At 37.4% G+C, this 115,343-nt stretch carries 107 protein-coding genes, 1 tRNA gene, 1 other RNA gene, 1 pseudogene and 1 riboswitch (1 of these 111 only partly in view); of the genes and pseudogenes, 40 read left to right on the top strand and 70 right to left on the bottom strand.

What is annotated here, in order from left to right; all coding sequences use genetic code 11:
* The first annotated feature begins 2 nt into the window (after window positions 1-2).
* From KRODI_RS10890 to KRODI_RS10950, 14 genes are all read left to right on the top strand, one after another.
* Window positions 3-221: a hypothetical protein gene (locus tag KRODI_RS10890; protein WP_237699366.1), complete on the top strand. Its 219-nt coding sequence runs from the start codon at window positions 3-5 to the stop codon at window positions 219-221.
* 2 nt (window positions 222-223) lie between these two features.
* Window positions 224-514: a cell division protein ZapA gene (locus KRODI_RS10895; protein WP_013751655.1), complete on the top strand. Its 291-nt coding sequence runs from the start codon at window positions 224-226 to the stop codon at window positions 512-514.
* A gap of 55 nt (window positions 515-569) precedes the next feature.
* A non-coding RNA gene (gene ssrS / locus KRODI_RS15460) (6S RNA) lies at window positions 570-691 on the top strand.
* Window positions 692-813: 122 nt separating this feature from the next.
* The gene (rny, locus tag KRODI_RS10900) at window positions 814-2,379 is read left to right on the top strand and encodes a ribonuclease Y (RefSeq protein WP_013751656.1); all 1,566 of its coding nucleotides are present in this window, start codon (window positions 814-816) and stop codon (window positions 2,377-2,379) included.
* A 446-nt stretch (window positions 2,380-2,825) separates the two neighbouring features.
* Window positions 2,826-3,443, top strand: a complete 618-nt coding sequence (locus KRODI_RS10905) for a GNAT family N-acetyltransferase (protein WP_013751657.1) — start codon at window positions 2,826-2,828, stop codon at window positions 3,441-3,443.
* Complete coding sequence (gene argG, locus KRODI_RS10910) at window positions 3,443-4,624, top strand: argininosuccinate synthase (protein ID WP_013751658.1); 1,182 nt, start codon at window positions 3,443-3,445, stop codon at window positions 4,622-4,624. Before KRODI_RS10905 ends, argG begins: the two co-directional genes overlap by 1 nt.
* Entirely contained in the window at window positions 4,621-5,595 is a 975-nt protein-coding gene (argC, locus tag KRODI_RS10915) for an N-acetyl-gamma-glutamyl-phosphate reductase (protein WP_013751659.1), read from the top strand. The genes argG and argC overlap by 4 nt, the downstream gene beginning before the upstream one ends.
* An 18-nt stretch (window positions 5,596-5,613) precedes the next feature.
* On the top strand, window positions 5,614-6,402 hold the full coding sequence (gene proC, locus KRODI_RS10920) for a pyrroline-5-carboxylate reductase (protein WP_013751660.1): 789 nt from the start codon (window positions 5,614-5,616) through the stop codon (window positions 6,400-6,402).
* 18 nt (window positions 6,403-6,420) lie between these two features.
* On the top strand, window positions 6,421-7,545 hold the full coding sequence (locus tag KRODI_RS10925; protein WP_013751661.1) for an aspartate aminotransferase family protein: 1,125 nt from the start codon (window positions 6,421-6,423) through the stop codon (window positions 7,543-7,545).
* Complete coding sequence (locus tag KRODI_RS10930) at window positions 7,542-8,507, top strand: N-acetylornithine carbamoyltransferase (RefSeq protein WP_013751662.1); 966 nt, start codon at window positions 7,542-7,544, stop codon at window positions 8,505-8,507. Before KRODI_RS10925 ends, KRODI_RS10930 begins: the two co-directional genes overlap by 4 nt.
* Window positions 8,497-9,282, top strand: a complete 786-nt coding sequence (argB, locus tag KRODI_RS10935) for an acetylglutamate kinase (protein WP_013751663.1) — start codon at window positions 8,497-8,499, stop codon at window positions 9,280-9,282. The genes KRODI_RS10930 and argB overlap by 11 nt, the downstream gene beginning before the upstream one ends.
* Window positions 9,273-10,343, top strand: a complete 1,071-nt coding sequence (locus KRODI_RS10940; protein WP_013751664.1) for a M20 family metallo-hydrolase — start codon at window positions 9,273-9,275, stop codon at window positions 10,341-10,343. Before argB ends, KRODI_RS10940 begins: the two co-directional genes overlap by 10 nt.
* 54 nt (window positions 10,344-10,397) lie before the next feature.
* On the top strand, window positions 10,398-11,681 hold the full coding sequence (argH, locus tag KRODI_RS10945; protein WP_013751665.1) for an argininosuccinate lyase: 1,284 nt from the start codon (window positions 10,398-10,400) through the stop codon (window positions 11,679-11,681).
* Window positions 11,682-11,738: 57 nt separating this feature from the next.
* On the top strand, window positions 11,739-12,020 hold the full coding sequence (locus KRODI_RS10950) for a DUF2188 domain-containing protein (RefSeq protein ID WP_013751666.1): 282 nt from the start codon (window positions 11,739-11,741) through the stop codon (window positions 12,018-12,020).
* Here KRODI_RS10950 and leuB read toward each other — a convergent pair.
* The 4 genes from leuB to KRODI_RS10970 all read right to left on the bottom strand — a co-directional run bounded on the left by leuB (window position 12,017) and on the right by KRODI_RS10970 (window position 16,431).
* On the bottom strand, window positions 12,017-13,132 hold the full coding sequence (gene leuB / locus KRODI_RS10955) for a 3-isopropylmalate dehydrogenase (RefSeq protein ID WP_013751667.1): 1,116 nt from the start codon (window positions 13,130-13,132) through the stop codon (window positions 12,017-12,019). The genes KRODI_RS10950 and leuB overlap by 4 nt on opposite strands.
* A gap of 77 nt (window positions 13,133-13,209) precedes the next feature.
* On the bottom strand, window positions 13,210-13,824 hold the full coding sequence (gene leuD, locus KRODI_RS10960; protein ID WP_013751668.1) for a 3-isopropylmalate dehydratase small subunit: 615 nt from the start codon (window positions 13,822-13,824) through the stop codon (window positions 13,210-13,212).
* Window positions 13,824-15,209 carry a 3-isopropylmalate dehydratase large subunit gene (leuC, locus tag KRODI_RS10965; protein WP_013751669.1) on the bottom strand — a complete coding sequence of 462 codons (1,386 nt, stop codon included), beginning with the start codon at window positions 15,207-15,209 and terminating at the stop codon, window positions 13,824-13,826. The genes leuD and leuC overlap by 1 nt, the downstream gene beginning before the upstream one ends.
* A 49-nt stretch (window positions 15,210-15,258) precedes the next feature.
* Window positions 15,259-16,431, bottom strand: coding sequence for a 2-isopropylmalate synthase (locus KRODI_RS10970; RefSeq protein WP_083811816.1), 1,173 nt, complete (start codon window positions 16,429-16,431; stop codon window positions 15,259-15,261).
* Window positions 16,432-16,549: 118 nt separating this feature from the next.
* Here KRODI_RS10970 and KRODI_RS10975 point away from each other — a divergent pair, with 118 nt between their 5' ends.
* Together KRODI_RS10975 and KRODI_RS10980 are read left to right on the top strand one after the other, a co-directional pair.
* Window positions 16,550-18,112 carry a hypothetical protein gene (locus tag KRODI_RS10975; RefSeq protein ID WP_013751671.1) on the top strand — a complete coding sequence of 521 codons (1,563 nt, stop codon included), beginning with the start codon at window positions 16,550-16,552 and terminating at the stop codon, window positions 18,110-18,112.
* A gap of 39 nt (window positions 18,113-18,151) precedes the next feature.
* Window positions 18,152-19,009: a DMT family transporter gene (locus KRODI_RS10980; protein WP_013751672.1), complete on the top strand. Its 858-nt coding sequence runs from the start codon at window positions 18,152-18,154 to the stop codon at window positions 19,007-19,009.
* A gap of 7 nt (window positions 19,010-19,016) precedes the next feature.
* On the opposite strand, the gene KRODI_RS10985 is transcribed toward KRODI_RS10980, so the two are convergent.
* Both KRODI_RS10985 and panB read right to left on the bottom strand, forming a co-directional pair.
* Window positions 19,017-19,715 (bottom strand): RluA family pseudouridine synthase, encoded by a 699-nt coding sequence (locus tag KRODI_RS10985; RefSeq protein ID WP_013751673.1) that lies wholly within the window; start codon window positions 19,713-19,715, stop codon window positions 19,017-19,019.
* A gap of 100 nt (window positions 19,716-19,815) precedes the next feature.
* A complete protein-coding gene (gene panB / locus KRODI_RS10990; RefSeq protein ID WP_013751674.1) occupies window positions 19,816-20,634 on the bottom strand; it encodes a 3-methyl-2-oxobutanoate hydroxymethyltransferase in 819 nt (272 codons plus the stop codon).
* Between the two features lie 60 nt (window positions 20,635-20,694).
* Between panB and KRODI_RS10995 the strand changes: the two genes are divergently transcribed.
* Entirely contained in the window at window positions 20,695-21,204 is a 510-nt protein-coding gene (locus tag KRODI_RS10995; RefSeq protein WP_013751675.1) for a nuclear transport factor 2 family protein, read from the top strand.
* Window positions 21,205-21,217: 13 nt separating this feature from the next.
* On the opposite strand, the gene KRODI_RS11000 is transcribed toward KRODI_RS10995, so the two are convergent.
* The 8 genes from KRODI_RS11000 to KRODI_RS11035 all read right to left on the bottom strand — a co-directional run bounded on the left by KRODI_RS11000 (window position 21,218) and on the right by KRODI_RS11035 (window position 29,245).
* Window positions 21,218-21,967, bottom strand: coding sequence for a hypothetical protein (locus KRODI_RS11000; RefSeq protein WP_013751676.1), 750 nt, complete (start codon window positions 21,965-21,967; stop codon window positions 21,218-21,220).
* Window positions 21,968-22,046: 79 nt separating this feature from the next.
* Window positions 22,047-23,483 (bottom strand): L-serine ammonia-lyase, encoded by a 1,437-nt coding sequence (locus tag KRODI_RS11005; protein ID WP_013751677.1) that lies wholly within the window; start codon window positions 23,481-23,483, stop codon window positions 22,047-22,049.
* Window positions 23,480-23,989, bottom strand: coding sequence for a GNAT family N-acetyltransferase (locus tag KRODI_RS11010; protein ID WP_013751678.1), 510 nt, complete (start codon window positions 23,987-23,989; stop codon window positions 23,480-23,482). Before KRODI_RS11010 ends, KRODI_RS11005 begins: the two co-directional genes overlap by 4 nt.
* A gap of 3 nt (window positions 23,990-23,992) precedes the next feature.
* Complete coding sequence (locus KRODI_RS11015; RefSeq protein WP_158307009.1) at window positions 23,993-24,532, bottom strand: CPBP family intramembrane glutamic endopeptidase; 540 nt, start codon at window positions 24,530-24,532, stop codon at window positions 23,993-23,995.
* Between the two features lie 217 nt (window positions 24,533-24,749).
* Window positions 24,750-26,246: a S10 family peptidase gene (locus tag KRODI_RS11020; protein ID WP_013751679.1), complete on the bottom strand. Its 1,497-nt coding sequence runs from the start codon at window positions 26,244-26,246 to the stop codon at window positions 24,750-24,752.
* An 82-nt stretch (window positions 26,247-26,328) separates the two neighbouring features.
* Window positions 26,329-27,045 carry a DUF3307 domain-containing protein gene (locus tag KRODI_RS11025; protein ID WP_013751680.1) on the bottom strand — a complete coding sequence of 239 codons (717 nt, stop codon included), beginning with the start codon at window positions 27,043-27,045 and terminating at the stop codon, window positions 26,329-26,331.
* The gene (locus KRODI_RS11030) at window positions 27,045-27,737 is read right to left on the bottom strand and encodes a fumarate hydratase (RefSeq protein WP_013751681.1); all 693 of its coding nucleotides are present in this window, start codon (window positions 27,735-27,737) and stop codon (window positions 27,045-27,047) included. The genes KRODI_RS11025 and KRODI_RS11030 overlap by 1 nt, the downstream gene beginning before the upstream one ends.
* Window positions 27,738-27,871: 134 nt before the next feature.
* Window positions 27,872-29,245, bottom strand: a complete 1,374-nt coding sequence (locus KRODI_RS11035) for an amidohydrolase family protein (protein ID WP_013751682.1) — start codon at window positions 29,243-29,245, stop codon at window positions 27,872-27,874.
* Between the two features lie 160 nt (window positions 29,246-29,405).
* Between KRODI_RS11035 and KRODI_RS15660 the strand changes: the two genes are divergently transcribed.
* Window positions 29,406-29,801 carry a hypothetical protein gene (locus KRODI_RS15660; RefSeq protein ID WP_013751683.1) on the top strand — a complete coding sequence of 132 codons (396 nt, stop codon included), beginning with the start codon at window positions 29,406-29,408 and terminating at the stop codon, window positions 29,799-29,801.
* A 120-nt stretch (window positions 29,802-29,921) separates the two neighbouring features.
* Window positions 29,922-30,356 (top strand): Hsp20/alpha crystallin family protein, encoded by a 435-nt coding sequence (locus tag KRODI_RS11045; protein ID WP_013751684.1) that lies wholly within the window; start codon window positions 29,922-29,924, stop codon window positions 30,354-30,356.
* A 54-nt stretch (window positions 30,357-30,410) separates the two neighbouring features.
* Here the strand turns inward: KRODI_RS11045 and uvrB are convergent, their stop codons facing one another.
* From uvrB to KRODI_RS11060, 3 genes are all read right to left on the bottom strand, one after another.
* Window positions 30,411-32,411 carry an excinuclease ABC subunit UvrB gene (uvrB, locus tag KRODI_RS11050; RefSeq protein ID WP_013751685.1) on the bottom strand — a complete coding sequence of 667 codons (2,001 nt, stop codon included), beginning with the start codon at window positions 32,409-32,411 and terminating at the stop codon, window positions 30,411-30,413.
* Between the two features lie 108 nt (window positions 32,412-32,519).
* On the bottom strand, window positions 32,520-33,698 hold the full coding sequence (locus KRODI_RS11055; RefSeq protein ID WP_013751686.1) for an aspartate aminotransferase family protein: 1,179 nt from the start codon (window positions 33,696-33,698) through the stop codon (window positions 32,520-32,522).
* 86 nt (window positions 33,699-33,784) lie between these two features.
* A complete protein-coding gene (locus KRODI_RS11060) occupies window positions 33,785-34,366 on the bottom strand; it encodes a hypothetical protein (protein ID WP_013751687.1) in 582 nt (193 codons plus the stop codon).
* A gap of 199 nt (window positions 34,367-34,565) precedes the next feature.
* Between KRODI_RS11060 and rpmH the strand changes: the two genes are divergently transcribed.
* The 3 genes from rpmH (at window position 34,566) to KRODI_RS11075 (ending at window position 38,277) form a co-directional block, all read left to right on the top strand.
* Window positions 34,566-34,727, top strand: coding sequence for a 50S ribosomal protein L34 (gene rpmH / locus KRODI_RS11065; RefSeq protein WP_013751688.1), 162 nt, complete (start codon window positions 34,566-34,568; stop codon window positions 34,725-34,727).
* A gap of 106 nt (window positions 34,728-34,833) precedes the next feature.
* Window positions 34,834-37,686 (top strand): carbamoyl-phosphate synthase large subunit, encoded by a 2,853-nt coding sequence (carB, locus tag KRODI_RS11070; protein WP_013751689.1) that lies wholly within the window; start codon window positions 34,834-34,836, stop codon window positions 37,684-37,686.
* Between the two features lie 273 nt (window positions 37,687-37,959).
* The gene (locus KRODI_RS11075) at window positions 37,960-38,277 is read left to right on the top strand and encodes a T9SS type A sorting domain-containing protein (RefSeq protein ID WP_158307010.1); all 318 of its coding nucleotides are present in this window, start codon (window positions 37,960-37,962) and stop codon (window positions 38,275-38,277) included.
* Between the two features lie 45 nt (window positions 38,278-38,322).
* On the opposite strand, the gene KRODI_RS11080 is transcribed toward KRODI_RS11075, so the two are convergent.
* The 7 genes from KRODI_RS11080 to KRODI_RS11110 all read right to left on the bottom strand — a co-directional run bounded on the left by KRODI_RS11080 (window position 38,323) and on the right by KRODI_RS11110 (window position 44,999).
* Window positions 38,323-38,691: a hypothetical protein gene (locus KRODI_RS11080; RefSeq protein ID WP_013751691.1), complete on the bottom strand. Its 369-nt coding sequence runs from the start codon at window positions 38,689-38,691 to the stop codon at window positions 38,323-38,325.
* A gap of 7 nt (window positions 38,692-38,698) precedes the next feature.
* Entirely contained in the window at window positions 38,699-40,108 is a 1,410-nt protein-coding gene (rmuC, locus tag KRODI_RS11085) for a DNA recombination protein RmuC (protein WP_013751692.1), read from the bottom strand.
* A gap of 48 nt (window positions 40,109-40,156) precedes the next feature.
* The gene (locus tag KRODI_RS11090) at window positions 40,157-41,392 is read right to left on the bottom strand and encodes a DUF2130 domain-containing protein (protein WP_013751693.1); all 1,236 of its coding nucleotides are present in this window, start codon (window positions 41,390-41,392) and stop codon (window positions 40,157-40,159) included.
* An 82-nt stretch (window positions 41,393-41,474) separates the two neighbouring features.
* The gene (locus KRODI_RS11095; protein ID WP_013751694.1) at window positions 41,475-42,002 is read right to left on the bottom strand and encodes a hypothetical protein; all 528 of its coding nucleotides are present in this window, start codon (window positions 42,000-42,002) and stop codon (window positions 41,475-41,477) included.
* A gap of 5 nt (window positions 42,003-42,007) precedes the next feature.
* Window positions 42,008-42,799 carry an ABC transporter ATP-binding protein gene (locus KRODI_RS11100; RefSeq protein WP_013751695.1) on the bottom strand — a complete coding sequence of 264 codons (792 nt, stop codon included), beginning with the start codon at window positions 42,797-42,799 and terminating at the stop codon, window positions 42,008-42,010.
* Entirely contained in the window at window positions 42,800-43,825 is a 1,026-nt protein-coding gene (locus KRODI_RS11105; protein ID WP_013751696.1) for an iron ABC transporter permease, read from the bottom strand.
* Window positions 43,818-44,999, bottom strand: a complete 1,182-nt coding sequence (locus tag KRODI_RS11110; protein WP_013751697.1) for an ABC transporter substrate-binding protein — start codon at window positions 44,997-44,999, stop codon at window positions 43,818-43,820. Before KRODI_RS11110 ends, KRODI_RS11105 begins: the two co-directional genes overlap by 8 nt.
* Window positions 45,000-45,119: 120 nt before the next feature.
* Window positions 45,120-45,326, top strand: a riboswitch (cobalamin riboswitch).
* A gap of 32 nt (window positions 45,327-45,358) precedes the next feature.
* Here KRODI_RS11110 and KRODI_RS11115 point away from each other — a divergent pair.
* Window positions 45,359-47,215 (top strand): TonB-dependent receptor, encoded by a 1,857-nt coding sequence (locus KRODI_RS11115; protein ID WP_013751698.1) that lies wholly within the window; start codon window positions 45,359-45,361, stop codon window positions 47,213-47,215.
* A gap of 8 nt (window positions 47,216-47,223) precedes the next feature.
* Complete coding sequence (locus KRODI_RS11120; protein WP_013751699.1) at window positions 47,224-48,297, top strand: YncE family protein; 1,074 nt, start codon at window positions 47,224-47,226, stop codon at window positions 48,295-48,297.
* Window positions 48,298-48,375: 78 nt separating this feature from the next.
* On the opposite strand, the gene KRODI_RS11125 is transcribed toward KRODI_RS11120, so the two are convergent.
* The 4 genes from KRODI_RS11125 to KRODI_RS11140 form a co-directional block, all read right to left on the bottom strand.
* The gene (locus tag KRODI_RS11125) at window positions 48,376-49,815 is read right to left on the bottom strand and encodes a S41 family peptidase (RefSeq protein WP_013751700.1); all 1,440 of its coding nucleotides are present in this window, start codon (window positions 49,813-49,815) and stop codon (window positions 48,376-48,378) included.
* Between the two features lie 140 nt (window positions 49,816-49,955).
* On the bottom strand, window positions 49,956-52,760 hold the full coding sequence (locus KRODI_RS11130) for a TonB-dependent receptor (protein ID WP_013751701.1): 2,805 nt from the start codon (window positions 52,758-52,760) through the stop codon (window positions 49,956-49,958).
* 194 nt (window positions 52,761-52,954) lie between these two features.
* Window positions 52,955-53,617, bottom strand: a complete 663-nt coding sequence (locus KRODI_RS11135) for a hypothetical protein (protein ID WP_013751702.1) — start codon at window positions 53,615-53,617, stop codon at window positions 52,955-52,957.
* Window positions 53,610-54,836: an exo-beta-N-acetylmuramidase NamZ domain-containing protein gene (locus KRODI_RS11140; RefSeq protein ID WP_013751703.1), complete on the bottom strand. Its 1,227-nt coding sequence runs from the start codon at window positions 54,834-54,836 to the stop codon at window positions 53,610-53,612. The genes KRODI_RS11135 and KRODI_RS11140 overlap by 8 nt, the downstream gene beginning before the upstream one ends.
* A gap of 36 nt (window positions 54,837-54,872) precedes the next feature.
* Between KRODI_RS11140 and KRODI_RS11145 the strand changes: the two genes are divergently transcribed.
* Window positions 54,873-56,105 (top strand): ABC transporter permease, encoded by a 1,233-nt coding sequence (locus KRODI_RS11145; protein ID WP_013751704.1) that lies wholly within the window; start codon window positions 54,873-54,875, stop codon window positions 56,103-56,105.
* 33 nt (window positions 56,106-56,138) lie between these two features.
* Here KRODI_RS11145 and KRODI_RS11150 read toward each other — a convergent pair whose 3' ends face one another.
* Genes KRODI_RS11150 through KRODI_RS11160 form a run of 3 tightly spaced genes read right to left on the bottom strand, consistent with a single transcriptional unit; the run spans window position 56,139 to window position 59,252 of the window.
* On the bottom strand, window positions 56,139-57,758 hold the full coding sequence (locus KRODI_RS11150; protein WP_013751705.1) for a M1 family metallopeptidase: 1,620 nt from the start codon (window positions 57,756-57,758) through the stop codon (window positions 56,139-56,141).
* 47 nt (window positions 57,759-57,805) lie between these two features.
* A complete protein-coding gene (locus KRODI_RS11155) occupies window positions 57,806-58,345 on the bottom strand; it encodes a DsrE family protein (protein ID WP_013751706.1) in 540 nt (179 codons plus the stop codon).
* A gap of 1 nt (window position 58,346) precedes the next feature.
* Window positions 58,347-59,252, bottom strand: a complete 906-nt coding sequence (locus KRODI_RS11160; protein ID WP_013751707.1) for a Brp/Blh family beta-carotene 15,15'-dioxygenase — start codon at window positions 59,250-59,252, stop codon at window positions 58,347-58,349.
* Between the two features lie 114 nt (window positions 59,253-59,366).
* Here KRODI_RS11160 and KRODI_RS11165 point away from each other — a divergent pair, with 114 nt between their 5' ends.
* A complete protein-coding gene (locus KRODI_RS11165) occupies window positions 59,367-60,101 on the top strand; it encodes a bacteriorhodopsin-like (RefSeq protein WP_013751708.1) in 735 nt (244 codons plus the stop codon).
* A 209-nt stretch (window positions 60,102-60,310) separates the two neighbouring features.
* Here KRODI_RS11165 and KRODI_RS11170 read toward each other — a convergent pair whose 3' ends face one another.
* The 3 genes from KRODI_RS11170 to KRODI_RS11180 all read right to left on the bottom strand — a co-directional run bounded on the left by KRODI_RS11170 (window position 60,311) and on the right by KRODI_RS11180 (window position 63,023).
* Entirely contained in the window at window positions 60,311-60,661 is a 351-nt protein-coding gene (locus KRODI_RS11170) for a hypothetical protein (RefSeq protein ID WP_013751709.1), read from the bottom strand.
* A 122-nt stretch (window positions 60,662-60,783) separates the two neighbouring features.
* A complete protein-coding gene (locus tag KRODI_RS11175; RefSeq protein ID WP_013751710.1) occupies window positions 60,784-62,358 on the bottom strand; it encodes a GMC oxidoreductase in 1,575 nt (524 codons plus the stop codon).
* A 254-nt stretch (window positions 62,359-62,612) separates the two neighbouring features.
* Window positions 62,613-63,023, bottom strand: a complete 411-nt coding sequence (locus KRODI_RS11180) for a DUF4293 domain-containing protein (protein WP_013751711.1) — start codon at window positions 63,021-63,023, stop codon at window positions 62,613-62,615.
* Between the two features lie 202 nt (window positions 63,024-63,225).
* On the opposite strand from KRODI_RS11180, the gene rho reads away from it, so the two are divergent.
* Entirely contained in the window at window positions 63,226-64,989 is a 1,764-nt protein-coding gene (rho, locus tag KRODI_RS11185) for a transcription termination factor Rho (protein WP_013751712.1), read from the top strand.
* Window positions 64,990-65,333: 344 nt separating this feature from the next.
* Here rho and KRODI_RS11190 read toward each other — a convergent pair whose 3' ends face one another.
* From KRODI_RS11190 to KRODI_RS11200, 3 genes are all read right to left on the bottom strand, one after another.
* Window positions 65,334-67,205 (bottom strand): SulP family inorganic anion transporter, encoded by a 1,872-nt coding sequence (locus KRODI_RS11190; protein ID WP_013751713.1) that lies wholly within the window; start codon window positions 67,203-67,205, stop codon window positions 65,334-65,336.
* A 147-nt stretch (window positions 67,206-67,352) separates the two neighbouring features.
* Window positions 67,353-67,559, bottom strand: coding sequence for a DUF2892 domain-containing protein (locus KRODI_RS11195; RefSeq protein ID WP_013751714.1), 207 nt, complete (start codon window positions 67,557-67,559; stop codon window positions 67,353-67,355).
* Window positions 67,560-67,633: 74 nt separating this feature from the next.
* Window positions 67,634-68,248: a Crp/Fnr family transcriptional regulator gene (locus KRODI_RS11200; RefSeq protein WP_013751715.1), complete on the bottom strand. Its 615-nt coding sequence runs from the start codon at window positions 68,246-68,248 to the stop codon at window positions 67,634-67,636.
* A 147-nt stretch (window positions 68,249-68,395) separates the two neighbouring features.
* Between KRODI_RS11200 and KRODI_RS11205 the strand changes: the two genes are divergently transcribed.
* From KRODI_RS11205 to KRODI_RS11215, 3 genes are all read left to right on the top strand, one after another.
* Window positions 68,396-69,067, top strand: coding sequence for a hypothetical protein (locus tag KRODI_RS11205; RefSeq protein ID WP_013751716.1), 672 nt, complete (start codon window positions 68,396-68,398; stop codon window positions 69,065-69,067).
* A gap of 79 nt (window positions 69,068-69,146) precedes the next feature.
* Window positions 69,147-69,776, top strand: a complete 630-nt coding sequence (locus KRODI_RS11210) for a hypothetical protein (protein WP_013751717.1) — start codon at window positions 69,147-69,149, stop codon at window positions 69,774-69,776.
* 6 nt (window positions 69,777-69,782) lie between these two features.
* Entirely contained in the window at window positions 69,783-71,117 is a 1,335-nt protein-coding gene (locus tag KRODI_RS11215; RefSeq protein ID WP_013751718.1) for a histidine kinase, read from the top strand.
* A gap of 94 nt (window positions 71,118-71,211) precedes the next feature.
* Here KRODI_RS11215 and KRODI_RS11220 read toward each other — a convergent pair whose 3' ends face one another.
* The 3 genes from KRODI_RS11220 to KRODI_RS11230 form a co-directional block, all read right to left on the bottom strand.
* Window positions 71,212-72,057 carry a TerC family protein gene (locus KRODI_RS11220; protein ID WP_013751719.1) on the bottom strand — a complete coding sequence of 282 codons (846 nt, stop codon included), beginning with the start codon at window positions 72,055-72,057 and terminating at the stop codon, window positions 71,212-71,214.
* Complete coding sequence (locus KRODI_RS11225; RefSeq protein WP_013751720.1) at window positions 72,057-72,440, bottom strand: hypothetical protein; 384 nt, start codon at window positions 72,438-72,440, stop codon at window positions 72,057-72,059. The genes KRODI_RS11220 and KRODI_RS11225 overlap by 1 nt, the downstream gene beginning before the upstream one ends.
* A 138-nt stretch (window positions 72,441-72,578) precedes the next feature.
* Window positions 72,579-73,028: a helix-turn-helix domain-containing protein gene (locus tag KRODI_RS11230; RefSeq protein ID WP_013751721.1), complete on the bottom strand. Its 450-nt coding sequence runs from the start codon at window positions 73,026-73,028 to the stop codon at window positions 72,579-72,581.
* 282 nt (window positions 73,029-73,310) lie between these two features.
* Here KRODI_RS11230 and KRODI_RS11235 point away from each other — a divergent pair, with 282 nt between their 5' ends.
* The 3 genes from KRODI_RS11235 (at window position 73,311) to KRODI_RS11245 (ending at window position 75,580) form a co-directional block, all read left to right on the top strand.
* Window positions 73,311-74,360 carry a M14 family zinc carboxypeptidase gene (locus KRODI_RS11235; RefSeq protein WP_049783448.1) on the top strand — a complete coding sequence of 350 codons (1,050 nt, stop codon included), beginning with the start codon at window positions 73,311-73,313 and terminating at the stop codon, window positions 74,358-74,360.
* Between the two features lie 132 nt (window positions 74,361-74,492).
* Window positions 74,493-74,975, top strand: coding sequence for an Lrp/AsnC family transcriptional regulator (locus KRODI_RS11240; RefSeq protein ID WP_013751723.1), 483 nt, complete (start codon window positions 74,493-74,495; stop codon window positions 74,973-74,975).
* A gap of 80 nt (window positions 74,976-75,055) precedes the next feature.
* The gene (locus tag KRODI_RS11245; protein WP_237699367.1) at window positions 75,056-75,580 is read left to right on the top strand and encodes a DinB family protein; all 525 of its coding nucleotides are present in this window, start codon (window positions 75,056-75,058) and stop codon (window positions 75,578-75,580) included.
* On the opposite strand, the gene aroB is transcribed toward KRODI_RS11245, so the two are convergent.
* Window positions 75,577-76,656 carry a 3-dehydroquinate synthase gene (aroB, locus tag KRODI_RS11250; protein ID WP_013751725.1) on the bottom strand — a complete coding sequence of 360 codons (1,080 nt, stop codon included), beginning with the start codon at window positions 76,654-76,656 and terminating at the stop codon, window positions 75,577-75,579. The two genes, KRODI_RS11245 and aroB, sit on opposite strands and share 4 nt — an antisense overlap.
* A gap of 90 nt (window positions 76,657-76,746) precedes the next feature.
* On the opposite strand from aroB, the gene KRODI_RS11255 reads away from it, so the two are divergent.
* Window positions 76,747-77,916, top strand: a complete 1,170-nt coding sequence (locus tag KRODI_RS11255) for a proline dehydrogenase family protein (protein WP_013751726.1) — start codon at window positions 76,747-76,749, stop codon at window positions 77,914-77,916.
* A 95-nt stretch (window positions 77,917-78,011) separates the two neighbouring features.
* On the opposite strand, the gene KRODI_RS11260 is transcribed toward KRODI_RS11255, so the two are convergent.
* The 4 genes from KRODI_RS11260 to KRODI_RS11275 all read right to left on the bottom strand — a co-directional run bounded on the left by KRODI_RS11260 (window position 78,012) and on the right by KRODI_RS11275 (window position 80,277).
* Window positions 78,012-78,338: a DMT family transporter gene (locus KRODI_RS11260; RefSeq protein WP_013751727.1), complete on the bottom strand. Its 327-nt coding sequence runs from the start codon at window positions 78,336-78,338 to the stop codon at window positions 78,012-78,014.
* A gap of 119 nt (window positions 78,339-78,457) precedes the next feature.
* Window positions 78,458-78,946, bottom strand: coding sequence for a hypothetical protein (locus KRODI_RS11265; protein WP_013751728.1), 489 nt, complete (start codon window positions 78,944-78,946; stop codon window positions 78,458-78,460).
* A gap of 103 nt (window positions 78,947-79,049) precedes the next feature.
* Entirely contained in the window at window positions 79,050-79,421 is a 372-nt protein-coding gene (locus tag KRODI_RS11270) for a hypothetical protein (protein ID WP_148235998.1), read from the bottom strand.
* A 235-nt stretch (window positions 79,422-79,656) separates the two neighbouring features.
* Window positions 79,657-80,277: a hypothetical protein gene (locus KRODI_RS11275; RefSeq protein WP_013751730.1), complete on the bottom strand. Its 621-nt coding sequence runs from the start codon at window positions 80,275-80,277 to the stop codon at window positions 79,657-79,659.
* Window positions 80,278-80,533: 256 nt separating this feature from the next.
* Between KRODI_RS11275 and KRODI_RS11280 the strand changes: the two genes are divergently transcribed.
* Window positions 80,534-81,784: a cation:proton antiporter gene (locus tag KRODI_RS11280; protein WP_013751731.1), complete on the top strand. Its 1,251-nt coding sequence runs from the start codon at window positions 80,534-80,536 to the stop codon at window positions 81,782-81,784.
* A 123-nt stretch (window positions 81,785-81,907) separates the two neighbouring features.
* Here the strand turns inward: KRODI_RS11280 and KRODI_RS11285 are convergent, their stop codons facing one another.
* The 4 genes from KRODI_RS11285 to KRODI_RS11305 form a co-directional block, all read right to left on the bottom strand.
* Window positions 81,908-82,141 carry a hypothetical protein gene (locus tag KRODI_RS11285; protein ID WP_013751732.1) on the bottom strand — a complete coding sequence of 78 codons (234 nt, stop codon included), beginning with the start codon at window positions 82,139-82,141 and terminating at the stop codon, window positions 81,908-81,910.
* Between the two features lie 340 nt (window positions 82,142-82,481).
* On the bottom strand, window positions 82,482-82,925 hold the full coding sequence (locus KRODI_RS11290; RefSeq protein ID WP_013751733.1) for a hypothetical protein: 444 nt from the start codon (window positions 82,923-82,925) through the stop codon (window positions 82,482-82,484).
* Between the two features lie 534 nt (window positions 82,926-83,459).
* Entirely contained in the window at window positions 83,460-84,086 is a 627-nt protein-coding gene (locus tag KRODI_RS11300) for a hypothetical protein (protein WP_013751734.1), read from the bottom strand.
* 732 nt (window positions 84,087-84,818) lie between these two features.
* Window positions 84,819-86,075, bottom strand: coding sequence for an alpha/beta hydrolase-fold protein (locus KRODI_RS11305; RefSeq protein WP_013751735.1), 1,257 nt, complete (start codon window positions 86,073-86,075; stop codon window positions 84,819-84,821).
* Between the two features lie 1,270 nt (window positions 86,076-87,345).
* Between KRODI_RS11305 and ltrA (KRODI_RS11310) the strand changes: the two genes are divergently transcribed.
* The gene (gene ltrA / locus KRODI_RS11310) at window positions 87,346-88,614 is read left to right on the top strand and encodes a group II intron reverse transcriptase/maturase (protein WP_013751736.1); all 1,269 of its coding nucleotides are present in this window, start codon (window positions 87,346-87,348) and stop codon (window positions 88,612-88,614) included.
* A gap of 108 nt (window positions 88,615-88,722) precedes the next feature.
* Here the strand turns inward: ltrA (KRODI_RS11310) and KRODI_RS11315 are convergent, their stop codons facing one another.
* From KRODI_RS11315 to KRODI_RS11335, 5 genes are all read right to left on the bottom strand, one after another.
* Window positions 88,723-89,280 carry a hypothetical protein gene (locus tag KRODI_RS11315; RefSeq protein ID WP_013751737.1) on the bottom strand — a complete coding sequence of 186 codons (558 nt, stop codon included), beginning with the start codon at window positions 89,278-89,280 and terminating at the stop codon, window positions 88,723-88,725.
* Window positions 89,281-90,018: 738 nt separating this feature from the next.
* Window positions 90,019-90,390 (bottom strand): hypothetical protein, encoded by a 372-nt coding sequence (locus KRODI_RS11320; RefSeq protein WP_013751738.1) that lies wholly within the window; start codon window positions 90,388-90,390, stop codon window positions 90,019-90,021.
* A 633-nt stretch (window positions 90,391-91,023) separates the two neighbouring features.
* Window positions 91,024-92,178 (bottom strand): hypothetical protein, encoded by a 1,155-nt coding sequence (locus tag KRODI_RS11325; protein ID WP_013751739.1) that lies wholly within the window; start codon window positions 92,176-92,178, stop codon window positions 91,024-91,026.
* A gap of 632 nt (window positions 92,179-92,810) precedes the next feature.
* Window positions 92,811-93,392, bottom strand: coding sequence for a nucleoside monophosphate kinase (locus tag KRODI_RS11330; RefSeq protein WP_013751740.1), 582 nt, complete (start codon window positions 93,390-93,392; stop codon window positions 92,811-92,813).
* A 229-nt stretch (window positions 93,393-93,621) separates the two neighbouring features.
* Window positions 93,622-94,014, bottom strand: a complete 393-nt coding sequence (locus KRODI_RS11335) for an RDD family protein (RefSeq protein ID WP_158307011.1) — start codon at window positions 94,012-94,014, stop codon at window positions 93,622-93,624.
* A 739-nt stretch (window positions 94,015-94,753) separates the two neighbouring features.
* Here KRODI_RS11335 and ltrA (KRODI_RS11340) point away from each other — a divergent pair.
* A pseudogene (gene ltrA / locus KRODI_RS11340) lies at window positions 94,754-96,023 on the top strand (group II intron reverse transcriptase/maturase).
* A 105-nt stretch (window positions 96,024-96,128) separates the two neighbouring features.
* Here the strand turns inward: ltrA (KRODI_RS11340) and KRODI_RS11345 are convergent.
* Entirely contained in the window at window positions 96,129-96,611 is a 483-nt protein-coding gene (locus KRODI_RS11345) for a hypothetical protein (RefSeq protein ID WP_013751741.1), read from the bottom strand.
* 628 nt (window positions 96,612-97,239) lie between these two features.
* Between KRODI_RS11345 and ltrA (KRODI_RS11350) the strand changes: the two genes are divergently transcribed.
* The gene (ltrA, locus tag KRODI_RS11350) at window positions 97,240-98,508 is read left to right on the top strand and encodes a group II intron reverse transcriptase/maturase (RefSeq protein ID WP_013751742.1); all 1,269 of its coding nucleotides are present in this window, start codon (window positions 97,240-97,242) and stop codon (window positions 98,506-98,508) included.
* A gap of 100 nt (window positions 98,509-98,608) precedes the next feature.
* On the opposite strand, the gene KRODI_RS11355 is transcribed toward ltrA (KRODI_RS11350), so the two are convergent.
* From KRODI_RS11355 to KRODI_RS11365, 3 genes are all read right to left on the bottom strand, one after another.
* Window positions 98,609-99,235 (bottom strand): hypothetical protein, encoded by a 627-nt coding sequence (locus KRODI_RS11355; protein ID WP_013751743.1) that lies wholly within the window; start codon window positions 99,233-99,235, stop codon window positions 98,609-98,611.
* 175 nt (window positions 99,236-99,410) lie between these two features.
* On the bottom strand, window positions 99,411-99,989 hold the full coding sequence (locus KRODI_RS15740) for a hypothetical protein (RefSeq protein WP_013751744.1): 579 nt from the start codon (window positions 99,987-99,989) through the stop codon (window positions 99,411-99,413).
* 657 nt (window positions 99,990-100,646) lie between these two features.
* Window positions 100,647-101,192, bottom strand: coding sequence for an HNH endonuclease (locus tag KRODI_RS11365; RefSeq protein ID WP_013751745.1), 546 nt, complete (start codon window positions 101,190-101,192; stop codon window positions 100,647-100,649).
* Between the two features lie 142 nt (window positions 101,193-101,334).
* On the opposite strand from KRODI_RS11365, the gene KRODI_RS11370 reads away from it, so the two are divergent.
* Entirely contained in the window at window positions 101,335-102,159 is an 825-nt protein-coding gene (locus tag KRODI_RS11370) for a tyrosine-type recombinase/integrase (protein WP_013751746.1), read from the top strand.
* 88 nt (window positions 102,160-102,247) lie between these two features.
* On the opposite strand, the gene KRODI_RS11375 is transcribed toward KRODI_RS11370, so the two are convergent.
* From KRODI_RS11375 to KRODI_RS11405, 7 genes are all read right to left on the bottom strand, one after another.
* A tRNA-Thr gene (locus KRODI_RS11375) sits at window positions 102,248-102,321 on the bottom strand.
* 57 nt (window positions 102,322-102,378) lie between these two features.
* Complete coding sequence (locus KRODI_RS11380) at window positions 102,379-102,645, bottom strand: hypothetical protein (RefSeq protein WP_013751747.1); 267 nt, start codon at window positions 102,643-102,645, stop codon at window positions 102,379-102,381.
* Window positions 102,646-102,750: 105 nt separating this feature from the next.
* Complete coding sequence (locus KRODI_RS11385; protein WP_013751748.1) at window positions 102,751-103,449, bottom strand: DUF4369 domain-containing protein; 699 nt, start codon at window positions 103,447-103,449, stop codon at window positions 102,751-102,753.
* Window positions 103,450-103,499: 50 nt separating this feature from the next.
* Complete coding sequence (locus tag KRODI_RS11390) at window positions 103,500-104,750, bottom strand: DUF819 domain-containing protein (RefSeq protein ID WP_013751749.1); 1,251 nt, start codon at window positions 104,748-104,750, stop codon at window positions 103,500-103,502.
* A 109-nt stretch (window positions 104,751-104,859) separates the two neighbouring features.
* A complete protein-coding gene (locus KRODI_RS11395; protein ID WP_013751750.1) occupies window positions 104,860-107,052 on the bottom strand; it encodes a DUF5916 domain-containing protein in 2,193 nt (730 codons plus the stop codon).
* Between the two features lie 56 nt (window positions 107,053-107,108).
* Entirely contained in the window at window positions 107,109-109,013 is a 1,905-nt protein-coding gene (locus KRODI_RS11400; RefSeq protein ID WP_041295905.1) for a hypothetical protein, read from the bottom strand.
* Window positions 109,014-109,090: 77 nt separating this feature from the next.
* Window positions 109,091-110,050: an alpha/beta hydrolase gene (locus KRODI_RS11405; RefSeq protein ID WP_013751752.1), complete on the bottom strand. Its 960-nt coding sequence runs from the start codon at window positions 110,048-110,050 to the stop codon at window positions 109,091-109,093.
* Window positions 110,051-110,202: 152 nt separating this feature from the next.
* On the opposite strand from KRODI_RS11405, the gene KRODI_RS11410 reads away from it, so the two are divergent.
* Window positions 110,203-110,976, top strand: a complete 774-nt coding sequence (locus tag KRODI_RS11410; protein WP_013751753.1) for a S1/P1 nuclease — start codon at window positions 110,203-110,205, stop codon at window positions 110,974-110,976.
* On the opposite strand, the gene KRODI_RS11415 is transcribed toward KRODI_RS11410, so the two are convergent.
* The 5 genes from KRODI_RS11415 to gcvT form a co-directional block, all read right to left on the bottom strand.
* Complete coding sequence (locus KRODI_RS11415) at window positions 110,965-111,852, bottom strand: helix-turn-helix domain-containing protein (RefSeq protein WP_013751754.1); 888 nt, start codon at window positions 111,850-111,852, stop codon at window positions 110,965-110,967. The genes KRODI_RS11410 and KRODI_RS11415 overlap by 12 nt on opposite strands.
* Window positions 111,853-112,371: 519 nt before the next feature.
* On the bottom strand, window positions 112,372-112,971 hold the full coding sequence (locus KRODI_RS11420; RefSeq protein WP_013751755.1) for an alpha-ketoglutarate-dependent dioxygenase AlkB family protein: 600 nt from the start codon (window positions 112,969-112,971) through the stop codon (window positions 112,372-112,374).
* Entirely contained in the window at window positions 112,972-113,298 is a 327-nt protein-coding gene (locus tag KRODI_RS11425; protein WP_144785201.1) for a hypothetical protein, read from the bottom strand.
* An 85-nt stretch (window positions 113,299-113,383) separates the two neighbouring features.
* On the bottom strand, window positions 113,384-114,199 hold the full coding sequence (locus tag KRODI_RS11430; RefSeq protein ID WP_041295690.1) for a sugar nucleotide-binding protein: 816 nt from the start codon (window positions 114,197-114,199) through the stop codon (window positions 113,384-113,386).
* Window positions 114,200-114,310: 111 nt separating this feature from the next.
* Window positions 114,311-115,343, bottom strand: partial view of a glycine cleavage system aminomethyltransferase GcvT gene (gene gcvT, locus KRODI_RS11435; RefSeq protein ID WP_013751758.1) — the 3' portion only. Its footprint extends 59 nt past the window's final position; only the last 1,033 of its 1,092 coding nucleotides appear in the window; the start codon falls outside the window, past its right edge — the gene reads right to left on this strand; the stop codon is at window positions 114,311-114,313.

A 115,343-nucleotide genomic window follows, 5' to 3' on the forward strand; every position in this document is an offset into this window, starting at 1 on the left:
ATGTGAAGCAAAAGCGGATAGACCTGGAAACAGAACTTACCGCAATGCAACAAGAAAACAAACAACTGAGAGACGCCATTGTGGCGAGTGAACAGAAGGTGAAGACTCTTAAAACGGCAAATGCATTACTAGGCAGTAACGATTACAAAAGGGAAACCAAATTGAAGATAAACGCATTAGTACGTGAGATTGATACATGTATTGCGTCACTGGCTGAATAATTATGGCAGACAAACTTAAAATTAAATTGTCAATTGCAGATCGCGTATACCCGCTTACTATTGATCCAGCTCAAGAGGAAGGATTACGTAAAGCGACTAAGGAGATTGAAGCAATGGTAAAGCAATTTGAGCAGAGTTATGCCGTTAGAGATAAGCAAGATGTATTAGCAATGTGTGCATTGCAATTTGCTTCAAAGGTTACCCAAAAAACTATAAATGAAGACTCTCTTAGTGATGAGACAGCAGCTAGATTACAAAAACTAGCGGCACTCCTCGATGAGAGCTTAACATAGACGTTCTTTACATACAACAGCATATTACTGCCTGCATTGGATATTTTTTTGATAAACTCAACAGTTATTTTTTATAAAGAGTGACTCTAAGTTGTAAAAGCATGCCGTTACTAGACTTGTCTAGGTAGACGGAACCTTGATCAGCTTTCTAGCTCTAATCCTTACTATTAGGAGTTTATACAAAATGCACTTCTAATGCAGGCTTTTTTATATCTCATCGTGAGATGTTAAGGTTGTAAAACCTTATAAATCAACCATTAGTACTGCCCTCTGTGGCATTAAAAATATTCACTAAAATTATGGAACATAATGCACTCTTGTTCATCGTAGGTGTGATTGCACTAGCTTTAGGCTTTCTTATAGCAAAAATGCTAGAACGTAACAACGCATCGCAGATTATCAAACGCGCTAAGAAAAGTGCCCAAGGCATTTTAAAAGAAGCAACTTCTGATGGAGAGTCTCTTAAAAAAGATAAAATATTACAAGCAAAAGAAAAATTTATTGAGCTTAAAGCAGAGCATGAAAAAGTAATATTATCTCGTGATAAGAAAATGAATGATGCAGAGAAACGCGCTAGAGACAAAGAATCTCAAGTAAGTGGAGAGCTTTCGCGAAATAAAAAATTAAATCAATCACTAGAAGATAAGATTAAAGATTACGATAAGCGCTTAGAATACGTAGATAAGAAAAAGGCTGAAGCAGAAAAGATGCATGAGAGTACTGTACAGCAGCTTGAAGTTATTTCTGGACTTTCTGCGGAAGAAGCAAAAAGTCAACTTGTAACAACGCTGAAAGATCAAGCGAAGGCCGATGCAATGAAGCATGTTCAAACTGCCATCGAAGAGGCAAAAATGACGGCAGAGCAGGAAGCTAAGAAGATTATCATAAATACGATACAACGTATTGGGACAGAAGAAGCGGTAGAAAATTGTGTATCTGTCTTTAATCTAGAAAGTGACGACGTAAAAGGTAGAATCATAGGTCGTGAAGGACGTAACATACGCGCTATAGAAGCTGCAACGGGTGTTGAGATTATAGTAGATGATACTCCTGAGGCAATCATACTTTCATGTTTTGATAGTGTGCGTCGTGAGGTAGCTCGTCTATCTCTTCACAAGCTTGTAACAGACGGTCGTATTCACCCAGCACGTATAGAAGAAGTTGTTCAAAAGACGACAAAACAGATAGAACAAGAAATTGTTGAAGTAGGTAAGCGTACGGTGATTGACTTAGGAATACACGGTTTACACCCAGAGCTTATTAAAGCTGTTGGACGTATGAAATATCGTTCTTCTTATGGACAGAACTTATTACAACACAGTAGAGAAGTAGCAAAACTTTGTAGCGTAATGGCTGCAGAACTTGGTGTAAATGCTAAGCTTGCTCGTAGAGCTGGACTTTTACATGATATAGGTAAAGTGCCAGATACTGATACAGAAACTCCACACGCAATCTTAGGAATGCAGTGGGCAGAAAAATATGGAGAGAAGCCAGACGTGTGTAATGCCATAGGAGCTCACCATGATGAGATAGAGATGACTAGTTTGTTATCACCTATTGTTCAAGTTTGTGACGCTATAAGTGGTGCACGCCCAGGAGCGCGCCGTCAGGTCCTAGATTCATACATCCAACGACTTAAAGATCTAGAAGAAATTGCTTTTGGTTTTCAAGGTGTTAAAAAAGCATATGCGATACAAGCAGGACGAGAACTACGTGTTATTGTGGAGAGCGAAAAAGTAAATGATGATAAAGCATCTAATTTATCTTTTGAGATTTCTCAAAAAATTCAAACAGATATGACCTATCCAGGTCAAGTGAAAGTTACGGTAATACGCGAGACAAGAGCGGTAAATATTGCAAAGTAATTTAAAACTACACTATAATCTGAGAAAGCCTGTACATATAGTACAGGCTTTTTTATTGGTACCTATTGTAATCACTTCACTTTGAGTAATTCGTAATGAACACTATCTTGTTTAAGATATTAATATTCAAAACTTGCTATGATCTCTAATTATTTAAAAAGTGTTCCTTTTTTATAATTAGTTCTAAAAGTTTATGGCTAACTCAAATAAGTTGCTACCTTTGGACTATCTAACTAATGAATAGAATAATTGCACATATTTCAAATAGTCTTACAGCACTTCTTGCTGCAAGACCCGCTATGCAATTAATTCCTGTTCCTGTACGACGCTTCCGCCGCCGCCCGTAAGGGTAGCTCAATAATGAGGGATGGTAGGTGAGTCCTATCCCGTTTTCCACAAAAGGAACCGTCACATTTTCAATATACATTTTAACTTAAATCATCGCTATGCAAATTGTTGTAGCCACGATTTCGCACACACCATATGCTCAGATTATCTGTGATACTATCGCAGAGTCATCTAAAGTTCGTGGTACAGGAATCGCTCGTAGAACTCCAGAATACGTAATCTCAAAGATGGAAGCAGGTAATGCTGTCATTGCTTTAGAGGGAGACGTTTTTGCTGGCTTCTGTTATATAGAAGCTTGGGGACACGAAAAATTTATTGCCAACTCTGGACTTATTGTTCACCCAGACTTTAGGGGACAAGGACTTGCCAAAAAAATTAAAGGAGAAATATTTAAGCTTTCGCGAAAGCGTTATCCAGATGCAAAAATCTTTGGAATCACTACGGGTCTTGCTGTGATGAAGATTAATAGTGACCTAGGTTATAAACCCGTCACATTTTCTGAACTCACAACAGATGAAAGCTTCTGGAAAGGTTGCCAGACCTGCAAGAACTTTGATGTACTCACACGTACAGAGCAAAAGATGTGCTTATGCACAGGGATGCTCTATGATCCATCAAAAGAATTAAAATCTACAGAAAAAAATACTGTAAAGGCACCTGTTTTTAACAGGCTAAAACAAATAAAGGAAAAGCTATTCCTTAAAAAAAATAAGTAATGAAAAAATTAATCTTAGCATACTCAGGAGGACTCGATACAAGCTATTGTGTAAAATATTTTACTGCCGAAATGGGATATGAAGTGCACGCTGTAAGTGTAAATACAGGTGGATTTACAGATCAAGAAATTGCAAATAACAAAGAGAAAGCCCTTGCACTAGGAGCAAGCTCATATACAAATATAGATGCCGTAGCTACATTTTATGATACGGTGGTAAAGTACCTAATTTTTGGTAATGTACTTAAGAACAATAGTTATCCACTTTCTGTAAGTGCAGAACGTATAGTGCAAGCCATAGAGATTGCAAATTTTGCCAAAGCTCAAAACGCAGATGCTATTGCTCACGGTAGTACGGGTGCAGGTAACGATCAGGTACGTTTTGATATGACCTTCCAGACTATTGTGCCAGAGTTAGAAATAATAACGCCGATAAGAGATCAAACGCTTTCGCGAAAGCAAGAAATCGATTACCTACAGAGTCACGGTATCTCATGGTCTTGGGAGAAAGCGCAATACTCGATCAATCAAGGTTTATGGGGTACAAGTGTAGGAGGGGCACAAACCCTAACCTCACATCAAACACTTCCTGAAGATGCATATCCTAGTCAGCTGGAAGCTAGCGATTCGCAAACCTTAAAGATTGGATTCACACAAGGGGAACCTATATCACTTAATGGTAAGAAAGGGTCACCAGTGGAGATTATAGAGCAACTAGAAGACATCGCAAGCAAGTATGCCATAGGTCGCGGGATGCACGTAGGCGATACCATTATTGGTATAAAAGGAAGAGTAGGTTTTGAAGCTGCAGCTCCTCTAATCATACTTGAAGCACATCGCACTCTTGAGAAACACACGCTTTCAAAATGGCAATTACAACATAAAGAAAACATCGCTTTGTGGTATGGTACTCACTTACACGAGGGATTATACCTAGAGCCAGTAATGAGAGACTTTGAAGCCTTCTTAAAGAGCAGCCAGAATACTGTCACGGGAGAGGTCGAGTTGATATTACATCCATATAGATTTGAGGTAGTAGGTATCACATCAGATTATGATCTTATGCAATCTAAGGTAGCGAGTTATGGAGAAGAAAACCAAGGATGGACTGCTACCGAGGCAAAAGGGTTTATAAAAATATTAGGTAATCAGTCTAGAATCATAGCAAACCAAAACAAATGAAAAATATAGGAATCATAGGTGGTGCAGGTTATACTGCTGGGGAGCTCATTAGACTGCTTATTCATCACCCGGAAGTGCAGATTGACTTCATTTACAGTACTAGTAATGCTGGTAATGCAGTAGGGATAGTTCATCAAGATCTTGCTTATGTAGATTTTGCTTTTACAAGTGAGGTAAACACAAGTGTAGATGTAGTTTTTTTATGTCTAGGTCACGGTAACTCTGGTAAATTTCTTGAGCAATATAGCTTCTCTTTAAGCACGAAGATTATTGATTTGAGTAATGAGTTTAGACTTAAAAGTGATGTCACTTTTAAGGATAGAACATTTGTATACGGCTTGCCAGAAATTAATAAAGAAGCAATTATTAATGCGCAAAATATTGCAAACCCTGGCTGCTTTGCTACTGCTATTCAGCTTGCATTATTGCCGCTGGCGAGTGCTTATTTACTCAATAAAGATGTGCATATTAACGCCGTAACAGGTGCTACGGGAGCGGGAGTAAAACCAAGTGCTACTACGCATTTTGGGTGGAGAGATAATAACTTCTCACACTACAAGGCTTTTAATCATCAGCATCTTGGGGAGATAGGAGAGTCTGTTGTTCAGCTGCAAGAGAGTTTTAACAGCGAACTTCATTTTATTCCGCAGCGTGGTAATTTTTCTAGAGGGATTTTTGCAACTGCCTACACATATTTTGAAGGTACGATTGAAGAAGCATATGCGCTTTATGATGATTTTTATAAGGATTCCCCTTTCGCGAAAGCGGTAAAAGCACCTTTACACCTTAAACAAGTGGTCAATACAAACTACTGCTTTATCCATTTAGAAAAACACGGTAATAAATTATTAATTACCAGCGTGATTGATAATCTCTTAAAAGGAGCGAGTGGTCAAGCTGTAGAAAATATGAATCTAATGTTTGGTTGGGCTCAAGATACTGGTCTCCATCTCAAGGCAAGTTATTTCTAATAGTTAAGATATAGACATATGAAAATAGCAATCATTGGAACGGGGAATTTAGGTCTTGCCATCGCAAAAGGACTCATCACAAATAATGCGGTGACTAGCTTATATCTTACTAAAAGAGATATTTCGAGTATCGAAAAATGGGATGCGTACAAGGAAGTAACAACTACGAGTGATAACCGTGAGGCTGTTGTAAAAAGTGATATTCTCATTTTTGCAGTACAGCCAGGTCACTTTGCAAGTATACTTGAAGATATTAAAGAATTACTTACAGAAAAACATATTATCATCTCTACAATCACAGGTTTTAAAGTGCCGCAAATCGCTGAAATTGTAGGAGACGATCAATTTATTATACGTGCAATGCCTAACACTGCTATTGCCGTAGGTCAAAGTATGACCTGTTTATGTAGCAACACGGCAGGGGAAAAGCGTATTGCCATAGCCGAAGCCATTTTTAATAAACTAGGCACAAGTCTTATTATCCCAGAAGGACAGATGCAAGCTGCTACGGTAATCTGTGCGAGTGGTATTGCTTTCTGGATGCGATTGATAAGAGCAACTACGCAGGGAGCTATACAGTTAGGTTTTGACGCAAAAGAAGCGCAAGAACTTGCTATGCAAACCTGTCTAGGAGCTGCCACTTTGGTTATTAAATCTGGTAATCACCCAGAAGCAGAAATTGATAAAGTGACTACCCCAAAGGGCTGTACCATAGAAGGTCTCAATGAGATGGAACATTCAGGTTTAAGCTCTTCTCTCATAAAGGGAATCGTGGCTAGTTATCAAAAAATTAATAGCATCTCATAGTGCTGAAAAATAAAGAGTATGAAATTATTTAATGTATATCCACTTTATGATGTTACTCCTGTTAAGGCAGAGGGATGTTATGTGTATGATCAAAGTGGTCAGGAGTATCTTGATTTATATGGTGGTCACGCGGTGATCTCTATAGGTCACGGACACCCACATTATATAGAGAAATTAAAAACACAGATGGACGCTATAGGGTTTTATTCTAATGCAGTTCAGAATCCGCTGCAGGTGGAGGTTGCTCAGAAGTTAGGAGCGCTTTCTGGTTGTGAAGATTATGATTTGTTTTTCTGTAACTCAGGAGCAGAGGCAAATGAGAACGGATTAAAACTAGCGTCATTTGACACAGGTAAAAGTCGCGTGGTAGCGTTTAAAAATAGCTTTCACGGGAGAACATCTGCCGCCGTTGCAGCTACTGATAATCCTAGCATCGTTGCGCCTATAAATGCACAACACCAAGTGTCAATACTCGATCTAGGTAATACGGAGCAACTAGAGGAAACTTTGCAACCAGGAGATTGCTGTGCGGTGATTTTGGAATTTATACAAGGTGTAGGAGGTTTAGATCAATCTACAGAGGTGTTTTATCAAGATGTTGCCGCGCTTTGTAAAAAATATGATGTAAAACTCATTGCAGACGAGGTGCAGTCTGGTTTTGGTAGATCTAGCGATTTCTTTGCTTTTCAGAAATATAATATCACACCAGATATTATCACCATCGCAAAAGGAATGGGTAACGGTTTCCCCGTGGGCGGTGTGCTCGTGCATCACTCTATTGAGGCGAGATATGGGATGCTGGGAACAACCTTTGGCGGTAATCATCTTGCTTGCGCTGCTACACTTGCGGTACTTGAGGTAATTGAGAAGGAGCATTTGATGGCACACGCAAAGGAAATGGAAATCTACTTTAGGGAGAAAGCACTTGCCTTTGGTAATCGGGTGACTGTAAAAGGTCGCGGATTAATGTTAGGGCTAGACTTAGGCTACGATGTAGGAGCATTGCGAAAAAAACTAATTTACGAGCATCACATTTTTACGGGTGGAGCAAAAAACAAACACGTGCTCAGAATACTTCCACCACTTACGATTCAAAAACCACAGATAGATTTACTATTTGAAGCATTACACAAAGAGTTATGAAGAACTACATATCTATAAATGATATTCCTAATTTAGAAATGGCGATTAAAGAAGCGCTGTATATGAAGGAATATCCGTACGCTTTCGCGAAAGCGGGAAAACAAAAAACCTTAGGTCTTCTATTTTTTAACTCAAGCTTACGTACAAGATTAAGCACAGAAAAGGCTGCCAAAAACCTTGGAATGGAGACGATGACACTCAATGTAAACAGTGATAGCTGGCAACTAGAGTTTGAAGATGGTACTGTGATGGATGGCACAAAAGCAGAGCACATTAAAGAGGCTGCGCAGGTGTTATCGCAATATTGTGATGTACTTGCCGTGAGAGCTTTTCCAGGGCTGGTAGATAAAAGTCAAGATGAGCTAGAGGTTGTACTTTCTGCATTTATGCAATATGGGAGTGTGCCGGTTGTAAATCTAGAAAGCAGTACGGCGCACCCGCTACAAGGCTTTACAGATGCAATCACGATTTACGAACTCACCGAAAGTCTACGTGCAGAAAATAAAAAGCCTAATGTTGTGTTGACCTGGGCGCCACATCCTAAAGCCTTGCCGCACGCAGTTGCAAACTCATTTGTCCAGACTATGCAAAAGGCAAATGTAAATTTCACAATTACTAATCCAGAGGGGTATGATCTCAATCCAGAAATACGTGGAGAAGTACCTGTGATTCATAATCAGAAAGAAGCCTTTGCAAATGCTGATATCATTTATGTAAAAAATTGGAGCAGCTATGAAGATTATGGTAAGGTGCAATCGCAAGACAGTAACTGGATAATTAATGCCGAAAAACTTAAGGGAACCAATCAAGCCAAAGTAATGCATTGCCTACCTGTGCGTCGTAACGTTGTCATTGCAGATGATGTGCTAGACACTGCATCAAGCGCAGTAATCCAGCAAGCTGGTAATAGAACGTGGGCTGCACAATGGGTACTTAAAAACATACTCGACAATGATAAATAAACAGCAACTTACCGTAGTAAAAATAGGTGGAGACATTGTAGATTATAATGAGCTGCTCACCTCATTTTACACGCATTTTAAGGCAATTTCTGGTCCAGCTATAATCATACACGGTGGAGGAAATAAAGCATCTACTTTACAAGAGCAGCTGGGTTATGTTCCGGTAAAAGTAGACGGGAGAAGGGTGACAGATGAGGCTACGCTAGAGGTTGTGACAATGGTGTATGCCGGACTTCTCAATAAGAAACTTGTCGCTGGCCTGCAGGCAAAAGGTAAAAATACCATAGGACTTTCTGGCGCTGATGGTGATGCTGTGAGAGCTCATAAACGCGAAGTGAAAACTGTAGATTATGGCTTTGTGGGAGATATAGATAGAGTGAATGTGAGTTTTATAAATGACCTCCTTTCTGATGGAAAAGTACCCGTATTTTCTGCAATTACGCACGATGGTAATGGGCAATTACTCAACACCAATGCAGATACACTTGCTGCCAAAATTGCGGTAGCAATGAGCTCTCTCTACAACGTTCAATTATTTTATTGTTTTACAAAACCAGGTGTTCTTGGAGATGTAAATAATGATGAATCGATAGTAACGCGCATAGATAAAGGCCTTTATAAAGAGATGAAAACAGCAGGACAAATATTTGAAGGGATGATTCCTAAACTAGACACTGCTTTTGAGGCGCTAGATCAGGGCGTTATGAGAGTGCATCTGGGCGAAGTTGACGTACTGAGCGATAACACTATAAAACACACGACACTATGTCTTTAAAAACTCAAATAGATAACGCCGTAGCACTACTACAATCACTCATTGAGACACAAAGTTTTTCTAGTGAAGAAGATGGCACAGCTTTACTTATAGTAAACTGGCTAGAGGAGAAGGGGATTACGCTTTCGCGAAAGCGTAACAACATCTACGCATTTAATAAACATTATGACGCATCAAAACCGTTATTGCTTCTCAACTCCCACCACGATACGGTTAAGCCAAATAAAGGATATACAAGAGATCCTTATAATGCCGAAATCAAGGACGGAAAATTGTACGGTCTAGGAAGTAACGATGCAGGTGCAAGTCTTGTAGGATTGCTTACTGCGTTTGTACATTTTTATGAGCGTGAGGGTATGTCTCATAATATTGTAATTGTAGCTTCTGCTGAAGAAGAGTCAAGTGGTCCAAATGGTCTTAATAGTATGCTTGCGCATCTACCAGAAATAGATGTTGCCATAGTAGGCGAGCCTACACTTATGAACCTAGCCATTGCCGAAAAAGGTCTGGTGGTTTTTGACGCCGTAGTAAAAGGAACGGCAGGTCACGCAGCTCACATAAAGGAGAATATGGCTATTTATAATGTAATAGAAACCTTGCAGTGGTTTGAGAATATAACTTTTGATAAAGTGTCTGAGACGCTGGGTGCCACTAAGGTTACAGTAACACAAATTAATGCGGGTAGTCAACATAATGTAGTGCCTAGTCAGGTAGAACTCGTCATAGATGTAAGAGTAAACGAGCATTACAGCAATCAAGAAATCGCCGATTATATGGTGGCAAATATGCCGTGTGACATAATACAGCCAAGGTCATTACGATTAAATAGTTCGCGTATTCCAAAAGAGCACAAATTAGTACAAGCAGGAATAGCCCTAGGCAGAGAAACCTACGGTTCGCCTACCTTATCTGATCAAGCCTGTTTGAGTTGTCCATCTTTAAAACTAGGTATAGGGGACAGCACTCGCTCTCATATGGCAGATGAGTTTGTTTACGTAAACGAGATAGAGGAAGGTATTCCATTATATATTGATATTCTAGAAAATTTTTTAACCGCATAAATAATATGGGTGGTCGCAGTAATGTGAGCAGCATAACCTACTAATAAGATACCTATGAAACTTTGGGAAAAAGGAATACCAACAGATCAGAAAATAGAAGCATTTACGATAGGCAATGATCGTGAGATAGATATTCATATTGCTAAGTATGATTTGCTAGCCAGCAAGGCACACGCGACGATGCTTGCATCTGTTGGCTTACTTACAAAAGAAGAAAGCGAGCAGCTTAATAAGCAATTAGACCTTATGCTCAAGCAAGAGCAGGAAGGAACATTTGTTATAGAAGCAGATTTTGAAGATGTACATTCTAAGATAGAAAGTGATCTTGTAAAAGCACTGGGAGATACCGGTAAAAAAATACACACAGCGAGATCTCGTAATGATCAAGTTCTTGTGGCGTTAAACCTTTATTTTAAAGCAGAATTATCTCAAATAATTGAAGGCGTAGAGAAGTTGTTTGACACGCTTCTCAAACTTGCAGAGGCGCATAAGAACACCCTACTATCTGGATATACACACCTTCAAGTGGCAATGCCCTCATCATTTGGGCTTTGGTTCTCTGCCTATGCAGAGTTACTTATAGATGACCTTTACTTACTCAAAGCAGCACAAAAGGTGGTAGATCAAAATCCGCTGGGGAGCGCAGCTGGATATGGGTCTAGTTTTCCTATCGATAGAGAGATGACTACCGCGCAACTTGGATTTGCCGATTTGAAATACAATGTAATTGCGGCTCAACTCTCAAGAGGGAAATCTGAGCGTACGGTAACACAAGCTGTAGCCAATATTGCCAATACCTTGAGTCGTTTTGCAATGGATATATGTTTGTACTGCTCTCAAAATTTTGGATTCATTAAGTTTCCAGATGCACTTACTACGGGCAGTAGTATAATGCCGCACAAAAAGAATCCAGATGTATTTGAATTGCTCCGTGGTAAGTGCAATCAGTTACAAGCCATCCCACAAGAAATGATTTTGATAACAAATAATTTACCAAGTGGTTACCATAGAGACTACCAGTTACTTAAAGAAAATGCTATTAAGTCTGTTGAGGATCTTAAGGTAGTGCTAGATATTTTTAAGTTCTCTATTGCTCAGGTGCAAGTGCAGGATGTAAATCTGGATGATGAGAAATATCAACACCTCTTTACGGTAGATGCTATTAACGATCTTGTGACTGCTGGAGTACCTTTTAGAGAAGCATATAAGCAAATAGGAGAGCAGGTAGAAAATGGTTCTTTTAAAGCAGGAAATACAAAGGAGCACTCACACTTAGGAAGTATACATAACCTAGGCCTAGATAAGATACAAGCCAAATTTAATAAGGCGATATCCTAACTATTTCAGAAGATGACGAGTAAGTATTTAGCTCACGTAAAATAGTATCTTCGCACTATGAGTAGCATTAAAACCTTTTTGCGTTCACTACTAGAAATAGTAGAAAACGTATATGAAAACTCTCGCAAGGCAAGTAGAAAACGCACTTGGCATCAGCACGTGGTCCCCTATGAAGGGGACTGGGCTGTAAGGCGCGAGGGTAACAAGCGTATCACTTCAAAGCATCAAAAGCAGAGTACTGCCATACGTAAAGCAAAGCGTATTGCTCGTAAACGCAAGGCAGATGTGATTATACACCGTGCAGGTGGTGGCATACGCGAGCGTATAAACTACGATTAAATAATTGTGCTTTGTCCTGCGTGAATATTTTTAAAATTACGATTTGTGTCTTCTGGATTAAGAACGTAATCTGCAATAAAGTCTCCCACTTTTGAAGTGCTTAGTGGCTTTTTGGGATTGAGGTCTTCTGTAGAGAAACCTAATTCTAAAGATTTTTCTACAGCGGTTTCTATACTGGCTGCCTCTTCTTGCAAGCCTAGGTGTCTTAACAACATCGCTGCAGATAATATAGAAGCCAGCGGATTTGCAATTCCCTTGCCAGTCGCTTGCGGGTAGGAACCGTGTATGGGTTCAAAAAGTGCATTTTCATTTCCTACAGAGGCTGAAGCTAGAAGTCCTATAGAACCACCTATTACACTTGCTTCGTCAGATATAATATCACCAAACAAGTTTTCCGTTAAGATCACATCAAACTGCTTTGGGTTTAAAATCATTTGCATCGCTGCATTGTCTACAAAGAGAAAATCTACCGCTACATCAGGATATCCTTTGGCAATCTCAGTGACTGTTTTTCTCCAAAGCCTGGAAGTCTCTAACACATTTGCTTTATCTACAAGAGTAAGTTTTTTACGTCGTTTTTGAGCTTCTTTAAATGCTAGATGTGCAATTCTCGTAATTTCCTCTACAGAATACGAGCAACCGTCTGAAGCTACTTGACCATCATCACTTAGATGTTTTTCTCCGAAATAGATTCCACCCGTTAGTTCGCGATAAATCGACATATCTGCGCCAGAAATGATTTCTCTTTTAAGAGGTGAATTATCTATAAGTTGCTCGTAAGCCTTCACAGGGCGCACATTACAAAAGAGTCCTAGTGACTTGCGAAGTCTCAAAAGGCCTTGCTCTGGACGAACTTTTGCCGTAGGGTCGTTATCATATTTGGGATCACCAATGGCCCCAAATAATATAGCGTCAGATGCCTCACAAATATCCAGCGTTTCCTCAGGAAGCGGATTGCCCGTCGCGTCTATGGCGCAAGCACCCATCATTGCTTCTGTATATGTAAAGTGATGTCCGTATTCGTCTGCTACTGCCTCTAGAGCTTTTTTTGCTTGAGCAGTAACTTCTGGTCCTATCCCGTCTCCAGGTATGATTGCAATATTAAAATCCATAGTGTGTGTTTGAATTATGTGCTAAATCCCCGCCTTTGTAAGCGAGGATCTGGTAACCATTTATATAATGTGTTTTATTAAAACACCATTCGTTCTTTTTCAAAGGCTTCTATTTCTGCCTTTTTACTTAATAAAAAATCTATATCGTCATACCCATTGATCATACATACTTTCTTGTAAGGATCTATGTCAAATTTCGCTTTCTTACTTCGACCTTGCTCAGCATAAACTACAGCCATCTCAACCACTTGATTTTCTAGATCAATTGTAATGGGCAACTTAGGGTTTGCTTCTATATTTGCTAGTAATTCCTTAAGATACTCCGGAGTTACCTGAATAGGTAGCAAGCCATTGTTAAGTGCATTACCTTTAAAAATATCTGCAAAAAAACTTGATATCACAACCTTAAATCCATACCCTACAATTGCCCAAGCAGCGTGCTCACGGCTAGAACCACAACCAAAGTTATCTCCAGCTACTAGAATTTTTGCTCCAGCATATTGTGGTTTATTAATAGGGAACTCTGCATCCAGCGTTCCATCTTTTTTAAAACGCCAGTCTCTAAAAACGTTATCACCAAACCCTTTTTTATCTGTCGCCTTCAAGAAGCGCGCAGGGATAATCTGGTCTGTATCTATATTTTCTATAGCTAGCGGTACCGCGGTGCTTATGAGTTTTGTAAATTTTTCCATTAGGCTACAGCTTCTTTTGTGACGTCTACTATTTTCCCTGCAATGGCAGTAGCGGCAGCTACAAGGGGAGATGCAAGAATCGTTCTTGCGCCTTGACCTTGGCGGCCTTCAAAATTTCTATTTGAGGTAGAAACACAGTACTCTCCAGCGGGAATCTTATCATCATTCATCGCTAGACAGGCTGAACAGCCAGGCTGCCGTAAGGCAAACCCAGCCTCTTCAAACACCTCTTTAAGCCCCTCTTCTTCGAGTTGCTTTGCTACTTGTTGTGAGCCAGGTACTAGCCAGGCGTTCACATTTGCAGCTTTATGTTTTCCGCGCACGTAAGCTGCGGCTATTCTAAAATCTTCTATTCTTGAGTTTGTACAACTTCCTAAAAACACATAATTAATAGGCGTGTATAGTAATTGTGCTCCACCCTTAAAGTCCATATACTCCAGCGCTTTCTCAAAGGTCATATCGCCTTTCTCAGGGATAGCGCCGTTTATTTTTATTCCCATTCCTGGGTTTGTGCCGTAGGTGAGCATAGGTGCTATATCTTCGGCATCAAAGTGGTATTCTTTGTCAAAAGTGGCATCTTGATCTGTAGGGAGTGTTTTCCAGTAGGATACCGCTTTCGCGAAAGCGTCACCCTGCGGAGCAAATTTGCGTCCTTCTACATAATCAAAAGTGGTTTGATCTGGGGCAATCATACCACCACGAGCACCCATCTCGATACTCATATTACAAACCGTCATACGGCCTTCCATACTCATCTCCTCAAAAACATTACCTGCATACTCACAGAAGTAACCTGTACCAGCGTTTGTACCAATTTTTGAGATGATATATAAAATCACATCCTTAGGAGAAACGTGTGGTGCAAGGGTTCCATTTACAGAAACACGTAAGCTTTTAGGCTTGTTAAGTAACAAGCTCTGACTCGCAAATACTTGTCCCACTTGGCTCGTCCCGATACCAAAGGCAATAGTGCCGAAAGCTCCGTGCGTTGAGGTGTGACTATCACCACAAACCATTGTCATACCTGGTTGTGTGATGCCCAGTTCTGGTGCCATCACGTGTACAATACCATTGTACTTGTGACCTAGACCATAGAGGGTGATGTTGTGTTTCTCACAGTTTTCTGTGAGTTGTTGTAATTGCTTGCGAGACATCTCATCTCTAATAGGTAAATGCTGATCTTGAGTTGGGGTATTATGATCTGCCGTGGCAACTATTTGATCTGGACGCGCTACAGCAATGCCGCGTTCCTCAAGCTCATTAAATGCCTGCGGACTGGTAACCTCGTGTATTAAATGCTTATCGATATATAAAATCTGTGGACCGTTATCCACAGTATCTACTACGTGTGCATCCCAGACTTTATCAAATAGTGTTTTTCCCATTGTATTGTGTTACTCAAATTTTACGTTGTAAAAATAGAGTTGGTTATTGTTAAGCTACTGCTCCTGCTTTAAGCTGTATGCGATCCATTATCATATGGATGTCATTATCCTTTACTTCTTTTTGTCTATCTGCTACATTAAGAAACTGTTCATAAGCTGCATCTAGTTGAATCTTAGTCAATTCGTATCCTACTTTTTTAGATCTGTATGCAAGTGCTGCTCTACCACTTCTTGCAGTAAGCACGATAGAAGTCTCATTTACTCCCACATCTTTAGGATTCATGATCTCGTAGGTCTCTCTATTTTTAATCATACCATCTTGGTGAATTCCTGAGCTGTGAGCAAAAGCATTTGCACCTACAATAGCTTTGTTAGGTTGTACGACCATTCCCATCTTATCACTCACCATACGGCTCGTGTCAAAAAGTAGTTGGGTATTTATATCTGTGTGAAGATTAAGGGTAGGATGTTGTTTAAGTATCATCACCACTTCCTCTAGAGAGGTGTTACCAGCACGCTCTCCTATACCGTTTATGGTACATTCGATCTGTCTTGCACCATTTATAACGCCAGCAATACTATTTGCAGTGGCTAGACCAAGATCATTATGACAGTGACAAGAGAGGATTACGTTTTCTATACCTTTCACGTTTTCACGTAAGTATTTAATTTTTGCTCCATACTCTTCAGGTAAACAATAACCTGTAGTATCTGGAATATTAAGAACTGTCGCTCCAGCTGCGATGACTTGTTCTAGAACACGAGCAAGAAAAGCGTTATCTGTACGACCCGCATCTTCTGCATAAAACTCTACATCATCAACAAAATTTTTCGCGTAAGCGGTTGCTTTTACAGCACGTTCAATAATTTGTTCTGGTGTGGCGTTAAACTTATATTTCATGTGCGACTCGCTAGTCCCTATACCAGTGTGTATTCTAGGTTTTAGGGCATATTTAAGTGCTTGTGCCGCTACTTCTATATCTTTCTCTACAGCGCGGGTGAGACCACATACGGTTGCGTTTTTTACGAGTTTTGATATCTCTGCCACAGAGGTAAAATCTCCAGGTGATGAAATAGGGAATCCAGCTTCTATAACATCTACGCCTAACACATCGAGACGCTCTGCTATGGTGAGCTTTTCTTTTTTGTCTAGTTTACAACCAGGAACCTGCTCTCCATCTCTAAGAGTCGTATCAAAAATCTGAACTTTGTCGTTTTGCATAGCATTCATTTCTACACGAATTTATACCTTGCTTATTCTTAAACGATGTGAGTTATAAAGAAGCTTACGATATCAAGGTTAATTTTAGTCTAATCAAATAACTGTATTTCAATTAGTTATGAGAAAAATCATTACAACGCTTAATGATCATAATGATTCTTTATTTATTTTAATAAAGTCATTATCTAAGAGTGAGAAGCGCCAGTTTAAACTGTACGTAGGCCGACTAGTGGGAAATAGTGAAGCCAAGTTTTTGCAACTTTTTGAATTTCTAGATAAAGAAAAAACATATAATGAGACTGCTATTTTAAAGTCTGGAATAGTTACTAAAACACAACTTTCTAACCTTAAAGCACATCTTTATAGACAATTATTAATAAGCTTACGGCTCACTCCTGCGCACCAAAATATACGTGTTCAAATACGAGAGCAGCTAGATTTTGCAACCATCTTATATCAGAAAGGGTTGTATAAACAAAGCCTCAAAATTCTTGATAAAGCCAAGAGTATGGCGCTTGAGAATGAGGAAAAAAACGTGGCCTACGAGATTGTAGAATTAGAGAAAATTATAGAAACCCAATATATCACTAGAAGTATATCTACTCGTGCAGATGAGCTTGCTGTACAAGCAAAAATGCTAAGTGAGCAAAATGTAATGGCTAGTAAGTTATCTAATCTCTCATTACAATTATATAGTATCATGCTCAAGACGGGTTATGTGAAGAGTGATGCAGAGAAGCAGCGCCTTACTGACTACTTTGATGGGCATTTACCTAAGTATAATTATGACACACTTAACTTTAGAGAAAAGTTGTGGTTGTATAAAGCGCATCTGTGGTATAGTTTTTTAACGCAAGACTTCTTGACCAGTTACAAGTATGCAGATCGTTATGTGAGACTTTTTGATGATAACCCAACAATGATCAAGCAAAATCCAGTATTCTACTTAAAGGGAATACATTATTTGCTCGAATCTTTATATTATCTCAAACACGAATCAAAGTTTAAGGAAGCGCTCGATAAACTCACCACCGTAAAGGAGAATCCTAACTTTCCTAAAGGTGATAACCTAGATACGCTATTATTTCTATATACGACAAGCAATCGCTTTAATCATAAGTTTATGACGGGAAGTTTTAGTGATAAGGATGGTCTTGTAAAAGAGGTGCTTGCAGGATTAAAATCTCCTAAATATAGAATAGATGAGCATCATGTAATGATATTCTATTATAAGATTGCAAGTCTATACTTTGGAGCCGGAGATAACGTGAAATGTATAGAGTACTGTCAAAAAATAATCAATAATCATAGTCTCAAAAGTAGAGAAGACCTCATGTGTTTCTCACGTATTCTCAATCTCATTGCTCATTATGAAGCTGGCAAGGACTATCATCTAGAGTCGCTATTAAGAAGCACCTATAAGTTTCTAATTAAGATGGATGATATGCATGAGGTACAAAAAGAGATGATTAAATTTGTGCGAAACTTAGGCGATATATACCCTCACGAACTCAAGGGAGCTTTTAAGAAATTACACAGCACGCTCAAGCAATATGAGGAAGATCCTTATGAGCGAAGAGCATTTTTATACTTAGATGTATTGTCCTGGTTAGAGAGTAAAATAGAGAATAAACCTGTGGCAGATATAATCAAAAATAAAGCGCATCAATCTTTGCGTTAATTATGTACATCATAGTGTTCCCTCAACTATAATTATCATATGAAAAATAGCACCAAACATATATTAGAGATCAATCTTGCCATGCTTTTTGTGAGCACATCTGGTGTTTTGGGGAGATATATAGATTTACCTCCTGCAGTAACCATAGGTATTAGATCTTTTGGGGCAATGCTGTTGCTTGGCCTCTTTATAAAGTGGAAAGGTTTTTCTTTTACGCTTGCGCGAAAAGATATGCTTGCGATTGCTCTTTCTGGAGTTTTTATGGGACTACACTGGATTACCTATTTTTATTCCTTACAGCTATCCAATGTTGCTATCGGGATGCTCTCGCTATTCACTTATCCTGTGATGACTAGTTTGCTAGAACCACTATTTTTAAAAACGCAGTTTTCAAAAATGCACTTATTACTAGGGGTGCTTGTCTTGATAGGTATTTACTTTCTTGCGCCTTCTTTTGATACAGAAAACGACTATTTCCTTGCGATATTAATAGGCTTGCTGTCTGCATTATGTTTTGCAATACGCAATCTGCTTGTTAAGACAAAAATAGGCTCCTATAACGGGTCTGTAGTGATGTGGTACCAAACGCTGGTGATTGCGATTATGCTTATACCAGCATATTTTATCTTTGACACCGAAGGTTTTGTTGCAGAGCTGCCTTATATAGGATTGCTTGCTCTTATAACCACCGCTTTAGGACACACGATGTTCTTGTTTAGTATCAAAAGATTTTCTGTTACAGCAGCTAGTTTAATGGGAAGCGTGCAGCCTATTTATGGGATCATTCTAGGTATTATTTTTCTTAATGAAATCCCTGGATGGCGTACTGTGTTGGGAGGTTCTTTAATACTATTTAGTGTTGTGGCAGAGAGTTTAAGAGCGTCGCGAAATAAGTAGGAAACCCCTAGTTACAAGCCTTCCACACAGCATCTCCTTCGGGAACTTCGGCTGTAAAAGTCATTTCTTCCTTTTTTACAGGGTGGGTGAGGGTAAGCTTTCGCGAAAGCAAACTTATACTACCGTCAGGATTGCTACGATCAAAACCATATTTAAGATCGCCTTTTATAGGGGATCCTATAGCCGTAAGTTGGGCTCTAATCTGATGATGTCTCCCAGTGTGCAAGTCAATCTCGAGTAGGAAAAAGGTCTTGAGCTTTTTTATAACTCTATAATCCAAAATTGCCTTTTTACTATCCGGAACCTCGTGCTTATGAGCGTAGCTTTTATTCTGCTTTGGATTTCTCTTGAGGTAATGAATAAGAGTTCCACTCTCTGCCGGCGGCGGATTTTTTACTAACGCCCAGTAGGTCTTTTGTGTTTCTCTTTCGGCAAAGGCTTTGTTGAGGCGTGGTAGTGCTTTGCTTGTTCTTGCAAATACAACAATTCCAGAAGTAGGTCTGTCTAATCTATGTACAACACCTAGATAAACGGCGCCGGGTTTATCATACTTTATAGCAATATATTTTTTTACCACCTCACTTAATGGAGCATCACCTGTCTTATCTCCCTGTACGATATCCCCACTACGTTTATTAATCACAATAATGTGATTATCCTCATAAATAACGTTGAGGTTGTCTGCAGTAGAGAGGGTATTATTCATTGATGGCTTTTCTTTTAGAAGCTATAATTATATCCATATTATCACGATTGCATGAAGCTCTACGTGATAATATGGGTATAAGGGAATTTAATACGGTGTATTAATATTGCTCATCTTCGTTAGGGAAGCTTTGATTTTTTACATCTGTGCTATATTGCTCAAATGCTTTTGTCATTTCTGTATGAAGATCTAGGTAACGTCTCAAAAAACGCGGATTGAATTCATGTGTCATTCCAACCATATCGTGCGTTACTAGTACTTGACCATCTACACCAGCACCAGCGCCTATACCAATTACTGGAATTGTAAGGCTAGCGGCAACTTCTTGAGCTAGTTTTGCAGGAACTTTTTCTAAAACAAGTGCAAAACATCCTGCTTTTTGAAGCATTAGTGCGTCTTCCTTTAGTTTTTGAGCTTCTTCTTCTTCCTTTGCTCTCACCGTATAAGTACCAAATTTATAGATACTTTGTGGTGTAAGTCCTAGGTGACCCATTACAGGGATTCCTGCGTTAAGAATACGCTTAATACTTTCTTTTACCTCTTTACCACCTTCTAATTTTATAGAGTGTCCTCCAGATTCCTTCATGATACGTATTGCAGATCGTAACGCTTCTTTAGGATCACTCTGGTAACTACCAAATGGTAAATCTACCACGACCAAAGCTCTGTTAATAGCACGCACAACAGAAGAGGCATGATATATCATTTGATCTAGCGTAATAGGTAGTGTGGTCTCGTGTCCAGCCATTACATTTGAAGCACTATCCCCTACCAGAATAACATCTATACCTGCACCATCCACTATTTTTGCCATGGTATAATCGTAGGCAGTAAGCATTGATATTTTTTCTCCACGAGCTTTCATCTCAGTAAGAGACTTTACGGTTACTCTTTTGTATTCTTTTTTGGCTGTAGACATTTGTTTATTTTTTCTGTTACAAAAGTAGTAAATTAGATACCTATGTGTTAAACATTCTTTATGCGTCTTAAATATCTTTTTGTTCCAATGATTGCTGTCTTTATACTGTTTGCTTTTGTAAAAGCAGATAATCATTATTACAAGTCTTCAAATCAAGATCCTCAGGGAGAACAAGAGGTGAAAGAGGTAGTGCAAACATTTTTTGAAGGTTTCCATAAGCAGGATTCACTACTTATTAAAAAGGTAGTTCATGAAGATGTTATGATGCAGTCTATAGGCAAAGGGAAACTTGGGGAGATTGAATTGAGTAAGCAAGACTTTAATCAGTTTCTATTATCTATTTGCTCTATACCCGAAACTACTGTTTTTGAAGAGCGCATAGCAGATTATGAGATAAAAATGGATGGTAAAATGGCAAATGTATGGACGCCATATTCATTTTATATTAATGGTAGTCTTAGTCATTGTGGTACAAATAGTTTTCAACTTTTTAAACGCAACGGAGTCTGGAAAATCTTTTATATAGTAGATACGAGAGATCGAGAGGATTGTGTAGAGAAGCGGGGATAGAAGGAGTAATTTTTTAATCTAGCTTATAAATTAATCTAAAGTCCATATTAAACTCAAATCCAGTAGAGAACCCCTCTTCACGTCGCGGATTTGTATCACTAAATAAAAAGTTTTCTTCAAAATTAAATCCTCTAAAATTAGGATTCTCAATATTGCTATAGCTGTTATCCTTAAAGCGAAAGCCTAGGCCAAAGTTTACACGCAACATAAGTGTATTTGACAATCGAGTGTACTCTCCAAAGTTTACTAGAACCCCATTCTTTACACGTTGATAGTCTGCACGGTCAAAAGCTATAAGTTCTACTGTGCCATTTGCATCGTTTATAGGCTCAAAAGTATCAGAAATTAGCGTTTCTTTACTGTTTATGTAAAACAACTCTAGGCCTACATAATTAGTATATTTATCTCCTTTGCCTATAAAATAAAGTACTTCGGGGCGTATTTCATAAAGGCTATAATTGCTTGAATCTCCATTTGTATAAGGCAAGCCTTGAAAACCTACTCCCACGCTACCACCTACAGACCAGTGATTATTAAGAGATTTTGTGTAGCCTATATTTATTCTAGGAAAAGGCGTGATAGGACTTACTAAACTGAGACTTAGGTATGATTTTACGGGTATCCTTGAGATGCTATCCCTGCGCTCAATTTTTTTTACACGTTTTTCAACACGTATCGCTTTCTTTTCTTCTCGAGTGGTCTGTGCTCGTAGTGTTTGAATGCAACATAAGATAATGACCAGCGCGCTTGTAGTAATTCTCATTTAAGGTAGGATTTAGTGAGGATTCTCTATAAAGATGCATTTTCCACCGTAAGGTTGCGTTGTATTTATAAAAGCACTCTTAACAATCTGCCATGGCTACGTTTATAGCCAGACCACCTTCTGAGGTTTCTTTATACTTCGTGTTCATATCTTGAGCAGTTTGCCACATAGTGTCAATCACTTTATCTAGAGGAACCTTAGCATTTGCAGCATCTCCATCTAGAGCCATTTCACAGGCATTAATAGCTTTGATTGCTCCCATGGCGTTACGTTCTATACAAGGAATCTGTACGAGACCTCCAATAGGATCACAAGTGAGGCCTAAGTGATGTTCCATAGCAATTTCTGCAGCCATGAGAACTTGCTCTGGGCTTCCACCCATCAGTTCTGTAAGACCAGCTGCTGCCATTGCACTAGATACTCCTATTTCTGCTTGACAACCGCCCATTGCTGCAGAGATGGTTGCTCCTTTTTTAAATAAGCTTCCTACCTCACCTGCTACGAGAAGGAACCTTTTAATATCTTCAAAATTTGCATCGTGATTTTCTATAACGATGTAGTACATCAGTACCGAAGGGATCACTCCTGCACTTCCATTAGTAGGAGCGGTAACCACTCGGCCTAAAGAGGCATTTACTTCATTAACTGCAAGAGCAAAACAAGATACCCACTTCAATATTTCGCGAAAGCGTACTTCTTGGCTTCGTATCGCTTTTATCCACTCATACTTATCTGTATAATTGGTGTTTTTTTGAAGTTTTAAATGAGAATCATAAGCTCGTCTTCTTACATTAAGTCCGCCGGGGAGTGTTCCTTCTGTGTGGCAACCTATGTACATGGAGTCTAACATCACATCCCAAATTTGTTTAAAACGCTCGTTAATTTCCTGTTCTGTGTTAAGGTACAGTTCGTTTTCTAAAACAATCTGAGAAATAGGTTTCCCCTCTTGTTTACAAAACTTGAGTAAGTCTGTTGCCTTTTCTACTGGTCTCGGAAAACATTCAAACTCAATTTTTTTACGTTGTGCACGTTTACGTTCTTTTTGAATTACAAAGCCTCCACCTATAGAATAAAAGGTTTCTACTACCTTTTTATCATTGGCCAGTGTTGCTGTAAATTTTATTCCATTAGGATGAAATGGTAAAAATTTTCTATTAAAAATGATATCCTCTATAGGATTAAAGTCGAAAGTGAGCTCTCCATCAAGATCAAGACGTCTAAATAGTTTTATGTGGTCTACGGTAGTAGGGATTTCATCTATATTACAGGTTTGTGGGTCTGCACCTGTGAGTCCCATAATCACGGCAACATCTGTAGCATGGCCTTTACCAGTGAGAGATAGCGAGCCATAAAGATCTACTTTTATAGTAGAAACCATCTCAAATTTACTAGTGTCTTTTAATTTTTTAATAAAGCGTTTTGCTGCACGCCAAGGTCCGAGCGTGTGAGAACTTGAAGGTCCCACGCCTATTTTAAGCATATCAAATACGGAGATGGATTCTATTTGCTTATTCATATATCAAGCGTCATTATATAGTCGGTTTGAATCTCTGCAATCATATCATAATCATGAGTGCCTGTGATGATAAAACCTTGTTTTTTGTAGAATGTTATTGCGTCTGGATTTTCCTCCCAAACGCCAAGCCAAATGTAGTTTTTTTTAAGCTGTCTCGCTTTGGAAATCGAAAAATCTATAAGCCGTTTCCCATAACCCTTGCGCAAGTATGTAGTGTCTATATAAATACGTTCTATTTCTAGTCCATTAGGCTCTTGGAATTCTGTTTGAGCCTGATTAATATTCAACTTTAGGTACCCTATAATAGTATCATTGTCACGAGCAAAGAACCATAGTGAATCCTTAGTAGCTAATTGTTTGTTTAGGTGCGCTTTCGCGAAAGCGTACTCATAATAACTTGCGATGACTTCAGGTTTATTTTTATGAGCAAATGCTGCTGAATAGGTCCGTATTGCAAGATCTTGTAGGACGTCGAGTTCACTATTTTTTATAGGCGTGACAATCATCGTTTAAGAATTTTCCATTGTTTTAGAGAGTATTAAAATGATAATTACAAAACCGTTATTCATCGCATGAAGCGCCATAGGCCAAGCGATATTTTCATTCTTGATTTTAAGTAATCCCATCATAAATCCTGAAATAATTCTCGGGATTATGAGTGTAATAAGTGCTGCATTAAGTACAAAGGTGTCTACATAATTATTAATGTGCACCATACCGAAAAGTAGCGAACTCACAATAAGAACAACCATAGCGTGACGTGATAAGAAGTTACGTATTTTAAGAGTACGCTGCTCTGGTATAAATTGTTTGAGAATGGTGAATACAGTAAATAAGAAGATAGCTATGAATCCAAGTTTTATTACCCAATGTACATCTGCAGGTATAAATTTATTTGAATAAAAGAGCGGCCAGGAGCAGAGCAGGAGTATGATGTCTGAGTGACTTGGCTTTATAAGTGTGCGAAACATCATTTCCTCAATAATTGGAGCAAATAGAACCGCTAGCACAAATAACTTAAGCGGATTATTCTTTAATAACTCACGCAAAGCAGATTGCTCATAGTCTCGTTCAAATATCTCTGGAAACTGAGTTTTAAGGATCCCGAATATTGTAAAGAAGATAATGTATAATCCCCAGAGGTATAGATAGTATTTAATAAGAGTAGTGGTCTTGTTGATAGCTATATATTATTAAACAGCCCTTGAATAATTTTTGTCAAGGGCTGTATTTATTAAATTATATTAAAATCCTTTTGGACATCCTTTAATGTTTTGCTCCTTTCTCAATACCTACAGAAGACTTTTTAATAAAGTCTCGTAAATCGTCATTTGCATTGATAAGATCTTCATTGCGCAGGTACATCATATGTCCAGATCTATAACCTTTAAAGCTTAATCTATCAGATAATTTGCCACTTGCATTAAGTTGCCACATCACATATTTTGCATTAAAATAAGTAGTTGCACCATCATAATAACCACTTTGTATCATCACGTTGAGGTTAGGGTTTACTCCCATAGCCTTGCGTAAACTAGCGCCAGCATTGTTGTTAGAGCGATCCCAAGGACGCACTGGTCCAAACATATTATAACTAAGATCTGTTTTAAACCCTAATTCCTGGCTGTAGTAATAGTTAATGGCTGGCGTAAATGAATGTAACCATGAGGTAAGCTCACTATTGTAATCTGGTCTATCGCCAGCTTCTTTTACGTCTAGTCCTTTATAACGAGAATCAAGACGTCCTATGGTAAGTCCGTCGCGGTTTCTCAATAAATCCTTCCAGAAATAATTAAAAGGAACTTCAAGGTTGTTTTGTCTTATGGTAGTTTCTGAGAGTCCAGAGTAATACGCCATTTTTTTAATAGCAGCCTCTTTTTTATCTGCTTCTAGATAGCCAGATTTTACTAGTAGTGGTAAGAGTTCGTTTACCGCATAGTCTTCACTTTCGGCAAGTACTTCTGTAAGGTCTTTTTGTTGTAGGGCTAGAGGTAGCATATTGTGATACCAAGCAGCAGCTGTAAAGTAAGGAAGACGGTTTGCAACTTCTACAGGACCATCAAAATCAAAACCTATTTCTGTAGGTGATACGAGTACCACCCCATTAATGAACATCCATTTATTGTCTTGAAGTTCGGCGGCAAGTCCAGATACTCGAGTGGTACCGTAACTTTCGCCTATTAAAAATTTAGGAGAACGCCAGCGATTATTTCTTGTAACAAAAGTATTTACCCAGTCGGCTAAATATTTAATATCTGCATTTACCCCAAAAAACTGTTTAGAGTCCGGCATTTCTCCTTTTTCATTAGGCAGCATTCGGCTGTAGCCAGTATTTACAGGATTTACAAATACGATATCTGCTACGTCTAGAATCGAATTAGGATTACTTTTTATGCCGTATGGTTGTACAGGATAACCTTCGTCGTCTATTTTAAGGATGCGTGGTCCTGTATAAGCAATGTGCATCCATACAGATGCAGAGCCTGGACCTCCGTTAAAAGAGATGACTAATGGTCTAGTCTCATCATTTTTAATATCAGAACGTTTGTAATAGGTGTATAATAAACTCGCAACAGGCATTCCTTCATCATCCCAGACTGGTTGAAAACCAGCTGTAGCCGTATACGGAATCGTTTTTCCTTTAATAGTGATAGAATGACTTGATACGATGGTAGTATCTACAGGAACCGATATTTTTTGAGAATACGCTTTCGCGAAAGCGGAAACAACAATGATACCCGCGAGAATGTGTTTGAAATACATGGATTGTAAATTTTGGTTGTACTTATAAAAATAGCATCTAGAAGTTAAACATACGGCGATAATGACGTTTTTAACGAAGATGTTATTGAGCTATGAATTGTGTGTATAGTAATGCACACCCAATGGCAATGGCAAAACTCAACATGGTACCTATCAAAACATATTCTGTTTTGAGATAGTCACCATCTTTAAACCTTAAGATAGATTTTGCTGTAATCAAAAAACCTACAGCGCTGAACTGCCCTACGATTATAAGCACAAGTACTAGCCATCTTTCTGTGATACCTATGAGTCGGCCTGCATTAGGTAAGTCTTGTGATTTTTCTGTAAATGAAACCGAGAATAGATTGAAAATCTCTTTTATCACAATGTTTGCCGGCTTTGTACAAAGTAAAAACATAGCGATAAGGCATATTATTGGAAAGTAGGAGGCATCTAGTATAAGTGGTTGCCACCCCAAGATATTTACATAAAGAACACTTGCTGCAACATACGTGATGATGTGTAGTAACTGGTCAATAAAGAATGCACCTTTATGCAGCCATTTGTTGTTAAGTAATTGAGGTTTTAATCCGTCAATAATCCAGTGTATACCAGCTATTGCTATTGCCCAGGGTAGAAACCTATAATCAAGAGAGGTGATAAAAGAAGCAATAAAAACGGTGAGAATATGCCACTTGAGATGTTTGCTTTTAAAGCCTTTTTTTGCCTTTGACTTTGCAGTTTTCTTAGATTGAAAGGTATAATCTGCTAGCAGGTGACCTATGGTCTGTAGGGCGATGAGAGTTGCTATATCCATTATGAAATCTTACTTAAAGTGTGATTAAAATACCTGATGGCTTTGTCCATTCCATTCCATCCAGAGGCTGTGGAGTGCTGGTTAATAGAAGACTGACTTACGCCTAGTTTTTTTGCGATAACCTTTTCACTATTACCCATGATTTTTAGAAATAAGACCTCGCTCTGTCTACTAGTTGCTCGTGCTAGTAAGTGATCTAGTAATGAGATAATCGCATCTATGTTGAGGTTTAGCTCCTCGTTTATTGAACTAAAGAATAGCGTATTTTTTATAACCATACGCTCCTTATTGTGAGTGCTCTCGCTACTTATGGCGCGACCGCTTCTGTAAATCGCATCGCCATCTATAATGTTTTCTTCTCTATTAAATCTATCTAGCCTGCCTAAACCCATGGCAAGGCGTATGCTATAGGTTTGAAAAACTCTTGTTCTATTATTTTCTACTTTTTCCTCAATTTCTAAAGACTTTATAAATGTTTTGATTGCCAGCGCTACGGCTAGTCCATTTTCGGGATCTGGAACTACACACTCAAGATAATCTCCTTTAATGAGTCTAGAGAACGTGTTATATTTAGTCTCTAGTTGCTGAAACAGCTGTAAGAGCTGCTGTTCGAGCGTTTTCTTTTCGTCCGTGCTTAAACTTGTGTAGGCAATAAAATCACCAGAAATTACTATATGATTGGTATAATCCACCTTTTAAATGCTTTGATATTCAAATATAAGCAAATATGCTTATAGAATATATTTATAAGTAAATAAGCTTATAGAGTACATTTATAAGTGTATATACTTATAAAGTATGTTTATAAGTGAATAAGCTTATAAATTTATTTTTCAGTATGTACGATTGTACCATCCTTAATCACCAGATGTATGTCCTGTGTAGCGCTTATATCTAGTAGCGGATTACTATTAAGCAACACTAAATCTGCTTTGTTACCTGGGGCTAACTGGTAGCCTTTCTTGTGTAAAAAATTTGCACCTTGATACATCGTTGCGATTGCATTTGCTGGAGTGATGTCAGCTTTTACCATTTCTTGTAACTCACCATGTAACGATTGTCCTGGGTACGTATATGAGTTGTAAGCGCCGCTATCTGATCCCGAAAGTAGATTAACTCCAGCTTTATCTAATGAAGCAACGAGTTTTAGAAAAAATTGCTGCAGCTCTTTTCTATCTTGCTTGGCTTTTGGGCTAGCATTCAATGCTCCTTTGTTTCTCCCTTCATAAGTGGCTATAAAATCTGCATCTAACGTTTTTAAATAGGCATCATCACTATGATTTACCTCGTCCATATAACTTAGCACATCGCCTATGTATAAAGTAGGAGTGACGTACACATTGTTGCTTTTTAATTTGTCAAAAGTACTTTGTGCTGTTTCCTCATCATAGCTTGCTATAAGCTGTTCCATGCTTCCCCAGAACCCTAGCTTTCCATCTTTTATGTCTTGAGTGATCTCCTTTTCACGAGAAGAGCATCCTTTCAAGATATAATAGAGGTGTTCAATATTATCAATTCCAGCAGTGATAGTTTCATCTAGTGTCACGGTAAAAGGCATGTGCCCGGAGGTAATCATTCCGCGCTCTTCGGCTTGTGTTATTATGGATAGGTAAGTATCTCTAGTTATCGTACTATCATAAAGTTTTACATAATCGACGCCTAGTTGCTGCAAAGAATCTAGTGCTTTGCTTATCTCATCGTCTGTATTCACGCCTATAGAACCTGCCCAGCGAGCATTCTTTCCATCTAGTTTAGGTCCAGATGTATAAATAGTAGGACCTGTGCGCTTTTTATTTTTTATTTCTTCATTCCATTGCTGTACTTGGGTAGTGAGATCGCCTCCAGCATCGCGCACCGTTGTAATTCCATATTTTATAAATTGTTCAAGAAATTTTTCATTTTGAGGAATAAGAGCTTCGCCTCCGCGAAAATGAGTATGATTATCCCAAAACCCAAGAAGTAAAAACTTGCCACTACCGTCTATTACATTACCATCTTTATCATCAGAAAGAGTGCCTATCTCTTCAATTTTATAAATCGAATCATTACTGAGATACACATTTTTATTACTACTTAGCGCTCCATTTTCGTCTATAATGGAGACATTGCTTATCTTGAGATCATACGCTGGTTTTGTGTCCTTAGGCTTGCAACTTACTAGTAGTAAAAGTATCGCTATGGTTGAGTATATATACTTCATGTTGTTGATGGTGTCTGTTTTAGGTGGTTTTAGTGTTACGCTTTCGCGAAAGCGTAGTTCCTTAAAGCTAAGTCTTAAAATTACAAAATAGCCAACTATTAATAGGGGGGGGTGTCGCTCGCTCTAAATTATCAATTACATTGCGCTTTAAAGAAATACTATGAACTCCGAAAATCTCCAAATTATATCTGATATGTTGCTCATGGCAAAAGCAGATAATCACTTACATGAACGCGAGTATGATTTTATACTTATGGTTGCAAGACGCATGGGAATATCAAAAGATGAGGTTGATGAGCTTGTAAAAAGTCCTCAAGATAAGATGGTGTACAAAACAGAAATGCAACGCCTCACGCAGTTTCATAGGCTTCTATTGGTCATGAATGTAGATGAGGAAACTCAATTTGTAGAAATTGACACGCTACGCAATTACGGACTAAAGTTAGGTATCAGGGCAGAAGCAGTGCAGCAAATCCTAAGTGAAATGGGAGATTATGAGCATAAAATAATTCCTTCTCATCGTCTAGTTGAGATTTTTAAAAGATTCTACAACTAACGATAATTGACAAAAAGGCAGTATTAAATACTGTAAATCGGTCAAAACGTCATAAATTTTACATTGGAACTGAATTTGCCTAACCCATAGCAGAATCAGTTAAACTTTAAATTTATAATTATGACTTTAGTTAGAAAAAATACAGCTCCATATTTACCATCAGTTTTTGAAGAATTATTAAATACTGACTGGCTAGGTGGAAGAACAAACACATTTGCAACTGCAACTCCTTCTGTAAATATTATAGAGAAGGATGATTCCTTTACGGTGCAGGTAGCTGCTCCTGGTCTCAAAAAAGAAGATTTTAATATTCAGTTAGATAATGATTTGCTCACAATCTCTTCTGAAATTAAGAAAGACGAAGAGACTGCAGAAACTCAGAAATTTACGAGAAGAGAATTTAATTACACTTCGTTTAAACGCTCGTTTAACTTACCTGAGTCTGTAAATACAGCAAAAATCACAGCCGAGTACGTAGATGGAATTCTTGCAATAGGATTGCCTAAACGTGAGGAATCACGTGTGCAGCCATCTCGATTAATCGAGATAGCATAACAATTTAAGTTGGTTAGTTTGAGATTGGGTTTCCGTAAGGAGACCCTTTCTTATTTATGCGAGTTCCTTAAGTTTATCTTGGTAGACCTTAATTTGATCTCTGAGCTTTGCAGCCTGCATAAAGTCTAGTTCTTTTGCAGCAGCTTCCATAGCCTTACGAGTGCTTCTTATTTTCTTTTCAATCTGCGGCCTTGTTTGATACTCTTGCGCATCTTCGGCAGCTAGGTTTACAAGTTCTTCGGCTTCTATTTTATAAGCTTCTTTTTGAGTCATTGCATTATCTAGCGATTTTTTTATTGCCATCGGGCTCAATCCGTGCTTGGTATTGTAGTCTATTTGTTTTTGCCTGCGATAATTACTGTCGTCTATGGTTTCTTGCATAGAGCGAGTAATTTTATCTGCATACATGATCGCCTTACCGTTAATATTACGGGCAGCACGACCTATCGTTTGTGTGAGCGATCTATTGCTACGTAAAAAACCTTCCTTATCTGCATCTAGAATAGCGACTAGAGAGACTTCCGGAAGATCCAGTCCTTCTCTTAATAAGTTTACACCTACGAGTACGTCGTATAATCCCTTACGCAAATCTTGCATGATTTCTACCCGTTCTAGCGTATCTACATCAGAGTGTATGTAGCGAGTTCTTATATCTATTCTTGTGAGGTATTTTGTGAGTTCTTCTGCCATACGCTTGGTAAGTGTAGTGACTAGAATACGTTCATTACGGGCAGTAACTTTTGTGATTTCTTCTATAAGATCATCTATCTGGTTAAGGGATGGACGTACTTCTACGATAGGATCTAGTAAGCCTGTAGGTCTAATGATTTGCTCTACATAGGCTCCTTCCGTTTTCTGTAATTCATAATCTGCGGGAGTTGCAGATACGTAGATGACTTGGTTCTGCATAGCTTCCCATTCCTCAAATTTAAGAGGCCTGTTATCCATCGCTGCAGGGAGCCTAAAACCGTATTCAACTAGATTTTCTTTCCTACTTCTATCGCCACCATACATTGCACTTACTTGAGAAACCGTTACGTGGCTTTCATCTACTACCATTAAATAGTCGTCTGGAAAAAAGTCTAATAAACAGAACGGTCTTGTGCCTGGCTCACGCCCATCAAGATATCTTGAGTAATTCTCTATACCTGAGCAATACCCAAGTTCGCGTATCATCTCAAGGTCAAAATTAGTGCGCTCATCGAGACGTTTTGCTTCTAGGTGTTTGCCTACGCCTTCAAAAAAGCCAACTTGCTTCGTGAGGTCTTCACCTATTTGATTTATTGCTCCTTGCAGAACATCTTGCGAGGTCACAAACATATTTGCAGGGTAGATGCGTAACTGCGAGTACTTCTCTATCACCTCTGCAGATGTTGGGTCAAAAGCTTCAATCTCCTCAATCTCATCACCAAAGAAGTGAATCCTAAATGCCATATCTGCATATCCAGGAAACACCTCTACGGTATCTCCCTTAATTCTAAAATTCCCGTGATTAAATTCGCTCTCTGTTCTAGAATATAAACTTTGCACTAACTTTTTAAGTAACATCGTACGTGCAATGACCTGATCTTGCTTAATCTCAATAATATTTTTTTGAAACTCTGCTGGATTTCCTATACCGTATAAACAAGAAACAGAAGCTATCACAATCACATCACGCCTCCCAGAGAGTAGGGAGGTAGTGGTGCTCAATCGCATTTTTTCTATCTCCTCATTTATAGAAAGATCTTTTTCAATATAAACTCCAGAGGAAGGAATAAATGCTTCTGGCTGGTAGTAATCATAGTAGGAAACAAAATACTCTACGGCATTATTTGGAAAAAATGCCTTAAACTCGCTGTATAATTGGGCAGCAAGAGTCTTGTTATGTGCAAGAACGAGTGTGGGTTTTTGCGTTTCTTGAATCACGTTTGCCACGGTAAATGTCTTTCCGCTTCCGGTCACACCTAGCAGTGTTTGGTAGGCTTCATTTGCGTTTACACCGTCTACTAGTGATTTAATAGCAGTGGGCTGATCGCCAGTAGGTTTAAAGGGTGATTCAAGTTTGAATTTCAAGGGCAGAATTTTTTATAAAATTACGAGTTTTTACGCTTTCGCGAAAGCGTGAGACTCCCAATGAAATGTTAGAAATAATGAAACCTAATCTATTTATAGATAAAGTGCTTAGTGAACCTCGTTCAAGGCTTCCAAAAGAATCTCACAACCTTCCTTAATTTCATCATTAGAAATAGTGAGTGGAGGTGTGATTCTTATCGCTCTACTTTCAAAAAGTAGCCAGAATAAAATCAATCCGCGATCTTGGCATTTGAGGATAACTTCAGAAGCAATCTCTGCCGAAGGTGTCATGGCAGCTAGCATGAGGCCGCGGCCACGTATTTCTGTGATAAACGGATGAACTAATAATGATCTGATTAATTGTTCTTTTTCTAATGCTTCTTGCATTAGGTTGCTCTCTGTAATTTCTTGCAGTGTGGCGAGTGCAGCAGCTGCAATCACTGGATGACCTCCAAAGGTTGTAATATGACCAAGTTTTGGATTATCTGAAAGCAACGACATCATTTCCCTTGAAGCGGTAAAAGCGCCTATAGGCATACCGCCACCTAAACCTTTGCCAGTAACAAGAATATCTGGAGTTACATTATAATGCTCAAAACCGAAGAGTTTGCCAGTGCGACCCATTCCTGGTTGAATTTCGTCCAAGATTAATAAAGCGCCAACTTCCTGACATCTCGCTTTAACTTTTGCTAGAAAATTATGAGTAGGTTCTATAAAACCTGCTCCACCTTGGATTGTTTCTAAAACGACACCTGCGGTTTTTTCTGTTATACGTTCAAGATAACGCTCGCAATTAAACTTAATAAAAGATACATCACCTATCATAGGGCGGAAGGGCGCTGTGCGCTCCTCGTTACTCATCAAGCTTAGCGCTCCATAACTATTACCGTGATATGCATCTACGGCAGCAATAATTTCTGTTCTTCCTGTTGCTCGTCTTGCGAGTTTTATAGCACCATCTATTGCTTCTGTACCACTATTTACGAGATACGTGCTCTCTAGTGACTCAGGAAGATGTTGTGCAAGAAGCTTTGTGAGTTGTACGGCTGGAGATTGTGCGTATTCTCCATAGACCATTACGTGTAGATATTTGTCTAGCTGATCTGTAATTGCATTTTTTACTCTAGGGTGTTGATGTCCTAAGCTGCAAGCAGAAACTCCAGCGACAAAATCTAGATATTTTTTATCTGCAGTGTCATATATATAACTTCCTTCTGCACGTGCCACTTCCATCGCTAGTGGATGCGGAGTGGTTTGCGCTTGGTAGGTGAGGAAATCTGATTTCATATAATAGTAGATGACACTGGGAGATCTCAAATTTTCGCGAAAGCGAAATTAAAAACACGTTTTTCTAAAGAATAATAAGGGCGATGTTATCTCCCTTGCCTTCTTCCAGCACGGGCAGATGTGCGCTGTCCATACTGTTGTTTAGGTTGGTTACCCGCACGTTTCATGTTTTCTTTCATCATTTTAAGTTGTTCACCTAGCATATTGTGCTTATCGTGAGACTCTGCTTCCTTCATAAGAACTTGTGCTTCTCGCTTGCGGTTTTTGCTCATTGCTATACCTGCAAGGCTCAGTTTTGCCATAGCAAGATCTGCGTCCATAGATAAACCTAGTTCAATGGCTTTTCTAAAATATTTTTCGGCAAGGCTCATATTAGTTTGTGATACCATTAATCCTTGCAGGTAATTGTAATATCCTTCTTGCTTCTTAACGAGTGCAGCGCTTGGGTTTTTGATTTTTTCAAGCCATTTTTGTGCTCCAGGGAAGTCTTGTTTACGTAGGCGTAAGAAGGCTAGGAGTATAATTTCGTTCTTAAAGTATAAGAATATAAATATTCCCATTAATAGTAAGAGCATGATGCCGTTTCCTATTTCATTTTCAATAAACTGCCATACAGCAGCGGCCAGTGTGGCTAGGGCAAGAACAAGTTTGATATTTTTATTGAACATATATTGTATTTAGGTCGAATGATTTGTTATTTTTGCCTGACTCTGTGAGGCGATTGCAAAGGTATACAAAAGGAGATAAAATATTTTCATTTTTCCATTTGCAGAAGTAAAAACTTCTCGTATATTTGCGCCCAGCTTAGAGAGCTGTAATAAAAAGAAATTAAAGGCGGTCTTATAAAGACCTTAAAGAAGATACAAAATGAGCAAGAGAACGTTTCAGCCATCAAAAAGAAAAAGAAGAAACAAACACGGTTTTAGAGAGCGTATGGCTTCAGTAAACGGTCGTAAAGTTTTAGCACGTCGTCGTGCTAAAGGAAGAAAGAAAATCAGTGTATCTTCTGAAACTCGTCATAAAAAATAATGCATCTTTAAGATGTATATATAAGGTGTTGCTTTTTTTAAGTAACACCTTTTTTTATACCCTGTAAGTTCCTAATTTTAGAAAACATTAGATAAAAATTAAGTAAATGCCTAAAAATCAAAACTTAAAATCGATTCTACTTATAGGCTCAGGGCCTATAGTCATTGGTCAAGCGTGTGAATTTGATTATGCTGGATCTCAATCTCTACGTTCTTTACGAGAAGATGGTATTGAGACAATTCTTATCAATTCTAACCCTGCTACTATTATGACTGATCCGACAATGGCGGATCATGTTTATTTATTACCATTAAATACGAAGTCAATTATTCAAATCTTAAAGGAACATCCTCAGATAGATGCTGTACTTCCTACAATGGGTGGACAAACTGCGCTTAACCTTTGTATCGAGGCAGATGAAAAAGGAATCTGGAAAGACTTTGGTGTAGAACTTATAGGTGTTGATATTGCTGCGATTAATATTACAGAAGATCGCGATCAGTTTAAAAACTTAATGCGCGACATAGGTATACCGATGGCACCACAAGCAAGTGCAAACTCGTTCTTAAAAGGAAAAGAGATTGCGCAAGAGTTTGGTTTTCCATTAGTAATACGATCTTCATTTACACTAGGTGGAGCAGGAGCTTCATTTGTATTTGAAGAAAAAGATTTTGATAAATTACTTTCACATGGTCTTGAAGCATCGCCAGTACACGAGGTGATGATAGATAAGGCTCTTTTAGGCTGGAAGGAATATGAGCTAGAATTATTACGTGATGCAAATGATAACGTAGTAATAATCTGTGCGATAGAGAATATGGATCCTATGGGAATCCACACTGGAGATTCTATAACAGTAGCTCCAGCAATGACACTTTCTGACGTGACTTATCAAAAAATGCGTGATATGGCTATCCATATGATGCGTAGTATAGGTGATTTTGCAGGAGGATGTAATGTACAATTTGCAATAAATCCAGATAATGAAGAGGAGATTATTGCGATTGAAATTAACCCACGTGTATCAAGATCATCTGCACTAGCATCTAAAGCAACTGGATATCCTATTGCAAAAATTGCAACTAAGCTAGCTATAGGTTATCACCTTGATGAGCTTGATAATCAAATTACAAAGTCTACATCGGCACTTTTTGAGCCAACACTGGATTATGTAATTGTAAAAATCCCACGTTGGAATTTTGATAAGTTTGAAGGAAGTGATCGCACACTTGGCTTACAGATGAAATCTGTAGGAGAAGTGATGGGAATAGGTCGTTCTTTTCAAGAAGCATTACACAAAGCAACACAATCTCTTGAGATTAAGCGTAATGGATTAGGAGCAGATGGTAAGGGTTATAAAAGCTATGATCAGATTATAGAGAAGCTTACGTATGCGAGTTGGGATCGTGTATTTGTAATCTATGACGCCATCCAGATGGGTATTCCATTAAATCGTATTCATGAGATTACTAAAATTGACATGTGGTTCCTTAAACAATATGAGGAGATGCATGCAATGGAGAAAGAAATCTCTACCTATAAATTAGATACGCTTCCGCGAAATTTACTTATGGAAGCTAAGCAACAAGGTTTTGCAGATCGTCAGATTGCACACATGTTAGGATGCTTAGAAAGTGAGGTAACATTTAAACGCGATGAACTGCGTGTAAATCGAACATTTAAGCTTGTAGATACTTGTGCAGCAGAGTTTGTTGCAAAAACTCCTTATTTCTATTCTACTTTTGAGAATGATGTAGAGCTAGCAGACGGAACATTAACAACTCACAATGAGAGTATTGTTTCAGATAAGAAAAAGGTTATCGTATTAGGTTCTGGTCCTAACCGTATAGGTCAAGGAATAGAATTTGATTACTGCTGTGTACACGGTGTAATGGCAGCTGCAGAGTGTGGTTATGAAACAATCATGATTAACTGTAATCCAGAAACAGTATCTACAGATTTTGATACTGCAGATAAACTTTACTTTGAACCTGTATTCTGGGAACATATTTATGACATCATTCGTCATGAGAAACCAGAAGGGGTAATTGTTCAACTAGGAGGGCAAACAGCTCTTAAGTTGGCTGAAAAGTTAGATCGTTATGGTATCAAAATTTTAGGAACAAGCTATAAAGCACTTGATCTTGCCGAGGATAGAGGAAGTTTTTCTACACTTTTAAAAGATCTTAATATACCTTATCCAGAATTTGATGTTGCCGAAACAGCAGATGAGGCTCTAGCTGTAGCTGCAAAACTTGATTACCCTATTCTTGTAAGACCATCATATGTTTTAGGAGGGCAAGGAATGAAGATTGTAATAAATGACAATGAACTTGAGGAGCACGTAGTAGATTTACTTCGTAAAATCCCTAACAATAAATTACTATTAGATCACTACTTAGATGGAGCTATAGAGGCAGAGGCAGATGCTATTTGTGATGGCGAGGATGTTTACATCATCGGTATTATGGAGCACATAGAACCGTGTGGTATTCACTCTGGTGACTCTAACGCTACCTTACCTCCTTTTAATCTGGGAGATCTTGTAATGGAGCAAATAAAAGATCACACTAGAAAAATTGCACTAGCTCTTGATACGGTAGGTCTTATAAACATCCAGTTTGCTGTTAAAGATGATAAGGTGTTTATTATAGAGGCAAATCCTCGTGCATCTCGTACGGTTCCATTTATTGCTAAGGCTTACAAAGAACCTTATGTAAATTATGCAACTAAGGTGATGCTAGGAGCTAAGAAGGTAAAAGACTTTACTTTTGACCCGCAACTAGAAGGATATGCGATCAAGCAACCAGTATTCTCTTTCAATAAATTTCCTAATGTGAATAAAAATTTAGGGCCAGAAATGAAGAGTACTGGAGAAAGTATACTCTTTATTGACAACTTAAGAGATGATGCATTTTATGACCTATATGCTCGTAGAAAAATGTACTTGAGTAATTAAATATTATCTCGGAATAATTATGAAAAAGCCTACTTGATTAAGTAGGCTTTTTTGTGCTAAACAGTTGGCTCAAATAAAACTAACAAGCTGTACGTGAGAGTATAATGTTTACTTTCTTTGCTTAATATTGTTAAAAATTTTGCATTTTGACATGCTATTGTAATATAATTGTAGGTTTATTCTTTCAATGACAAGATTTTAAAAAAATCAATCTTATATTGTAAGCACAGACAATTAATTTTTCCCCCATTGATGATTAAAAAATTACTTTTATTGAGCTTCTTTTTCCTATCGGTAAGTACGGTTGTTGCTCAAAATAACTATAAAAAGGTTGATAATGTAAGCCAAACTTCTCTTGCAGAAGCGGTGTCAATTTATCCTAATCCTGCGATTGATAAAGTTCAAATTTCTAATGATTCTGATAGTAAGCTTAAGGTAGAAATCTATAATATCTTAGGAGATTCCATGCTAAGTAAAAGCATCACTGGAAATGATGATTACATTGATATAACAAGATTACAAGCGGGTATTTATATAGTTTCTTTTACAGATGGTAAGCGTACGACTACCAAGAGACTAGTTAAAAACTAGCACTAAAATCATACTCATAAAAAAAGCCGCAATTTGCGGCTTTTTTTATTGTCTATTAAAATGTGGTGATTGTTCTGGAATTACTTTTGTCACAAAGTACTTTGAATCTCCCCAAAAAGAAAATGTCCCAAACCGTTCTATATATTCTAGCTTCACATATTGCCCTTGATATTCATTAAGCGCTTCAATTGCTTCTTTCTCTTGATCTAATACCGAGAAACTAAATATTTGTGCGCCACTTATACCTTGACTTATCTCACCTTCCCAAGTTTTAAAAACTACTCCTTTATTTGAAAATTTTATAAGTTCTCCAGCGCGAGTTCCTTTACTATAAGGCACGTAGTATATAAATGCAAACCATCCCGCAGCCATAAGAAATATGGTGGTTAATACTACAAATAATATTTTTTTCATAATTGATTTATTCTATTAAGGTTATATCATCATCACTTGCAATAGCGCGATTAACGATGTTTTCTGGAAGTTGTTTCTTTGCTTTTGCTCCCATTTTTTTCAATTTTTCAACTCTTGTAATTAGGTTTCCATTCCCTTCTATAAGTTTATTCATTGCTGCCGAATATCCCGTCTTAGCATCATCCATTTTTTTGCCTACAGCAGTTAAGTCGGTCACTAGGCCGTGAAATTTATCATATAATCCCCCGGCTTGCTTTGCAATCTCTAGTGCGTTCTGTTGTTGCTTCTCATTATTCCACATGGAATCGATAGTGCGCAATGTTGCTAGCAGCGTAGACGGAGTAACAATCACGATGTTCTTCTCAAAAGCCTGATTATATAGTTGGTTATCATAGTTTATCGCAACTGCAAACGCTGGTTCAATAGGGATGAAAAGTAATACAAAATCTGGACTTTCAATCTGGTAAAGATCGTGGTAATTTTTATCACTTAGCTGTTGTATGTGACGTTTTAGAGCAGCTACATGATCTTTTAAATGCGTGTCACGTAGATGTAATTCTTCCTCATTTACAAATCGCTCATAAGCGCGAAGCGAGACTTTACTATCTACAATCATTTTTTTGTTATCTGGAAGGTGAATCACCACATCTGGTAATACTCTGTTTCCTTCTTCTGTAGTAAAGCTCTGCTGTATAAAATATTCTCTATCTTTTTCAAGACCAGATTTTTCTAGTACCCTTTCTAGCACAAGTTCTCCCCAGTTACCTTGCATTTTACTATCACCTTTAAGGGCTTTGGTAAGATTGTTTGCCTCCTTAGTCATTTGTTCATTAAGAGCCGTGAGGCCTTTAATTTGCTCATGTAAGGCAGAACTTCTGTGTATTGCTTCCTTGTTAGTAGACTCTACTTTGAGTTCAAATTTTTCAATTTTTTCCTGAAGAGGTTTTAATATACTGTCAATATTTTTTTGATTCTGTAGTGTGAATTTACTCGACTTTTCATCGAGTATTTTACTAGCTATAATTTCAAAATCCTTGGTAAATTTTTCTTGTAATTGCTCTAGCTCGTTGGTCTTCTCATCCATGCGGAGTTTGAGATTCTCATAGGCAACATCACGCGCAGTAAGCTCATTTTGAAATTGATCTTTTTCCTCTCTTATGTAAGCTATTTGCTTCTCACTTTCAGCGCGTAATGCATGAAGCTGATTGCTGCTTTCTTGTCTAAGCGATGTGGTTTCTTGTTGCGCTTTCGCGAAAGCGGTCTTACCCTCAACTACCTTCTCTTGCTCATTGTGAAGTCGTTCTTGTAAACTTATAAACTGTCCTTTCTTCTTAAGATTTGCAATGTAAAATCCTAATAGTCCTCCTGCGAGAATGCCCAGGCAACCAATGATAATAAGAAGAAGTGTATTGTCCATACAATTATAGAGATGATAAGATATATTGAGAATGTCTATTTACAAAGGTTAATCTATCTGAGTGTCTGGTAAATCCAATACGGCAGAAGTCTCAAGCGCATTACCAGCAATCCCTTTTATAGAGCCAAATAACGCCGAAATATTTTCTTGTACCACCCAGATTTGCTTCTCACGAGATGCCCATATTCTGTGCATCGCTTTTTTCTCAGAGTTGAGCTGATTAATCATACCATCGTAGTTCTCTACAATGCGTTTTATGTTTTGAACAAACTCATTACTGGTAAGGTATCCATAAAGAAGCTCCATTTTGTCTCCTTTATTCTCGTCTGATGATTTTACTGACTGTGTTTTAATGAGCATTTCTCTCAGCACAAATGATACACTTTTTACCTCATGAAATCCACAAATCCAGACGCCATCTTTCTCCCCAAAACGATCCATATCGCTAGGGAACGTTTCAGTAACGATAACAGCAATATCTGCCTTACATTGTATTTGATCTTGCTTGAGTTTTTCTATCCAGTCATTTGAGAAATTCTTGGTACGCTTACTTTCATAAACGATTGAACCGCATTGTTGCTGGAGTCTATTAACAACATTTTGAATACAATCTGCACCACGTATTCCTTTACCTACCTCACTAATGTTATCAAAAGGGTAGGAGTGAGCCAGTAGCTCCTCTAGTGCAAGTTCTTGGACTTCTCCTTGCATTTGCATACTTCCTTGCTCTGCCTTGCGCTTCATCTCGTCTATAAGCTTCTTTTGATCGTTAAGCTTTTTTTCAAACTCCTTTTCTTTAAGGAACATAGCTTCACGCTCTTTTGCTCGAGCTTTATCTTCTATTTCTTTCTGGCTTTCAAGGAGCTGTTTTTGCATGGTGAGTTGTAACTCTTCTGCTTGTTCTTTTAGCTGATTTTCACGCTTTAGTAAATCTATTTCAGCAGACTTCAATGCGCGGTTTTCTTCCTTGCGCTTGTCGTTTTCTAACTGAAGTGATTTTAATTGTTGCTCAAAAGCTTCTTGAGTTGACTTTTCGATTTTCTCCTGCTCTTTAACTAGGCGTTGCTCTAGTTTTGCCTTAAAAAGCTCATTCTCACGCTCCTTTTTTTCTTCAAATAGCAAGACTTCTTTTTCAAGCTTTGCACGTTCTGCATTAAATTTTTCGGCTTGTTCGGCTACTTTACGTTCGTATTGCGCTTTAAACTGCGCTTGTAGTTTTCCTGATAACGCCTCTTCTACGTCAAAGTTATGAGCACAATTGGGGCATTTTATTTTATCAGTCATCGATCTCTTTATTTTTGATAGTAATTCCTAATATTTGGAAATATGCTATAAAGATAGGAGAAGTGGCAAACATACACTCGATTTACCAGTTTGCTTTTTCAACAAAAACATGTGATGGGATATCGACAGAAAGATAGTGGCTTATGTTCTTTGTACTTTGAGAATAAAGAGATAAGGTATCTCCCGCAAGCTCTTGATATTGCGGATTATAGAGCTGTTTGCCATTTTTATTTGTAATATAGTTTCTCGTAGATAAGGTATTGTAATTATAGTCATAATAGCCTTGGTCTGTTTTTTGAGCTCTTAGTGTATCTAGACTATTCAAATCAAATGCATCGAAAACCGCTAGCCTGCCGTCTTTATAAAACTTTAAATACTTTTTATAATTATAAGTAATTACTGCGTTTACCTTATCTGCATCATACTTATAATAATGAGCGACAAGCTTATACAGTTTTGTGGTATCTATAATTTTATAAACTTCATTTGACGTTATTGGATCCTCTGCAGAAATTTTATTAAACTCATTAGTTTGCTTTACAGTATTGCTATATCCAGAACAGCTCGTAATGATTATTAGGAGTACTATACTTGTGTAAAAAGTTTTCATGGTGATTATTTGAGAAAAAAGATACGTTTTTCTCTGTCAAACGCTACATGTTTAGAAGGAAACAAGGTATCAAAGACACCATCGCTTATCAAGCTAGATGGTGAATCAAAGTGCGTTGTACCACTTTTCATGACTATCATTTTGTCACAAGCGTTTAGCGCATAAGGGATATCATGTGTGGAAAATAATATTGTTTTACCATGCGTATGGGCTATAGAGGTAAGCAGTTTTAACAGAGAAGCCTTATGATGCAGGTCGAGATGCGTCATGGGTTCATCAAGCAAAATTACGTCTGTGTTCTGAGCGAGCGCACGTGCTATTAGAACTCGCTGAAGCTGCCCATCACTAAGCTCGTGGCATTTTTTATCTTTGAGTGTGAAGGTCTCCGTATTTTTAAGCGCCTCGATAATTACTTCCTTGTCAGTATCAGAGATAATTCCTAACCAGTTGGTGTAGGGTTGTCTTCCTAAGGCTACAAGTTCGGCAACAGATAGATTTTTTGAGATAGGTTGGTTAGTAAGTACAACACTAAGTTGTTGTGCGAGTAGGGATGGAGTAATGTTTTTTATTTGCTTTCGCGAAAGCGTAACCTGACCACTCACAGCAGGTTGCAATCCTGATAATGTGCGGAGCAATGTGGATTTTCCTGCTCCATTAATTCCCACAACACCTATGAGTTCTCCTTTGTTTATATCTAGGTTTATGTCGCTAGCAATGACAGTATTTACTGGTGATGCCAGATAGCCTATGGAAAGATCTCTAGTTTGTAAAATGCTATGTGAGCTCGGGTTATTCATCTAGAAAAGTAATTTCTTTTTGCGCACTAATAACCAAATTACAACAGGAGCTCCTACCATCGCAGAAATTGCGTTGATGGGAAGTGTAAATTCGCTAAAAGGTACTTGCGCAATTGTGTCACAAATAAGCATTAAAATGGCGCCTCCCATAATTACTGCGGGTAATAATATAATGTGTCTTGTAGTATTAATAACCTGACGTATAAGATGCGGCACCGCAAGACCTATAAAAGCAATAGGACCAGCAAAGGCAGTAATACTGCCGGCTAGCAAACTAGTGGCAATAATTATGAGTAGTCTGGATCGTGAGAATCTTGTTCCCATAGTTTTTGCATACGCATCGCCAAGTAAAAAACTATCGAGTGATTTTAGACTTGCGATGGATAAAACTAATCCTGCGGCAAAGCAAAGTGCTAAAATTCCAACGCCATTCCATGATAAATCACCAAGACTTCCAAATGACCAAAAGACAAAACGCTGTAACTCCTCGGCTTTACTGAAGTATGCTAGAACGCTCACTACGGCGCTAGTAAGGCTGCCTACCATAAGACCTATAATGAGCAATGCCATGGTGTCTTTTACACGTGTAGCGACTCCTATAACCATGAGTAATACCAGAAAACTACCTACGCTTGCGGCGATTATAAGACCCCATTTGCCAGAAAGAAGTGCTGTAGAAAGCCCGAGAGCGGTACCTCCCAGAATGTATAATGCAACCCCTAAACTTGCTCCACTACTAATACCTAATACAAAAGGACCTGCCAGCGGATTACGGAAAAGTGTTTGCATGAGCAATCCAGATACCGCAAGTCCAGATCCCGCAATAATTGCAGTGATAGCTTTAGGTAATCTGTAGTCTACAATAATATATTCCCAAGAAGATTTTGAAACCTCAGAACCTACAAGGCTCGCAATAACATCCTGTATAGGTATAGCAACAGATCCTAGACTTAGATTTGCTAGTATACATACTAGCAACACTAGCGTAAGAATGAGAAATGTAGGGATGTAGCTATTGTTATTCATCTAGTGTGTCAAAAAAGGTAAATGCCTCTGTGATCATTTCTGGATGTAAGATTTTGGCAAGATCTCGCAATACTAAATCAGGTCTGTTAGGCGCTAGCTCGTAATATAACAAACCGCCAGTTTCTCCTTTGTACTTTGCAAACGTGTAAACCTTCTTGTTTTTAAATGCGTCAAACTGAGCATAAGCGGGATTGTCACTCGCAAGCTTAGCATAACTAGTGTACTGTCCTGGTGCTATCCAGAAGTCGGCTTGCTGTCCTTTCTCTAGCACAGATTCTATACTTAGTGCGATACTTCCAGCTCCCTCGGTCTCAGACCACAAGTAATTACCGCCAGCATCTTCAAGCACTTTTGCTTGCCAGCTGTCACCTTTAGGTAAGTACCAGATATCTTTAAACATGCCTCCACTTAAAACTGTAGGCTTATTCTCTATAGCGGCTATTTGCTCTTTTATTAGATTGTAGTTGTTTTTAATATGATTAAAAATGCTATCTGCCTCGCGCTCCTTGCCATAAAGTGCGCCAAAAAACTTAATCCATTCTGCTTTTCCTAGTGGGTCTTTCTCCACCCAATCTCCATTATATAGTACAGGAATTCCAGCTCGTTCTACACTGTTAAGCGACTTGTTTTCTCCCTCTACACCAAAGCTTATAATTGCTTCTGGGCGCAGCTCGATAGTGAGTTCTGTATTGAGAGATTCATTTTGCCCAAGGTCAATGATTTCTTTGTTTGCAATACGCTTTCGCGAAAGCGGACTAGAAATATAATCAAGATTAGGAAAACCTTTTAAAGTCTCTGCAACACCTAGCATTTCTAACGAAGGGATATGTGTCGTAGAAGTAACGACAACAGTGTTTAACGGCGTTTTGAGAATTGCATCTACACCTTGTGATTTAAGCGTTTCTTCTAGTGTGTTAGACAGCTCTATATCTGTATTATTTCCAGAAGAATCTCTCGGTATTAGAGCATACTTAAACACCTTTTGCGCTCCAGGAAATGCTTCTGTAACTGTAATAATTGTATGATTTGTGTATTGTTTTATAGAGAATCCGTTTGCATAATCTATAGACAAAGAAATGCCTTGGCTTTCGTTGTTTTTAACCTCTTTTGATTTCTCTTTACATGAAATGAAAAGCGATAACAAGCCAACTAGAAATAGGGTAGTATTCTTCATCTGTCAAAAGTAGCATTAAAATAATCAATGCGACAAGGGCTCATTTAAGTTTAGAAATTTGCGACTTGAGGTTGTGATTAGTTTTCAACTATTTATAGATAGACTGAAACATAGTTATGTATATTTGTGCCGAATTTTGGTTCTGATGTGCTACACGAGCACGGAGGATTAATAGGGAATTCCGTTAAAAACGGAAGCTGTTCCCGCAACTGTAAGCTAAGCCCTTTAGGGGTTTGTTACTACTACAAAGCCACTGTCGCAAGGTGTTGTGATGGGAAGGTGTAACAAAAGCAAGCCAGGAGACCTGCCACAATTCTTAATTAAAATCAAGCGACTCTCGGGTAAAGAGGCGGTAGATAATGAGACATATTTTTCTTTTTATTGCAGTGATGCTGTATGCACACGCGTCTGTTGGACAGATAGATACACTTCAAGTTTTACCTGAAGTGATATTGAGTGACGTAAAGTTACGAGAGCACAGCGTGGGGATTGCAATTCAAAAAGTATCTGATAGTATATTACAGCAATCTAGAACATCTCTTACAGATGTTTTGAAGAATAATACAAGTATATACTTTAGAGAAAATGGTCCTGGTGGGGTTTCTTCGGCGTCTTTTAGAGGAACAAATGCTTCTCAAACAGCCGTGGTGTGGAATGGTATCAACATCAATAGTCAGCTCACAGGTCAAACGGATTTTAATACCATCTCCACAAATAATTACGATAATCTTGATGTGCGTGCAGGTGGTGGTAGCATTATTTATGGTTCAGGAGCAATAGGAGGGAGCGTCCATCTTAATAATGAGATCCAGTTTTATAAACATGCGGAGACTACAATTTCTGCTGGTTACGGGAGTTTTGATACGCAGGTAGCACATGCAAAAACTCGATTTTCTACAGAGAAATTATATGTCGATGTAGGAGCAGATTTCCAGCAGTCTGAAAATGATTTTGATTATCTTGATACAAATGATTTGTTTAATGCAAACGGTCAATATGAGAATCTAGACCTCAATTTTAATGTGGGCTACTTATTATCAACTGCTAGAGACAAAACTCACATTTTAAAATTACATCACAATACATATTTAGGTGATCGCAATTTTTCTGGAACGCTCACTGCACCATCTAATGATGCTTATGAGGATCGCAACACGAGAACCTTAGTTGCTTGGGAAAATCTAAGCAAGCGCTATGATGGTATTTTAAGGCTAGCACATATCTATGAGCAATTTAGATACTATGCAAATAATGAGTCAGACCTTAATGACTTAGGGAAAGCCACGCGTTACCTAGCAAACTATGAGGGAACTTTAAAAATAGATCCATCCAAGAGACTTACTTTTTTGGGAGAAATAAACACCATTTCGGCAGCGGGAGCTTCTATTGAGAAAGCATCTAGAACGAGTGCATCTGCTGTTGCATTGTGGAAACACCAATTGCTGTCGGCATTACGTTATGAAATACAGGTAAGGCAGGAAGTTGTTGAAGATTATAGTAGTCCATTCTTACTAGGGGTTGGTTTGGATTACGCTTTCGCGAAAGCGTATAAATTTTCATTCAACGCTTCCCGCAATTACCGTATACCTACATTTAATGACACCTACTGGGCGGGACCTGGGGCTACAGGGAATCCAGATATTCAACCAGAAACTAGTAAACAAGCCGAGTTAGGGGTTTCTAGAAGCCAGAACAACATCACCTTAGGTTTGCGAGGTTTTTATATAGATACGGACGATCTCATTAAGTGGCAACCTAATAGTGCGGGAATATGGAGTCCAGTAAACATTGAAGATACGGAGCATTATGGTGCTGAATTTTCTTTTAAACTAGATAAGAAAATAGGACAGCATCGTCTGGCAGCAAGCGCAGCATACGCTTATACAATTGCAGAGAATGCAGAAACTAATAGGCAACTTATTTATGTTCCTAAAAATAAAGGAACTGTGGGAGTGAGTTATAATTATAGTTGGCTTAGTTCATATGTGCAGGGAATTTATAATGGAAGTGTATTTACTACAACAGATAATACTTCAACAGTGGCAGATTCCTTTGTTGCAAATGCAGGCATAACTGCAGAGCTCTTTAAAAATGGAAATCGTAAGATGACCTTATCCACCAAATTGAATAATGTCTTGAATATAAATTACCAGACGGTCGCTTTTAGACCTAATCCTGGCCGCAACTTTTTAATACAAACAACGTATACTTTTTAAACACAATTATGAAAAAAACAATTTATTTATTATCCGTACTATCGCTATTTGCTTTCTCTTGTGAAAGTGATGATGACTTCACAGAGCCGATTATAGAAGTAGAAGTAGAAGATGAGGCCTATGAGAATGGATTTTTAGTGACTAATCAAGGACCTTTTAATAATGGTTTTGGAACAGTCTCGTTTATCGACGAAGGATTAACTACTTCAGAAAATAATATTTATCAAACGGTAAATGATGATAACCTAGGTAACATTGTACAGTCAATAGGGTTTACAGAGGATAATGCTTATGTGGTTGCAAATATTGGGAATAGACTAACGATAGTAGACAGATTTACATTTGAGGAAATAGCTCGTATAGAAACTGGTTTATCTAACCCAAGATTTTTTACAAGTGCAAACGGGAAAGGATATTTGACTAACTGGGGAGATGGAGCAGATGCTACAGATGATTATATCGCAGTTATAGATCTTAGCACTAATACAATTACCAATACTATCGCAGTAGAAGAAGGACCTGAAGAAATACTATATAATGGCACATATCTTTATGTAACAAACCAAGGTGGTTTTGGTGTAAATGATATTGTTACTGTAATTGATCCTGCTACAGATACAGTGATTACAACAATACCAGTAGGTGATGCACCTAATGGATTAGAGTTAGATAGCTCAGGGAACTTATGGGTGCTTGCCGGTGGTTCACCATCATTTACAGGTACTGAGACTGCAGGGAGTTTATCTGTAATCAATACAACTACCAATACTGTATCTGCTTCATTTGATTTTGGAGTGACAGATCACCCTAACTATATTAATATAGAAGGCCAGAACCTTTATTACTATTTAAATGGGGAGGTTTTTGTTTCTTCTACTACAGATTTTGAAATACCTACGACTCCAGAATTAACAGGATTATCTTTATTTAATATGATTGTACGAGGAGATACTTTATTAGGTACAAATGCAGGAGATTTTGCAAGCAACGGTTCGGTTGAAGTTTATAATGTTTCAACAGGAGAGTTAATTAATACACTTACAGTTGGTATCATACCTGAAAACATTTATTTTAATGAGTAGTATTCATTTCTAGAATAGATTATAATAAAAAAGGGGTAACGTATTGTTACCCCTTTTTTATTACTCTTAAATTGATGTTTATAAATCGATGCGATCTACCATCATACGCTGGTATAATGGATCTTCTTGTTCTGAATCGTAAATAGATCGTTGTATGCTGGTATTGTAGTTTGTGCTACTTCTACCATTTAATATAATGTCTATAGCTGCATCTAATAGTGGCTCCCCTAGTTCACCTAGTTGTCCAAAGTTTTCAAAATCTTCGGCAATTAGTAAGTCTGGTGTAAACCCATCAAAGTAGTCTGTTAGCCCGTCAGCGTTTACAGATTTTAATACTAATGGAAGCATTACATAACGGTGATTAGGATTTGCCTCAGAGCGACGGAAATTAGGTGCAGGAGCATCATATAATAAAAATGAACCTTCAAATTTACCTACGGTGTTAGTTCCTATTTGAATTACCTCAATGTAAGGATCAAGACCACTTAGTATAAGTTCGCTCGCACTTGCAGATCTTCCTGTTGTTAATACAAAAACTCTTGTTAATCCTAAGCTGTTTATAGCAGGGCCATCATCTCCAGAGCCTAGATTATTATTAAATCTTCTTACAAATTCATTTTCTTGATTTCTATCTGCATTATACTCTTGCGTTATGAATTCTTCACCGTTAAATTGCCCAGTAATCATTGTAGAGAGATCATTTGCGGTTTCTATAGATCCACCTCCATTATATCTTAAATCAAGAACAAGATCTGTAACTCCCGCACTACGGAATTGTGCAAAAGCAGCGTTGAGTTCGCTATCAAATTCATTAGTAAATCCTGTGTAATGTAGATATCCTATTTCATTACCTCCTACACTTAATACGTTTACCGTATGTACAGGGTTTATGGTGAGTTCAGTTTTTGTAATTAGAATTTCTTCTCCTGTAACAGTGAAGTCTGTTCCATCATAGGTCGCTAATCCTATGGTGTAAGTATCTGGTGCAAAAAAGCTATCAAAATTTGTGCTTCCATCTATCGGTTGTCCATCGCTACTTGTGAGTGGTTGTCCATCTACAAGTGTAAATATCATTCCTCGCTCTGCTCCGGCAAGATCTGCCGGGCTGCCATTAACTACATAGCGTACAACCCCAAAAGCAGTAGTAGGATCGTTGGGCATAATTAATAAAGATAGATTTAATCCAGAAGAAGTACGTATACCTGCAAGGGAGTTTTCAAGAGCAACATAGTCATCTCTTAATATACTGAAGCGATCTCTTGTAGATGTAAGCGCATCAAAAGCAGCTTCTGGAGAAGAGAACTGACTTAAATAATCAAATCTTGCGGCGTCATTATCAAAAAAGTCATTTGCTAGTTCTGGTACGTCTTCTTTATATAACGACCAATAATTTAGCCCTCGATATACAAAGTCCGAGATTTCTGTGCTACTAGCTGGTCTTAAATTATCATCAAGGTCATCATCACAAGAACTTAAGAATACAAGAAGTAAAAGTGATAGGAGTGTTATGTTTTTCATCAATAATGAGGGTTTAATGTGACTTACTGTAAATATAGTTAAACGTAATAGCACAGCAAAGATTACAAGGAATCACGTAATTTCATAAAAAAACCTCTCTATAAATGAATATAGAGAGGTTTTCATTAAAAATCAGATCCTTAGAACTGGTAGTTAAGAGATAAGTTAAACATAGTACCTAACTGGCTAAAGTGATAACCGTCATAAGTCATCTGAGAATAACGCTGGTTAAAAGTTATTAAATTAGACTGATTTTGCGTTGCTGCAGCATCTGCTAGTATAGCTGACCCTGCTGCATTTTCTGCTTTAAATTCCCACTCTGGTAATACATTCAATAAGTTGTTTACGTTAAGTGCAAGCGTGATCTTTTCAGTTACATTATAGTTGATACCAAGATCTGTAACAATCTTAGGGATAAACTCTGTGCGTAAGTTGTCATCAAGCCCTTGTTGCTTAAATGTAGTCTTTCCGAAATATGTATTGTTTAGAGAGAAAGCAAACTTCCCAATATCATAGTTACCACCTAAGATCCACTTAGTTCTAGGTCTAGACGTGAAGAATAATGCTTCTTGCGTAGCGTTTACTACAGACTGTCCAGAATCCTCAACAAGTTGTGGATTTTTTACAGCACCATCACGTTCATTTGTAATTGTATAATTACCAGATAGATTAAGTCCAAGCTTACCGTTACCTAGCTCGATATTTCTTTTACTAATCACTACGTCAAGTCCAGAAGTTCTTGTGTCAATAGCATTAGAAAAGAAACTTACATCGCTCAGGTTATTGTCTCTTAAAATATCATCTAGTGGAGTAGTACCTATATTATTTCCATCATCATCAAAAGCAGTTCCTGTAATTTCAGATCCTAACACGATACGATCTTTTACAGCAATGTTGTAGTAATCTACTGTAAACGTAAGATTGTTTGCTAGTTTACCACCAAAACCAATGGTGAAGTTATTTGATGTCTCTGCATCTAGTTCATCAATTCCTAATAATTGGGCTTGTGTAGACACGTTATTTACTAAACCTCCCACTTGAATACCTTGACCTGGGATAAAGCTATATTGTGCTTTTTGTGTATAAATCTGGTGTAATGTAGGAGCTCTAAATCCAGTAGATAATGAACCTCTTACTGTGAGATTGTCTGTAAGCTTATAGCGTGAGCTAAATTTATAAACAAATGTATTACCAAAATCAGAGTAATTTTCTGTTCTAACTGTTCCGCTTAATAAGAAAGCATCAGTAACGTCATAATCTAAAGAGAAATAACCTCCAAAGTTGTAACGGTTGAATTTTCCAGAGTTTTCTGGGCTGTTACCTGCAAAAGAATCTGCACCACCACCATCATAAGAATCAAGCTTTCCTTCAATTACCTCAAATACCTCATTTCTAAACTCAGCACCAAATCCAATACTTACTTTGTCTGAAAGTACTCTAGAGATATCAATGTTACCTACATTATGAGTAAATTTTGTTCCACCCGGATCAAATGATCTAGCACTGTTTTCTCTATACAGTTGAGATCCTTCCGTAAGTTCTCCATCCTCAACAGTACCATTACCATTTCCATCAATGAATACAGCAGGAGAGTAGACAAAATTTCCATTTTGAGAGTTATTCACTTGGTACGTTTGTGTGTTTCCACCCGTTGTATAACTAGCGTCAACATTCCAGTCATTAATGGTAGTTCTAATTCCAATTGTACCATTATAATCATTAAGTAGCCCTTCAAAAGTAGGAACATAACCATCATAACCACCTGGGTTGTTAGGGTTGTCTCCTGGGAAGAAGTCTCCTAAATAAGGAAATTCTTCAATTGTTCTCCAATATGGAGTTCTGTAGTTTGCAAAACTATTTACCTTCTTATAAACATAAGCGGTATTGAAATACAACTCAGTATTATCACTTAAGTCAAAACCTCCATTTACTAGAAATTTAGAAGATGCAGTTTCTGGTGATCCGTTAATGTTATTTGCATCTGGGTTACGAGATAAAAATTCTTGAACATCTGCAAGGTCTGCTCCAAAGTCACCAGCTTCTCCAGCAGCATCTACTGTACCAGGTCTGTTTGCAAGGTTTACTTTAGAGAAGTCTACGGTATAGTTTATAAAACCTTTGTCATCTCCTATAGTAGAACCATTATTCACACTGATTCCTACCATCTCACCATCACCTTCAGAAGTGATTCCTGTTCTTAGCGTCGCCGAACCTTGATTATCATTATCTTTTAAGATAACGTTCATTACACCAGCAATTGCGTCAGATCCGTATTGTGCAGATGCACCATCACGTAATATTTCTACACGCTTGATTGCATCTGTAGGGATTGCAGAGATATCTGCACCAGTCTCCCCACGTCCTGGAGAAGTTTGAGTATAAAGAAGTGCACTTAAGTTCTTACGTTTACCATTGATTAAGATTAAGGTTCTAGAAGGCCCCATGTTTCTTATTTCATAAGGATCTAGAAGAGAAGTTGCATCATTTACAGGAGTTTGTACTGTATTAAATGATGGTATCTTGTACTGTAAGGCTTTGTCAAATGTTACTTGACCTGTAGTTTGTAGTTCTTTTGCAGATACTACATCTACTGGTACAGCAGTGTCTACCTGACTTCTAGGAGCAGTTCTTGAGCCCACAAGTACCACTTCACCAAGACCTACACCTTCTTCAAGTGTTACATCAATTGATGTTTTACCATTTACTGCTACGCGTTTTGTGTCAAAACCTAAATAGCTTATTTCTAAAGTACCGTCGCTCTGTACTGTAATATTATAATTACCATCAAAATCTGTGATAGCGCCATTGGTAGTTCCTTTTTCAATGACGTTTGCGCCAGAGATGGGAACATTGTTTTTATCTGTTACTGTACCTGTGACAGTAACTTGGGCAAATGAGGTCACACCAATTAATAGACCTAAAAGAGTAAACGTGAGTTTGTGCATAGTTGATTTGTTAGTTTATAAATTTTAACAGATATTAAATTATTGTTAATTTGTGTTAAAACTAAGATAAAAATTTAACGAAAACTGATGTTTACTACTTATTTTTTAATAAAAATTAGATTATTTACATTTTTCATTAGAAAAGAGGATGCGAGCAGCCATTGTCACTGGCTTTTATGCTAATTCTTAAAAAATCATGTTATTGATTTGATTAACAGTGCGATATCGTTGTAGATTCGATCGTACGTCTTTTTGCGCGTTCTGTAACCTAGGAAAGAGGAGCAATATATTGAGGTTTCTAGCTCGTTTATATTATATAAATCATCAATCTGTTCAAAATGAGGTTCTTGCTGTGCTCGTTGTTCTAATGTATAGCCAATCCATTCTTTAGAAAAAAACATAGCTCCTTTTCTATTAAACAGTAAAATAAGCTCTGGAGAGATATGCTCAATAACTTCCTTTGTGATGGCTAATTGGCTTTTTAAAAAATCTCGACCCTTTTCATCCCTTAAGAAATATTCTATTTGTTTTTGTTCAGTATGACGTTGATAAAATAAATCACAATAGGTAATTCCAAATTGCTCAAAGCCTTTAAGTAATGTCGAGAATTTTTTAAAATAGCGATCAGTACTTAAGTGGTCATAGTTATAGCTATATCCATTACTTCCTACAAAATCATTTCTTAATGAGGGATTAATCCCCATCACTAGTATTTTGGCTTTAGGATTTACTTCAGAGAATATAAAACCTTCTTCAGCTATAGCAAGTTGCTCTGCTGTTATAGATTGACTTTTAAATTGTGTAAAAACTTGTTCAATTTTCGCTTTAAGCGCGCTATTAAAAGAATCGTTATTCATACATAAGGTACTGCTTACGTATGCTTTTAAAGTTTTCTATATCCTTTATCCAGTCACGTTTAATCTCTTTAAAGGTATATCCATCTTGAATTTGCTGCTGTAGTTTTTTATTACCTGCATGAAGGGTGAAACTAGCCGTTTTAAAGAATTTATTTTTATCAGTGCTTGCAGTATAAGCTTCTATAAGCCATTCTAAATTAACGCGGCTCATGTACTCTTGATTACGTAAGTCTATGCCATAACAACGTTGTCCATTATGTTTAGGATCCTTTGATCCGAAGTTAGGCTCAGGAGTGTACGAGTATGTAAAATTGCTAGGTGAAAAATCTGGAGCTCCAAAAATTTGAAACTGCATTTCTGTTCCTCTTCCGGCATTAATGGTAGTTCCTTCAAAGAAGCCTAGGCTAGGGTAGAGGTTGATACTTTTATCATTAGGCAAATTAGGAGAAGGACGCGTAGGTAATGAATACGGGGTCGTGTAATCCCAATTTTTTAATGGAATCACCGTAAGACTACATTGTATGTTATCTTTAAGCCAGCCCTCACCATTCACCATCATGGCATATTCTCCTATAGTCATACCATAGACTAAGGGTACTTCATGCATCCCTAAAAAGCTTGTGTGCTCCTTTCCTAGCGTAGGACCGTCTATATAATGAGCGTTAGGGTTAGGTCTGTCTAGTACAATTACCGGTATACCTTTTTCGGCAGCGGCTTCCATCACATAGGTAAGTGTAGATATATAGGTGTAAAATCGAACACCCACATCTTGTATGTCAAAGAGGATTACATCGAGTCCTTCTAGTTGTTCCTGGCTTGGTTTCTTGTTTTTACCGTAAAGAGAGATAATATTAAGACCAGTCCTTGGATCTTTTCCATCTTTTACTCGCTCTCCAGCATCTACATCACCGCGAAATCCGTGTTCTGGTGAGAAAACACGTGTAACTGTAATTCCGCTTGAGATAAGAGAATCTACTAGGTGTGTACTTTCCTTTTCAATATGCGGAGTACTTTTAAATATGAGTCCGCTTTTGTTTGTGACTACACCTACTTTTTTATCTTTAAGCAACGGTAAGTAGAGCGCTGTCCTATTGGCAGCGGTAACGATTGGTTGTTGAGAAGGAGTTTCTTGTAGTACAGTTTCTTTTTTTAATTCCGCTTTCGCGAAAGCGTTACTATCTCCACCGCTATTTGCACAAGAAATAAGCAGTGTGAGCATTAAAAAAAGGGTATTTTTGAAGAAAATGAGACGCATTTGAATTTAGAGTATTTTATAGCCAAACGCCTAAGTAGCGCGACATCGTATAAAAGTAGTGCTTCCAGTACGATAATTAAAATTGCCATCGTAGCAATTGCAATTGGTATGGTGATGATGCTTATATCGATTGCTACAGGACTAGGACTCCAGCGAGAGATAAGACAAAAAGTGTCTGCCTTTTCTGGAGATATTGTCGTGTCAAATTTTGACGGAAATAACAGTGAAGAAACTCCAAATCCAATTTCTATAAATCAAGATTTTTACCCAGATTTTAATGCAGTACCAGAAGTAACACATGTACAGGCAATTACTGTAAAAGCGGGTGTAATAAGGACTGCAGAGACCTTTGAAGGAGTAATTTACAAAGGGCTGGGTGATGATTATGACTGGAATCGTATCGAGGAATATATAGTAGAAGGCAGAAAACCAGAACTTACGGGAGCGCTTAATAATGAGACTATCTTTAGTACGTATCTGGCAAACCGCTTAGGCTTTAAAGTAGGCGATAAGGCAATCATACAATTTGTAAATAAAGATAACATGCGTTTTAGACCGAGGGCACTAGAGATTGTAGGACTTTATGAAAGTGCATATCAAGAGTTTGACAAAGTGTATATCATGGGTGATCGCCGTCACCTTACCCGTATTAATAACTGGGAGAAAGATGAGGTAGGATCTTTTGAGGTTTTTGTAGATGATTTTGATAATCTTGAGGCACTGAATAATAAGGTGTATGAAAACTCTGGTTCTACTTTGAGATCTATCTCTGTAATACAGAGTAATTACAATATTTTTGAGTGGATTAAACTATTTGATTTCAATATCATCTTGATCATTGTTATTATGATATTGATTGCAGGTATTAATATGATTGTGGCGCTGCTTGTACTAGTACTAGAGCGTACAAAAATGATAGGAGTACTCAAGGCACTTGGAGCATCAGACTGGAGTGTGCGTAAGATTTTTATTTATAATGCAATGTACTTAATAGGTCTTGGGCTCTTTTGGGGTAATCTTATAGGTTTAGGAATATTATATGCTCAGAAAATATTTGGTTTTGTGAAGTTAGACCCATCTACCTATTATGTAAGTGAGGCGCCAGTGCTCATAGACTTCTGGCATATTCTCTCTCTTAATGTAGGCGTGTTTTTGGTTTGTGTGCTTATACTCCTTATACCATCTTACATTATAACAAAAATAAGTCCAGTAAAGGCAATACGTTTTGAGTAATTGATTATATTGATTAATTAGATTGGAATCCTTTTATAGCTTCCTTGTTTGTATATAGAAATCCTCTAGTATACTCATGTCAATTATTTTCTTAGACATTTTAAGCTCTTGCCACTGATCTGCAGGTGCGAGCCATTGTAATTTACCATTTATCATTATAGAAAGTGGCATAGAGAAATCACTTATCACATTTGTGTAACGATAACTCAGCTTCTTTTTACTCACTTTATATTCAAAGGTTGGGATTTTTACCGTTCTTAAATATTGATCAAATATAGGAGCGAGGTTTTGATTCAGTTTTCTGGACATAAAATCTTCTACCATTGCACTTGTTGTGGTCTTATGGTAAAACTCCTTATTAAGTCCACGTAAAGTCTCTCGCCACAGCTCATCATTATCTACAATGGTACGTATGGTGTGTAGCATATTTGCACCTTTATAGTACATGTCGCCACTTCCAGAACGATTTACATCGTAAGTACCTATGATAGGTCTATCATTTCTAATGTTTTTACGCAGTCCAATTACATATTCACTAGCAGCGTCTTTGCCAAAATGATAATCTAGATAAAGATTTTCTGAGTAGTTAGTAAAGCTCTCATGAATCCACATATCTGCAACATCCTTATTTGTAATGTTGTTTGCAAACCATTCATGACCAGATTCATGTATAATTATAAAATCAAATTTGAGTCCTTGTCCTGTACCAGATAAATCTTTTCCTAAATAGCCATTCTTAAACTTGTTTCCATAAGTTACAGAACTTTGATGTTCCATGCCTAAGTAAGGAGCTTGTACGAGTTTAAAACTATCTTCATAGAATGGATAAGGACCAAACCAATGTTCAAAAGCTTCCATCATCATAGGGGCTTGGGTAAATTGAGCTCTTGCTTTTTTCTCATCTTCACGAAGTACCCAGTAACTCATATCTAGTGGTCCTTTCTCTCCCTTATATACCTCAGAAAAGTTTACATAATCTCCAATATTAATATTAACTCCGTAATTATTTATAGGATTGCGTACCGCCCAATGATATGTTTTTGAAGATGTTGTACTGTCTATACCCACTAGTCGTCCATTAGATACATCTACAAGATCTTTAGGTACTGTAACATGCATGTCTAGGCTATCCACTTCATCTGCTGGGTGATCACGATTAGGCCACCATATGCTGGAACCTATGCCTTGATTTGAAGACGCGATAAAGTGTTTGCCGTTGCTATCTTGCTGCCAAGTGATACCACCATCCCATGGTGGGTTTACAGCAGCGCGAGGTTTACCTTCAAAGCTTAATCTTATTGCTTTTAGTTCTCCTGCTTTTTGAGCAGATTCTAGTTGTATAAAATGGGCTGCACCTTCAGTACGCACGTCAAGAGAGTGTCCATCTTGCATTACTGCTGTGAGCTCCATTGGGGATTGAAGATCTATTTGTAGCTCGGTCGTACCTTCTTCTAGTACACGATAGGTCATAATATTTGTACCTATTAAAGACTTTGATGCTGGTATTACCGTGACAGAAAGATCATAGTGAACGATGTTCCACCAGGCTCTTTGTGGAGTGATTGACCCTCGAAGGCTGTCTTGACGGGTAGCCTCTTGAGAAAACACAGATAGTGTGATAAAAGAAAAAACTAGGGTAAATAGTAAGCGCATGTGAGTGTAATTATCTAATGGTGCAGATTTATGAATTTAAAGTAGCTTTAAAAAGCAATGAGCGTGTAACCTTCCATTTGCGATTGACTTAAAACTGTCATTGCCGAAAGTCCTACATCAATCATTTCCAGTCTTCGTTCTTTGGTAATATTACGCGCTCCAGCAGTTTGACCACAAAGGATGAGTGATACGTTTGCTTCTTTTAAGGCTTCTAGTAATTCAATGTTAGGATTATCTACGCCAAATTTCTCCTTATACAATTCATTAGTAAGCATTCCATAAGCTGCTTGTCCGTGTATAGCGGCCCGTATGTGCATATTTGTTGCAGGAACACCTGCTTTCTCTTGCATATTAAGAAATCTCGCCATCGTCTCAATGTATGGATTGCGCAAACTTGGATTTTCAGGTGCTTTTGCTACATCAAACACTACTTTGAAAATTGCGGTAGTATCTGTTTTAAAATCAGGATTATTAACTTCATAAGTTTTACCAAAATCACTTATAACGTTACCTGGAGTAGATATAGGTTGTTGAGCATACGCTTTCGCAAAAGCGAGACAAAAAAAAAGTAAAAAACTATATTTCATTCTAGTGAGTTTTGGTGTTATCGTTTTTCTTTTTAAACATCAATGATATAATCAAGGAGTGTGGAAATGTTACCGCAGCAATAAAGGAAAAGAAAATTGCAAAAAATAACACACTTTCCTTGAGCCAAAAATAGCTTATACCAATCCCGATAATTGAAATAATCCAATAAGGCAGTGCATTTTTAACATAGAGCCATATGGTTTGATTAGTAAAACTACCATATATAAAGTGAATTTGTTCAAAAAGGGAAGGAAGACTATGCCACAACACGAAGTATATAGTAAAGCCCCAAATGAGAGATGACATTTTGAAGATTACAAGAAGTAAGCCTAAAAAGAAGAGTTCTTTTAATATGAGTTTTTTAAAACTATCACTTTTATAAGTTAGTATGGCTCCTGTTATAAAAAATACTGCGAGCACAATGTACAAGGAGTATAAGAGAAATAAATGAGGAAAAGTTACTCCAGTAATTGCCAAAACAATACTCTCCACTTGCTGCTCATTAAAATAAAACAATATCAGTAGTATAAGCGCGCCATAACTGAGTTGTAGTATAGAAGATAATAACTTGAGTTTTGAATCAACTTTAGACTCCCAATGTTGCTCGCCAAAATGGTATGCGCTAAAAATAATAAAGAGAATTACTGTGATAGAAGGGATGGTATAAAATGCTAGAAAAGTAAGCAGTACTGTAAGAACATAAAATAAGAGCGATTTAATGAAGCTCCGTTTTTTCTCTTTAGTAAATAACTTCTCTATTAATAATAAATCATTTGATCCATGTATGATCCCAAATGTGAGAATGAGTAAAAAACCCAAAACCAATTCAGCTTTGGTAGAAAATAGTGTGGCGATCCATAAGCCCGCAAAACTACCTATGATTGTGATATTGAGAATTTTTGTCATGAATAATTTAGGTGTTGATAATTTTAATTAAAAAATTATGAGAAAATAATTATTTATTTGTTTAACATTATCTAAATTTACTTAAACAAATGTTTAATTAAAAATATCAATGCTATGAAATTTTTATTACTATTACTAGCCGACCCAACAAAACTAGATCCAAGTGATTATGTAGGATTTACATTCTTTGTGGGTGCGATGGCGATGATGGCAGCTTCTGCTTTCTTTTTTCTATCGCTTAACCAATTTAACAAGAAGTGGCGAACCTCAGTCCTTGTATCTGGTTTAATCACATTTATTGCCGCAGTGCACTACTGGTACATGAGAGATTACTGGTTTGCTATTCAAGAGTCTCCTACATTTTTTAGATATGTAGACTGGGTACTTACAGTTCCATTAATGTGTGTTGAATTCTACTTAATTTTAAAAGTTGCCGGTGCAAAACCTGCACTCATGTGGAAGCTTATCTTATTCTCGGTTATTATGTTAGTAACAGGATACTTTGGAGAAGCTGTATTCCAAGATCAAGCCGCATTGTGGGGAGCTATCTCTGGAGCCGCATATTTTTATATAGTATATGAAATTTGGTTAGGAAGCGCAAAGAAACTTGCAGTTGCTGCTGGTGGAGATATTCTTAAAGCACATAAAATACTATGCTGGTTCGTACTCGTAGGTTGGGCTATTTATCCATTAGGATATATGCTAGGTACAGATGGATGGTACACGAGCATACTAGGAAAAGGAAGTGTAGATGTCGCTTATAACATTGCAGATGCTATCAATAAGATAGGGTTTGGACTAGTGATTTATGCACTAGCTGTAAAAAAGAATGAAGTTGATGTTGTTTAAGTTTGATTAGTAAAAGGTGAAAACACTCAATTGGAAAACGCAACCAGCAATGGTTGCGTTTTTTTATGTGTAGGTTTTTTCAATTATTAAGATGTGTAGTAGGCTTATTGCGCTTTCGCGAAAATAGTCCAGGTCACTCAATAATTGCCAGCCTTTGTGAGTTGTTACTTTTACAAGCCTCTAAACTTTGAAATGATTACAAGTAAATCTCACTCTTCCTCTTCTTGAAAAGTCTCTCTTGATAATAATTTACTAGAAATCTTATAAGTTCCAGCATACGTAAGACCAGCTTGACCTTTTCTAGAGGTCAAAAAAGCTTTTTTATACCATTTGGCATCTGTTGCCTTCTTTCTAAAATCTTCGTGCCTAAATGCCTTATAAGAGCTTCCATTATGCCATGATTCGATGGTAAAGACACCTAATCCAAAATGCTCTGCGCGCTGAAGTACAATCTCAAAATCTGCCTCAGAGAACTGATAAGAGTCATCTGCCTCCGACTCTTTATTGAGATTAGTCAAATCATTAAATAGGTGCTGTTCTAAAAATTCTGTTTTTTCCATAGTGGCGGTGAAGGTAGTGTTTAAAAGGGAAAAGTATCACTTTTTTATATCTGGGAAGATGATTTTTTTGAGGTTGAGACGTTTCCTTGTTGGTTAAAGGGAGGCGCATCTTAATCTTTGTCTTATTGCTTATTTGGTATTTGATCCATCGCTCGTTCTGCAATGGCTGTAATGGTAAGTGACGGATTTACGCCAGGATTTGCCGAAATCATAGAGCCATCAATCACGAGCATATTTTTATAGCCAAAAACCTTATTGTCTTTATCTATAACTCCACTTTCTGTATTTTCTCCCATAACTGCACCGCCTAGTATGTGTGCTGTAGATGGTATTCCAGCAAGTGTTTCTAAGGCAAAAGAGGTACTTACTCCTTTAATAGCCTTACTGTATGATTTTACAAGCGCTATAGATTCTGGAATAAATGGGGTAGGAGCCTTTCCAGAACTTACTGTAGATATCATCTTTCCCAAGGTATTTCTTTTAAAACGTAATGTACTATCCAGCGTTTGCATAAATAATAATACAACAGTATTTTTTGCCCATCCATTTGAAACGTAGATTTTAAAATAATCTACAGGATTTTTGATTAGTTTGATAGCTGTTTTAAAAAGTCTTGAGAATACGTTTGATCCTGTCACGTAAGGTAAATGCGCAAGTTTCCATGCATTAGATCCTTCTCCATATCTACATATTTCTAGATGACTATTTTCATCTGTGTCAAGTATGCTTCCTATTGCGATACCTTTGGAGAGGTTTTTATCTTTTTCTAGTGTAGAGACACTTATGAGTGTTTCATTATTGCTACGTATATCCTCACCTAGATGATCTGATAGATGCGGTAGTGACTTAGCTTTTAGAGCTAGCAAGAGTTTTACTGTACCTAGTACGCCTCCAGAAAAGATAACACCTTTAGTGGTGATTTTTTGATGTTTACCAAAGATGCGCGTACTTCTCTTCATAGAGACTTCATAACCTAGCGCACTGTCGTTTTTATCTAATGGCTGTATATCATACACTTCATTTTCGGCTAGTATGGTGGCTCCTTGTTTTTGAGCAAGATATAGGTAGTTCTTGTCAAGCGTGTTTTTTGCATTGTGGCGGCAGCCAGTCATACAAGCTCCACAAAAATTACATCCAGCGCGATCTGGTCCTTCTCCATTAAAATAAGGGTCTTTTACTGTTTTATTAGGAGTTCCAAAGAAGACTGCAACCCGCGTAGGATTAAACTTTTGTGTAATATTCAAATCTTTTGCTACGGCTTTGAGAGCTTTATCTCCATCATATAAGGAAGGATTTTGCGCTGCACCTAGCATTCTTAATGCTTCCTTATAGTAAGGTTTTAGGTCGTCTTCCCAATTGTTAAGCGAGCTCCAGCTACCAGAGTTAAAGAAAGTGCTTTTAGGAGTGGGTAATGTATTTGCATATACGAGGGATCCTCCACCTACGCCAGTTCCAGAGATAATGGCAATGTGCTTGAATATGGATAGTTTCATAATCCCAAAAAACCGCAGGTAGGGCATCCAGAGCCATTTTCTTAGATTCCAGTTGGTTTTGGGAAAATCGGTTGCTTTGTACCATTTTCCTTTTTCAACCACGAGTACTTTATATCCTTTTTGTGATAGGCGTAGTGCACTTACAGAGCCACCAAAACCACTACCTATTATAATGTAATCGTATGTTAAGTTTTTTTGGGTCATAATGAATTTAATGCGTGTGGGGTTATTGTGCTTGTAATTTACTAAACTTCTTTATTCTATATTTTTATCACTGATTTAATTAGTACATAAGTGAATCCCAAGTTTTACTGCTTATTGACGAGCATTATCTACAAGAGGGAAGGGGGGTTATTAGATAACGCGTGATTTTTAGTTTCACATTTTTGCGTAAGCATAAAAAAAACCTCCCAAATAAATGAGAGGCTTTACGCACTAATAAAACTAAGATTATAAGCTTATCGTAATCTATCAACAGATTTTACAAGATCTTCATCGCGCTTGATTGCCTTGTTTGCCAAGACTAGTAAAACGATAGAAACAAGCGGAATGATCATCCCAATACCCTTCTCAAGAACCGCCGTTCCTCCAGATAAGATTTGTGATCGATATACCAAAATACCTAATAATGCAAAGTTTAATAAGATATTGAGACGTCCTAAGACGAATTGGTTCTTTCTATTATTCCATAAAAATATGGAAATAAATGATAATATAGCACTAAGACTAAAAAGTGTTATATAAGAAATATCATCTACTGCCCACACGGCCTCACCATCCATATCAGAATAAAGGCTAAAGGCATATGGTAACCCTAGTGAGACTAAGGTTGCTAGTAAAAGATATATAGTTTGTATACGTTGTATCACGTGATTCTCATTTTAAACTGTGGTAAAAATAAGTCTCATTTTGTGATATTGCTAAGAAAACTTTGAAAATAAAATTGTATCATTGTCTTGTGATTATGTAAAAGGCTCTCCGCTTGTTACTTAATTGCTTAATATTTTTAGTATCAAATTCTTCTTTTGGTACGCTCTAATCACCCGATTAATAATTTACCCACATTACTAGATGTTTGATATTTCAGAATTAAAAGCAAAGAAGCTTCCCGAGCTTCAAGAGATTGCAAAAGGGATTAATGTTCCTAAATACAGAACATTAAAAAAGCTAGACCTTGTTTACAGAATACTTGATTTACAAGCGGCCGATCCAAAAAAAATAGAGGCAGTAGTGCCTAAAGTAAAAGAAGCAACACCTAAAGCGGCAGCCCCTAAGTCAGAACGTAAGCCTAGAGAAGAGCGTAAACCTCGTACTCCTCGACCAGCAAAAACTGCAAAAGATAATAAGGATGCTCCTGTAACAAACACTGAGGAGGCTAAAGATGCTCCGGCAAAAGGAAAACCTCCTGTAAAAAAGGAAGCTCCTGCAAAAAGAGAACCTCAAGCAAAAAGAGAAGCGGTAAAACGTGAGCCAGCAAAGGGTAAAGGTGGAGACGATACCAAGACACCACAAAAACGAGATAATCAAAAAGATACTCGTAACAACGATAAACGATCAAGCAATGACAACCGTCAAGGCAATGATAAGCGTGCGCCACGCGATAATAATCGTAATTCAAATTCTCGTAATAACACGCCACGTAATAACCGTAATCAAAAAGACGGAAATTCACATGGAAATAAAGACAATCGAAATCGCTACCGCGAGCCAGATTATGAATTTGAAGGAATTATAGAGAGTGAAGGAGTATTAGATATTATGCAAGATGGCTATGGCTTTTTGCGCAGTTCTGACTACAATTACCTTGCATCTCCAGATGATATTTATGTATCACAATCACAGATAAGACTTTTTGGCCTTAAAACTGGTGATACTGTATTAGGAGTAATACGCCCTCCAAAAGAAGGAGAGAAGTATTTCCCACTTATTAAAGTAAGTAAGATTAATGGTCTTAACCCTAACATCGTTAGGGATCGTGTTTCTTTTGAGCACTTGACACCATTATTTCCTACAGAAAAATTTAACCTAGCAAATCGTCAAGCGAGTATATCAACTCGTGTGATGGATATGTTTGCACCCATAGGAAAAGGACAACGTGGTATGATTGTATCACAACCTAAAACGGGTAAAACAATGTTACTTAAGGATGTGGCAAATGCTATTGCGGCAAACCATCCTGAAGTATACCAAATTGTACTTCTTATAGATGAACGTCCAGAAGAAGTTACAGACATGCAGCGTAACGTAAATGGAGAAGTAGTAGCTTCTACATTTGATAAAGAAGCCCATGAGCACGTAAAAGTGGCAAACATTGTTCTTGAAAAAGCAAAACGTCTTGTAGAGTGTGGTCACGATGTAGTAATACTTCTTGACTCTATCACACGTCTCGCACGTGCATATAACACCGTACAGCCAGCATCTGGAAAGATTCTTTCCGGAGGTGTAGATGCAAATGCATTACACAAGCCTAAGCGTTTCTTTGGAGCAGCTCGTAACATAGAAGGAGGTGGATCACTTACCATTCTTGCTACAGCACTCACAGATACCGGTTCAAAAATGGACGAAGTAATCTTTGAGGAATTCAAGGGTACAGGTAACATGGAGCTACAACTGGATCGTAACATCGCAAACCGCCGTATTTTCCCAGCGATCGATCTTACATCTTCATCTACACGTCGTGATGACTTATTGCACAGTAAAGACACCACGCAGCGTCTATGGGTATTACGTAAATACCTTGCAGATATGAACCCAGTAGAAGCGATGGAGTTTATGAGTGATCGTATCAAGAGCACAAAAAATAACGAGGAATTCTTGATCTCAATGAATCAATAAAAAGCCTTTTAAGTATAGATAAATCCTCTCAATAGTTATTGAGGGGATTTTTTGTATTTAATAGTTAGCTATTGGAGCGCTCACTTTTTTTTTTATAAGAGCAGTTTCCCGCTTTCATTGCAATTCCTGGCTCTGCTGCGGGATTTTTTCATTGCAATCGGGGCTAGCAGCTAATGCAAGTGTTAATCTGCAAAAATTCAATTTTCTGAGCACGTAAAATCTTTGCGTATATAAAAAGCTCACCCTTCAGGGTCGGAGAAAAACATTCAAAAAGAAAAAAGCTCACCCTTCAAGGTCGGTAAAAAGCTTTTTTCAGAAAAAGCCTTTCTTCAATCCTAATTCATTTAAGACTCCGTATCTAATACTCCAGAAAGCACGTGATAGCGAGGATCGTCCACGCTCTCTTCAATTACCTTGTCAAACTTAGGCGATGCTTTACGCATTAAATCTTTACACTCAGCACTTAGGTGCTTTAACGTGATTGTTTTTCCTACGGCCTCATACTTCCCTAGTAAAATGTAAATTGCCTCTAACGCAGAGTGGTCTGCTACTTTTGCTTCTATAAAGTCAATTTCGATATGCTTTGGATCACCGTTGATGTCAAACTTAGAGTTAAAACTCTGAATACTTCCAAAGAATAATGGGCCCCAGATCTCATAAACCTTTGTGCCATCTGCTTTAAATCTCTTTCTAGCTCTAATTTTTTTAGCGCTACTCCAAGCAAATGATAAAGCTGCTATAATTACTCCTACAAATACAGCAATAGCAAGATCAAAAAATACAGTCACTGCCGATACGATAACGAGAACAAATGCATCTGATGCTGGTATTTTTTTAATAATTCTAAAGCTAGACCAAGCAAAAGTCTCAATAACCATCATAAACATTACACCCACTAGTGCAGCAATAGGTACTTGTTCTATAAAGCGATCTGCAAATAATATAAAGGTAAGTAGTGTAATTGCCATCATCACTCCAGATAGTCGTCCTCGTCCTCCAGCGTTAATGTTTATTACCGTTTGGCCTATCATACCACAACCACCAGTTCCTCCAAAAACACCACTCACGATATTTCCAGCTCCTTGTGCTACACACTCTCTGTTTCCATTACCTCTTGAGTCTGTCATCTCGTCTACCAAGTTCATGGTCATAAGCGTTTCAATCAAACCAACTGAGGCTGCAAGAAAAGCATAAGGCGCTATAAACTTAAGCGTATCTAAATTAAAAGGTAGGCTGCTCCATAAATCAAAAACATTGAGTTTGCTCGATATTTCTGCCATACCATTGAGCCCTGCGCCACCACCATCTCTAATAAATTCGCCAACGTTTACAGAGTCTAATCCGCCAAAAATTGATATGAGCGATACAATAAGAATAGCCGTTAATGCAGCTGGAATCTTTGGGGTGATTTTAGGTAGTCCCCATACGATGAGCATGGTGAGTAACACTAGCCCTATCATGGTATATAGTGACTTTCCTTGCATCCAGGTTTTTACGACTCCTTTGTCTTTTACAGAGTAGAAACCATCTTGTGAAGCATTAAAAACTACCTTTTGCGTATTTGTATCATATACTTGTCCGTCAGATAATACAAACACCTCCTTATTAGTTGCCTTATTTATTACAGAGTTTCCTTCTATTGTAAATAGTACGGTATTAGAAACTTTGTCCTTTACTTCATTATCAGATACGGTATAAACGAGCTCCTTTGAAGCTGTTTTACGCATATTATCACCAGCGTAGTCTTTTTTGTTTTCTTTAAACATTCCTAGTTGAGCAAGGAATATCACAATAGCAAGACCGTTTACAAATCCCATCATCACAGGATGCGGAATTAAACGCACAAATTTCCCCAACTTAAACAAACCAGCAAAAACCTGAATAACTCCCATTAATACCACCGCGGCGAGTAAATAGAAGTATCCCATATTTTCAACAGGCTGGTCAAAGAGTAATCCCTTTGCATGCCCTTCTTGAATCATCTGTACAAAAATCACGGCAACTGCTCCTGCTGCTCCCGAGATTAATCCTGGTCTACCGCCAAAAAGTGCTGAGATAATCCCAATTACAAATGCCCCAAATAATGCCACAATTGGACTTATTTGAGCCACAAATGCAAATGCAACTACTTCAGGTATCATGGCTAAAGAAACCGTAATACCAGAAACGATATCATTCTTAGGATTAGAGGTGAAATTGTTGAAAAGACGCTTCATAAGGCTGTTTTTAAGAAGCCGCAAAGATAGTGTATTCTTAAGGGATAGCTATAGCGCATTTACGGGAGTTACGGTAACGATTTCGCGCAAGCGTAAAAAAGAAACCCTCACAAGATAACTTGTAAGGGCTTAAGATGTAAGGGTATGTTATTTTTTTACTTTGTACGTGCTTAGTCTAAAGGGAGCATAAAGCGGGCAAAAAGAAATAAAGCTAGTCGCAATAAAAATAAGTGCAACCACACCCAGTATAATTGCCACCGTGCCGTTTATAACGTTAGCTGCATATAATATACCAATAATCACTGCAGCCGCTATGCGTATACCGCGATCTAAATTTCCCATATTCTTTTTCATAGTGTTTTTTTTTAGAAGTAATACTACACAAATGTAATGGGAGGATTTCTTGTAAACGGTGACTGTAGTCACACTTACATGATTTTTATGGTGCGTCCTTCTTGGGTTATGTGATTTTCAATCTCCAGTTTTTTTAAGATCCTGCTTACGACTTCTCTTGCGGTGCCTAGATCTGTTGCTATTTCCTTATGAGTTATATGTAGGGTTTGAGTTGCTGTAACACGCGATTTTTCTTTTAGATAATCGAGTATGCGCGTGTCCATTTTATCAAATAGGAGATGATTTACAGCGTTCATCATGTCAAGATAACGCGCATCATAGTTTTTAAAGAATAAGGTGTTGAGCGCAGGGTAGGTCTTAAGCCATTGCTGTACTTTGTCTACAGGTAAAAGAAGAAGTTTAGCATCTGTTTCTGTAATTGCATATCCGCGACTGGGTAATTGTGAGATTCCAGAAGAAAAAGAGATGATGCAACTCTCTGCCGGTTCTATGTAATAAAGTAGAAGTTCTCTATCTTCATAGCGTGAGTATACCTTTACGAGTCCGTGTATTACGATGGGAATTACCTTTGCATACTGTCCTTCTCGCAGTAATTCTGTTTGCGCAGGGAGTTTCTTTATGATGCCGTGTGTGGTTATTTCCTTAATGAGGTCTGGATGAAATCTTGGAAAAAGCTCTTTAATTATCATAGGTATCTATACTAGGTGCTGTAAAACTACAATTCGGTAGGCTGTTACGGCAATTGAGTAGCAACCTTTTTATGATTACTGAATTCTGGCTCATATTTGTACTGTCAATCATGAGAAATAGAGTCTCAATATTTAAAAATCTTACCGATGAACTACGATACTTTCTTCAAGATATTTATAACACTACACGCTATAGGTGGTTTTATCTCCCTCATAGCGGGAACTATATCTGTAATTGCTCGTAAAGGAAATACTTGGCATAAAAAGTCAGGAATGGTTTTTTATTATGGGATGCTTACCGCTGGTATTTCAGGTATTTTGGCATCACTGCTTCCATATCATAACAATCCGTTTCTGTTTGTGGTAGGACTGTTTAGTGTGTATCTAGTGCTATCTGGGTATAGAGCGCTCCGTTTTAAAAAAGTAAAATTGGCAAGTGAGTTGCGTTATGATAAAATCATTTCTTGGTCTATGCTCACCATAGGTCTGGCAATGATATTTTATGGTGCGTTGTCATTGCTTTCGGGTTCTTCTATGGGGTGGATTCTTATAATCTTTGGAGGAATTGGTGTTCTTAATGCCGTAGGAGATATACGTGCAATGCGAGATATAGCGTCATTGCGTAAAAAATATCTTAGACTTCATATAGGTAAAATAACAGGTGGATATATCGCAGCTTTTACCGCTTTCTTTGTCACAAATCAAGTACTTCCGGCGCTATTAAGCTGGTTATTGCCTACCATATTTGGTGTTTTATTCATTGGTTATTGGTTGCGTAAAACAAAACTTCGCAAGAAAACTACAACTGAGACTTTATAAATGACGGTTGGGTAGGTTACGCTTTCGCGAAAGCGTACTTAAAACCATCTTTACATCATCAATCACAAAACAATATATTATGAAACATTTACTTCTTATTATCGCATTATGCAGCAGTACATTTCTTATGGCTCAAACCAAATATGAGCAAGGAATGACAAAAGCGATGGAGCTTTGGGAAGAAAACAAGCTTGATGAGGCTTCAAACCTCTTTGAGCGTATTGCTACTGTCGAAAAAGACAACTGGCTCCCTACGTATTATGTTGCTCAAATTGCTATAATACGTAATTGGAGAGACTTTGAAAACAGAGAGGAAGCTACCATGAAGGCGACGCTAGATAAGGCGCAAGAGTTTATAAATACGATGCGTACGATAGCTCCAGATAATCCGTATGCAGACCACTTGCAAGCGCAACTTTATACAGTTTGGGTCGCTCACGATGGCATGAAATACGGGATGAAATATGCAGGTACTATAGGAGAGCTCAATCAAAAAATGGTAAATAAGGAGCCAGACAATCCTATTTTTATAGCAGAAAAGGCGCAGTGGGATATGGGAAGCGCAAGATATTTTGGGAGCTCAATAGCGCCATATTGCGCAGAGTTGCAGCGTGCCATCACGCTTTTTGCTACCTTTAAACCTGAGTCTAAGTTCCATCCTAAAGGAAATGTAAAAAGAGCTTTAGAAAGTGCCGAGGCTTGTAATTAAGAAAAAATGAAATATTATCTAAAAGAGTTTGCAAAGGCAAATATTGTAGGCTTAACAATATTTATCGTTCACAGTATTATATTGTATGTGCTGGGTAATCCTTGGTATGGAGATGGTGCAACAACCTTTTTTATACAAAACCAAATCTTCTCTGTAGCGCTATATGCAGTGAACACTATGGTTATTGTGAACTTTAGAAAACGTTTTACAGGCAGTCTGTTGAATTTAAAGGTGCTTACTTATGCGCTAATTGCGCATATTGTTGTGACTTTAATTACGGTTTTTTTGCTTCGATTAATACTTGTTACAGGATATTATAAAATATCATTTGATGAGTATATGGCTAGTGAAGGCCTTGAAGATTATATTTTCCCTTTTTTAATAACAGCCGTAGCAACTTCTTCATTCTATGCGGTGAGTCGCTGGAAGAATAAGCAGGAGAGTAAGGTAAAGCAGTCTAAAATCATTGCTGGAGCTGCTTCGGCAAAGTTTGATGCGCTTAAGAATCAGCTGGATCCACATTTTTTATTCAACAGTTTAAATGTGCTGGCAAGTCTTATTGAGGAAAACCCAAAACAGGCAACCAAGTTTACCACTTCGCTTTCAAAAGTGTACAGGTATGTACTGGAGCAAAAGAATAAAGAGTTAGTGCCGCTTGAAGAGGAGCTCACTTTTGCACGTACGTATATGAATCTCATCAAAATGCGTTTTGAAGATAGTATTGTGGTAGAAATCCCAGAAAATGCCTCGCATCAAGAATATAAAGTAGTGCCACTTTCCTTGCAATTATTACTTGAAAACGCTGTAAAACATAACCAGGTAACGCCTAACAAGAAGCTATATATTAAGATATACGAAGATGGTAATAAGCTCTTTATTGAAAATAACATCCAGGCCAAGCAGGTTGTAAAGAAGAGTAGTGGTGTAGGCTTGCAAAATATCAGGCAGCGATACAGTTTGCTATCTAATAGTGAAGTGCATATAGTAGATGATAGTGAGACTTTTCAAGTTGGGATACCGCTATTGACACAAGCAGAGCAAGTGACATTTGAGCCTAGGCAGAGCGAACTCCTTGCAGATAAACGTTACCAGCGTGCAAAGAAGAAGGTAGAAGATCTTAAAGGTTTTTACATTCACTTTACTATTTATGCGGTTATGGTACCTGTGTTTATATACTTTAACGTGCAGTCTACAAGTTTTCCTTGGGCATTATTTCCTATACTTGGATGGGGCTGGGGAGTTGCTGGTCATGCATCAGAAGTATTTGGGTGGAGTCCTTTGTTTAACAAGGCGTGGGAGCGTAAAAAGGTAGAAAAGCTTATGGAGGATGAGAATTTTTAATCAAACTTCTTACTGCTTGTAGTAGTCAGAACGAAAAGAAAAATCCCCTTGAAACGTAGTTTCAAGGGGATTTTTTATGTGAGCGTGTAGTGTATTACTTTTTTGTAAGGTGCTCTACGTTTTTCTTCATTTGGATTTGAGCACCAGAGTCTTTAGTCTTCATAGCGCGGTATTTAAAGTTTATAAACTCTACTAGAAGCGAGAACGCAATCGTAAAGTATAAATAACCCTTAGGGATAGCTCCTACGCTTGATCCAAAAATTTCTAGGTGTGATAGGTGCGCGCCTTCTGCAATGAGCATAAAACCTATTAAAATTAAGAATGAGAGGCCTAATATCTGTAATGAAGGATGCTTTGCGATAAAGTTTCCTACAGGGTTTGCAAAAAGCATCATGATCCCAACAGAAATTACTACTGCAATCACCATAATGATTAACGCATCTGTTGGATTGTCAGAAAGGCCATTAGTCATCCCTACGGCAGTCAGTATAGAGTCAAAGGAGAATACAAGGTTGATTACTGCAATCTGCACAATGGCATTACCTAGTGTAGTAGAGCTCTTTTTTGAAATTTCTTCCTCTTCAAGACCTGTCTCGTCTACTTTTTCATGAATCTCATGTACAGACTTCCATATCAAGAAACATCCTCCTGCTAGTAATATAACCGCTTGCCAACTTATACCTCCCGTAATCCAGCTTTGATTAATGTGCCAGAATGGAGCGCTAAGTGCAACTAACCATGAGATACCAAAGAGTAGCGCGATACGCATACCCATTGCAAGGGCTAGACCTATATTAGTCGCTTTCTTTCGATCCTTTTGTGGGAGCTTTTCGGCGGCTATGGAGATAAAAATGATGTTGTCAATACCTAATATGATTTCAAGAAAGGTAAGTGTAAGCAGTGCTACCCAAGCATCTGCAGTGGTAAGAATGTCAAACATTAGTCAGTTGTTTTTTTGGCGATGCCACGTTGTTTGTTGGTTTCTCCTACAAGGGAGTACTCAAAGGTATAAAAATCTCCGTCAGTAGCTATTATTTTCATGTGTAGCGCCTTTTCCTCACTCATGCTTTTTGGGCTGAGTTTCTTGACGATGTACTCACAGTCGTTAATCCATCGCACAGAAGAGGAGTCTGCTTTACCTTTAAAGTAATCAATTTCTAGTGTATCATTACGTTTAAAAGTGGTTGCAACGAGTTCTCCATCTAGTAATGTTTCAAACGTGAATGTACCTGTTTTAAAATCTGTACAGTCACGTTCTGGGCTTTCACAGCTTAAAGCGAAAACACTAATTATTGCAAAAAAAGCTTTCCATTGATTCTTCATAGGTTACAAAAATACCACAGGAACGTGAGTAATTGAGAGTAAGTCTTAGATATTTTAAAGAAGTAAAATGACTAAAAATTTCTTACCAAAAGTGTACGCGATGTAAGGTGATTTTTGAAGAAGAAGAGTAGGTGAGTTTTACATCTCATAACTCTCAAAAGTTCCATCTTCTAAAAATATAATCACTCTCTTGATGGGTGATTTTGAAGAGGAAAAAGCAGTGATGTTTTTGAGTGTTTTTTGCTCCTTGTTTGAAGGTGGAGTAGCGCTTGTTTTTGATGCGAATTCTTGAGCATTTTTTGAAGGCACATCAGACGAAAATGTAGTGTGGTTTGATGGAGTAGGAGCGGTGATTTTTTGACTTGATTTTGTTCCATAAAGAAGCCATTGTAATTCCACTTCTGGAAAGGTAGCAACAACGGTCATTACAAAGTCTAAACTGGGCTTATTTCTTCCAGCCATAAGATGAGATATGGTAGCTCTTCCTACCTGTAGTTTTTCTGAAAAAGCGGTTGCGCTCAATTCGTTTGCATCCATGATTTCTTGGAGGCGTTGCGCAAATTTTATGTTGTTTATGAGTGTTTCCATTTGTATACAGCAAAGATACGTTACAAATGTAAACTATGGATGTTCTTATGTGTAAATAGTTAATGTATGGGTGTAATTATATTAAATTAATACTTTAGTTTAAAATATTTAAAATGCTGATTTAAAGTGATTATAGTTTTTATGGAGTGTGTTTAGTTTAATTGGAGGTAATCTTTTAAAAAAATGTTACTTCTGTATATAAAATGTACTGTTTACAATTGTAAACAGTGCGTTTTAATGAAGAGTTGTAAAAAAAGTATCTTTGTAGTCCAAAGAATACATATGGAATTACCTGAGTTATTACAACTGTTTTCTCAATGCCGTGAAGAATCTATTTCTGGCAGATATATATCACCAGATTTTATCACCGATTTTGTCTCTCAATTATCGGAAGATTTTACGGTTGATACACTGGGTCATTCGGTAGAAAATAGACCCATTCACTCGGTGGTTTTTGGTACCGGAAAAGTGAAGATTTTTATGTGGTCACAGATGCACGGAAATGAATCTACAACCACAAAATCTATGCTCGATTTTTGTTGTTTTTTAGAGCAACAAAAAGATTCAGATTTCTATAAAAAAGTGATTGAAAATTGTACCTTTTTTATGATCCCGATGCTCAATCCAGATGGCTCAAAAAACTGGACAAGAGTAAATGCAAATGAGGTAGATCTTAATCGCGATGCACAAGATTTGAGTCAGCCAGAATCAAAAATTTTGCGTGGTGTTTTTGATGCTTTTAAACCTGATTATTGTTTCAATTTACATGGTCAAAGAACCATCTATGGTTTTGAAGAAACAGGTAAACCATCTATACTTTCCTTCCTTGCACCTTCGGCAGATGTGGAGAGGAGTTTCACATTTTCGCGAAAGCGGTCTGCAAGTATCATTGCTCATATTTTTAAAAACCTACGTAATGATCTTGATGGAAATATAGGGTTGTATAATGATGCGTTTAATAATAATTGTGTGGGTGATGCTTTTCAAGAAGCTGGAGTTCCAACTGTATTATTTGAAGCTGGTCACTATCCAGATGATTATGGTAGAGAGAAAACTCGAGCTTACGTATTTGCTGCAATGTTATATGCGATTGAAGCTTGTAGTGAAGAGCTGGAGTATGATATAAGTGCTTATAAAGATATTCCTGAGCATAGCGCTTGTTACTGTGATGCGCATGTAAAGGATGTAGACGGCAAGCGTGGGATATATTATGTAGAGCGTGTAGAGGGTGGGGAGATAGTTTTTGAACCAACAGCACTAGAGGCTTCGTTAAGTAATGGTAAATTTGCCCATGCTTTGCTAGATAGTGCACCTGCATTTAAGCTTCCATAATAATTATCGATTTAGAGCCCATTTTAATGGGTAAAATGGCTGCGATAACGTTATCGTTAAATAGATTAAAATATTACAGAATAATCAGTATTATTCTATTATTTTTGCATTATACTCAAAATATATAGTTGCATGGCAAAATTTAAATTAGACGAGGTAGATCACCAAATTCTCGATATGCTTATCGAAAATACAAGGACTCCTTTTACAGATATAGCAAAAAAACTTCTTATTTCGGCAGGTACAGTTCATGTACGTGTTAAGAAAATGGAAGAGGCTGGAATTATTACAGGTTCCTCACTTACACTTGATTACGGAAAATTAGGTTACTCTTTTATTGCTTACGTAGGAGTGTACATTAATAAGACATCACAAACGACATTTGTACTTGAGCGCATCGCACAAATTCCATTTGTAACTGTGGCTCACGTAACTACAGGGAAGTTTAATATCTTCTGTAAGATACGTGCAAGAGATACGAATCATGCAAAAAACGTAATCTTCTTGCTAGATGATATTGACGGAGTGTACCGTACAGAAACGATGATCTCTCTAGAAGAGAGCATCAATGATAAAAAACGATTAATGCACTCTATCTTTCAAGACTTAGTGTAATTACAATAAGACTTCATTTTACTAAAACCCTTTCTCTGTTGAGAAAGGGTTTTTTGTTACTTTTAGATTTTAAAACAAACATGATGATAACCACTAGCGCAGTTAAAGCAGGAGAGTACAATGAGTATTACAAACAGTATATAGATCAAGTGCCCGGCTCACTAGGCATCGCTCAAGCGCTAGATAAAGGTATGGAAGAGACCCGAGACTTCTTTGCGTCGCTTTCTCAGAGTGAGTTGTTATTGCGTTATGAAGAAGGGAAGTGGACCCCTAAAGAGGTGCTGTTGCACATTATAGATACAGAACGCATTTTTAGTTATCGTGCGTTACGTTTCTCGAGAATGGATAGCACGCCTTTACAAGGTTTCGAGCAAGATGATTTTGTACTATCTAGTGATGCAAACAGTCGCACTGTAGACTCTCTTATTGCCGAGTATGTCTCTGTAAGACAGTGTAGTTTATTATTATATGCGTCTATGACAGCGCAGACTATTGCAAACATAGGTACCGCAAGCGGAAGCCCGATGAGTCCACGTGCTGCTGCATTTATCACTGCTGGTCACGAGCGTCACCACATTAGAATTATTAAGGAGCGCTATCTTTAATCTATAGTGCTAGCTTGGTAATAATCAAAGGCTTCGTGGATAAGGTCATTTGAGACTTGCTTGTCTATCACTGGCTTTCCTATGCTTTCTAGAAGTACGAAGTTTATTTGCCCGTTGGCATTTTTCTTGTCGTACTTCAGGTACTCGATGATGGAGGTGATGTCCGCTTTCGCGAAAGCTACCGCATCATACATATCATTAAAGGTTGCAGTAATCTCATCTAGTTCATCTTGTGATAAACCAGAAAGCGCCACCGAAATGAAACTTTCCAAAATCATCCCAATAGCAATGGCTTCACCATGAAGTAAAGTAGTTCTATCTTCAGATGCTAGACAATACGACTCAATGGCGTGACCTAAAGTGTGCCCATAATTAAGCGCTTTGCGAATGTTTTGCTCCCGTGGGTCTTCTATAACAATATCATTCTTAATAATAATGCTCTCGTAGATGAGTTGGCTCAAGTCATCTGTTGTCAATGCACTCAGATCTTTGAGCTTCTCCCAATACACTCTATCTGCTACGAGACCGTGTTTATACATCTCTGCAAGTCCAGAACGTAACTCTTCTGGAGGTAAGGTAGCAAGAAACCCAACATCTATCAATACCATTTGCGGATTATTAATAACTCCAATTAAGTTTTTTAAAGTACCTAAGTCTACTCCGGTCTTACCACCTACACTAGCATCTACCATAGAGAGTAAAGAGGTAGGAACATTTATAAAATCCATACCACGCTTAAAAGTACTTGCTACAAAACCGCCAAGGTCTGTGACAACCCCACCACCTACATTGAAAATAAGTCCTTTTCTGTCTGCATCAAGATTTGCTAGTGCATCCCATACTCCAGTACACGTTTCTATAGTCTTATTAATTTCTCCATGAGGAATCTCAATAACCTCAATAGGAATCTCTGTGGCGAGATTGCCTAAAAAAGGAGCAAGACAGTGCTCGTGTGTATGCTCATCTACGATAACGAATATCTTACTGTAGTTGCTCTGTAGTAGTAATACATTAAGGGCATCATATCCAGATTCATTAAAAACGATGTCGTAAGAAGCGGCTTGTATGGCAGTCATTATTTTTGAAATTTTAACGGTTGCAAATTACTCACTTTTGAGTAAAAAAAGTTTAAAGTGGGTGTATATTTGTGTAACAAATATATTGATATGCAAACCTCTCTTTTTGAAAATACTGAAACTGCATTTGCTCTTAAATCAGATAGCGAACTAGAACGCGCTTACTTTTTATTTAAAATGATTTCTAAAGAACCGCTCGTGCGCATAGGTACAGCGGCAGCTCGTTTTGCTCTTGGTGCAAACTTACCAGTAGAAGGTCTTATACGCTCTACAGTGTTTGATCATTTTTGCGGTGGTGTAAATGAGCAAGATTGCATGACCTCTGTAGATAAGTTGTATAGTGCAAATGTATGCTCTGTACTTGACTACTCTGTAGAAGGAAAAGAAGAAGCAGCCTCTTTTGATGAGTGTATGAATAAGGTAATAGGGCTAGTGAAGTTTGCAGACGAGAAAGAGGCGATGCCTATTGTTGTTTTTAAACCAACGGGCGTTGGTCGTTTTGCTATCTGGCAAAAGCTGACCGAAGGAGAAGAACTAGATGCCAAAGAGCAAGTAGAGTGGGAGCGTATCAAGGAACGTGTAAACGCAATTTGTAAGATTGCTTATGAGCGTGATGTAGAAGTATTGATAGATGGAGAAGAGTCATGGATGCAAAGCGCCGCAGATGATCTAGTGGCAGAAATGATGGCACTCTACAATAAGGAAAAACCTATTGTATATAACACATTACAATGCTACCGCCATGATCGCTTAGATTACTTAAAGAAATTACACCTAGAAGCTCGCGCTCGCGGATTTACTATAGGAGTAAAGGTTGTTCGTGGTGCTTACATGGAGAAAGAGAATAAACGAGCCAAAGAAAAAGGATACCTAACTCCTATATGCGCTAGCAAACAAGCAACAGATGAGAATTTTAATGCTACTACACGTTATATAATTGAAAACCTAGATGACATCTCACTGTTTCTAGGAACTCATAATGAAGATAGCTCATTGCTTGCTGTAAAATTGATGGGTGAAATGGGAATAGCAAAGGAAGACAATAGAGTGTGGTTTGGACAGCTTTATGGAATGAGTGACCACATAAGCTTTAACCTCGCTAAGGAAGGCTATAATGTGGCAAAATACCTTCCATTTGGTCCTGTAAAAGATGTGATGCCTTACTTAATGAGACGCGCAGAGGAGAATACCTCAGTAGCTGGACAAACTAATCGTGAACTGGAATTGCTTAAAGCAGAGAAGAAAAGACGAAGACTATAATGACAATCACTTTTGAAGTATCATACTTATATAAAATAAACAGAAAGGTCTAGCATATGCTAGACCTTTCTGTTTAAAAATTCTAAGTAATTACATTAATTCGACACAAATTTTAAACCTACAATAGAAGCAATAAGGGTTGAAATAAAGAATAGCCTCCAGAAAGTAGCTGGTTCTTTAAATACAAAGATACCCAGTAGTACAGTTCCTACAGCCCCAATCCCTGTCCACACTGCGTAGGCGGTGCCTATAGGTAATTCACGTATCGCCCTAATCATTAAAAGCATACTTATGATCAAGCATAGTATAAAACCAATATACCAGTAGGTCCTCTCAGCTCCTTCGGCTTGTTTTGCTTTACCTAAGCATGTTGCGAAGCCCACTTCAAAAAGTCCTGCAATTATTAATAGTATCCAGTTCATTAGGTTGATTTAAATTATGTGTTACTTATTATTTCCACGTAGCAACCCCTTAAATATAAGCAAGTGATAAGCTTTGAGTAAAATATATAAGCCCTATAAATTTTATAGGGCTTTAAAATTTAGCTTGCTATCTGTAGCTTTTTGTTAATAAGGGCACTCCAGCTATCTGCAAGTTGTATCTCGCCATTAAGTTGCATATTATCTACGTCGTATAATGTAAAGCTTACTTCTTGATTAGCGCCATTAGATGGTGTAAAAGCTAGTGCTACGCGTTCTGTAATAGTAAGTTGCTCACCACCGCTTTTTACATTTCTATGCGTTTTTACTGTCTGGCAGTTCTTAATACTGGATAAATCTACAGAGGATGATTGTGCTTGTCCATTACTCTCCTTGTAAAAGAAAATGGTGTTTAATTCTTTATCTCTTCCTATTACAAAATCTCCACAAAACTCGTAATCACTTACAGTGTGATTTTGAGCAGTTGCGATATGATTAAGTGCTTGCAGCATTTTATTTTCTTTCTTCTTTTTATTAATGGCCATGATAACAAATGGCACGATGCAAATTGCTACAATTATTGTCCCTACGGTAATACTTCCTAAATCCATGATATTATTTTTTGATATTGGTATACTGGGCACTGCATTTATTGCAACGCCTTAAATGTTTTCCAGAAGCGATTATAACGTCCCGGAAGCAATACAAAATATATTACCAGAAGTAATGAAAAGGAAAGATGTGATCTGCCTTACGATGATGTGTCAAAACATTGATTGAGGTCTTTATGTACTGAGCATAAGTACTGCTAGTGAGTACATCTGTAGTACGTGATAAAGTTCCACAGCTAGAAACGAAATTCTTGAGGCTAGGAACACTAATACTACTCGGCACCTCTATCACAACTTCAGACTGCGGTAACTCTCCAACAATAGTTGCCGAAACTGCGGCAGTTACTTTTTCTGTAGACGAAGTAGTAGTAGTATTATCACTTAGATTAACAAATGATGTATCCATAGCACTCATTGCAAGACTGCAAAGGGCTACAAGAATAAATACACTTATATGTCTTAGCGTTGTTTTCACGCCGCAAATGTAATTTAGTTTTTAATACTGAAGTTTAAATAATAAAACTTTGTGAGTGATTTTAAGAGTTGCCATTCATCATAAATGGGCGTTTAGGAGAAAGTAGCGCTTTTGAATGAAAAGTATGTGATTAGAGAAGCACTAGGGGATGTTGTTACGCTTTCGCGAAAGCGTACTTAAAACCAATCATAACTAATAAGAGCTGCAAGAAGTGCTTTCAAAGTGATGCTGTGATTTAAGGCTGAAATAATCTAGAGACAATTGTAGTCGCAGCTGCTTTACTTCCTTTAAGCGAAGGATGAAAACCATCAGGGCCATAGTAGTCATAGTTATTGCTGGAGGTATAGTGTTTCTGCCAAGCGATACCAACAGGAAGTATAATGGCGTTATTTGTAGTTGCAGCGTCTTGATAATTCTGTATAACAGCATCTTGGGTATGGAGATATTGTAATGATGGCCATACCATAAAATATGCAAGCCTAGCATGGTATTTATTACAAAGGGCAGCATACTTTTTACCATAATCAATGAGCATATCGCGACCTTCTTGTTGTGATGACGGCCCTTGCTGAACGACCACATAGTCATACTTGCCAGTGGCGATGAGCTGCTGTATGTTGCCATCATTCCAGTGATCTTCTAGTGCATAATTAGGTAATGCAACCATGCGTGTCTTAATCTTTATACCCTTGGTTTTGGCATGTGCTTTTACAAGTTTGGGTAGATTATTAGTGTAGGTCAGGCTATTGCCTATAAAAAGGATTTTTATGTTGGGCTCCTTGGTTCCAGGTAACCACTCATTTGCGCTCAAGGTTGCGCTAAAACATAGATAAAGAATGATGATGAGGTGGCGCATGATTTTTTAAAATAAGACTGTCACTATAATAACGACCTAATGCACTAAAGATATCGAGATTTTTTACATTGAGCTATACTTTTGTTATCCGTTATAAAACAGACGTAGAGAAAACTTAACAAGCTTTTATGGCACTAGTAGCGCTATTATTTTTAACATTGTAGCGTGCCAGCTGGCTCTACACCAATAAATTTAACACAACATAGCAGTGGTACTATCTATGTGATAGAGGACTTGCGATTTAAGAAAAGAAACTATGGATTATTACATTATTATAGCAGCTTTGATATTTCTTGCAGCCATATTTGGGTTCATAAATGCGCGTTTTCTTAAGTTGCCTACTACCATAGGGCTTATGCTCATCACCATTGTGTACACCCTAGCTGTTTTTGCTTTAAGTTACTTTGATGATACCTTGCTCAGAGCCGAAATACAACTCATCAAGGAAATAGATTTTGAGAAAGTATTGATGGACTATATGCTTAGTTTCTTACTATTTGCAGGAGCGTTACACACTAATTTTGAACAGCTTAAAGTGCAACGCTGGCCTATTCTCGCCTTTGCAACCTTAGGGGTACTTGTCTCTACATTTCTAGTAGGTACGCTCGTGTTTTATCTACTACAATTATTAGGGCTCGAGGTAGACTTTATTTACTGTCTACTTTTTGGGTCTCTTATCTCGCCCACAGATCCTATTGCCGTACTTGGGATTCTTAAAAAAGCAAAAGTGCCTAAAAAACTAGAAACCAAAATTGTAGGAGAATCTCTCTTTAACGATGGAGTAGGAGTTGTGGTGTTTTTGACCATTTTTGGGATTGCGAGCGCGAAAGATAGTCCTGTGACACCGGTAGATATATTGACATTATTTGGTCAAGAAGTGCTAGGAGGAATACTGCTAGGGATGATTATAGGGTGGATTACCTATAAAATGATGAAATCTATAGATGATTTTAGTACAGAAGTAATTATCACACTTGCTGCCGTCATGGTGGGTACGGTGCTAGCAACAAAGCTGCACCTTTCTGCACCACTAGCAATGGTAGTTGCTGGATTATTAATAGGGAATGATAGAGTGCGCACAGCAGCAATGTCTGAGACGACAGAGCATTATGTAGATAAATTCTGGGAGCTCATAGACATCTTGCTCAACGCCATTTTATTTGTACTCATAGGGATGGAAATGCTCATTCTCACCTATCAAAATAGTTATTTACTTGCCGGAGTAATCGCCATACCTCTCGTACTCATAAGCAGGTATATATCATTGTGGTTACCTATAAGGGTCTTTAAGGATAAGCTCGATTTTGTACCAAAAACAAACCTCATTATGACCTGGGGCGGACTACGAGGCGGGATTTCTATAGCACTAGCGCTCAGTCTATCTGAAGATATGTATAGAGATATGTTTCTCGTGATGACTTATATTGTCGTGGTATTTTCCATTTTAGTACAAGGTCTCACCGTAGAGAAACTTGTAAAAAGAACCTCACTATCTAAAGCTGATTAGTATTCTAATCAAGAAAAAGAGCCAGACGCTTCTTCTTCTTATTACGGAGTAGGGTAGTTACGCTTTTGCGAAAATTTGAATGGGTGATGGTATTGCTATTTTTTCAAAATAGCGAATTGGAAATCATTGTTTTTGCAACCATTTCCTGATTTCCTTTCGCAAAGAAACTTCAGGTTTAGGCAACGGAATTGATTGTCTAGCTTGTTTACTTTTATTGAATTTTGAGAATGTAGTCTTATGTTTCTTCCAAATTTCTGGATACAGTTCTAAGAACTTATTAAAGAAACTCTGTTCATTAACACGCCCTTCTATCTGCGATAGTACTTCTTTAAATTTTTCCTCCTGATCTATAAACATATTGTTATTGCCCTATAATAGGTTAGTGTAATGTGGTTTGTGGTCTTGTTTTAAGATGAAGAGTCGGTCCTTTGGTTTTGGCCTTATCTTTTTCTCCTTTTACTGTTATTCAAAAATCATAGACCATACATAGTCTTTTGTCATTAAAAACATAGAAATTCCAATTCCAATGCTTACGAAAAAAATCTACTTCTTTTTTTGAGCTCTTTGTTCCATATTATAATTGTTTTGAGAGTGTTACCCCCAATTAACGCCAACAGACCCGTATAGCTTGTCGTGAGCTTGCCTAATGGATACGGTGATGTGATAGGCGTACTCTGTTAGTTGCTAGCAGAGCCGTCTACTCGATTGGCAATAATAATTTTTCAGTTCTGTTATCAGTAAAAATGGATTTTGAGTTTTCAATTAATATTCTAAGAAGCTTATTTATATCAGAACTATCTATATCCTTTATTTGAAATTCAAATTTTCGTTCACTGTTTAATTTGACTATTAACTTATTATCATTGATATTTATCTTGTCAATTTCATTAAATTTAATCGTTCTATCAGTTATCAAATTAAGCTTAATCACAATTCCTAATTTATTATACTCTACATGATTTTTATACCAAAATCTTTTGCTGAGCATAATAATCAAAATCACAAAGCCTAAACTTGTAATCAGTCCATTTTTATAGTTTAAAAGTAGTCCGAAACCTACTGATAAACATAACGATGCTAATATTAAAAGAGCAATTCTAGTCCAATTCCAAGATAAATTTTCAAAATTTATTTTTTTCATTTTCCTATTAATGATTTAATTAATTTAAAAACATATAAAATCGCCATTAATGACGTTATTCCGCAAATTAAATATTCCGATTTTGAATAATAAGTTATTCCGCCTATCATTCCGAATGCAGTCCACAATAGATTAGTCAAAATTTCAGTTTTGTTCAATTTTTTCGTCTTTTCTTGTTGTTCAGTCATACTATTGTCACCAGTCCACCGTATAAAGTGAGAGCGGCTCTCGATAGTTATCGGGATTGCTGGTTTGATTTAACGTATGGTTTTATTTGTTCGATCTAAATATACAATGAATTTTGGAGTTGTATGCCAGCTGTAGTATTTCCATGGTTTCTGCTTTCATATAGACTTTTTGAAAGCATAATGGAAGGTAGAGAAGAGGGTAAGTTTGATAAACAAGCCTTTGCCATCATAAAAATCAGGAAGACCCTGTGATGAAAATTATAGATCAAAATTAGCTTAAAAGCTTGTGCTGAGCTCTGTAGAAGTAGGCTTGTTTTTAACTCAGTTTTTTGCTGGCAAATCGTTTTTATTTAAAATACTTTTTGGCATTTTCCCAAATTTGATATTTGCTATGTTCTCCTAAATAATAATAATATTTTCCATCTGGTTTGATCAGAATATAATTTCCATATCGAACCTTATAAGGGAAAAATAGCTTGGAAAATAAATTATCTTTATCAGCTATCCAATTTATTTTTTTAGAATGATTGTATTCGAGATTATCGCATTCAGTTGAGTTTATCCAGAATTGATTAATATTTGCGATTTTATGCAGTTTTTTTGTGTAATTTCTATCAAAAATATTCCATGCTGATTTTGAGGAAGTGTTTCTATCTTTTTTTGGAAGTGGTGTTAAGTAATTAATTACAATATTTTGAGTCGAGTCAATTTGCTTATCAGTCAATTCTGTTAAGTATAATTTCAAATTTTCAAAAGTATTTTTGTTAAGTTGTCCGAATTTTTTTCGAGTCACTAATAAAGCTATTTGAGTTGTATCGTTCTCAAAATATAAGTCCAAATTTTTAACATAATCTTTGTTTTCAATGAATTCCTGTTTGTCAATTTTTTCTCCGCTTTCATTGTAGAAAGCTATTGGTTTTGTTTGTCCAAAAGACAAACAAGAGAATAGGATAAATGCAATTGCTAATCTCATAAACTATTTTTTTACTTAAATGTTTGCTAGCAGGCCACTGCATAAACCGAACGCAGCTCCCAATAGCTATCGGAATTGCTGTTTGTATTAGTTTGCGGCATTAATTGTTTGATCTAAATATACAATGAATTTTAGAGTTGTGCGCCGCACGTAGAGCTTTCAAACTTGCCTCCGACGAGCGCAGCGAGAGGAAGGCACAACATTCGCTTTATGCTGTAGTTGTGGCTGGTTGCAACAACGTTTCGCACTTTCTATGTTTTAGATATATACCCTAGACATTTTTGAGCCCTGCCTCCGACGAGCATGGCGAGAGGAAGGCATCAAAGAACCGCTTAGTCATGCCATAACCGATAATCAATAAGAAGACACCAAGAGCTTTAAAATCCTAGCGGATTTACTCTAACTCGATCTATACCCAACTCTTCGATATTTCAATGACTTTTGAGGTGTTCTGATTTTGAAGCGGAGCCATACGACGGCGGGAATTTGCAAGACAGCGCTTATGCTTGGAGTCGCACAAGAATGGGAGGATGGGCAGTCGCTCAAAGCCCTATACTAGGCACTACAATTACTATTAAACGGTTAAAAATCAGAGGTTATGTTAGTTTAATTGAGTACTACAAGCGAACTGTATAATTATTGAACCGCCGTATACGAGACCCGTACGTACGGTGGTGTGAGAGGCGCACTCTGCTAGTTGCTAGCAGAGCCGTCTACTCGATTAGCCTTTCGTTATTTTTTATTTAGAGCTTCAATTCTTTCTTTATAGTAATCGTCACCACTTAATTCATAGGCCTTGTTTAAGTATTTTAAGGCATTCTCTTTATCGCTTTGAGATTCATAATACTCAGCCATAGAATCATAAGCATTTGCACTTGTTGGATTATACTTAATATTCATTTCAAAAAACATGAAGGCCTTTTCAGGTTGTCCCATTTGCATATTCATGTAGCCATAGCCATTTAACATTTCATCTATCATTGGTGCAGTAGGAACACCAAAATGTTCGGTATAAATTTGTTCCTGCACCTTCAATAGCGAAACCAATTCTTCTATAGGGGTTTCTGGGTTATTATATTTTTGAGGTGATTTAAATTGATACCATTCAAAAAGAAAAATCAGCCCATCTCTTATTGATGGTAAGGGAACTGTACCATGTAAATCTTCATTATAAACTTTCCATGAAAAATTTAATCCATTCTGTTTTTGAGATTTAGTATAATTTGAAAATTCAATGATTGAACGCGCAAACAAAGTAAATTCTGAAGAGTCATCCATAATATTCTCCATGTTTATTTCTTCATTCCACATATGTAGCTGCTCTGCAGCTAAAGACACAAAGAGGGACTTGCCTTTATAACTTTCTGTACTCAGCTTTTGTTTTGCCTCCTTCAATAATTTTTGGTCATCCCAATCCAAACTTGGATCTATGGCTATATAGTTTTGAAAGAGATGTTTATGATTAACCAACATATTTATAGTAAACAATCCGGCATAAGAATGTCCAATTAATGTACGATAGTTCATAGTTGGATACTTACTATCAATATATGGGATGAGTTCCTCCTCCATAAATTTAGTAAAGATTTCTGCACCTCCAGTTTCATCGTTCATTGCACTACCGCGTCTCATTTTTATCTGCGAAGTAGTTAAATCTCTTATTCGGTTGTTGCGATTAGAAATCCCAACAAGTATCATATGTGGCAGGTAATGCCCCCAATAATTACCATAAACAGCTTCCAAAGTACTTTCTAATGAAAATCCATCAATTAGATAAATCACGGCATATTTTTCATCACTATCTGGCCGAAAATTATCTGGTAATCTTACCCAAAAGTCACGGCTTTCACTTAAAGTTTTAGAAAATATGGAATCTACTATTCGATTTTGAAATTGCTCTGTTTGGGGAACAGTTGTTTGTGCAATTGCATGTTGATTTACCATTAAAATTGATCCGATAAGTATAAATAAGTAGATGTAATATTTCATTATTTTTTTTTGGATTTAAATATAACTCTAAATACACAAGTTAGACTCAGAATTTATATTGGTTATTAGTTGTTCATAATGAAGGCTAACAGGCCACTGCATAAAGCGAGTGCGGCTCCCGATAGCTATCGGGATTGCTGATTTGCTTTAATTTGCGGTCTTGTTTGTTTGATCTAAATATACAATGAATTTTGGAGTTGTGCGCCGCGCGTGGAGCTTTCAAACTTGCCTCCGACGAGCGCAGCGAGAGGAAGGCACAACATTCGCTTTATGCTGTAGTTCTTGCATCCGACGAGTGAGTTACGAGCGAGAGGAATGCACAGGTTGCAACCACGTCTCGAGCTTTCTATGCTTTAGATTTATTCTTTAGACATTTTTGAGCCCTGCCTCCGAAGAGCATAGCGAGAGGAAGGCATCAAAGAACCGCTTAGTCACCTCATCACCGTTTATCAATAGAAAGACACCTAGAGCTTTAAAATCCTAGCGGATTTACTCTAACTTGATCTATACCCAACTCTTCGATATTTCAACGACTTTAGATGTATTCTGATTTTGAAGTGGAGCCATACGACGGCGGGAATTTGCAAGTATGCTACTGCCTTGGATGTGGCTTATCTTGAGTTGAAAAACATGTCCTTTGGCAATCAGCCGTCCACGTTGATGTATAAGGAAAGTTGCGTCTTTGTGTGCGAGGATTTTCCGAAGGAAAATCAGAAGCAAGCAAACGAGCAACTAACTTTGGTTTAGCTAAAACTAGCAATTTTTTTTATACGGTGTGTGTGCCCAGTATGGGCATCTTTAGACTACTTATTAAAAGTAGTTTATTTATCTAGAGGGTGCAAGTCCCTTATGGGTAGGGGTAACGCCTTGAACCATTAGTAAGCTGCAAGGTTGCTAGTTGTGAAGTTAGGACTGAAGAAAGCAGGACTACAAATCTCGGTACTGACGAACAGGAACCGTATATGAGGCATAATTATTTGGGTAAGCAAGCACATCATTGTTACGCTCTAAATAGTATCAAAAGGGTAATTATGTAGATACGGCAGGGATTGAGAGAAAGAAGATGTTCTTACCTGGGGAGGTCTCTATAACCAGGAGTTGGTCTATTAGAGAAGTCAGCAGAAGTCATAGTAGCTAAAGCCTGATATTTTAGTGAAGGACAGAACAATAATTGTCTTTAATGACCAAAGGAGTTGTTTTATGTTACGGATAGTTTTCTAGTAAAATAATAGCCTTTGATTAAGCGAGACAGCAATTCAAATTATGAGTATTGATTAAACAAGTAACAAGTAAAAAGAATCTAAACGAAGCCTACGCGCGAGTGTACCGTAATAAGGGATCTGCTGGAGTGGATAAGGTTCACATTAAAGAACTAAAATCTATACTACAGATTCATGGAAAACAATACATTTCGCACATAGAAAGAAAGCGCTATCAGGTGTCTCCTATATTAGGTGTTGAAATCCCTAAAAGCAATGGCAAGAAACGATTACTCGGTATTCCTACAGTTGTTGATAGAGTATTTCAGCAGGCATTACATCAAGTATTGCAACCTTTATTTGAGCCAGACTTTCAAAAGCATAGTTACGGGTTCAGACCACAACGTAATGCCCATCAAGCCACGGCACAAAGCCTTTTAAATATCAATGCTGGTTTTCAAGATATAGTAGATATAGATTTAAAGAGTTTCTTTGATGAAGTATCACACTGTATACTTCTAGAGTTGATTTACAAAAAGGTACAGTGCAAAGCTACGATGCGGTTATTGCGTTCATTTCTTAGAGCGCCTATACTGATTAACGGTCGATTACAAAAACGCAGAAAAGGCGTTCCTCAGGGTTCGCCATTAAGTCCATTGCTTTCTAATATTCTGCTCAATGAGCTTGATAAAGAATTAGAGCAACGAGGACATCGTTATGTAAGATATGCCGATGATTTTAGTATTTACGTTAAAAGTAAAGAGGCTGCAAAGCGTGTAGGTAACAGTATCTATAAGTATTTGCGAGACCACCTCCAACTTCCCATAAATAGGGTAAAGAGCGGTGTGCGGAGACCTTTAGATTTCCAAGTATTAGGCTTTGGATTTGTGCCAACGTATAAGAAAGGGGAAAAAGGGAAGTATCAGCTCGTGGTAACTAGGTCTAAATGGCAAGATTTTAAGTCAAAACTTAAATACCTGACCAAAAAGACGATACCTGCAAGTTTTGATGAGCGTATCAAACGTATCAACCTATTAATACGTGGTTGGATAAATTACTTTAAACCTGCCTCCATTCAGTCGAAGCTTAAGAAGCTAGAAGAATGGCTAAGGAACCGATTGAGGTACTGCATATGGCATCACTGGAAGAAACCAGAACGGAAGCGTAAAAACCTAATCCGTTTAGGAGTAAACTTAGACCACGCCTATGCTTGGAGTCGCACAAGAATGGGAGGATGGGCAGTCGCTCAAAGCCCTATACTAGGCACTACAATTACTATTAAACGGTTAAAAATGAGAGGTTATGTTAGTCTAATCGAGTACTATAATCGAGCTGTATAATTATTGAACCGCCGTATACGAGACCCGTATGTACGGTGGTGTGAGAGGCGCACTCTGCTAGTTGCTAGCAGAGCCGTCTACTCGATTGTGGTGTCGTTTTTTTTACTTTTAATAGTCAAATTTATAAGAATTTGTTGTTTTTATTTTTGTCCAATTTTTAAATTCAACATTCACAATTACTTCTTGAGTTCCGTGAACTTTTTCTTTAAACTCAAAATTTTCTTGATATGAAATTCCATATTTATTTAGGACTTCATCAATTTTATTTTTTTCCAGTTCCGCTTTTTTATATTCTCTTCTATATTTATTCAGTTTAGAGTAAGCAGCTGCCAGAAATGAAAATCCAGCTGCAATCATTCCAATTTTCACGTACCATAGATACAAGCTAAATATTTTCCAGTCAGATAAAAAATACCCAAGAAGTATTAAAAGAAAACCAATAATTATTGTGCCGTAGAAAGTCAGATGTGTTGACTTTTGGTTTCTGCGTATTATTTCCAATTCGAGATTAGCAATTTCTAATTTTTCTTGAAATTTTTTGTCAAGTGTAATTTTTGAGCAAGTATTATTAAAATCAGGTTTTTTATTGGTCAAGTTACAAGTCAATCCTTTTTTAAGACTCGTTATTTGGTTTTCGCATAAATCACAATGTCGTGAAAAATTCATTAAAATTTCAGTTCGGTTTTAGTCAGTTTTTGATTCCAGCGTTCGTTTTGGTAAATGCACCACAACAGGCCACTGCATAAAGCGAGTGCGGCTCCCGATAGCTATCGGGATTGTTGATTTGCTTTAATTTGCGGTCTTGTTTGTTTGATCTAAATATACAATGAATTTTGGAGTTGTGCGCCGCGCGTAGAGCTTTCAAACTTGCCTCCGACGAGCGCAGCGAGAGGAAGGCACAACATTCGCTTTATGCTGTAGTTGTGGCTGGTTGCAACCACGTCTCGAGCTTTCTATGCTTTAGATTTATTCTTTAGACATTTTTGAGCAGTGGCCTGTGGACGGCTGATTGGTAGGGTGGGAGCTTTAAAATCCTAGCAGATTAACTCTAACTTGATCTATACCCAAATCTTTGATATTTCAACGACTTTTGAGGTGTTTTGATTTTGAAGTGGAGCCATACGACGGCGGGAATTTGCAAGTATGCTACTGCCTTGGAAGTGGCTTATCTTGAGATGAAAAACATGTCCTTTGGCAATCAGCCGTCCACGGTTGGGCTAAGCGTAGTGCGGAGGCAAGGAAACTTTTCGTTTCCGTCTTCCGACGTAGCTAAAGCTTATTGTTTTGCTTTTTCTTTTTTTTGTTCAAAGCTAAATCCATAAGATTTAGCGACTTTATAAATATACACAGACCTTTCGGTTTTGCCCTAAAGTCCGCATTACGTTTAGGTTCTGTTGTAAACAGTTATTTAATGAGATAAACAGTTGTTTTATATTTTTCATATTTTCTTAAGTCTACCTGTGAGAATTTTGGATTTTCCGAAGAATAGTAAACATCTACCTCATATCCCATACAATCCTTATTTTTATAGCAATCAAAATATTCTACTCCAACTGTCCCATCGTATTTTTTATTGTCCACAATATATTCGTAATCAATCGAATATCTGGCCATATTAATAAATTCGAAATTTGTTATTTTTCCAACCACATGTTTTCTATTCGTCTTTACGCTGTAGTCTATTAGTAAATGATAGGTAGTGGTTCCAATAATTGCGATTGCCAGAAGTCCGAAGATGAACATTTTCCAAAAAGGATTTTCCTTAAATTTTTCCATTAATGATTCTTGGTCGTGCAACGTATTTTAAGGTAGTCGTAATTGTTTACAACAGGCCACTGCATAAAGCGAGTGCGGCTCCCGATAGCTATCGGGATTGCTGATTTGCTTTAATTTGCGGTCTTGTTTGTTTGATCTAAATATACAATGAATTTTGGAGTTGTGCGCCGCGCGTAGAGCTTTCAAAAATGTCTCATTCGCTTTATGCTGTAGTTGTGGCTGGTTGCAACCACGTCTCGAGCTTTCTATGCTTTAGATTTATTCTTTAGACATTTTTGAGCAGTGGCCTGTGGACGGCTGATTGGTAGGGTGGGAGCTTTAAAATCCTAGCGGATTTACTCTAACTCGATCTATACCCAACTCTTCGATATTTCAATGACTTTTGAGGTGTTCTGATTTTGAAGCGGAGCCATACGACGGCGGGAATTTGCAAGTATGCAACTGCCTTGGATGTGGCTTGTCTTGAGATGAAAAACATGTCCTTTGGCAATCAGCCGTCCACGTTGTTGTATATGGTTTGTTACGTGTTTCAAGCAACTAATTAAGTAAATAATTACCGACGAAGAAAGTCCGCGAGGACTTTCGTAAGTAGGCGAGAAGCAAGCAATAAATTATATACGGTGTTACAGCAAGTTACTCTGTGTTATATCGTTTCAGTTTTTTTAATTCCGGTGGTCCTAGCATTAAGCTCATTTCCTTATTAATTGTTTCCAAAACTTCATCAAAAACCCACTTATTTTCGTTAAACATCCAAATTATCATAAACGAATTTACTTCTTTATAAAAAACAATTGATATGCATTTATTTAATTTATGTCTATACTTAAAAATTTCTCCAGCATTTCTTGCCATTATTTTCCATTCAGGTATATCTTTTTTCTGTATGGGTAAAAAAACAAAACCACAATTGTGATTTTCATTAACAAATTGATAAGGAAGAATTTGCTCGTTATTTTTACAATGGTTTATCGATTTTTTGAAGCGTAATAAAAATTCTGATAATTCATATCTTTTTAATTTAGCGATTTCAGTTATTATTTTATGATATTCATTATTATTCTCTTTTTCTATAAGAACTAATCTTTCATAAAAAATATGTAAATAATCTTTGAAATCATAATCAGATTTGTCATTATTAATATTATCTAAATTTGATAAATAATCAAAATTTATTTCTTTGATATTTTCGTTATTTATAAAATGACTTAAGATGTAATATTCGGAGTATAAATCAATGTTTTGTATATAGTACTCAATAAATTTAGCTCTAAAATTAAGGTAATCACTTAATTCCGAAGGTGTAATTAATTTATCACATAAAAAATTATATATTTTTATTTCAAATATGTGTATAAAACCTTGTATTTTACTTTTAGTAAATTTTAGGTTTCTATTTTTATTTTCCAAATCTAATTCACACAAATACAGAATAATATTATGAATGATAGAGTTGTCTTTTAAAGAAATTTCTATTTTTTGATTTCTTTTATTAATAATAGGAATACACTTATGTTCATTAAGATATTTATGTGTATTCTTAATCTGAGTTTTAGCTTTTTTTAAAACCTTATTTAAAAACCATTTATCGTTATTTTCTGTTGAGTTTTGATTATTCCTTTCCTTTATTTCAATGAAAAACATTAAATCACCTATCCAAACGATATTATCTGATAATTCAAGCTCATTTTTATCTATTACGAATTCATTTTTATTGAAAGTGAACTCCTTAAAGAAATGAGTAGAATTAATTTCAGAAACAGAAAATTCAGATTGGGTTTCTTTTTTCATAATTTGCTGTAACAGGCCACTGTATAAAGCGAGTGCGGCATTTTGCTGATTTGCTTTAATTTGCGGTCTTGTTTGTTTGATCTAAATATACAATGAATTTTGGAGTTGTGCGCCGCGCGTAGAGCTTTCAAAAATGTCTCATTCGCTTTATGCTGTAGTTGTGGCTGGTTGCAACCACGTCTCGAGCTTTCTATGCTTTAGATTTATTTTTAGACATTTTTGAGCAGTGGCCTGTGGACGGCTGATTGGTAGGGTGGGAGCTTTAAAATCCTAGCGGATTTACTCTAACTCGATCTATACCCAAATCTTCGATATTTCAACGACTTTTGAGGTGTTCTGATTTTGAAGCGGAGCCATACGACGGCGGGAATTTTCAAGTATGTAACTGACTTGGATGTGGCTTGTCTTGAGATGAAAAACATGTCCTTTGGCAATCAGCCGTCCACGGCTCCGTATATGAAAAGTAGCGCTGAAAATAAGCGGTTACTTTTCGGATGAAACACAAGCCAGATTTTTAAATTTTACTATTTATCTTTTTATTGGAAATCGTCAAATTTAAAAATTTGGCGACTTTCCAAAAATGCCCAAACCATAGTGTTATCAATGACTTGTGCTATTTTTTATATACATTGTTAGGCACAGTCTTTTATCCGCTGTTGTATATATTCAGTACTTAAATCAGCGACAAAATCCATTTCAATTACTTTCCAATTATATTCATCCGAAGCTTTTTTGATTTCAGTTATTTGCTCACTTCTTTCTTTAAACTTCGTTTTCCAATTATCAATAATTTCAGAGCCATATTTATCAACCCATTGTCTTTGTTTCGGATTTTCAAAATGTTCTTTCATAAATGTTTTAGGTTCATTTTGTTTAAAATACCAAATATTTTCTATCTCAATATTTTCCGTTATCAGGACTTTTTTAAGTCCGTTAAATTGTTCCACAGTTCTTGGATATTCAGCCAATAAAACATTATCGTCAATTTCTTTTAAGTTTTTTGAGATAAATTTTCCAATAATGTCAGTCGTAAGCATTTTTCCACTATCCAATAATTTCATCATTTCTTTTCCTAAATCATCATCTTTTCGCAGTTGTTCCCTCAAAGATTTTCCCAAATTAAAAACTGAAGAATTCAATTCATATGACAATGCACTTTCAGTTTTATCTTTAGAAAGTCCAAAGTCCAGAAAAAGAATATTCAGTTTTCGCATTTTTTTCAGATTGTGCCTAACGGTTTGTATAAGAATAGTAGGGTTGAAAATAGACAGTTACTATTCGGTATAACACAAGCCGAATTTTTAAATTTTACTTATTACTTTTATTTTTCAATAAGCCAAATTTAAAAATTTGGCGACTTTGCAAACGTGCACATTCCATTGAATTCAGCACTAATTGCCCTATTATTTTTATACGGTGTTATCTCTTGTTTTTTCGCTATGCTCATAGATTTGTGGTAATTTTAAAAATAAATCCGTACAAGTTTAAAAGTCCGTAAATATTTACAATTCCGAAAACTATTCCGAAGAAAAGTTCTTTATTCAGTCGGTAATTTTTTAGTTCCGCACCAATTGACTTTAGATTTTTTTGGTTTTCAAATCCTATTTGAGTTTTCGCTATTCTATCGCCAATTCGTCTTTTAGGACTCATTAAAGTAAACAGAATATCAATTGGGATAATCGGTAAAATATTTCGCAACGAACATTTCCATTCATTAGCTTTTTGGCCGTCTAAATTTTGTACTTGAATTCCGAATATTCTTTTTCCGATACTTTTTCCGTTTAGAAAATCTTTATTCATTGCAACTGGATAAATAACAAACATTGATATAATCAAATCCGCTGAAATTGCAAATAATAAAATTCCGATTATGCATAAAATCAGATAATCTACAGCAAAAGATTTGGCTCTATTTTTTAATGTTGAATTCAGAAGTATTGTTTTTTTTAAATAAGAGATAACGGTTTTGTATAAGATTAGTTGCGTGGTTTAGCAACGAATTTAGCAAATACAAACCAAATAGAAAATCCGCGAGGATTTTCGTAAGTAGGCTCGTACCAAGCAATTAATTTTATACGTTGTGTGTGCCCAGTATGGGCATCTTTAGACTACTTATTAAAAGTAGTTTATTTATCTAGAGGGTGCAAGTCCCTTATGGGTAGGGGTAACGCCTTGAACCATTAGTAAGCTGCAAGGTTGCTAGTTGTGAAGTTAGGACTGAAGAAAGCAGGACTACAAATCTCGGTACTGACGAACAGGAACCGTATATGAGGCATAATTATTTGGGTAAGCAAGCACATCATTGTTACGCTCTAAATAGTATCAAAAGGGTAATTATGTAGATACGGCAGGGATTGAGAGAAAGAAGATGTTCTTACCTGGGGAGGTCTCTATAACCAGGAGTTGGTCTATTAGAGAAGTCAGCAGAAGTCATAGTAGCTAAAGCCTGATATTTTAGTGAAGGACAGAACAATAATTGTCTTTAATGACCAAAGGAGTTGTTTTATGTTACGGATAGTTTTCTAGTAAAATAATAGCCTTTGATTAAGCGAGACAGCAATTCAAATTATGAGTATTGATTAAACAAGTAACAAGTAAAAAGAATCTAAACGAAGCCTACGCGCGAGTGTACCGTAATAAGGGATCTGCTGGAGTGGATAAGGTTCACATTAAAGAACTAAAATCTATACTACAGATTCATGGAAAACAATACATTTCGCACATAGAAAGAAAGCGCTATCAGGTGTCTCCTATATTAGGTGTTGAAATCCCTAAAAGCAATGGCAAGAAACGATTACTCGGTATTCCTACAGTTGTTGATAGAGTATTTCAGCAGGCATTACATCAAGTATTGCAACCTTTTATTTGAGCCAGACTTTCAAAAGCATAGTTACGGGTTCAGACCACAACGTAATGCCCATCAAGCCACGGCACAAAGCCTTTTAAATATCAATGCTGGTTTTCAAGATATAGTAGATATAGATTTAAAGAGTTTCTTTGATGAAGTATCACACTGTATACTTCTAGAGTTGATTTACAAAAAGGTACAGTGCAAAGCTACGATGCGGTTATTGCGTTCATTTCTTAGAGCGCCTATACTGATTAACGGTCGATTACAAAAACGCAGAAAAGGCGTTCCTCAGGGTTCGCCATTAAGTCCATTGCTTTCTAATATTCTGCTCAATGAGCTTGATAAAGAATTAGAGCAACGAGGACATCGTTATGTAAGATATGCCGATGATTTTAGTATTTACGTTAAAAGTAAAGAGGCTGCAAAGCGTGTAGGTAACAGTATCTATAAGTATTTGCGAGACCACCTCCAACTTCCCATAAATAGGGTAAAGAGCGGTGTGCGGAGACCTTTAGATTTCCAAGTATTAGGCTTTGGATTTGTGCCAACGTATAAGAAAGGGGAAAAAGGGAAGTATCAGCTCGTGGTAACTAGGTCTAAATGGCAAGATTTTAAGTCAAAACTTAAATACCTGACCAAAAAGACGATACCTGCAAGTTTTGATGAGCGTATCAAACGTATCAACCTATTAATACGTGGTTGGATAAATTACTTTAAACCTGCCTCCATTCAGTCGAAGCTTAAGAAGCTAGAAGAATGGCTAAGGAACCGATTGAGGTACTGCATATGGCATCACTGGAAGAAACCAGAACGGAAGCGTAAAAACCTAATCCGTTTAGGAGTAAACTTAGACCACGCCTATGCTTGGAGTCGCACAAGAATGGGAGGATGGGCAGTCGCTCAAAGCCCTATACTAGGCACTACAATTACTATTAAACGGTTAAAAATGAGAGGTTATGTTAGTCTAATCGAGTACTATAATCGAGCTGTATAATTATTGAACCGCCGTATACGAGACCCGTATGTACGGTGGTGTGAGAGGCGCACTCTGCTAGTTGCTAGCAGAGCCGTCTACTCGATTACCCAACGTTTTTTATTTTCAGTTCAACAGTAGTTTTTCCGTTCGATTATTAAAAATCCGAATAAAATCCTCCGTTTTATTATTCACGATACAGCCTCCAGAGCAAAAGTTCAAGATTGTAACTTTCGTTTCATTTTTTAATTCACTCGTCACTAACTGTTCAGGACATCCAGAGTATCCTCCAACACTTTCGATAATAATTGGCTTTTTTTCCAGAAAATAAGCAACTGCTAATTGATTAATTTGGTCTTCCAACCATTTAATTTCGTTATCGTTTAGTTTGTCTTTCAATTCATACGCAAACTTTAGTTTCCAAATTGAATTCAGGTCAGTTTTTAGAAATTCGCTCGAAGGTTTATTTTCTAAATCAATTTTAAAATTCTTTGGCGTATAGTTTAATAATTCCAGATACTCTTTTTCAGATTCAGGAATAGAATCATTGTTTTGAGCAGTACAGATTGTACTTAGAAGGAAAATTGTTATGAATATGATGTTTCTCAAATGTTGGGTAACGTTGTTGTGTATGGTTAGTTGCGCGGTTAAGCAACTAATTTAGTAAACAAATACGAACCCGAGAAAATTCCGAAGGAATTTTCCAAATAAGCACTTGCCAAAGCAATTAATTATACACGGTGTGTGTGCCCAGTATGGGCATCTTTAGACTACTTATTAAAAGTAGTTTATTTATCTAGAGGGTGCAAGTCCCTTATGGGTAGGGGTAACGCCTTGAACCATTAGTAAGCTGCAAGGTTGCTAGTTGTGAAGTTAGGACTGAAGAAAGCAGGACTACAAATCTCGGTACTGACGAACAGGAACCGTATATGAGGCATAATTATTTGGGTAAGCAAGCACATCATTGTTACGCTCTAAATAGTATCAAAAGGGTAATTATGTAGATACGGCAGGGATTGAGAGAAAGAAGATGTTCTTACCTGGGGAGGTCTCTATAACCAGGAGTTGGTCTATTAGAGAAGTCAGCAGAAGTCATAGTAGCTAAAGCCTGATATTTTAGTGAAGGACAGAACAATAATTGTCTTTAATGACCAAAGGAGTTGTTTTATGTTACGGATAGTTTTCTAGTAAAATAATAGCCTTTGATTAAGCGAGACAGCAATTCAAATTATGAGTATTGATTAAACAAGTAACAAGTAAAAAGAATCTAAACGAAGCCTACGCGCGAGTGTACCGTAATAAGGGATCTGCTGGAGTGGATAAGGTTCACATTAAAGAACTAAAATCTATACTACAGATTCATGGAAAACAATACATTTCGCACATAGAAAGAAAGCGCTATCAGGTGTCTCCTATATTAGGTGTTGAAATCCCTAAAAGCAATGGCAAGAAACGATTACTCGGTATTCCTACAGTTGTTGATAGAGTATTTCAGCAGGCATTACATCAAGTATTGCAACCTTTATTTGAGCCAGACTTTCAAAAGCATAGTTACGGGTTCAGACCACAACGTAATGCCCACCAAGCCACGGCACAAAGCCTTTTAAATATCAATGCTGGTTTTCTACATATAGTAGATATAGATTTAAAGAGTTTCTTTGATGAAGTATCACACTGTATACTACTAGAGTTGATTTACAAAAAGGTACAGTGCAAAGCCACAATGCGGTTATTACGTTCATTTCTTAGAGCGCCTATACTGATTAACGGTCGATTACAAAAACGCAGAAAGGGCGTGCCTCAAGGTTCGCCATTAAGTCCATTGCTTTCTAATATTCTGCTCAATGAGCTTGATAAAGAATTAGAGCAACGAGGACATCGTTATGTAAGATATGCCGATGATTTTAGTATTTACGTTAAAAGTAAAGAGGCTGCAAAGCGTGTAGGTAACAGTATCTATAAGTATTTGCGAGACCACCTCCAACTTCCCATAAATAGGGTAAAGAGCGGTGTGCGGAGACCTTTAGATTTCCAAGTATTAGGCTTTGGATTTGTGCCAACGTATAAGAAAGGGGAAAAAGGGAAGTATCAGCTCGTGGTAACTAGGTCTAAATGGCAAGATTTTAAGTCAAAACTTAAATACCTGACCAAAAAGACGATACCTGCAAGTTTTGATGAGCGTATCAAACGTATCAACCTATTAATACGTGGTTGGATAAATTACTTTAAACCTGCCTCCATTCAGTCGAAGCTTAAGAAGCTAGAAGAATGGCTAAGGAACCGATTGAGGTACTGCATATGGCATCACTGGAAGAAACCAGAACGGAAGCGTAAAAACCTAATCCGTTTAGGAGTAAACTTAGACCACGCCTATGCTTGGAGTCGCACAAGAATGGGAGGATGGGCAGTCGCTCAAAGCCCTATACTAGGCACTACAATTACTATTAAACGGTTAAAAATGAGAGGTTATGTTAGTCTAATCGAGTACTATAATCGAGCTGTATAATTATTGAACCGCCGTATACGAGACCCGTATGTACGGTGGTGTGAGAGGCGCACTCTGCTAGTTGCTAGCAGAGCCGTCTACTCGATTGGCAAATCGTTTTTTATTTAAAATACTTTTTCGATTTCTCCCAAATTTCATATTTACTATGTTCTCCTAAATAATAATAGAATTTTCCATCAGGTTTAATGAGAATATAATTTCCATATCTTACATCGTAAGGGAAAAACAAATTTTTGAATAAATTTTCTTTATCTGCTATCCAATTTATTTTTTTAGAATGATTGTATTCGAGATTATCGCATTCAGGTGAGTTTATCCAAAATTGATTAATGTTTGCGATTTTATGCAGTTTTTTTAGATAATCTCTGTGTAAAACATTCCATCCTGATTTTGAGGTAGTATTTTTATCCCTTTTCGGAAATGGTGTTAAGTAATTAATTACAATATTTTGAGTCGAGTCAATTTGCTTTTCAGTCAATTCTGTTAAGTATAATTTCAGATTCTCAAAAGTAGTTTTATCAAGCTGTCCGAATTTTTGTCGAGTTACTAACAAGGCTATTTGTGTTGAATCGTTCTCAAAATATAAATCCAAATTTTTACTGTAGTCTTTGGTTTTAATAAATTCTCGTTTATTTATTTTTTCTCCAGTTTCATTGTAGAAAACTATTGGTTTTTCTTGTCCAAAAGTCAAACAGGTAAATAGGATAAATACAAATGTTAATTTCATAGTCTATTTTTCAGCTTAAATGTTTGCCAACGTTGTTGTGTATGGTTAGTTGCGTGTTCCAGCAACTAATTTAGCAAACAAAAACGAACGCGAGAAAATTCCGAAGGAATTTTCCAAATAAGCACTTGCCAAAGCAATTAATTATACACGTTGTTAGCAACTGGCTTTATTCTTTTTATTCGTTCAGCTTTTTCAATGTTCCGTCATCATTGATAAATTCAAATTGATGATTTTGGTCAATTATTAGTCCGCCTTGATTTATAAATGTTCCGAACATTCCTCTCCAATCTTCATTGTCAGATTCTTTATTAGAATCCCAGCGAATAATTCCGCAAAAATTTGGTTCGTCCAGTTCAGATTTGATTACTACTCCGAATTCTCCATCAAGAGATACTTTTGTTCCGTGAACAAAATCGTGATTCTTTTTCCAATTATTAACTCTTTCAAAAATTCTATTGCCTAATTTTTCTCCTTGTTTTCCAGTAAAATCATCCCATTCACAAGTTGGTGCAAACCAATACCAGATTTGCGTAAAATCAGCAACATTATCTTTTTCAATTTCGTAAAGGTGTTCAACAAAAGCATTATAAAATTCTTCTGCTGAAGAGAACTTTCCAGAATAACCACCTTTAAATTCAGACAGCATTTTTTCGGCTAAATGTAAATCCGAAAACAATTCAAAAAGTTTCCACTTTTTCCAATACTCAATTTTGGAAAGTCCTTTAGATTTTTTCTTAAATATTCGGTTAAACATTGTCCTTTTTTCAGCTTGTTGCTAACAGGCCACTGCATAAAGCGAGTGCGGCATTTTGCTGATTTGCTTTAATTTATGGTCTTGTTTGTTTGATCTAAATATACAATGAATTTTGGAGTTGTGCGCCGCGCATAGAGCTTTCAAAAATGTCTCATTCGCTTTATGCTGTAGTTGTGGCTGGTTGCAACAACGTTTGAGCTTTCTATAATTATGATGTGTACTTTAGACATTTTTGAGCAGTGGCCTGTGGACGGCTGATTGGTAGGGTGGGAGCTTTAAAATCCTTCCAGATTTGCTCTATCTCGATCTATACTCAACCCTTCGATATTTCAACGACTTTTGAGGTGTTCTGATTTTGAAGTGGAGCCATACGACGGCGGGAATTTGCAAGTATGCAACTGACTTGGATGTGGCTTGTCTTGAGATGAAAAACATGTCCTTTGGCAATCAGCCGTCCACGGTCTTGTATATGGCTCGTAGCGTGCAAAATAGCGATAACTATTCGGATTGAGCACAAGCCAGATTTTTAAATTTTACTATTTATCTTTTTTATTGGAAATCGTCAAATTTAAAAATTTGGCGACTTTCCAAATAAGCCTTAACTTCGTTTAAGCAACTTATTAGCTATGAGCTATATACGTTGTTACCCAACGTTTTTTATTCAGTTACAGAACTCCAATTTTCGCCTGTTTTTATTCTGTGTATTTGCATATCAGAAACTCCAAAGCGTTTAGCAATCATTTTCAGCCTGTTATTTTTGTTTTTTAATTGGCGTTTGATAATTTTTACTTTTCCTGCGTTCAGTTTGCCAATATTTTTGCTCCTTTTCTTAACAATTTCGTTCCAATCTGGATGGCTGAATTGATGTAATTCCTTTTCTCTTTTCGTAGCCCATTTTAGATTTTCTATTCGATTGTCGGTTTTGTCATAGTTCAGATGAATAACACAGATTCCGTCATTTTTTTCCAGAAAATGTTCCGCAACAAGTTTGTGTACGTATCTGCTGGTTTGTTTTCCGTTCCTTTTTTGTTTTACTGGTAAGTTCTGATATCCGTTTATAAAGTATTTTTTAACCAAAAATTCCTCGTCAGTTTTACAATTTATAATTCTGCCGTAATTTGATATTTTAAATTTTTCATTTTCAGAAATCTTGTCATCAAATACAATCTCTTTCCATTCTTCATTCCAATAATTTCGTATCATTCTCGATGTTTGTCTTAAATGTTGGGTAACGTATATATAAACGCAAGTTACTAAAAACATATAAGTTATCATACCTGAAGTGGGTGTATAAACGAATGTTTTTGCTTATATTGAGCAATCTCGATTTTCAACGTATAAACGAATGTTTGATAGCTTTAACACAATATTAACAGCAAAGCGATATAGTGACAGCACTGTAACCACTTATATAGGTCTGTTAGTAAGCTATCAAAATTATTTAGGAGACAGCCGTCCTCTAGAGAGGCTAGATCTCTCATATCTTATCACGACACTTAGAGATTTTATATTAAAAAAAGAATATACCTTCAACACTCAGAAGCAGCTCATAAGTGCCGTGAGCCTTTATTATAAAGAAGCGCTCAGGCAGGAGATAGATTTAAGCAGCTTGCGACCGCGCTCGCCACAGCGTGTACTGCCAGACATACTATCTACCTATGAGGTGAAAAGCATATTACACCATACCACAAACCTCAAGCACAAAGCGGCTCTCACTACTATATATGCACTGGGTTTACGTGTAGGTGAACTAGTAGATTTAAGGCTTGCCGCTATGGATAAAAAGCGTAACACTATTACTATAAAAGCAGCCAAAGGTAAAAAGGACCGCCAGCTGCCTTTTCCAGAAAGTTTAAAACCTTTACTTCGTCAGTATTATAAAGAATATAAACCCACAGATTATCTCTTTGAGGGGCAGTCTAAGCCGCAATACACTGCTGCAAGCTTACGTTCGGTTTTTAGAGCTAGTTGTAAGAAAGCACGTATCAAGAAGAAAGTAACGCTGCATAGTCTGCGTCATGCCTATGCTACCCATCTTATGGATAGTGGTACAGACCTCCGTATGATACAAGAGCTCTTAGGGCACAGTGATATTAAAACGACTATGATTTACACACATGTGACAACTAGATCTATACAACAAGTTAAAAGTCCGCTAGACTTTTTATAACAACATCACATTTTCGCGAAAGCGTACCACATACCATCAAGAACTTATATAAAACAAAAAAGGCCTTCTATAAAAGAAGACCTTTTTGAGCCGATGGAGGGACTCGAACCCACGACCTGCTGATTACAAATCAGCTGCTCTAGCCAGCTGAGCTACATCGGCATTGCGGGTGCAAATATAATAGCATTTATTATATATGCAACCCTTTTTTTAAAAAAATTATAGCTTATTAATACGGTCTATAAGTGCCTGCCCTTCCTTCTCAAGATCTACACGTACTGCCACTAGATTTTTACCTCTATTCTCTACTTTACGGTCGTTTACTTTTGTAATTAAAGTGTCAAAAGTTGCGATAGCATCATCTATAATCGCTTCACTTTCCTTTCTGTCTGCCTTAGGATTAAGTGCTTCCCAAACATATACTGCGTCAATGATGTCACCTAGTACAAAATTGATATCCTTTTTTAAATCTCTAATATTTGCCATTGTTCTAATTTTGACTGCAAAAGTAGTTTAATTTATAATCATGAACCTTACATTTTTATGTAAAATCACGTCACACTTATAATAGTAAGTACAATCTTAGGGTGCTTACTGTTTCTTGCGCTCCTCTATAAGCTTCTTGAGCTGCTTCCCGTATTTAGAATTTCTAGTTTTTCTAGGGAAAGTTTTATATAAAGTGTCTAGGTAAGGAGTGGTAGCATCTGGTATCTGGGTCATTACAAGGTAAGGAGCAATCTCAAGTTCCTTGTTTGTTGTTGCAAAGTTACCCGTGTATAGATACTTTCTTTTAAGTAGTTGCTGTAAAGAATCATCATAAGCAAGAATCTCTTCTTGATCATCTCGCTGTCTAGCGTTAAAAGAACCTTTTATAAGATCTAGATTCTTATCATTAAACTGCTTGTTCATATTTTTAAACTGCGTCCAGTGCATCTGGTTTTCAGACCCTGTTACAGCAGCAAATCCTTCAAAGTTTTTAAGAGAAGTAGTGATATTAATAGTACCAGCCTCTGCAAAGAAAGGAATACGGTCATCATAACCAGACTCATCTGCCTTATCAAGGTGTAAGTAATACACCTCTGGTTCTTTTACGTCAAGTATAAACTCAAATTCTGGCTCACCATCTATTACTAGCGAGTCTAGATTTACAAGCATGGTGTCTTGTATATACTGTACATATAAAGTTCCTTTTTTAAGACCTTTTACCGTTCCAGTGACTGTAAGATTTCCTGTTTTTGAACATGAAACCATCAAGATGCTTAATAAGAGAATGTATGCTATTTTATTCATAATTGGTTTTAATTATAGACGGCAAATATGCTACTATTTTACATATAATACTAGCCCGCAGCTGCCATTTCCATTAAAATTGTACAGAGTATCGCACCATAAGTTCCCACCACATAGCCAAAAACTGCTAGCAACACACCCACACTAGCTAGCGATGGGTGAAACTCTGCCGCGACAATAGGAGCAGAGGCTGCGCCACCCACGTTTGCCTGGCTTCCCACAGCAAGAAAGAAAAAGGGTGCTCTTATAAGTTTTGCCACCAGTATGAGGAGTCCCGCATGTATACCCATCCACACAAAACCTATGGCAATAAGCCCTGGGTTTTCAAAAATAGTGGTGAGATCCATTTTCATCCCTATACTCGCAACAAGTATGTAAATAAACACACTGCCTATTTTACTTGCACCGGCACCTTCATAATTTTTGGCTTTTGTAAAAGAGAGTAAAATCCCTATCGCAGTTGCAATCGTGACCATCCAGAAAAAAGTAGAGCCAAAGGATGCAAGCGCAGAGTCCTTTGGGATATCAGAAAATAAAGCGCTCATACCACCGGCTCCCCAGTGTGCAATACCCACTGCGCCAAAGGCAAGACCTAGCATAACCATAAGGTCAGAAAGCGTCGGGTTTCTCTTCACCCCTTCGGCAAAGGTGGAGACGCGTTCCTTGAGCACTTCTATCGCACTATTATCTGCATTAAGCCATTTATCTATGCGGTTGCTTTTACCTATACCTAGTAAAATTATGGCCATCCACACATTTGCCACCACAATATCTACCAGTACCATACCACCGTATTTTTCTGGATTGTATTTATAAATCTCAAGCATCGCGGCTTGATTTGCACCACCGCCTATCCAGCTTCCCGCCAGAGTAGAGAGGCCACGCCATATTGCATCTGGTCCAGCACCACCCACCGTTTCTGGTGATACGGAAGAGATGAGAAGTATCGCTAGCGGGCCACCTATCACAATCCCTATCGTTCCTGTAAAAAACATGATAAGCGCCTTAGGGCCTAGGTTTACAATTGCCTTAAGGTCTATACTAAGCGTCATAAGCACCAGCGATGCGGGTAGCAAGTAACGACTCGCCACATAATACAGTTGGCTACTCTCTGCATCTATCAGCCCGAGACTATTAAAAATCGCAGGGATGAGATAGCATAGCAGTAGGGCAGGTACAATGCCATAAAATTTCCCCCAGAAGCCTGTCTTCTTACTCGAGGTATAAAATATAAATGCAAGTGCAAGCGCAATGAGGCCAAAAACGATGGCGTCATTTGTAAAATAAGGTGTGTTTTCCATAATAATGTGGGTAATTACGCTTTCGCGAAAATGGGATCACTTTCACTGCAAGAAGCATAAAAAATAAACTAAGGCTTACCGCCAAAGGAATCCGAAAATACCAAAATCCCTATAAATATAACCAGTAAGTAAGTTTTAAATTAATACTCCGGAACCGAGGAGCAAAGGTGGTATCTGTAAAATAGTTGTCATTATACACCAAAAATAAGTCAGAAAGTGGGGCAAATCGCCATTGCAAGCGTGAGTTAATCCCAAAGTTATCTTGCAAGGTGCTGTACTGCACAAGCGTATTCCAGAACAGGTTTTTACTAAAGGTAACATCTACCCGCGGGCTTACAAGCCAGATGCGATTATCTGCATAAGAAGCAGGCAGGTCTATGTTGTCATAGCGGGCGTTTATCCCTAGCACGAGTTTAGGTTGCAGGCGCAAGGTAGCTTCTGCTCGCAAGGTGAGTATCTCACCGTTAAAAAACTCACCATAGGTAGTATTTGCCGTGTAGTAAAACTTCTTGCGCTGGTCAGATTTGTACTCGACTTCTAGATTGGTATAGCGGTACTCGCTTCCTTCTGGTAATTCTAGTCCGTCAGATCGCGATGGGTCAAAGCTGTCAAAGAGTTTTGTGTAGCGCGTTCTAGGTTTTGCACTCAGGCTGCTCGTATTTTTAAACTGGGCTTCCCACTGTGGCGAGAGTGTGCGGTCGCCAAGGGTAAAAGCGACTTCTGGCCGCCATACAAAGAAGGAGTTTAAAGAAAATATGTGTCTATTAATTGTTCCCCCTTTCGGGAAAAAGAGCCTTTCTACCTTACTGAAGTTCCTAAAGATATCCTTACGAGGTATAAAACCAAGCTCAGAGTTGAAGTCTTCATTTATAAATAGCGTAGCGCTTGTCGCCCGCCAGTTATTTTTATTGTACTCCATGCGCGCGCCGCCAGAGTAGTCCTTACTATCAATCCCAGGAGTAAAGGATTTGTGGAGGTAAAATTTACCATTCCAGCTATTGTCTTTATTGGCTAGGTTATAATCAAGGCCTATGAGTCTGTTATATTCTTCTTCGGGTTGTACAAAGCCAGCATCACTGGTGTTCTGCTTGTTTACAAAAATCGCACTTATGTTTGATCTGCTAAAAACGCTGTGCTGTAAGGCAACCACTGTGTTGTTTGTTGACGCAATCTCAATGGGTTCATCATTTTCTGTTTGCATGTTGAGTATACCCACGCGTAGCTTGTTTGTGAGTTTACCGCTCAAGCGTGCACCTGCTACAATGTTGTTCTGTACCGTGTTCCCATCAAGATCTTCGGCGATGCCTATACGCCTCGAGAAAAAAGGATTTGCCGCCCCAGGATCACCAAAATCTGCAAAGAGGTCACTGTTTTCTATAAAAAACTGCCTGCGCTCTGGTAGTCCAACTTCAAAGCGTGAGAGGTTTGTAATAGCATTATCTACCTCTACTTGGGAGAAGTCTGGATTGATAGTGACATCAAGATTAAGGCTGTTGCCTATCGTAAAACGAGCATCACCGCCCACTTTAATCTCGGTAAAGTTATCGTCTAGTTCTCTGTCTTGTCCAGCAATGGCATTTACATAAGGAATTATAGAGATTGGACTTTTTGAGCTACCTAGCGGTTTCTCAAAAACCATATCGCCCATGTAAGCGAGATTAAAAATATTCTGATTCTGAGGAATTTGTATCCACGTGTTTCGCGAGTTATCTTGGGTGTCAAATTGGTAGCTATTGAAACGCCATCGGGTTTCGCCTTCTCTATATTTAAAGGCGCTCATGGGGATTGCCCACTCACATACGTAATAGCCGTCATGTACCGTGGTTTCTCCCACCCACTTGGTATCCCAGCTAGTGGTAAAACCTCTCAAATCTTTTCCGCCGCCAGAAACTAGTGCTTCCCTCCGCACGCCAGCAGGGTTGGAGCCAAAAAGAAATGCATTATTACCATCATTAAAAGTATCAAACATTAAGGTGATATTATCACTTCCGCCTGCTCTAAAGTCACGGCGCAACGATGGGACTATATAATCGTCGCCCTGCGCAGAGACTTTGATGCCTACATACAAGGTTTTGTCATTATATAAAAAACGTATCTCAGACTGGTAAGGTGCCTGTATGGTATCTGTAGGAAAATATTGCCAGAAGTTTGTTGCTGGGACTGCTTTGTCCCAAGCGGCTTCATCAAGTACACCATCTATCCTAATAGGTGTTTCTATAAAGGATACACCTACTTCTTTGGTTTGAGCGTAGTGCGCTGTACTTACTCCCGCAAGGAGTACACAGAGTAGCAATTTATACATCAGGAATGGTTAGTTCACCCGAATGTATCAAAAAAATGTCTTGTAAGCGATAAAACTTAAGAACCTTTTAGCCACTTTTCACGTAGAACTTGCTCTAAGCCATCGTCGTACGTCTCTAATTCTACCAGTGTTGCCTGCAGAGTTTGTGGCGTAATAATCGTTCCAGTAAGTGTAATTTCTTCTCCATTTCTTTGTACCGTCATAGTAATGGCGTCGCCTACTTTCCAGCTATTTGAGATTGTTATTAAATCGTATACTTTAGAAAGATCATAAGCAGTTCCATTTACTGAGGTAATCACATCATTGCCTTGTACGCCCAGCGCAGTGAGAAATGTATTGAGATTTCCTGGAAGTATATAAATGGTATTGTCTTCTTTGTTTCCATTAATATAAGGACGTTGCTTTCCTAACAAGAAGCCCGTGTCTACTAGTGTAGTGCTATAATCAAGTCCTACTAGGTCAAAAAAGTCTTTGTACTGTATTGGTTGGGTACCTATCACGTGGTTTGTAAAGAATTCGCCCACTTCAGGGTAGGTGAGTTGGGTGATTTGCGGGATCAGGTTACTGTCTTCAAAAGGTCTGTGAGGTCCATACTGATACGTAAGCTCCTTCATAAGGTCGAGAACACCACGCTCGCCATCACTGTTTTTACGCATAAGAATATCAAGACACATCCCGATAAGGGCTCCTTTTTCATATACATTCCCATAATTTGATGCATATGGCTCTTCAAGTATGTTTGTGCTCATTTTAGTAAATGACATGGCATCATCATATCCTTTTGCGTTGCTTATTTTTTGAACGAGTGTGTTGTAAAAATCTTCTGGAGTAACGAGTCCTTGCTGCACTTGGAAGTGCTGAGCAAAGTACTCCGTAATCCCTTCATACATCCATAAGTGCATGCTCATCTCAGGATCATTATACTTAAATTTATGAATCTGCGTAGCATGTAAATTAAGCGGAGTCACAATATGAAAAAACTCATGTGATACCACATCTACCATAGCTGCATCGAGATTTTCTTGTGGCATAGCTTCAGGAAGTACCACCACCGTAGAGGTGTGATGTTCTAGCGCTCCTAGATCTTGTGCGTCATCTGCTTCGCCTGTGGTAAAGTATAGTAAGATTGTATAATGATCTGTGGCATTAAAATCACCTAAATAGTTTTTTTGCGCTTTCATCATACGCTCTATGTTGGGTCTAAGGCTTGACGCTTTTACCGTTCCAGTAGGACTGTATACACTAAGCTCAATCGTAATATCATCTATAGTAAAAACCTCTTTGTTAGGGACATTATACATGATAGGATTATCTACAATATCAAAATAGCGATTGCCTTTATAAGTATCTGTAATTCCTGTATTCCCAAAATCCTGCGCTACATACAGTGAGTCTGCAAAGCGTGGAAGGCTAGTAGTAGCCTCCATAGCTTCTGGTCTATTAATATCTACATAATACGGCATTTCCTCTTGATCTTTAAAATATCCAAGAATTCCATGTAGATTGAGCATAAACTGCTCGTTCTCTTTAAAATTAGTCCCCGCAGGAGAAAAAATAGTGTGTTCTGCCTCTACATCATAAGTGTCATTTACGTAGTAATCAATGTAGTCTAGGTTACTAGCATTTTTTATGTCCCACGTATTATCTGAAGTTTTGGTGACCTTTAGCTTTTTTCCAAAAGTTCCATAGGCAGCCACACTATCTATAAACTTCCCATAATCATCATCAGAGTAAGTGCCAGGCACCGTCTCAGGAATGTAAAAAGTTGCTACTTCTTTATATATAGGTGCAGGTTGTACGCGTACTTTAATACGGTCTTCGCTCAAGCTTACAAGATCTATGGCACTACGGGTGAGTTTATTTTTTGGAGCTATTTGGTGAGAACTAGCAAGGGGTTTATTGAGAATATCACAACTCATCATAAGTAATGAGCAAGCAATAACATAATAAATCTTTTTCATCTTGAAGATTGTAAACATGAGTGACTGTTAGTAGTCAAATGTAGTAATTCTATCTTATCTAGGTGTTTTGTATTGTACTAGTGCGTTGTGATAAACCCAGCAACGGTACTTATTAACTCTTCAGCTAGGGGAAGCTTTGTATTATTATAAGACTTTGTGTTTTCTAGATCATCACCATCTATTATTCTAAGGACGTGATTCATCCCTTCTATGATGGCAAGAGTTGCTTCACTATTACCTTCTTGTAATAAAACGGCTTCCTCTTTAGAAGTCTGTATGTCGTTTGTACCATTAATAATGAGAGTTGGAATAGTAAGATGTCCTATTTCAACTTTTGGATCGTATTGCATCCAGCTCGCCATAAATGGTTGCACAGACGGGCGAAAGATAGAAGTGAGAGCAGGAGAGTAATCTTTTACACGTCCTTCTTTTTTGAGCGTACTAAATGCACTAATAGCTTTATCCTTAAGATCTGGCATTTGTAATCCTATCTGATGGATAATAGATTGATCTATTGATTGCCCAGATCCAGAGAGCGAGATAAAACCTTGTACATCTGCACGCTGGGCTGCTACCATTCCTATAAGCGAACCTTGTTCATGGCCTATTACATATAGCTCTTTAAAACGTCCTTGTTGTTTTACATAATTTATGGCAGCTACCGCATCTTCTATAAACATATTAAAATCTAGACGTTCTTCTTGCAATGCGTTTTTCTTGAGAAGGGTGAGTACGCGCTTGTCATATCGTATGCTTGCTATTCCTTCCTCTGCTAGCGACTCAGCAAGAAGTTTGAGGCTATTGTTACGCATCATTTGCTGGTTGCCATTGCGATCTGTAGGTCCTGATCCAGGAATGATAATCGCAATTTTTGAGGTAGGAACTTCAGGAGTAAGTAAGGTGCCATACACCATGTCACTTATACGCACATCACTGCTGCCGCCATATTCTTGCGCGATAAGCACTTGTTGTAAAAACCCAATGAATAAGAGGGTTAAGAGTAATTTGGTTTTAGTGAAAAAAGTATATGTAATCATAAGGAGGTTTATTATTGCCATGATAAAGATAGTGTAGTTTCACTCTTCCCGAAATGAATGCGGGACGAGTTTCGCGAAAGCGTATCTATTCTTAATAGTTTTATAACACGCAACATAGAAGTTTCATTGTACATTTGGCAAAAAAATATTCAATGCGTATACTTATTTCACTATTATTAGTTTTTGTATTTACATCAAACGTCGCTGCTTACGACTGGGGAAAGACAGGCCACAGAACAACAGGAGCCATTGCCGAAAAGTACCTATCTAAAAAAGCAAGAAAAGCCATCGCCGAAATACTTGATGGCGAGTCTCTAGCACTAGTATCTACCTATGCAGATGAGATTAAAAGTGATTCTCAATATAGAAAATACGGTACACAACATTATGTAAATGTACCTTTTGATAGTACCTATGATGTACACCCTAAAAATGAGAGAGGTGATATTATTACAGGAATAGAATCATGTATAAATGTTATAAAATCTGAAACTTCAACTAAGGAGGAGAAGGCTTTTAACTTACGCATGCTAGTACATTTTATAGGAGATTTACATCAGCCACTTCATACCGGTATAGGAGAAGATAAAGGTGGAAATGATTTTCAAGTACAATGGTATAATGATGGGACAAACTTACACCGTGTGTGGGATACACAAATGATAGAAAGCTACGGTATGAGTTATACCGAGCTAGCGGATAACATGCCTAAGATTACAAAAAGGCAACGCGAGGCAATGGCAGCGGGCACCTACAAAGAGTGGATGGAAGATAGTAGAAATCTTGTAAAAGATATTTACTCAAAAACTAAAAAAGGAGATAAACTAGGCTACCGTTATATGTATGACTACTTTGATACTCTTAAAGGTCAGCTACAAAAAGGAGGTGTGCGCCTAGCTCAACTTCTTAATGAGTTACTTGGATAAAGTAAGATTATTTTCTAGTTCTTCATCTTCCTTAGATTTAAACTGTTTTGGAGTCATCTCATTGTATTTTTTAAAAATTCTAGTGAGGTGACTTTCATCTGTAAAACCTAATTGATAGGCGATCTCAGACACTGTGAAGTCAGTGTTTTTCAACCTGTACTTTACAAGGTGTAGTTTATACATAATAATATAATGATGTAGAGAGTCTCCTGTCTTCTTCTTGAAGTATGCACTTAACCCACTACTTGTCATAGATAATTTTTCTGCAATAGCTGCTACTTTCATTTTATCTCTATCATATACATGTTGTCTTATGTAGTTTAAGATATCGTCTATGGTAGTATGTTGATCTCTCTTAGACTTCAATGCTTTTGGCTTTAAGTCACGGGTAATATTTCGAGCAATAATACTTAAGGTAGTACTGACCATATTAGAGATGTTGTGCTTGTAAAACTCCTTGGCCATTTCATACTCTAGAACAATGGCATTGTGTATTTGCCAAATAAGCTCCTTATCCGATTCTGCAGTGACTACATCACCAGGCATAAGATTAGGATGTTGTATAATACGCTCTATACGGTGTAACCAGTAAGACCTATCTGGCAGATTCATCTTACTTGAAAATAATGATTCTGTAAATTGAAAGTAACAGAATGTTGTAACTTCATTTATTTCAAACCAGTGAGTATCGTCTGGGGCTATTAGAAAAATATCACCTGCGTTGTAAGAGATGATAAACTCATTGATAAAATGCTTTCCTTTTCCTTCTTCTATAAAAATAATTTCAAAATAAGTGCGTTTATCTTCGTCTTGATGTCTGTCTAATTTCTTGAATTTCTTTATTAGAAAAGTATCTTGTAAACTGAATCTTTGCATGTGGTTGGGGATTAAAGATTTGATACTCTATAAGATACAAACTTATTTTAAATAAACATTTAGCTAAACATTAAAGTTTTTTAAATATTGTACAATTAAAAATCAATTTTATACAAGTTAAAATATACTATGCACGCATAGCTTTGCACCAGAATTAAAGAAAGAAACTACAGAGGTGCTGTGAAGTTTTGTTTTTAAGGTTAGTTTGTTGGTTTTTTTTTAGACATGTGTTAGAGTGAAGCATGATGTCTTGAAGTTTCATATACAGCACCTCTTTCTTTCTGATTTTAAAAGACTTTATACAATTTTAAACAGTAGCGTTTTGAATGTTTATTGTACAAATTTTGGCCTTAGGAGACTTTTTACATTGATGTCGAGTAACCCCTAGATTACTAACAGCGAAGTATCTTCTAAGGCTTTTTAAAAAACATACGGCTTTCACCCCTAAGTGAACAATGTTCCTTCATGTAATTAGAAGCTTTTTCAAAAGCAAGCGTTTCCCCTAAACGTTTGCTTTTTTTATGCGATAATTCTAAAGGTAAGATTGATGCGAGGAGCTACTTTTCTTGCTGTTTTAGGTATTTGGTGATGCCAGTTATGCTGGGTGCTTCCTCCCATAAGTAGTAAGCTTCCAGGCTCGAGAATTATTTTAGCTTGCTGAGTTTTATCAATCTTGTTTCTAAATTTAAATAGGCGAGGAGCCCCGAGACTTACAGAAGCAATTATAGGATTCTTACCTAATTCTTTTTCATCGTCTGCATGCCACCCATTACTGTCATTTCCATCACGATACAAGTTAAGTAAACAAGTAGTAAAAGTAACACCTGCAATAGCCTCTACCTGTTTTTTAATAGCTTGTAATGCAGGAGTAAATGGTTCAGGTACCATCGTAATATTAGAATAAGAGTAGGGTTTTGCATTTGAACTATAAAGAGCTGTGAGTCTTGGTTGCGGGTATATTTTACCAAAAACCTTAATGTCATCATGACGCCACGAGATTTCTTCTAGAAGTGTTTTATAACAAGATGCTGCCTCTTCGTCTGTAAGCATGTTTTTATAATAGGTAACATCGGCATCCGGGAGATCAAGTGAATATGGCTCTTGTGGAAATAATGACATCTATAAATATTGATAAGCCCAATAAATTAATCCTAATTGTAATGGTAAACGCATCCATAATGCCCAAACGGGAAATTTACCCTTGAGTTTCTCATTACTTAGCATATCGATATGTACTGTAAAAAACACAATGAGCATGGCAATAATTCCCCATGTCGCTATAACTCTGGTCTCTTCAAAGAGTAATCCTACGCCTCCAGCAACTTCTGCCACGCCACTCCAAAAAACCATTGCTTTCTTTTTAGGAATATATGCAGGCATAATAGCTCCATATACTCGAGGTTTTATAAAATGCATGACACCCGCAAGGGTATACATAATAGACATAACGTAAAAATGCCAAGGCATAAGCTGTAAATTAGGGTGTTTTATAAAGGTACAACTGTGAGTTGAAAAATAAGAAAGATGTTTCTTAAAACTCTGCGTTGTATTTTCTGCTACCTGCTACAACACCTTCATTAGTTACCTGCAAATGCTTAGGTAATTTATTGTCTCTGGGTAAGACCGCGAGGTAACGATCAGAGTTACTAGTAAATACGTTTTTATACATAGGTTTCCTATTGAGGTCTAGCATAATTACTAACTCATGGATAAATTCTTTATGATGTATAAGATCTGTACTTCCTAAGTGAAAAATACCAGATAGTTTTCTATTAATAATATAGTGTACCTGCTGGCAGAGTTTAGTATCTGTGGTAGTATTCATTACCAAATGCGGAAACACTTCTATGGCATCTCCTAGTAATAATTGGTTTTTGAGCTCTTCAATTCTAGGAGAACCCACACCAAAAACCATAGGCAGTCTCACAATCGCATATTGTGATTCTGGTAGATGACGCATTAAGAGCGTCTCTATTCTAATTTTTAGTTTACCATAGATACTTTCTGAGAGTGTCTTGTCATTCTCATAACTAGGGTAATTTGTAAAAGCATCAAAAACATTTGCACTAGAGATAAATACAATACGACAGCCAGATTCTTGAGCATAAGCGATCATAGATTCATGAGCCTCTAGCTGGTCGCCAAAAGGACCTCTGAGTGCCGTTATAATTACAGATGGCTTTATCTTGAGTAGCACTTCATACACATCATCTTCTACAAGATCAAATCGCACATAGTGCTGGTTATCACTGTATATCTTGCCAGAGTGATAAGTGCCATAGGTATTGTAGTACCTATACAATTCCTTGTACAAAGCACCTCCTAGAAAGCCACTAGCGCCTAGTATTAAAACTTTATCTTTTGATTTTTTAAATGCGATAACTACAATTTTTTAAATAAAAAACTCCCGAATTCCAAAAGTTAGTCCTTTGGAATTCGGGAGTAGCTTTTCGGTTTATTATCCTTTGTAAAAAGGTGTCTTTACAACGGTTGCAGGTACAAGATTCTTACGTATTTGTATGAAAATTTTTGAGTCCGCTTTCGCGAAAGCGGTATCTACATACCCCATACCTATTCCTTTGTTTACAGATGGCCCCATCGTACCAGATGTTACATTACCTATTTTGTTATTATCTCCATCAACAATATCATATCCCTGACGAGGAATTCCTCTCTCTGTAAGTTCAAAACCTACAAGTTTTTGTCTAAGTCCTTGCTCTTTCTGTGCTTTTAAGTGATCACTGTGCACAAAATCCTTAGTGAATTTTGTTACCCATCCTAAACCTGCTTCAAGCGGAGAAGTAGTGTCATTTATATCATTACCATAGAGACAATATCCCATTTCTAAACGTAGTGTATCACGAGCAGCAAGACCTATAGGTTTGATGTTCCAGTCTGCACCAGCTTTAAACACATTTTCCCATAATTGTGCAGCATCTTCATTTTTACAGTAAATCTCAAAACCACCACTACCAGTATATCCTGTAGCACTAATAATTACATTCTCAATACCTGCAAAAGGTGCCACCTCAAAGGTGTAAAATTTAATACTTGCAAGATCTACTTCTGTAAGCGATTGCATAGCTTCAATGGCCTTAGGCCCTTGTATAGCGAGAAGTGAGTGACCATCAGAGATATTACGCAGCTCTGCATCAAAACTTTTTAGTGTATTTTGAGTTTCTAGCCATGCCCAGTCCTTATCTATATTACTGGCATTTACCACAAGCATATATTGATCTTCCTTAATACGGTACACAATAAGATCATCTACAATTCCTCCTGTATCATTAGGAAAACAGTTATACTGCGCTCCACCAACGTTTATTTTAGAAACATCGTTAGAACATACCCATTGTAGTAATGACAAGGCATTTTCTCCAGATACAAGAAATTCACCCATATGTGATACGTCAAATACACCTACACCGTTTCTAACGACTTCGTGCTCGACATTTACACCTTCATAAGATACTGGCATGTTATATCCAGCA

The sequence above is a fragment of the Dokdonia sp. 4H-3-7-5 genome, assembly GCF_000212355.1.
Lineage (GTDB): Bacteria > Bacteroidota > Bacteroidia > Flavobacteriales > Flavobacteriaceae > Dokdonia.

Coding starts and splice junctions, on each gene's coding strand:
- KRODI_RS11055 (WP_013751686.1), bottom strand. CDS start 33,698: ATGAAATCAGATTTCCTCACCTACCAAGCGCAAACCACTCCGCATCCA.
- KRODI_RS10925 (WP_013751661.1), top strand. CDS start 6,421: ATGAAATTATTTAATGTATATCCACTTTATGATGTTACTCCTGTTAAG.
- KRODI_RS10995 (WP_013751675.1), top strand. CDS start 20,695: ATGCGTCTTAAATATCTTTTTGTTCCAATGATTGCTGTCTTTATACTG.
- KRODI_RS11425 (WP_144785201.1), bottom strand. CDS start 113,298: ATGTCTATTATGTATACCCTTGCGGGTGTCATGCATTTTATAAAACCT.
- KRODI_RS11240 (WP_013751723.1), top strand. CDS start 74,493: ATGGCAAAATTTAAATTAGACGAGGTAGATCACCAAATTCTCGATATG.
- KRODI_RS11290 (WP_013751733.1), bottom strand. CDS start 82,925: ATGAAAAAAATAAATTTTGAAAATTTATCTTGGAATTGGACTAGAATT.
- KRODI_RS11060 (WP_013751687.1), bottom strand. CDS start 34,366: ATGTTCAATAAAAATATCAAACTTGTTCTTGCCCTAGCCACACTGGCC.
- KRODI_RS11280 (WP_013751731.1), top strand. CDS start 80,534: ATGGATTATTACATTATTATAGCAGCTTTGATATTTCTTGCAGCCATA.
- KRODI_RS11315 (WP_013751737.1), bottom strand. CDS start 89,280: ATGAATTTTTCACGACATTGTGATTTATGCGAAAACCAAATAACGAGT.
- KRODI_RS11035 (WP_013751682.1), bottom strand. CDS start 29,245: ATGAAGTATATATACTCAACCATAGCGATACTTTTACTACTAGTAAGT.
- KRODI_RS10985 (WP_013751673.1), bottom strand. CDS start 19,715: ATGAATAATACCCTCTCTACTGCAGACAACCTCAACGTTATTTATGAG.
- KRODI_RS11135 (WP_013751702.1), bottom strand. CDS start 53,617: ATGAATAACGATTCTTTTAATAGCGCGCTTAAAGCGAAAATTGAACAA.
- KRODI_RS11235 (WP_049783448.1), top strand. CDS start 73,311: ATGGAATTACCTGAGTTATTACAACTGTTTTCTCAATGCCGTGAAGAA.
- KRODI_RS10970 (WP_083811816.1), bottom strand. CDS start 16,431: ATGCAAAACGACAAAGTTCAGATTTTTGATACGACTCTTAGAGATGGA.
- KRODI_RS11045 (WP_013751684.1), top strand. CDS start 29,922: ATGACTTTAGTTAGAAAAAATACAGCTCCATATTTACCATCAGTTTTT.
- KRODI_RS11230 (WP_013751721.1), bottom strand. CDS start 73,028: ATGGAAACACTCATAAACAACATAAAATTTGCGCAACGCCTCCAAGAA.
- KRODI_RS11025 (WP_013751680.1), bottom strand. CDS start 27,045: ATGGATATAGCAACTCTCATCGCCCTACAGACCATAGGTCACCTGCTA.
- KRODI_RS11265 (WP_013751728.1), bottom strand. CDS start 78,946: ATGGATTTAGGAAGTATTACCGTAGGGACAATAATTGTAGCAATTTGC.
- argB (WP_013751663.1), top strand. CDS start 8,497: ATGATAAATAAACAGCAACTTACCGTAGTAAAAATAGGTGGAGACATT.
- KRODI_RS11260 (WP_013751727.1), bottom strand. CDS start 78,338: ATGAACTGGATACTATTAATAATTGCAGGACTTTTTGAAGTGGGCTTC.
- KRODI_RS11020 (WP_013751679.1), bottom strand. CDS start 26,246: ATGTATTTCAAACACATTCTCGCGGGTATCATTGTTGTTTCCGCTTTC.
- KRODI_RS11090 (WP_013751693.1), bottom strand. CDS start 41,392: ATGACTGATAAAATAAAATGCCCCAATTGTGCTCATAACTTTGACGTA.
- KRODI_RS11215 (WP_013751718.1), top strand. CDS start 69,783: ATGAAATATTATCTAAAAGAGTTTGCAAAGGCAAATATTGTAGGCTTA.
- KRODI_RS11170 (WP_013751709.1), bottom strand. CDS start 60,661: ATGGAAAAAACAGAATTTTTAGAACAGCACCTATTTAATGATTTGACT.
- KRODI_RS11255 (WP_013751726.1), top strand. CDS start 76,747: ATGCAAACCTCTCTTTTTGAAAATACTGAAACTGCATTTGCTCTTAAA.
- KRODI_RS10940 (WP_013751664.1), top strand. CDS start 9,273: ATGTCTTTAAAAACTCAAATAGATAACGCCGTAGCACTACTACAATCA.
- KRODI_RS11165 (WP_013751708.1), top strand. CDS start 59,367: ATGAAATTTTTATTACTATTACTAGCCGACCCAACAAAACTAGATCCA.
- leuB (WP_013751667.1), bottom strand. CDS start 13,132: ATGGATTTTAATATTGCAATCATACCTGGAGACGGGATAGGACCAGAA.
- KRODI_RS11390 (WP_013751749.1), bottom strand. CDS start 104,750: ATGGAAAACACACCTTATTTTACAAATGACGCCATCGTTTTTGGCCTC.
- KRODI_RS11130 (WP_013751701.1), bottom strand. CDS start 52,760: ATGCACAAACTCACGTTTACTCTTTTAGGTCTATTAATTGGTGTGACC.
- KRODI_RS11095 (WP_013751694.1), bottom strand. CDS start 42,002: ATGAAAACTTTTTACACAAGTATAGTACTCCTAATAATCATTACGAGC.
- KRODI_RS11190 (WP_013751713.1), bottom strand. CDS start 67,205: ATGAAGCGTCTTTTCAACAATTTCACCTCTAATCCTAAGAATGATATC.
- rny (WP_013751656.1), top strand. CDS start 814: ATGGAACATAATGCACTCTTGTTCATCGTAGGTGTGATTGCACTAGCT.
- KRODI_RS11380 (WP_013751747.1), bottom strand. CDS start 102,645: ATGGCAAATATTAGAGATTTAAAAAAGGATATCAATTTTGTACTAGGT.
- KRODI_RS11195 (WP_013751714.1), bottom strand. CDS start 67,559: ATGAAAAAGAATATGGGAAATTTAGATCGCGGTATACGCATAGCGGCT.
- rmuC (WP_013751692.1), bottom strand. CDS start 40,108: ATGGACAATACACTTCTTCTTATTATCATTGGTTGCCTGGGCATTCTC.
- KRODI_RS11175 (WP_013751710.1), bottom strand. CDS start 62,358: ATGACCCAAAAAAACTTAACATACGATTACATTATAATAGGTAGTGGT.
- proC (WP_013751660.1), top strand. CDS start 5,614: ATGAAAATAGCAATCATTGGAACGGGGAATTTAGGTCTTGCCATCGCA.
- KRODI_RS11205 (WP_013751716.1), top strand. CDS start 68,396: ATGAACTACGATACTTTCTTCAAGATATTTATAACACTACACGCTATA.
- KRODI_RS11220 (WP_013751719.1), bottom strand. CDS start 72,057: ATGTTTGACATTCTTACCACTGCAGATGCTTGGGTAGCACTGCTTACA.
- KRODI_RS11120 (WP_013751699.1), top strand. CDS start 47,224: ATGAAAAAAACAATTTATTTATTATCCGTACTATCGCTATTTGCTTTC.
- KRODI_RS11245 (WP_237699367.1), top strand. CDS start 75,056: ATGATGATAACCACTAGCGCAGTTAAAGCAGGAGAGTACAATGAGTAT.
- KRODI_RS11395 (WP_013751750.1), bottom strand. CDS start 107,052: ATGTATAAATTGCTACTCTGTGTACTCCTTGCGGGAGTAAGTACAGCG.
- KRODI_RS11320 (WP_013751738.1), bottom strand. CDS start 90,390: ATGGAAAAATTTAAGGAAAATCCTTTTTGGAAAATGTTCATCTTCGGA.
- KRODI_RS11410 (WP_013751753.1), top strand. CDS start 110,203: ATGCGTATACTTATTTCACTATTATTAGTTTTTGTATTTACATCAAAC.
- KRODI_RS10930 (WP_013751662.1), top strand. CDS start 7,542: ATGAAGAACTACATATCTATAAATGATATTCCTAATTTAGAAATGGCG.
- KRODI_RS11370 (WP_013751746.1), top strand. CDS start 101,335: ATGTTTGATAGCTTTAACACAATATTAACAGCAAAGCGATATAGTGAC.
- KRODI_RS11115 (WP_013751698.1), top strand. CDS start 45,359: ATGAGACATATTTTTCTTTTTATTGCAGTGATGCTGTATGCACACGCG.
- carB (WP_013751689.1), top strand. CDS start 34,834: ATGCCTAAAAATCAAAACTTAAAATCGATTCTACTTATAGGCTCAGGG.
- rpmH (WP_013751688.1), top strand. CDS start 34,566: ATGAGCAAGAGAACGTTTCAGCCATCAAAAAGAAAAAGAAGAAACAAA.
- KRODI_RS11005 (WP_013751677.1), bottom strand. CDS start 23,483: ATGAATAAGCAAATAGAATCCATCTCCGTATTTGATATGCTTAAAATA.
- argG (WP_013751658.1), top strand. CDS start 3,443: ATGAAAAAATTAATCTTAGCATACTCAGGAGGACTCGATACAAGCTAT.
- KRODI_RS11330 (WP_013751740.1), bottom strand. CDS start 93,392: ATGCGAAAACTGAATATTCTTTTTCTGGACTTTGGACTTTCTAAAGAT.
- KRODI_RS11080 (WP_013751691.1), bottom strand. CDS start 38,691: ATGAAAAAAATATTATTTGTAGTATTAACCACCATATTTCTTATGGCT.
- KRODI_RS11305 (WP_013751735.1), bottom strand. CDS start 86,075: ATGAAATATTACATCTACTTATTTATACTTATCGGATCAATTTTAATG.
- KRODI_RS11155 (WP_013751706.1), bottom strand. CDS start 58,345: ATGAAATATAGTTTTTTACTTTTTTTTTGTCTCGCTTTTGCGAAAGCG.
- KRODI_RS11355 (WP_013751743.1), bottom strand. CDS start 99,235: ATGAAATTAACATTTGTATTTATCCTATTTACCTGTTTGACTTTTGGA.
- KRODI_RS11125 (WP_013751700.1), bottom strand. CDS start 49,815: ATGAAAAACATAACACTCCTATCACTTTTACTTCTTGTATTCTTAAGT.
- KRODI_RS11325 (WP_013751739.1), bottom strand. CDS start 92,178: ATGAAAAAAGAAACCCAATCTGAATTTTCTGTTTCTGAAATTAATTCT.
- KRODI_RS11110 (WP_013751697.1), bottom strand. CDS start 44,999: ATGAAGAATACTACCCTATTTCTAGTTGGCTTGTTATCGCTTTTCATT.
- KRODI_RS11105 (WP_013751696.1), bottom strand. CDS start 43,825: ATGAATAACAATAGCTACATCCCTACATTTCTCATTCTTACGCTAGTG.
- KRODI_RS11275 (WP_013751730.1), bottom strand. CDS start 80,277: ATGCGCCACCTCATCATCATTCTTTATCTATGTTTTAGCGCAACCTTG.
- KRODI_RS10895 (WP_013751655.1), top strand. CDS start 224: ATGGCAGACAAACTTAAAATTAAATTGTCAATTGCAGATCGCGTATAC.
- KRODI_RS11210 (WP_013751717.1), top strand. CDS start 69,147: ATGAAACATTTACTTCTTATTATCGCATTATGCAGCAGTACATTTCTT.
- KRODI_RS11385 (WP_013751748.1), bottom strand. CDS start 103,449: ATGAATAAAATAGCATACATTCTCTTATTAAGCATCTTGATGGTTTCA.
- argH (WP_013751665.1), top strand. CDS start 10,398: ATGAAACTTTGGGAAAAAGGAATACCAACAGATCAGAAAATAGAAGCA.
- KRODI_RS11225 (WP_013751720.1), bottom strand. CDS start 72,440: ATGAAGAATCAATGGAAAGCTTTTTTTGCAATAATTAGTGTTTTCGCT.
- KRODI_RS11400 (WP_041295905.1), bottom strand. CDS start 109,013: ATGAAAAAGATTTATTATGTTATTGCTTGCTCATTACTTATGATGAGT.
- KRODI_RS11000 (WP_013751676.1), bottom strand. CDS start 21,967: ATGAGAATTACTACAAGCGCGCTGGTCATTATCTTATGTTGCATTCAA.
- KRODI_RS11010 (WP_013751678.1), bottom strand. CDS start 23,989: ATGATTGTCACGCCTATAAAAAATAGTGAACTCGACGTCCTACAAGAT.
- leuD (WP_013751668.1), bottom strand. CDS start 13,824: ATGGAAAAATTTACAAAACTCATAAGCACCGCGGTACCGCTAGCTATA.
- KRODI_RS11300 (WP_013751734.1), bottom strand. CDS start 84,086: ATGAGATTAGCAATTGCATTTATCCTATTCTCTTGTTTGTCTTTTGGA.
- KRODI_RS10975 (WP_013751671.1), top strand. CDS start 16,550: ATGAGAAAAATCATTACAACGCTTAATGATCATAATGATTCTTTATTT.
- KRODI_RS11150 (WP_013751705.1), bottom strand. CDS start 57,758: ATGCGCTTACTATTTACCCTAGTTTTTTCTTTTATCACACTATCTGTG.
- panB (WP_013751674.1), bottom strand. CDS start 20,634: ATGTCTACAGCCAAAAAAGAATACAAAAGAGTAACCGTAAAGTCTCTT.
- KRODI_RS11140 (WP_013751703.1), bottom strand. CDS start 54,836: ATGCTCACACTGCTTATTTCTTGTGCAAATAGCGGTGGAGATAGTAAC.
- KRODI_RS11415 (WP_013751754.1), bottom strand. CDS start 111,852: ATGCAAAGATTCAGTTTACAAGATACTTTTCTAATAAAGAAATTCAAG.
- KRODI_RS10950 (WP_013751666.1), top strand. CDS start 11,739: ATGAGTAGCATTAAAACCTTTTTGCGTTCACTACTAGAAATAGTAGAA.
- argC (WP_013751659.1), top strand. CDS start 4,621: ATGAAAAATATAGGAATCATAGGTGGTGCAGGTTATACTGCTGGGGAG.
- aroB (WP_013751725.1), bottom strand. CDS start 76,656: ATGACTGCCATACAAGCCGCTTCTTACGACATCGTTTTTAATGAATCT.
- KRODI_RS11200 (WP_013751715.1), bottom strand. CDS start 68,248: ATGATAATTAAAGAGCTTTTTCCAAGATTTCATCCAGACCTCATTAAG.
- KRODI_RS11365 (WP_013751745.1), bottom strand. CDS start 101,192: ATGATACGAAATTATTGGAATGAAGAATGGAAAGAGATTGTATTTGAT.
- KRODI_RS11100 (WP_013751695.1), bottom strand. CDS start 42,799: ATGAATAACCCGAGCTCACATAGCATTTTACAAACTAGAGATCTTTCC.
- rho (WP_013751712.1), top strand. CDS start 63,226: ATGTTTGATATTTCAGAATTAAAAGCAAAGAAGCTTCCCGAGCTTCAA.
- KRODI_RS11405 (WP_013751752.1), bottom strand. CDS start 110,050: ATGATTACATATACTTTTTTCACTAAAACCAAATTACTCTTAACCCTC.
- KRODI_RS15740 (WP_013751744.1), bottom strand. CDS start 99,989: ATGTTTAACCGAATATTTAAGAAAAAATCTAAAGGACTTTCCAAAATT.
- KRODI_RS11160 (WP_013751707.1), bottom strand. CDS start 59,252: ATGACAAAAATTCTCAATATCACAATCATAGGTAGTTTTGCGGGCTTA.
- leuC (WP_013751669.1), bottom strand. CDS start 15,209: ATGGGAAAAACACTATTTGATAAAGTCTGGGATGCACACGTAGTAGAT.
- KRODI_RS11285 (WP_013751732.1), bottom strand. CDS start 82,141: ATGTTTATAGATCAGGAGGAAAAATTTAAAGAAGTACTATCGCAGATA.
- KRODI_RS15660 (WP_013751683.1), top strand. CDS start 29,406: ATGAACTCCGAAAATCTCCAAATTATATCTGATATGTTGCTCATGGCA.
- KRODI_RS10980 (WP_013751672.1), top strand. CDS start 18,152: ATGAAAAATAGCACCAAACATATATTAGAGATCAATCTTGCCATGCTT.
- KRODI_RS10905 (WP_013751657.1), top strand. CDS start 2,826: ATGCAAATTGTTGTAGCCACGATTTCGCACACACCATATGCTCAGATT.
- KRODI_RS11420 (WP_013751755.1), bottom strand. CDS start 112,971: ATGTCATTATTTCCACAAGAGCCATATTCACTTGATCTCCCGGATGCC.